At 73.0% G+C, this 113,473-nt stretch carries 104 protein-coding genes and 2 pseudogenes (1 of these 106 cut by a window edge); 59 read left to right on the forward strand and 47 right to left on the reverse strand.

The window, feature by feature from the left end:
- On the forward strand, positions 1-400 hold a 400-nt coding region (locus tag ACGFXC_RS00005), incomplete at its 5' end, for an adenosylhomocysteinase (RefSeq protein WP_393707915.1).
- The gene (locus ACGFXC_RS00010; protein ID WP_393709545.1) at positions 397-1,074 is read left to right on the forward strand and encodes a maleylpyruvate isomerase family mycothiol-dependent enzyme; all 678 of its coding nucleotides are present in this window, start codon (positions 397-399) and stop codon (positions 1,072-1,074) included. The genes ACGFXC_RS00005 and ACGFXC_RS00010, both read left to right, overlap by 4 nt.
- A gap of 136 nt (positions 1,075-1,210) precedes the next feature.
- Here ACGFXC_RS00010 and ACGFXC_RS00015 read toward each other — a convergent pair whose 3' ends face one another.
- Complete coding sequence (locus ACGFXC_RS00015) at positions 1,211-1,963, reverse strand: PIG-L deacetylase family protein (protein WP_393707917.1); 753 nt, start codon at positions 1,961-1,963, stop codon at positions 1,211-1,213.
- Between the two features lie 279 nt (positions 1,964-2,242).
- Here ACGFXC_RS00015 and ACGFXC_RS00020 point away from each other — a divergent pair, with 279 nt between their 5' ends.
- The 3 genes from ACGFXC_RS00020 to ACGFXC_RS00030 all read left to right on the forward strand — a co-directional run bounded on the left by ACGFXC_RS00020 (position 2,243) and on the right by ACGFXC_RS00030 (position 5,697).
- Positions 2,243-3,817 carry a class I tRNA ligase family protein gene (locus ACGFXC_RS00020; RefSeq protein ID WP_393707919.1) on the forward strand — a complete coding sequence of 525 codons (1,575 nt, stop codon included), beginning with the start codon at positions 2,243-2,245 and terminating at the stop codon, positions 3,815-3,817.
- Between the two features lie 196 nt (positions 3,818-4,013).
- Positions 4,014-5,330 (forward strand): D-inositol-3-phosphate glycosyltransferase, encoded by a 1,317-nt coding sequence (gene mshA / locus ACGFXC_RS00025; protein WP_393709547.1) that lies wholly within the window; start codon positions 4,014-4,016, stop codon positions 5,328-5,330.
- 241 nt (positions 5,331-5,571) lie between these two features.
- Entirely contained in the window at positions 5,572-5,697 is a 126-nt protein-coding gene (locus ACGFXC_RS00030; RefSeq protein ID WP_393707921.1) for a hypothetical protein, read from the forward strand.
- 181 nt (positions 5,698-5,878) lie between these two features.
- Here the strand turns inward: ACGFXC_RS00030 and ACGFXC_RS00035 are convergent, their stop codons facing one another.
- From ACGFXC_RS00035 to ACGFXC_RS00075, 9 genes are all read right to left on the reverse strand, one after another.
- The gene (locus ACGFXC_RS00035; protein ID WP_393707923.1) at positions 5,879-6,931 is read right to left on the reverse strand and encodes a LuxR C-terminal-related transcriptional regulator; all 1,053 of its coding nucleotides are present in this window, start codon (positions 6,929-6,931) and stop codon (positions 5,879-5,881) included.
- 154 nt (positions 6,932-7,085) lie between these two features.
- Entirely contained in the window at positions 7,086-7,517 is a 432-nt protein-coding gene (locus ACGFXC_RS00040) for a Fur family transcriptional regulator (protein ID WP_393707924.1), read from the reverse strand.
- A 134-nt stretch (positions 7,518-7,651) separates the two neighbouring features.
- Positions 7,652-8,533, reverse strand: a complete 882-nt coding sequence (locus tag ACGFXC_RS00045; RefSeq protein ID WP_393707926.1) for a class I SAM-dependent methyltransferase — start codon at positions 8,531-8,533, stop codon at positions 7,652-7,654.
- Between the two features lie 172 nt (positions 8,534-8,705).
- Positions 8,706-9,185, reverse strand: a complete 480-nt coding sequence (locus tag ACGFXC_RS00050) for a GNAT family N-acetyltransferase (RefSeq protein WP_393707928.1) — start codon at positions 9,183-9,185, stop codon at positions 8,706-8,708.
- 131 nt (positions 9,186-9,316) lie between these two features.
- Entirely contained in the window at positions 9,317-10,225 is a 909-nt protein-coding gene (locus tag ACGFXC_RS00055) for a M56 family metallopeptidase (RefSeq protein WP_393707930.1), read from the reverse strand.
- The gene (locus ACGFXC_RS00060) at positions 10,222-10,617 is read right to left on the reverse strand and encodes a BlaI/MecI/CopY family transcriptional regulator (protein WP_393707932.1); all 396 of its coding nucleotides are present in this window, start codon (positions 10,615-10,617) and stop codon (positions 10,222-10,224) included. Before ACGFXC_RS00060 ends, ACGFXC_RS00055 begins: the two co-directional genes overlap by 4 nt.
- A gap of 169 nt (positions 10,618-10,786) precedes the next feature.
- Positions 10,787-11,068: a metal-sensitive transcriptional regulator gene (locus ACGFXC_RS00065; RefSeq protein WP_393707934.1), complete on the reverse strand. Its 282-nt coding sequence runs from the start codon at positions 11,066-11,068 to the stop codon at positions 10,787-10,789.
- Positions 11,069-11,077: 9 nt separating this feature from the next.
- On the reverse strand, positions 11,078-13,336 hold the full coding sequence (locus ACGFXC_RS00070) for a heavy metal translocating P-type ATPase (protein WP_393707936.1): 2,259 nt from the start codon (positions 13,334-13,336) through the stop codon (positions 11,078-11,080).
- Between the two features lie 101 nt (positions 13,337-13,437).
- A complete protein-coding gene (locus ACGFXC_RS00075; protein WP_393707938.1) occupies positions 13,438-13,728 on the reverse strand; it encodes a heavy-metal-associated domain-containing protein in 291 nt (96 codons plus the stop codon).
- Between the two features lie 180 nt (positions 13,729-13,908).
- Between ACGFXC_RS00075 and ACGFXC_RS00080 the strand changes: the two genes are divergently transcribed.
- From ACGFXC_RS00080 to ACGFXC_RS00095, 4 genes are all read left to right on the forward strand, one after another.
- Positions 13,909-14,895 (forward strand): hypothetical protein, encoded by a 987-nt coding sequence (locus ACGFXC_RS00080; RefSeq protein WP_393707940.1) that lies wholly within the window; start codon positions 13,909-13,911, stop codon positions 14,893-14,895.
- Positions 14,896-14,985: 90 nt separating this feature from the next.
- Positions 14,986-15,294: a metal-sensitive transcriptional regulator gene (locus ACGFXC_RS00085; protein ID WP_393707941.1), complete on the forward strand. Its 309-nt coding sequence runs from the start codon at positions 14,986-14,988 to the stop codon at positions 15,292-15,294.
- A gap of 210 nt (positions 15,295-15,504) precedes the next feature.
- On the forward strand, positions 15,505-19,449 hold the full coding sequence (locus ACGFXC_RS00090; RefSeq protein ID WP_393707943.1) for a Pls/PosA family non-ribosomal peptide synthetase: 3,945 nt from the start codon (positions 15,505-15,507) through the stop codon (positions 19,447-19,449).
- Positions 19,450-19,483: 34 nt separating this feature from the next.
- The gene (locus ACGFXC_RS00095) at positions 19,484-20,869 is read left to right on the forward strand and encodes a M1 family metallopeptidase (protein ID WP_393707945.1); all 1,386 of its coding nucleotides are present in this window, start codon (positions 19,484-19,486) and stop codon (positions 20,867-20,869) included.
- Positions 20,870-20,880: 11 nt separating this feature from the next.
- Here the strand turns inward: ACGFXC_RS00095 and ACGFXC_RS00100 are convergent, their stop codons facing one another.
- Positions 20,881-21,987: a TDT family transporter gene (locus ACGFXC_RS00100; protein WP_393707947.1), complete on the reverse strand. Its 1,107-nt coding sequence runs from the start codon at positions 21,985-21,987 to the stop codon at positions 20,881-20,883.
- A 127-nt stretch (positions 21,988-22,114) separates the two neighbouring features.
- On the opposite strand from ACGFXC_RS00100, the gene ACGFXC_RS00105 reads away from it, so the two are divergent.
- Complete coding sequence (locus tag ACGFXC_RS00105) at positions 22,115-23,080, forward strand: alpha/beta hydrolase (RefSeq protein ID WP_393707949.1); 966 nt, start codon at positions 22,115-22,117, stop codon at positions 23,078-23,080.
- 133 nt (positions 23,081-23,213) lie between these two features.
- Here the strand turns inward: ACGFXC_RS00105 and ACGFXC_RS00110 are convergent, their stop codons facing one another.
- From ACGFXC_RS00110 to ACGFXC_RS00160, 11 genes are all read right to left on the reverse strand, one after another.
- The gene (locus ACGFXC_RS00110; RefSeq protein WP_393707951.1) at positions 23,214-24,665 is read right to left on the reverse strand and encodes an amino acid permease; all 1,452 of its coding nucleotides are present in this window, start codon (positions 24,663-24,665) and stop codon (positions 23,214-23,216) included.
- A gap of 58 nt (positions 24,666-24,723) precedes the next feature.
- Positions 24,724-26,493 (reverse strand): LVIVD repeat-containing protein, encoded by a 1,770-nt coding sequence (locus tag ACGFXC_RS00115; RefSeq protein ID WP_393707953.1) that lies wholly within the window; start codon positions 26,491-26,493, stop codon positions 24,724-24,726.
- Positions 26,494-26,652: 159 nt separating this feature from the next.
- Positions 26,653-27,888, reverse strand: coding sequence for a kynureninase (gene kynU, locus ACGFXC_RS00120; protein ID WP_393707955.1), 1,236 nt, complete (start codon positions 27,886-27,888; stop codon positions 26,653-26,655).
- Positions 27,882-28,949, reverse strand: a complete 1,068-nt coding sequence (dmpG, locus tag ACGFXC_RS00125) for a 4-hydroxy-2-oxovalerate aldolase (RefSeq protein WP_393707957.1) — start codon at positions 28,947-28,949, stop codon at positions 27,882-27,884. The genes kynU and dmpG overlap by 7 nt, the downstream gene beginning before the upstream one ends.
- Positions 28,946-29,887, reverse strand: coding sequence for an acetaldehyde dehydrogenase (acetylating) (locus ACGFXC_RS00130; RefSeq protein WP_393707959.1), 942 nt, complete (start codon positions 29,885-29,887; stop codon positions 28,946-28,948). Before ACGFXC_RS00130 ends, dmpG begins: the two co-directional genes overlap by 4 nt.
- Positions 29,884-30,984, reverse strand: coding sequence for an amidohydrolase family protein (locus tag ACGFXC_RS00135; RefSeq protein WP_393707961.1), 1,101 nt, complete (start codon positions 30,982-30,984; stop codon positions 29,884-29,886). The genes ACGFXC_RS00130 and ACGFXC_RS00135 overlap by 4 nt, the downstream gene beginning before the upstream one ends.
- Positions 30,981-31,550, reverse strand: a complete 570-nt coding sequence (locus ACGFXC_RS00140) for a 3-hydroxyanthranilate 3,4-dioxygenase (protein ID WP_393707963.1) — start codon at positions 31,548-31,550, stop codon at positions 30,981-30,983. Before ACGFXC_RS00140 ends, ACGFXC_RS00135 begins: the two co-directional genes overlap by 4 nt.
- Complete coding sequence (locus ACGFXC_RS00145; protein WP_393707965.1) at positions 31,547-32,032, reverse strand: RidA family protein; 486 nt, start codon at positions 32,030-32,032, stop codon at positions 31,547-31,549. Before ACGFXC_RS00145 ends, ACGFXC_RS00140 begins: the two co-directional genes overlap by 4 nt.
- Positions 32,029-32,934: a 2-keto-4-pentenoate hydratase gene (locus ACGFXC_RS00150; RefSeq protein WP_393707967.1), complete on the reverse strand. Its 906-nt coding sequence runs from the start codon at positions 32,932-32,934 to the stop codon at positions 32,029-32,031. The genes ACGFXC_RS00145 and ACGFXC_RS00150 overlap by 4 nt, the downstream gene beginning before the upstream one ends.
- Positions 32,931-33,800, reverse strand: coding sequence for a 2-keto-4-pentenoate hydratase (locus ACGFXC_RS00155; protein WP_393709549.1), 870 nt, complete (start codon positions 33,798-33,800; stop codon positions 32,931-32,933). Before ACGFXC_RS00155 ends, ACGFXC_RS00150 begins: the two co-directional genes overlap by 4 nt.
- Positions 33,797-35,212: a 2-hydroxymuconic semialdehyde dehydrogenase gene (locus tag ACGFXC_RS00160; protein WP_393707969.1), complete on the reverse strand. Its 1,416-nt coding sequence runs from the start codon at positions 35,210-35,212 to the stop codon at positions 33,797-33,799. The genes ACGFXC_RS00155 and ACGFXC_RS00160 overlap by 4 nt, the downstream gene beginning before the upstream one ends.
- A 234-nt stretch (positions 35,213-35,446) precedes the next feature.
- Here ACGFXC_RS00160 and ACGFXC_RS00165 point away from each other — a divergent pair, with 234 nt between their 5' ends.
- The 6 genes and pseudogenes from ACGFXC_RS00165 to ACGFXC_RS00190 all read left to right on the forward strand — a co-directional run bounded on the left by ACGFXC_RS00165 (position 35,447) and on the right by ACGFXC_RS00190 (position 39,428).
- Positions 35,447-36,421 carry a LysR substrate-binding domain-containing protein gene (locus ACGFXC_RS00165; RefSeq protein ID WP_393707971.1) on the forward strand — a complete coding sequence of 325 codons (975 nt, stop codon included), beginning with the start codon at positions 35,447-35,449 and terminating at the stop codon, positions 36,419-36,421.
- 9 nt (positions 36,422-36,430) lie between these two features.
- Positions 36,431-36,817, forward strand: coding sequence for a hypothetical protein (locus ACGFXC_RS00170; RefSeq protein ID WP_393707973.1), 387 nt, complete (start codon positions 36,431-36,433; stop codon positions 36,815-36,817).
- 54 nt (positions 36,818-36,871) lie between these two features.
- Positions 36,872-37,987: a phosphotransferase gene (locus ACGFXC_RS00175; RefSeq protein WP_393707975.1), complete on the forward strand. Its 1,116-nt coding sequence runs from the start codon at positions 36,872-36,874 to the stop codon at positions 37,985-37,987.
- Between the two features lie 497 nt (positions 37,988-38,484).
- A pseudogene (locus ACGFXC_RS00180) lies at positions 38,485-38,595 on the forward strand (hypothetical protein); the annotation flags it as partial.
- Positions 38,596-38,757: 162 nt separating this feature from the next.
- Positions 38,758-38,877: pseudogene (locus ACGFXC_RS00185) on the forward strand (heavy metal transporter CzcB); the annotation flags it as partial.
- The gene (locus ACGFXC_RS00190) at positions 38,874-39,428 is read left to right on the forward strand and encodes a flavoprotein (RefSeq protein WP_393707977.1); all 555 of its coding nucleotides are present in this window, start codon (positions 38,874-38,876) and stop codon (positions 39,426-39,428) included. The pseudogene ACGFXC_RS00185 and the gene ACGFXC_RS00190, both read left to right, overlap by 4 nt.
- A 772-nt stretch (positions 39,429-40,200) precedes the next feature.
- Here the strand turns inward: ACGFXC_RS00190 and ACGFXC_RS00195 are convergent.
- Both ACGFXC_RS00195 and ACGFXC_RS00200 read right to left on the reverse strand, forming a co-directional pair.
- Positions 40,201-40,731, reverse strand: coding sequence for an SMI1/KNR4 family protein (locus tag ACGFXC_RS00195; RefSeq protein WP_393707979.1), 531 nt, complete (start codon positions 40,729-40,731; stop codon positions 40,201-40,203).
- 165 nt (positions 40,732-40,896) lie between these two features.
- Complete coding sequence (locus ACGFXC_RS00200; protein ID WP_393707981.1) at positions 40,897-41,997, reverse strand: magnesium and cobalt transport protein CorA; 1,101 nt, start codon at positions 41,995-41,997, stop codon at positions 40,897-40,899.
- Positions 41,998-42,137: 140 nt separating this feature from the next.
- Between ACGFXC_RS00200 and ACGFXC_RS00205 the strand changes: the two genes are divergently transcribed.
- A complete protein-coding gene (locus ACGFXC_RS00205) occupies positions 42,138-43,250 on the forward strand; it encodes a winged helix DNA-binding domain-containing protein (protein WP_393707983.1) in 1,113 nt (370 codons plus the stop codon).
- 45 nt (positions 43,251-43,295) lie between these two features.
- Positions 43,296-44,984 (forward strand): AMP-binding protein, encoded by a 1,689-nt coding sequence (locus ACGFXC_RS00210; protein WP_393707985.1) that lies wholly within the window; start codon positions 43,296-43,298, stop codon positions 44,982-44,984.
- 64 nt (positions 44,985-45,048) lie between these two features.
- On the opposite strand, the gene ACGFXC_RS00215 is transcribed toward ACGFXC_RS00210, so the two are convergent.
- Positions 45,049-45,537, reverse strand: coding sequence for a glutathione peroxidase (locus ACGFXC_RS00215; RefSeq protein ID WP_393707987.1), 489 nt, complete (start codon positions 45,535-45,537; stop codon positions 45,049-45,051).
- Between the two features lie 47 nt (positions 45,538-45,584).
- A complete protein-coding gene (locus ACGFXC_RS00220) occupies positions 45,585-46,385 on the reverse strand; it encodes a hypothetical protein (RefSeq protein WP_393707988.1) in 801 nt (266 codons plus the stop codon).
- Positions 46,386-46,668: 283 nt separating this feature from the next.
- Here ACGFXC_RS00220 and gcl point away from each other — a divergent pair, with 283 nt between their 5' ends.
- A complete protein-coding gene (gcl, locus tag ACGFXC_RS00225) occupies positions 46,669-48,447 on the forward strand; it encodes a glyoxylate carboligase (protein WP_393709551.1) in 1,779 nt (592 codons plus the stop codon).
- Positions 48,448-48,628: 181 nt separating this feature from the next.
- Here the strand turns inward: gcl and ACGFXC_RS00230 are convergent, their stop codons facing one another.
- Positions 48,629-49,213 (reverse strand): TetR/AcrR family transcriptional regulator, encoded by a 585-nt coding sequence (locus ACGFXC_RS00230; RefSeq protein ID WP_393707989.1) that lies wholly within the window; start codon positions 49,211-49,213, stop codon positions 48,629-48,631.
- Positions 49,214-49,331: 118 nt separating this feature from the next.
- Between ACGFXC_RS00230 and ACGFXC_RS00235 the strand changes: the two genes are divergently transcribed.
- A complete protein-coding gene (locus ACGFXC_RS00235; RefSeq protein ID WP_393707991.1) occupies positions 49,332-50,369 on the forward strand; it encodes an agmatine/peptidylarginine deiminase in 1,038 nt (345 codons plus the stop codon).
- A complete protein-coding gene (locus ACGFXC_RS00240; protein WP_393707993.1) occupies positions 50,366-51,307 on the forward strand; it encodes a nitrilase-related carbon-nitrogen hydrolase in 942 nt (313 codons plus the stop codon). The genes ACGFXC_RS00235 and ACGFXC_RS00240 overlap by 4 nt, the downstream gene beginning before the upstream one ends.
- A 432-nt stretch (positions 51,308-51,739) precedes the next feature.
- Here the strand turns inward: ACGFXC_RS00240 and ACGFXC_RS00245 are convergent, their stop codons facing one another.
- The 3 genes from ACGFXC_RS00245 to ACGFXC_RS00255 form a co-directional block, all read right to left on the reverse strand.
- The gene (locus ACGFXC_RS00245; protein WP_393707995.1) at positions 51,740-53,197 is read right to left on the reverse strand and encodes a catalase; all 1,458 of its coding nucleotides are present in this window, start codon (positions 53,195-53,197) and stop codon (positions 51,740-51,742) included.
- Positions 53,198-53,442: 245 nt separating this feature from the next.
- On the reverse strand, positions 53,443-54,333 hold the full coding sequence (locus ACGFXC_RS00250) for a 2-hydroxy-3-oxopropionate reductase (RefSeq protein ID WP_393707997.1): 891 nt from the start codon (positions 54,331-54,333) through the stop codon (positions 53,443-53,445).
- A 76-nt stretch (positions 54,334-54,409) separates the two neighbouring features.
- Positions 54,410-55,243 (reverse strand): TIM barrel protein, encoded by an 834-nt coding sequence (locus ACGFXC_RS00255; protein ID WP_393707999.1) that lies wholly within the window; start codon positions 55,241-55,243, stop codon positions 54,410-54,412.
- 126 nt (positions 55,244-55,369) lie between these two features.
- On the opposite strand from ACGFXC_RS00255, the gene ACGFXC_RS00260 reads away from it, so the two are divergent.
- The 7 genes from ACGFXC_RS00260 to ACGFXC_RS00290 all read left to right on the forward strand — a co-directional run bounded on the left by ACGFXC_RS00260 (position 55,370) and on the right by ACGFXC_RS00290 (position 61,342).
- Entirely contained in the window at positions 55,370-55,621 is a 252-nt protein-coding gene (locus ACGFXC_RS00260) for a thiamine-binding protein (protein ID WP_393708001.1), read from the forward strand.
- Positions 55,618-56,007 (forward strand): helix-turn-helix domain-containing protein, encoded by a 390-nt coding sequence (locus tag ACGFXC_RS00265; protein WP_393708002.1) that lies wholly within the window; start codon positions 55,618-55,620, stop codon positions 56,005-56,007. The genes ACGFXC_RS00260 and ACGFXC_RS00265 overlap by 4 nt, the downstream gene beginning before the upstream one ends.
- 149 nt (positions 56,008-56,156) lie before the next feature.
- The gene (gene uraD, locus ACGFXC_RS00270; protein ID WP_393708004.1) at positions 56,157-56,672 is read left to right on the forward strand and encodes a 2-oxo-4-hydroxy-4-carboxy-5-ureidoimidazoline decarboxylase; all 516 of its coding nucleotides are present in this window, start codon (positions 56,157-56,159) and stop codon (positions 56,670-56,672) included.
- Positions 56,673-56,674: 2 nt separating this feature from the next.
- On the forward strand, positions 56,675-57,064 hold the full coding sequence (gene uraH / locus ACGFXC_RS00275) for a hydroxyisourate hydrolase (protein WP_030715205.1): 390 nt from the start codon (positions 56,675-56,677) through the stop codon (positions 57,062-57,064).
- Position 57,065: 1 nt separating this feature from the next.
- Positions 57,066-57,989: a factor-independent urate hydroxylase gene (gene pucL / locus ACGFXC_RS00280; protein ID WP_393708007.1), complete on the forward strand. Its 924-nt coding sequence runs from the start codon at positions 57,066-57,068 to the stop codon at positions 57,987-57,989.
- A 191-nt stretch (positions 57,990-58,180) separates the two neighbouring features.
- Positions 58,181-59,584, forward strand: coding sequence for an 8-oxoguanine deaminase (locus ACGFXC_RS00285; protein ID WP_393708009.1), 1,404 nt, complete (start codon positions 58,181-58,183; stop codon positions 59,582-59,584).
- 360 nt (positions 59,585-59,944) lie between these two features.
- Positions 59,945-61,342 carry a nucleobase:cation symporter-2 family protein gene (locus ACGFXC_RS00290; protein ID WP_393708011.1) on the forward strand — a complete coding sequence of 466 codons (1,398 nt, stop codon included), beginning with the start codon at positions 59,945-59,947 and terminating at the stop codon, positions 61,340-61,342.
- 195 nt (positions 61,343-61,537) lie between these two features.
- Here the strand turns inward: ACGFXC_RS00290 and ACGFXC_RS00295 are convergent, their stop codons facing one another.
- Positions 61,538-62,593 carry an Lrp/AsnC family transcriptional regulator gene (locus tag ACGFXC_RS00295; RefSeq protein ID WP_393708013.1) on the reverse strand — a complete coding sequence of 352 codons (1,056 nt, stop codon included), beginning with the start codon at positions 62,591-62,593 and terminating at the stop codon, positions 61,538-61,540.
- 128 nt (positions 62,594-62,721) lie between these two features.
- Here ACGFXC_RS00295 and ACGFXC_RS00300 point away from each other — a divergent pair, with 128 nt between their 5' ends.
- The 3 genes from ACGFXC_RS00300 to ACGFXC_RS00310 all read left to right on the forward strand — a co-directional run bounded on the left by ACGFXC_RS00300 (position 62,722) and on the right by ACGFXC_RS00310 (position 66,733).
- Positions 62,722-64,692 carry an ATP-binding protein gene (locus tag ACGFXC_RS00300; protein WP_393708015.1) on the forward strand — a complete coding sequence of 657 codons (1,971 nt, stop codon included), beginning with the start codon at positions 62,722-62,724 and terminating at the stop codon, positions 64,690-64,692.
- A gap of 135 nt (positions 64,693-64,827) precedes the next feature.
- On the forward strand, positions 64,828-65,907 hold the full coding sequence (locus tag ACGFXC_RS00305) for a saccharopine dehydrogenase (RefSeq protein WP_393708017.1): 1,080 nt from the start codon (positions 64,828-64,830) through the stop codon (positions 65,905-65,907).
- A 61-nt stretch (positions 65,908-65,968) separates the two neighbouring features.
- Positions 65,969-66,733, forward strand: a complete 765-nt coding sequence (locus tag ACGFXC_RS00310; RefSeq protein ID WP_393708019.1) for a maleylpyruvate isomerase family mycothiol-dependent enzyme — start codon at positions 65,969-65,971, stop codon at positions 66,731-66,733.
- Positions 66,734-66,789: 56 nt separating this feature from the next.
- Here ACGFXC_RS00310 and ACGFXC_RS00315 read toward each other — a convergent pair whose 3' ends face one another.
- The 7 genes from ACGFXC_RS00315 to ACGFXC_RS00345 all read right to left on the reverse strand — a co-directional run bounded on the left by ACGFXC_RS00315 (position 66,790) and on the right by ACGFXC_RS00345 (position 74,390).
- Positions 66,790-67,392, reverse strand: a complete 603-nt coding sequence (locus ACGFXC_RS00315) for a 3'-5' exoribonuclease domain-containing protein (protein ID WP_393708021.1) — start codon at positions 67,390-67,392, stop codon at positions 66,790-66,792.
- 41 nt (positions 67,393-67,433) lie between these two features.
- Entirely contained in the window at positions 67,434-68,630 is a 1,197-nt protein-coding gene (locus tag ACGFXC_RS00320) for a GDSL-type esterase/lipase family protein (RefSeq protein ID WP_393708023.1), read from the reverse strand.
- A 316-nt stretch (positions 68,631-68,946) separates the two neighbouring features.
- Positions 68,947-70,827 (reverse strand): DNA/RNA helicase domain-containing protein, encoded by a 1,881-nt coding sequence (locus tag ACGFXC_RS00325; protein ID WP_393708025.1) that lies wholly within the window; start codon positions 70,825-70,827, stop codon positions 68,947-68,949.
- 215 nt (positions 70,828-71,042) lie between these two features.
- Entirely contained in the window at positions 71,043-71,237 is a 195-nt protein-coding gene (locus tag ACGFXC_RS00330) for a hypothetical protein (protein ID WP_393708027.1), read from the reverse strand.
- 403 nt (positions 71,238-71,640) lie between these two features.
- Positions 71,641-73,260 (reverse strand): malate synthase A, encoded by a 1,620-nt coding sequence (aceB, locus tag ACGFXC_RS00335; RefSeq protein WP_393708029.1) that lies wholly within the window; start codon positions 73,258-73,260, stop codon positions 71,641-71,643.
- Positions 73,261-73,533: 273 nt separating this feature from the next.
- On the reverse strand, positions 73,534-74,217 hold the full coding sequence (locus tag ACGFXC_RS00340) for an NTP transferase domain-containing protein (RefSeq protein ID WP_393708031.1): 684 nt from the start codon (positions 74,215-74,217) through the stop codon (positions 73,534-73,536).
- Positions 74,148-74,390, reverse strand: a complete 243-nt coding sequence (locus ACGFXC_RS00345; RefSeq protein ID WP_393708032.1) for a hypothetical protein — start codon at positions 74,388-74,390, stop codon at positions 74,148-74,150. The genes ACGFXC_RS00340 and ACGFXC_RS00345 overlap by 70 nt, the downstream gene beginning before the upstream one ends.
- Before the next feature lie 88 nt (positions 74,391-74,478).
- On the opposite strand from ACGFXC_RS00345, the gene ACGFXC_RS00350 reads away from it, so the two are divergent.
- Positions 74,479-75,966 (forward strand): PLP-dependent aminotransferase family protein, encoded by a 1,488-nt coding sequence (locus ACGFXC_RS00350; protein ID WP_393708033.1) that lies wholly within the window; start codon positions 74,479-74,481, stop codon positions 75,964-75,966.
- Positions 75,967-75,972: 6 nt separating this feature from the next.
- On the opposite strand, the gene ACGFXC_RS00355 is transcribed toward ACGFXC_RS00350, so the two are convergent.
- Entirely contained in the window at positions 75,973-76,602 is a 630-nt protein-coding gene (locus ACGFXC_RS00355; RefSeq protein ID WP_393708034.1) for a response regulator, read from the reverse strand.
- On the reverse strand, positions 76,599-77,906 hold the full coding sequence (locus tag ACGFXC_RS00360; RefSeq protein ID WP_393708035.1) for a sensor histidine kinase: 1,308 nt from the start codon (positions 77,904-77,906) through the stop codon (positions 76,599-76,601). The genes ACGFXC_RS00355 and ACGFXC_RS00360 overlap by 4 nt, the downstream gene beginning before the upstream one ends.
- A 134-nt stretch (positions 77,907-78,040) precedes the next feature.
- On the opposite strand from ACGFXC_RS00360, the gene ACGFXC_RS00365 reads away from it, so the two are divergent.
- Positions 78,041-79,129 carry an ABC transporter permease gene (locus ACGFXC_RS00365; RefSeq protein ID WP_393708036.1) on the forward strand — a complete coding sequence of 363 codons (1,089 nt, stop codon included), beginning with the start codon at positions 78,041-78,043 and terminating at the stop codon, positions 79,127-79,129.
- A complete protein-coding gene (locus ACGFXC_RS00370; RefSeq protein WP_393708037.1) occupies positions 79,126-79,818 on the forward strand; it encodes an ABC transporter ATP-binding protein in 693 nt (230 codons plus the stop codon). Before ACGFXC_RS00365 ends, ACGFXC_RS00370 begins: the two co-directional genes overlap by 4 nt.
- A gap of 27 nt (positions 79,819-79,845) precedes the next feature.
- On the opposite strand, the gene ACGFXC_RS00375 is transcribed toward ACGFXC_RS00370, so the two are convergent.
- Together ACGFXC_RS00375 and ACGFXC_RS00380 are read right to left on the reverse strand one after the other, a co-directional pair.
- Positions 79,846-81,159, reverse strand: coding sequence for a hypothetical protein (locus ACGFXC_RS00375; RefSeq protein WP_393708038.1), 1,314 nt, complete (start codon positions 81,157-81,159; stop codon positions 79,846-79,848).
- A gap of 98 nt (positions 81,160-81,257) precedes the next feature.
- Entirely contained in the window at positions 81,258-82,061 is an 804-nt protein-coding gene (locus ACGFXC_RS00380) for an IclR family transcriptional regulator (RefSeq protein WP_393708040.1), read from the reverse strand.
- Between the two features lie 336 nt (positions 82,062-82,397).
- Here ACGFXC_RS00380 and allB point away from each other — a divergent pair, with 336 nt between their 5' ends.
- From allB to ACGFXC_RS00395, 3 genes are all read left to right on the forward strand, one after another.
- Entirely contained in the window at positions 82,398-83,732 is a 1,335-nt protein-coding gene (gene allB / locus ACGFXC_RS00385) for an allantoinase AllB (protein ID WP_393709553.1), read from the forward strand.
- A gap of 2 nt (positions 83,733-83,734) precedes the next feature.
- Positions 83,735-84,847: an allantoicase gene (alc, locus tag ACGFXC_RS00390; protein ID WP_393708042.1), complete on the forward strand. Its 1,113-nt coding sequence runs from the start codon at positions 83,735-83,737 to the stop codon at positions 84,845-84,847.
- 211 nt (positions 84,848-85,058) lie between these two features.
- The gene (locus ACGFXC_RS00395) at positions 85,059-85,973 is read left to right on the forward strand and encodes a DMT family transporter (RefSeq protein ID WP_393708044.1); all 915 of its coding nucleotides are present in this window, start codon (positions 85,059-85,061) and stop codon (positions 85,971-85,973) included.
- A gap of 65 nt (positions 85,974-86,038) precedes the next feature.
- Here the strand turns inward: ACGFXC_RS00395 and ACGFXC_RS00400 are convergent, their stop codons facing one another.
- A complete protein-coding gene (locus ACGFXC_RS00400; protein WP_393708046.1) occupies positions 86,039-87,043 on the reverse strand; it encodes a Gfo/Idh/MocA family oxidoreductase in 1,005 nt (334 codons plus the stop codon).
- Between the two features lie 213 nt (positions 87,044-87,256).
- Here ACGFXC_RS00400 and ACGFXC_RS00405 point away from each other — a divergent pair, with 213 nt between their 5' ends.
- The 12 genes from ACGFXC_RS00405 to ACGFXC_RS00460 all read left to right on the forward strand — a co-directional run bounded on the left by ACGFXC_RS00405 (position 87,257) and on the right by ACGFXC_RS00460 (position 97,336).
- Positions 87,257-88,237 (forward strand): sugar ABC transporter substrate-binding protein, encoded by a 981-nt coding sequence (locus ACGFXC_RS00405; protein WP_393708047.1) that lies wholly within the window; start codon positions 87,257-87,259, stop codon positions 88,235-88,237.
- Positions 88,234-89,271, forward strand: coding sequence for an ABC transporter permease (locus tag ACGFXC_RS00410; RefSeq protein WP_393708049.1), 1,038 nt, complete (start codon positions 88,234-88,236; stop codon positions 89,269-89,271). The genes ACGFXC_RS00405 and ACGFXC_RS00410 overlap by 4 nt, the downstream gene beginning before the upstream one ends.
- Positions 89,238-90,188, forward strand: a complete 951-nt coding sequence (locus tag ACGFXC_RS00415; protein ID WP_393708051.1) for an ATP-binding cassette domain-containing protein — start codon at positions 89,238-89,240, stop codon at positions 90,186-90,188. The genes ACGFXC_RS00410 and ACGFXC_RS00415 overlap by 34 nt, the downstream gene beginning before the upstream one ends.
- Positions 90,185-91,381, forward strand: a complete 1,197-nt coding sequence (locus tag ACGFXC_RS00420) for an ROK family glucokinase (protein WP_393708053.1) — start codon at positions 90,185-90,187, stop codon at positions 91,379-91,381. Before ACGFXC_RS00415 ends, ACGFXC_RS00420 begins: the two co-directional genes overlap by 4 nt.
- A complete protein-coding gene (locus ACGFXC_RS00425) occupies positions 91,378-91,989 on the forward strand; it encodes a hypothetical protein (protein WP_393708054.1) in 612 nt (203 codons plus the stop codon). Before ACGFXC_RS00420 ends, ACGFXC_RS00425 begins: the two co-directional genes overlap by 4 nt.
- 40 nt (positions 91,990-92,029) lie before the next feature.
- Positions 92,030-92,662: an MBL fold metallo-hydrolase gene (locus ACGFXC_RS00430; RefSeq protein WP_393708056.1), complete on the forward strand. Its 633-nt coding sequence runs from the start codon at positions 92,030-92,032 to the stop codon at positions 92,660-92,662.
- 30 nt (positions 92,663-92,692) lie between these two features.
- Positions 92,693-93,472, forward strand: a complete 780-nt coding sequence (locus ACGFXC_RS00435; RefSeq protein ID WP_393708058.1) for an exodeoxyribonuclease III — start codon at positions 92,693-92,695, stop codon at positions 93,470-93,472.
- 88 nt (positions 93,473-93,560) lie between these two features.
- The gene (locus ACGFXC_RS00440) at positions 93,561-94,001 is read left to right on the forward strand and encodes a DUF6278 family protein (protein WP_393708059.1); all 441 of its coding nucleotides are present in this window, start codon (positions 93,561-93,563) and stop codon (positions 93,999-94,001) included.
- 137 nt (positions 94,002-94,138) lie between these two features.
- On the forward strand, positions 94,139-94,882 hold the full coding sequence (locus ACGFXC_RS00445; RefSeq protein ID WP_393708061.1) for an amino acid ABC transporter ATP-binding protein: 744 nt from the start codon (positions 94,139-94,141) through the stop codon (positions 94,880-94,882).
- An 11-nt stretch (positions 94,883-94,893) separates the two neighbouring features.
- Entirely contained in the window at positions 94,894-95,799 is a 906-nt protein-coding gene (locus ACGFXC_RS00450; RefSeq protein ID WP_393708063.1) for a glutamate ABC transporter substrate-binding protein, read from the forward strand.
- A gap of 17 nt (positions 95,800-95,816) precedes the next feature.
- Complete coding sequence (locus tag ACGFXC_RS00455; RefSeq protein ID WP_393708065.1) at positions 95,817-96,461, forward strand: amino acid ABC transporter permease; 645 nt, start codon at positions 95,817-95,819, stop codon at positions 96,459-96,461.
- Positions 96,458-97,336, forward strand: a complete 879-nt coding sequence (locus tag ACGFXC_RS00460; RefSeq protein ID WP_393708066.1) for an amino acid ABC transporter permease — start codon at positions 96,458-96,460, stop codon at positions 97,334-97,336. The genes ACGFXC_RS00455 and ACGFXC_RS00460 overlap by 4 nt, the downstream gene beginning before the upstream one ends.
- 31 nt (positions 97,337-97,367) lie before the next feature.
- On the opposite strand, the gene ACGFXC_RS00465 is transcribed toward ACGFXC_RS00460, so the two are convergent.
- Positions 97,368-98,966, reverse strand: a complete 1,599-nt coding sequence (locus tag ACGFXC_RS00465; RefSeq protein ID WP_393708068.1) for a CocE/NonD family hydrolase — start codon at positions 98,964-98,966, stop codon at positions 97,368-97,370.
- A 131-nt stretch (positions 98,967-99,097) separates the two neighbouring features.
- Complete coding sequence (locus ACGFXC_RS00470) at positions 99,098-100,273, reverse strand: Ig-like domain-containing protein (protein ID WP_393709554.1); 1,176 nt, start codon at positions 100,271-100,273, stop codon at positions 99,098-99,100.
- 318 nt (positions 100,274-100,591) lie between these two features.
- On the opposite strand from ACGFXC_RS00470, the gene murJ reads away from it, so the two are divergent.
- From murJ to ACGFXC_RS00495, 5 genes are all read left to right on the forward strand, one after another.
- On the forward strand, positions 100,592-102,256 hold the full coding sequence (murJ, locus tag ACGFXC_RS00475; RefSeq protein ID WP_393708070.1) for a murein biosynthesis integral membrane protein MurJ: 1,665 nt from the start codon (positions 100,592-100,594) through the stop codon (positions 102,254-102,256).
- A gap of 39 nt (positions 102,257-102,295) precedes the next feature.
- Positions 102,296-102,976 carry a response regulator gene (locus tag ACGFXC_RS00480; protein WP_393708072.1) on the forward strand — a complete coding sequence of 227 codons (681 nt, stop codon included), beginning with the start codon at positions 102,296-102,298 and terminating at the stop codon, positions 102,974-102,976.
- A gap of 10 nt (positions 102,977-102,986) precedes the next feature.
- On the forward strand, positions 102,987-104,432 hold the full coding sequence (locus ACGFXC_RS00485) for an ATP-binding protein (protein ID WP_393708074.1): 1,446 nt from the start codon (positions 102,987-102,989) through the stop codon (positions 104,430-104,432).
- Positions 104,433-104,536: 104 nt separating this feature from the next.
- Complete coding sequence (locus ACGFXC_RS00490) at positions 104,537-105,016, forward strand: hypothetical protein (RefSeq protein ID WP_393708075.1); 480 nt, start codon at positions 104,537-104,539, stop codon at positions 105,014-105,016.
- A gap of 121 nt (positions 105,017-105,137) precedes the next feature.
- A complete protein-coding gene (locus tag ACGFXC_RS00495) occupies positions 105,138-106,406 on the forward strand; it encodes a cytochrome P450 (protein WP_393708077.1) in 1,269 nt (422 codons plus the stop codon).
- On the opposite strand, the gene ACGFXC_RS00500 is transcribed toward ACGFXC_RS00495, so the two are convergent.
- A complete protein-coding gene (locus tag ACGFXC_RS00500; RefSeq protein WP_393708078.1) occupies positions 106,366-107,091 on the reverse strand; it encodes a hypothetical protein in 726 nt (241 codons plus the stop codon). The two genes, ACGFXC_RS00495 and ACGFXC_RS00500, sit on opposite strands and share 41 nt — an antisense overlap.
- A 101-nt stretch (positions 107,092-107,192) precedes the next feature.
- Here ACGFXC_RS00500 and ggt point away from each other — a divergent pair, with 101 nt between their 5' ends.
- Positions 107,193-108,992, forward strand: coding sequence for a gamma-glutamyltransferase (ggt, locus tag ACGFXC_RS00505; RefSeq protein ID WP_393708080.1), 1,800 nt, complete (start codon positions 107,193-107,195; stop codon positions 108,990-108,992).
- A 3-nt stretch (positions 108,993-108,995) separates the two neighbouring features.
- On the opposite strand, the gene map is transcribed toward ggt, so the two are convergent.
- Positions 108,996-109,763 carry a type I methionyl aminopeptidase gene (map, locus tag ACGFXC_RS00510; RefSeq protein ID WP_393708082.1) on the reverse strand — a complete coding sequence of 256 codons (768 nt, stop codon included), beginning with the start codon at positions 109,761-109,763 and terminating at the stop codon, positions 108,996-108,998.
- A gap of 66 nt (positions 109,764-109,829) precedes the next feature.
- Here map and ACGFXC_RS00515 point away from each other — a divergent pair, with 66 nt between their 5' ends.
- The 4 genes from ACGFXC_RS00515 to ACGFXC_RS00530 form a co-directional block, all read left to right on the forward strand.
- Positions 109,830-110,081, forward strand: a complete 252-nt coding sequence (locus tag ACGFXC_RS00515; protein ID WP_351819369.1) for a helix-turn-helix transcriptional regulator — start codon at positions 109,830-109,832, stop codon at positions 110,079-110,081.
- A 169-nt stretch (positions 110,082-110,250) separates the two neighbouring features.
- Positions 110,251-110,400, forward strand: coding sequence for a hypothetical protein (locus ACGFXC_RS00520; RefSeq protein WP_393708084.1), 150 nt, complete (start codon positions 110,251-110,253; stop codon positions 110,398-110,400).
- Between the two features lie 333 nt (positions 110,401-110,733).
- Positions 110,734-112,473, forward strand: coding sequence for a hypothetical protein (locus ACGFXC_RS00525; protein WP_393708086.1), 1,740 nt, complete (start codon positions 110,734-110,736; stop codon positions 112,471-112,473).
- 169 nt (positions 112,474-112,642) lie between these two features.
- Positions 112,643-113,473 carry the 5' portion of a nitrilase-related carbon-nitrogen hydrolase gene (locus ACGFXC_RS00530; protein ID WP_393708088.1) on the forward strand. The gene runs 12 nt beyond the window's last position, so only the first 831 of its 843 coding nucleotides appear in the window; its start codon is at positions 112,643-112,645; its stop codon lies off the right edge, out of view.

A 113,473-nucleotide genomic window follows, 5' to 3' on the forward strand; every position in this document is an offset into this window, starting at 1 on the left:
CTTCGACAACGAGATCGACATGGCGGGTCTGGCCAAGACCGCGGGCATCGTCAAGGACGAGGTCAAGCCGCAGGTCCACACCTGGACGTTCCCCGGCGGCAAGGTCCTGATCGTGCTGTCCGAGGGCCGTCTGCTGAACCTGGGCAACGCGACGGGCCACCCGTCGTTCGTGATGTCGAACTCCTTCGCGGACCAGACGCTGGCCCAGATCGAGCTCTTCACCAAGCCCTCGGAGTACCCGACCGACGTCTACGTGCTGCCCAAGCACCTCGACGAGAAGGTCGCCCGCCTCCACCTCGACGCGCTCGGCGTCCGGCTGACCACCCTGCGCCCCGAGCAGGCCGACTACATCGGCGTCAAGGTCGAGGGCCCGTACAAGCCCGACCACTACCGCTACTGACCGCCGTGGACGCCGTCGACGAAGCGGTACGCGACCCCTGGCTCCCGGACCTGCTGCTGCGCACCGAACGGGACGCGCTGGTGCCGTTGTTGCGGCGCACGCCCGAAGCCTCGTACGGGCTGCGCACGGCCTGTCCCGGCTGGACCGTGCGGGACGTCCTCGCGCACTGCGCGGCCGCCCTCGTACGGATCGTCGAAGGGCGGCTGGAGGAGGGGGTCTTCCTGCCCGCCGCCAACGCGGCGGACGTGGCCGAACGCGCGCACTGGCCGGTGGGGCGGATCGTGGACGAGCTCGAACGGGGCCTGAGCGAGGCCGGCGCGGCCATCGCCGCGGGCGACGGCACGCTGGACGCGGTGGCACTGGGGGAGTGGATCCACGCGGGCGACGTACGCGACGCGTGGGGGGAGCCGGAGGCCTACGGCGGCGCCGGGCTGGCGCTGGCCCTGCCCCTGCTCCACACCACCAGCCGCAAGCGGAACACGCCCCGGCTGGTCGCGCACCTCGACGGGCGCACCGGGCCGCTGGTCCTCGGCAACGAGGAGGCCGGCCGCCCCGCCGCCCGGTTCGAGGGCGACGCCACGACGCTGATCCGCCTCTACTCGGGGCGCCCGCTGGTCGCGACGCGCTACGAGCTGGCGGGCGCGAGCGAAGGGGAGCTGCTCATCTACCGGTGACCCGGGCCGTCCCTTTCGGATCGGGCCGGGCGGCGCGGGTCGGGCAAGATCCGGAAGAGACGGCCCGGGCCCGTCGCCGCCCGTGCGGCCCGCCCCGAGGCCCGCCCGCCGCCCCTCCCGCGGGCGCGGGCGGGCCTCAGTCGATCCGGACGACCTGGAAGGCCTCCGCCATCCGCCCCGGCGGCAGCCCCGCGGAGCGGGCGTGCTCGCCCAGCCAGTCGCGCAGCAGCCCCGACAGGTCGTCGAAGTGCGCCGTCTGCGAGGTGTGGATGCGCAGCGCCTCCACCTTGCGGTCGAAGACGGGGGTGACGTCGATGTACTGGTTCGGGGTGGGTCCCGTCATCAGCCACAGCTCCGGCACGATCCACGGCTCCAGCCCCTCCTCCTTGAGGAGCGACGGATGCGCGAAGGGGTTGCGGGCCTCCGGGTAGATGGCCCGGAGCGCGGCGTCGCCCACCGCGCGGTGGTCGGGGTGCAGGTCGGCGATCCGCGCCCAGTTGATCTCGGGGCTCGGGATGACGGCCCGCTGCGGACGGACCTGGCGGATCACCCGGCACAGGTCGCGGCGCAGCCCGACGCTGGACTCGACGTAGCTGTCGGGGTAGCCGAGGAAGCGGACGTCGTCGACGCCGCTGCGCTTGGCCGAGTGGACCTGCTCGGCGCGCCGGAGGTCGCCCATGGCCTGCCGGGGGAGCTGCTCGTCGTAGCCGCCCGCCCCGCCGTCGGTGACGATGCAGTAGGTGACCCGGGTGGTGCCCTGCGCGATCCACCGCATGACCGTCCCGCTCACGCAGAACTCGATGTCGTCCGGGTGCGCGGCCACGACCAGCAGGGATTCGGGCGCGCTGCGGTCTATGAGGTCGGTGCGATCGGTCGCGAAGTGTTCCATGTGAGCAGCCTGTTGGGCGCGGCCGTGGGCCGCAAGGCGGCCCCTTTGGCGTACTCGCGACATGTCATCTCTACGCCACCGGCCGGACGGGCCCCGGTTCCCGCTGGCGTGTCCACGCAACGGCGCGAACGCGCAAGCCGATACCAGACCAAGCGGTTCGTTTCTCTGTCAGGCTGGGAGGGCACCCCGCTCTCCCCGTTCTCCCGCCGAGAGGGCCCGGTCCCCTTCCCGTCATCGAGCCTCGCTGCGTCCTTCGCACCACAGCGTCAAGGAGGTCCCATGAGCACCCCCGTCTGGATCACCGCGACCCCGCCGGCCACCCACGGCGAACTGCACGTCGGCCATCTCGCCGGACCCTACGTCGCGGCGGACGTGCTGTCCCGGTTCCTGCGTGCCGAGGGCGAACCCGTCCTCTTCACCACCGGTACCGCCGACCACACCAGCTCCGTCCACGCCCGCGCGCTGCGCGCGGGACGCAAACCGGAGGAGGTCGCGGAGGGCTACCGGGCCGCCATCACGGCCGACTGGCTGCGCTCGGGCGTCGAGTTCGACCACATCGTCCGCCCCCGCCAGGACCGGGGCTACGCGCGCTGGCTCACGGACCTCTTCCGCCGGCTCCACGCCGACGGCGTCATCGCCGCCCGCACCCGCCTGACGCCGTACTGCGAACCCTGCGGGCGCTTCCTGCACGGGGCGCACGTCACGGGCGACTGCCCGCACTGCGGGGCCGTCAGCGACGGCGGCATGTGCCACGAGTGCGCCCGCCCCAACGACGGCGGTGACCTGCTGGGCGCGAGCTGCGTCCAGTGTGGATCCGTGTGCGTGCCCAAGCGCTGCCGCCGCCTGTACATCCCGCTGGAGCCGCACCGGGAGGCGCTCGCCGAGTACTGGGCCGCCGCCGGACTGCCGCCGCGGCTGGCCGCGCTGTGCGAATCGCTCGTCGAGGACGGGCTGCCGGACATCGCCGTCGCCCACCCGGCCGCATGGGGCCTGCCCGTACCCGTCGACGCCTTCCCCGACCACCGCATCGACGGCTGCTTCGAAGCCGCCGCCATGCACCTGTTCGGCCACGGCGAGCGCCCGCTGCCCGAACGGGCCATCCACTTCTGCGGCTTCGGCCACGCCTTCTGCCACGCCGTCCTGCTGCCGGTCCTGCTGTTCGCGCGGGGCCTGAAGATGCCGCAGCACTTCTGCGTCAACGAGGCGTACGTCATCGAGGACGAAGCCCTGGTCTGGGGCTCCGGGCAGAAGGCCTGGGCACTGGACCTGATCACCGAGTACGGGTCGGACACGCTGCGCCGGCACGTCCTGCAGGCCCGCCCGCTGGGCCGCCGCACGCAGTTCCGGCCGGACCGGCTCGCCGCCGCCCGCCGGGAGCTGGACGAGAGCTGGAACAGCTGGCTGTCCAGGCTGTTCACCGCCGTCCGCGAGGAGTGCGCCGGGCTGGTGCCGGCCGCACTGCCCGGCGGCACCGGCTGGGAGGTGCTGGAGCGGCGGCTGCTGCGCGGGGTGGAGGACCTGCGCGAGGCCTACTCGCCCGAGGCCTTCGACCCGCGCAGGGCGGTGGCCCTGCTCGACGAGATGGTGCGTTCGGCGGCCGACTTCGGCCACGTCAACGCGCACGAGGCACACCGGCCCACCGCCGCCGGCCGTCACCTGCCGGTGCTGGCGGCGCAGCTGGCGGTGGCCCGCGCGCTCGGCGCCTGGGCGCGGCCGGTGATGCCGGAGGGTGCCGACCGGCTGGCCGCGGCGCTGCGGGCCGCGCCCGGGGGAGCGGTGGCCGCCGAGGCCCTCGCCCCGCCCGCGCCCGGCACCCGGCTGGCCCCGCCCTCGGGACCGGTGTTCGGCTTCTGACCCGGGCACCGGGCCCACCCCCACAGGCCCGACCGCCCGTCGCTCCACCGCTCGACCGCTCGACCGTCCGCCCGCACAGACCGCACGACTGCACCACGACAGCACTCTCCTTCGCCGCGTGACCGCGCGTCGGTCCACCGGCGGCCCGGGCGCGCGGCCCCTTCCCCAGGAGCTTCCCGTGTCCCTGCGCGTCGCCATGCTCAGTGTCCACACCTCGCCGCTGCACCAGCCCGGCACCGGGGACGCGGGCGGCATGAACGTCTACATGGTCCAGCTGAGCCGCGCACTCGCCGAACAGGGCGTCGAGGTCGACCTGTTCACCCGCTGTCGGGGCGAGGCCCGCCCCCCGCGCGACACCCTGGCCCCCGGCGTCACCGTGCGCCACCTGGAGGCCGGGCCGCGCAGACCGCTGCCCAAGGAGGACATGCCCTCCCTCGTGGTGCCCTTCTCGCTGGCGCTGCTGAAGGAAGAGCGGCCCTACGACCTCGTCCACTCGCACTACTGGCTCTCCGGCCAGGCCGGGCGCATCGCCGCCGCGGGCTGGCGGATACCGCTCGTGCACACCGCCCACACCCTGGCCCGGGTGAAGAACGCGGCCCTCGCCGAGGGGGACGCCCCCGAGCCCGAACTGCGCGTGCGCGGCGAGCACCAGGTGACCGACTCCGCGGACCGGCTGATCGCCAACACCGCCGACGAGGCACGGGCGTTGCGGGAGCTGTACGGGGCCGGGGCGGAGCGTACGGAGATCGTCCGGCCCGGTGTGGACCTGGGCACCTTCGCCCCCGGCGCGGGACGGGCGGCGGCGCGCGCCCGGCTCGGGCTGCCGGCCGACGCCTTCGTCCCCCTGTACGCGGGCCGCATCCAGCCGCTCAAGGGCCCGGACGTGATGGTCCGCGCCGTCGCCGCACTGCTGGCCGCCGAGCCCCGTCTGCGCGCGCGCACGATCGTCCCGGTGGTGGGCGGGAACTCCGGGGCCGGGCCGCGCGGCGAGGCCTGGGAGCTGGCGCGCGAGCTGGGGGTGGCGGACGTGCTGCGGCACCACCCGCCGGTGCCGCAGGCGGAGCTGGCGCAGTGGTACCGGGCGGCCGACGTCCTGCTGGTGCCCTCGCGCAGCGAATCCTTCGGTCTGGTGGCGCTGGAGGCGCAGGCGTGCGGCACCCCGGTGCTGGCCGCGGCCGTCGGCGGGCTGCCGACCGCGGTGCGCGACCGGGTGACGGGGATGCTGGTGCGCGGCAACGATCCGCTGGAGTACGCCCGGTGGCTGCGCTGGTTCGCCGAACACCCCGAGGAGGCGGCCCTGATGGGGCGGGCGGCGGCGCGGCACGCCCGGACCATGAGCTGGCGGGCCGCGGGCACCCGCACCCTGGAGGTGTACCGGGACGTGCTGCGGGACGGACGCCCCGGCCGGCGGACGGGTGAGGCAGGAGCGGCGGCACGCTCCTGCCTCGCCGGCGCCTCTCTCCTGGAGGGCCGAGAAGGCCGGAAGCCCACCCTAACAGCTCTTTTGGGCTGACCAAAGGTACGCAAGCGTAACGTCTGCGTGAACTCGCCTCGCAATACCCGGCATTGACACCTCCGGGCCGCTCGGGCACGCCCTCGAACGGCCTGGCGCGCCGACTTCAGATCCGCCTCAGAGGCGCTACAGGAAAGTGGCTCCCCGGGGGACTCCGTAGGAGAATGGAGATGTCTTCGACGGAATACCGGCGGCACGGATCCGTGGAGATGGAGTCCGCATTCCAATTCCTGGAGGAATCATGTCCGCTGCGCACGCCACCGGAATGTTCGGGAACACCTGTCGTACCGTCCGCGCCCGCCCGTCCCGCGCCCTGGCGGCCACCGCCCCGGTGTCCTCCGGGTCGCACGACAACGGCTGGGACTAACCGTCAGGCCTGCTCCGCGGCAAAGCCCCGTGAATGCCTTACGGCAAGCGCGGGGCTTTCCGCGTTCCCGGACATCGCGCGGATTCCGCTCCCGGTGTATTGCGGCAGTATTTCGGGGCGGAGATGAAGATTCCCGCCGCGTTTCCGGTCGCGGAGCGGCGCGCATTCCCCGGGTTTCGCCTCAGTCCAGCCAGCCGAGCCGCTGGGCGCGCACCCCGGCCTCGAAACGGCTCGACGCCCCCATTTCCTGCATCAGTTCGGAGAGCATCCGGCTCACCGTGCGCAGGGACACCCCCAGGTTCCGGGCCACCTTCTCGTCCTTCATGCCCGAGGCGAGCATCTTCAGCGCGGCCCGCTGCTGTTCGGTCAACCCGTCGCCGCCGAGTTCCGGCGCGACGTCGTCCCCGTACGGGGTGGCCGCGTGCCAGCAGTGCTCGTAGAGCGCCAGGTACGAGCGCACCAGGGCGGGGCCGCGGGCGAGGATCGCGCCCGCCGCCCGGTCGTCCGGGTGCACGGGCAGCACCGCGAACTGCTGGTCCGCGATGATCATGTTCATCGGGACGGCGGGCGACAGCCGGATCTCCACGCCCGCCTCCACGCGGCGGCGGAGCATCTCCACGGCCTCCGGCGAGGTGGTGATCCGCTGGTGGTAGATGGCGCGGATGCGCACCCCGTTGTCGATCTGCCGGCGGTCGCGGCTGAGCACCCGGTCCGCGACCTCCCGCACCAGGGCGGTCACGTGCATGGACGTCAGGTCGTGGCGGATGACGTCGGTGATGTCCTCCAGCACCTGCTGGATCCGCCCGTAGTCCTCCAGGATCTCCACCTCGACCTCGGAACCGTTCAGTGAACCGGCCCTGAGGAACCGCCCGGCCAGGGTCTCCAGCGCGCTGTACGTCCGGTCGGACTCGTCCAGGTGCTCGCGCAGCCGCTCGCGTTCGCGTTGCAGCATCCGCAACAGGGCGATCTCGGGGTCGACGGCCGCGACCGCGTCGGGCCCCGGCTGCCAGGCGTCGGACTGGAGGTCCGCACGGGTGGCGTGGGTGCTGCCCGTCGGCACGATCAGTCCGAGGGCGGCCAGCTCCGCGCCCCACTGCTCGGACTCCTCGGGATCCAGGCCCAGTTCCCGGAAGACGTCGTTGAGGTGGGACACCCCGCGCAGGCGCAGTTCCTGATAGAGGGCCAGCACCTTGTCGGCCGACTGGATGCCGTCCCTGCCATCGCCCGTTGCCATCGCGAAGCGACCCCCTCATCTTACGAATCGACAGTCACACTTTGGCACATGCCAACGCGGGAGTCTCCGCCCCCGTGTTTCGGATGTGACCGGCGTCACGTGTCGCCGGGGGTCCGTTCCGGCGCTTGTGCTGCGCCGCAACGGCCGTCGCGCGCTACCCCTGCGGCGCGCTCGCGCAGTCGGGGCACAGCCCCTTGAAGATGATCTCCACGCCCTCGCCCATCCGCCACGCGCGGAGCGACTCGCCCGCCGGTTCGGGCGCCTCGGCCCGTACGTTCTCCACCCGGCCGCAGCGCACGCAGAGGGCGTGCTGGTGCGGGGGACCGGCGACCTCGAAGACGGCGGGCAGTCCGGGGCGGTCGAACTTCGCCGCCAGGCCGGTCTCCAGGAAGTGGCGCAGCATCTCGTACACGGCCTGGCTGGTCAGGGTTCCGAGCCGCTCGCGGGCGGCGGCGGTGATGGACTCGACGTCCATGTGGCCGCCCGCCGCCAGCACTTGGAGGACTTCCAGGCGCGGTCCCGTGACGCGCAGCCCCACGTCGCGCAGGCGCTGGATCACCGCCTCGCGGCCGGTCGACTCCGCCACGCCAGCCCCCACTCTGCCACCACCCGCTATTGGTCCGCTCAAACCTTTGTGGGCATCGTACCTCTTGCCGGCAGGGCGGGAACGGTGCGGCGAACGCCCCCCGGCGGCCCGGCGGCCCGGCGCCCGCCCGGCGGTCAGCCCCCGGCCCGGCAGACGAGCAGGACGCTCTCGGTCCGTTCGTCGAGACGGTGGCGGCGCCGCCGCTCGACCCGCAGCCCCGCCGCCCGCAGCTCCTCGCCCAGACGCTCCGGGTCGACGATCCACTTGCGGGTGGTCCGCACCACCCGCTCGGCGCTCAGTTTGCCCGTGCGGACGCAGTGGTAGGCGATCCGCTCGCTCATGTCGTCCAGGTCGAAGACCTGGCGGGCCACGGCCCACTCCTCCACCCCGTCGAACCGCGGCACCTGGAAGGCCCGGGTGCGCACGGGCTCCTCGGCCAGGCCGCGCAGCCCGTGCGCCGTGTAGTCCAGGGCGAGCACGCCGCCCGGCTCCAGGTGGGCCGCGATCTCCCGCAGCAGCGCGGGGCGGGCCGGCGGGGGCACGGCCGCGACCATCGTCCCGGCCAGCAGGGCCAGCCGGTAGGTGCGCCGCAGCCGCAGGTCCGTGAGGTCGGCGCGGGTGGTCACCAGGAGCCGCGACACCTGCGGCCCGATCCGCCGGCCCCAGGCCCGCAGCCGCTCCAGGGAGGCGGCGTCCCGGTCCACGGCCTCGACGGAGAAGCCCTGGCGGGCGAAGGGCACGGCCAGGCGCCCGGCGCCGGAGCCCAGGTCCAGCACCGGACCGCCGCAGAGCCGGGCGAGGCGCAGGTACCCCACGATGTCCGCGCTGTGCGGGCCCAGCAGGGCGTCGTGCAGCCAGCCCGCGTCCGCGTCGGCCGGGGCCGCCGACTCCAGTCCGGGCAGGAACTCCGGGGGAGCGGGCAGGACGGCGCCGCCGGGCGCGGGGAGGGCGGCCGCCGGGTGCGCGGCGGGCGGGGCCGGCATGACGGTCAGGGAAGTGCCGCTCGGCGTGTGCATCGCTCCTCCAGGGGCTCGGTCCGGCCGTCCGGGGCGGGGTGCCCGTGCCGCCGGGACCTCGCCGCTCATCGAATCCTTTCCCCTGGAAGGGACTTGGGCCAGAGCGGTGGGGCTGCGTGAACACGCGATGGCGTGGATCTGCCACGGTCCGGCCCCCGCGGGCGGCCCGCCGTCAGAGGGTGCGGCCGAACCGGACCGCGGTGAGCTCGGTGAACCCGTGATGGGTGAAGAACGGCAGGTCCGGGGCTCCTTCGGCGGGCAGGCCGATCCCCTGGGAGGCCGCCCCGTGCGCCCGCATCCGGTCGGTGGCCGCCGCCAGCAGCGCCGTGCCGATGCCCTCCCGGCGGCGGCCCGGCGCGGTGCACAGCGCGTACAGCTCGCCCTGGGAGGCGACGGGCACGCCGCCCGAGACCGCCCCCACCACGGAGCCCTTGGCGTCCGCCGCCACCAGCCAGCCCAGCCAGCCGGGCGCCCCGCCGGGAATTTCTATTTCCGCTCTTATGCGGGGCAGCGAGCAATGGTCCGACACCAGCCGGCCCGCCCGGATTTCACCGAGGAGACTCCCGTAGGCCCCCCGAATCGCTTCGGCCAGGAGCCGGGAAATCGCCGTCGCGTCACCGGGCGCTGCCGTCCGTACGTCAGCCAGCAGCATTTGTTCCGCACCTCTCGCCGTACCGGTCCTGAGCCCGCACGCGCCCAGAATAGCGGGCAATTCGAGCGGCCGGGAGCGAGGCGAAATCTACGAATTAGCTTAGTAAATAACCGGGTTGGCGCCGCCGGCTATCACGAGGTCCAACAACAGGCGACGACGGCGGGGATGATCGCCGACATCGCCGCCGCCACCGCGAGCAGCCCGCGCAGCACCGGGAGCCCCGCGCGCTGCGGCCCCAGGATCCGCCGCATGCGCACCGCCGCCGACGGGCCGCCCGCCGCGAACGCCTTGCGCGGCGCGTGCCCGGCCGCCAGCGCGTACAGCGCCGTCGCCAGCGCGTCGCGCGAACACCCGCGCAGCGCGCAGTCGTCGGCCGCCATCTCCAGCAGCAGCGGTACGGTCCGCCCCCCGATCCGGGCCAGCGGCACCCTGCGGAACACCGTCGAGTACGCCCCGGCCGCGGCGACCAGCAGGTGGTGCCGGCCGCCGATGTGGGCCCGTTCGTGGGCCAGGGCGGCGGCCAGCTCGTGCCGCGTCAGCACCTGGACGGCCCCCGAGGACACCACCACCCGGCGCGAACGCCCCGGCAGGCAGTACACCGCCGGGCGCGCGTCCTCCAGTACGGTCGCGCCCAGCGCCGCGTCGTAGCGGCCGACCAGCCGCAGCAGTTCGGCGTGCCGGGTGCGGGCCCGCCGCGCCCGCACCAGTTCCCGTACGAACACGGCTCCCGGCACGGCCAGTACCGTCAGCGCCGCGGCCGCGGCCAGGACCTCGCGCGCGGAGGCGGCCGCCAGCCGGGCCGCGGAGGGCGGATCCAGGGTCAGGACCGCGTCGATCAGCCGGTGGCTGGTCTCCGCGGGCAGCACCAGCTGTGCCGGGAGGATCGCGGATGCCAGCGCGAACGCGGCCCCGCACATGACCCACACGGCCAGGCCCAGGCGCGGCACCTGCTGCGCCCACCGCGCGCGGACCAGCATCCAGGGAATGACCAGCCCGGTGATCAGGGCCAGCCCGAGGGGCGGCAGGACGTGGTGGTTCACCGGCGGTCCTCGGGGGCGTCGGCCGGGCGGCCGGGGCGGGCGGTGCGCAGGGCCTCGTCCAGGGCCTCCACGTCCTCGTGGGACATCCGCTCGACGAACCGCAGCAGCGCCGCCCTGCGGTCCTGGCTGTCGCCGAGCGCGTCCTGCATCAGCGCCGCGGTGTACTCCTCGCGGCTGCGCACGGCCTGGTACATCCAGGCCCGGCCGGACTTCTCCCGGCTCAGCCAGCCCTTGCGGTACAGGATGTCGGCCACGGTCATGACGGTGGTGTAGGCGACCGTGCGGCGCCGGTTTATGTCGTCGACGACCTCGCGGACGGAGACGGGCCGTTCCCACAGCCACACCCGGTCCATGATCTCGGCCTCCAGCTCTCCCAGCCGGCGTACGCGCATCCCCTCGGCCCTCCCCCTCGCGAGCGGCTCATCGTACGGGCCGGGCCCCGCGCGCGGGCATACCCCGGCCCGGTACGCGGCCGCGCGGGCGCCGAACGCGGGCGCGGGAACGCCGAGTGCCCCGCCACGGACCGGGGTCCGTGGCGGGGCACTCGGCGCTGCGGCCGCACTACGTGCGGATCAGCCGGGCGATGGCCAGGGTGGCCTCGCCGACCTTGGCCCTCGCGGCTTCCCCGCCCTCGGCGACGGCCTCGGTGACACAGGAGGCGAGGTGCGCGTCGAGCAGGGTCACGGCGCAGGACTGGAGGGCGCCGCCGACGGTGGAGACCTGGGTCAGCACGTCGACGCAGGCGACGTCCTCGACGACCATCCGCTGTACGCCGCGGACCTGACCCTCGATCTGCCGCAGGCGTCCGAGGACGTCTTCCTTGCGGTCTGTGTAACCGGCCACGGGTGCTCCTCAGTTGGCGGCGGCCCGGAAGCCGCGCAGACGCAGGCTGTTGCCGACGACGAAGACCGAGGAGAAGGCCATGGCCGCTCCGGCGATCATCGGGTTGAGCAGTCCGGCCGCGGCGAGCGGCAGGGCGGCCACGTTGTAGGCGAAGGCCCAGAACAGGTTCGAGCGGATGGTGCCGAGGGTCTTGCGGGCGAGCCGGATGGCGTCGGCCGCGGCCCGCAGGTCCCCGCGGACCAGGGTCAGGTCCCCGGCCTCGATCGCGGCGTCCGTGCCGGTGCCCATCGCCAGGCCCAGGTCGGCCTGGGCGAGCGCGGCGGCGTCGTTGACGCCGTCGCCGACCATCGCGACGCTGCGGCCCTCGGCCTGGAGCCGCTTGACCACGTCGACCTTGTCCTGGGGCATGACCTCCGCGATGACCTCGTCGATGCCGACCTCGGCGGCGACGGACTCGGCGACGGCCTTGTTGTCGCCGGTCAGCAGGATCGGGGTCAGGCCCAGGGCGCGCAGCCGGCGGATGGCCTCGGCGCTGGTGTCCTTGACCGCGTCCGCGACCTCCAGGACCGCCCGCGCCTCCCCGTCCCAGGCCACCGCGATGGCGGTGCGCCCGGCGGCCTCGGCCGCGGCCTTGGCGTGCTCCAGGTGCGGGGGCAGCGCCATCGCCCACTCGGCCAGCAGCTTCTCGCGGCCCACGAGGACCGCGTGCCCGTCGACGACGCCCTGGACACCGAGGCCGGGGATGTTGGCGAAGTCCTCGGGGGTGGGCAGGGTGCCGACCCGGGCGGCCGCGCCGGTCGCGACGGCCTGGGCGATCGGGTGCTCGGAGGCGTGCTCCAGGGCGCCCGCCAGGCGCAGGACGTCGGCCTCGTCGACCCCTTCGGCGGTGTGCGTGCGCAGCAGGGTCATGCGGCCGGTGGTGACGGTGCCGGTCTTGTCCAGGACGATGGTGTCGACCTTGCGGGTGGTCTCCAGGATCTCGGGGCCCTTGATCAGGATGCCGAGCTGGGCGCCGCGCCCGGTGCCGACCATCAGGGCGGTCGGGGTGGCCAGGCCCAGGGCGCAGGGGCAGGCGATGATCAGTACGGCGACGGCGGCGGTGAAGGAGGCGGCGAGGCCGGATCCGGTGCCGAGCCAGAAGCCCAGGGTGGCCAGGGCCAGGCCGATGACGACCGGGACGAACACCGCGGAGATCTTGTCGGCGAGGCGCTGTGCGGCGGCCTTTCCGTTCTGCGCGTCCTCCACCATCTTCGCCATCCGGGCCAGCTGGGTGTCGGCGCCGACCCGGGTGGCCTCGACGACCAGACGGCCGCCCGCGTTGAGGGTGGCGCCGGTCACGGAGTCCCCGACGGAGACCTCGACGGGCACGGATTCGCCGGTGAGCATCGAGGCGTCGACGGCGGAGGAGCCCTCGACGACGGTCCCGTCTGTGGCGATCTTCTCGCCGGGGCGGACCAGGAAGCGGTCGCCGGTCTGGAGGTCGGCGGTCGGCACGGTCACCTCGCGGCCGCCGCGCAGCACGGTGACCTCCTTGGCGCCCAGTTCCAGCAGCGCCTTCAGGGCGGCGCCGGCCTTTCGCTTGGAGCGGGCCTCGAAGTAGCGGCCCGCCAGGATGAAGGCGGTGACCCCGGCGGCGGCCTCCAGGTAGATGTTCCCGGCGCCGTCGGTGCGGGCGATGGTGAACTCGAAGGCGTGGGTCATGCCGGGGGTGCCGGCCGTGCCGAAGAACAGCGCCCACAGCGACCACAGGAAGGCGGCGGTCGTACCCACCGAGATGAGGGTGTCCATCGTGGCCGCGCCGTGCCGGGCGTTGGTCCAGGCGGCCCGGTGGAAGGGCCAGGCGGCGTAGGTGACGACGGGCGCGGCCAGGGTCAGCGAAAGCCACTGCCAGTAGTCGATCTGCAGGGCCGGGACCATCGCCATCGCGATGACCGGCACGGCCAGCACGACCGCGGTGACCAGGCGCTGGCGCAGCGGGAGCAGCTCGTCCCGCTCCCCGTCCGCGGCGGGGTCGCCCGGGGCGCCCTCGGCGCGGGGCGGGGCCGGCTCCTTGGCGGTGTAGCCGGTGGCCTCGACGGTGGCGATCAGGTCGGCGACCGAGACGTCGGAGTCGAAGGTGACCCTGGCCTTCTCGGTGGCGTAGTTGACGGTGGCCTCGACGCCGTCCATGCGGTTGAGCTTCTTCTCGATGCGGGCCGCGCAGGAGGCGCAGGTCATGCCGCCGATGGCGAGCTCGACCTGGGCGGCGCCGGGGGTGAGGGTGGTCATGAGGGCTGCTCCTCGTTCGAGCGCGGGGTGGGTTCCGGAGGCCGGGGCGCCCGTGGACGGACGGGGCCCCGGCGGCCGGGTGGCCGGGGGCCGGCGGTGTGTCAGGCCCGGCCGGTGAGCTCGTAGCCGGCGTCGTCGATCGCGGCGCCGATGGCCGTGTCGTCGGGGGCGCCGGCCGTCGTCACGGTGACCAGGCCGCCGTCGACGTCCACGTCGACGGAGAGGACCCCGTCGAGCGCGCCGACGGAGGTGGTGATGGCGGTCTTGCAATGTCCGCAGGTCATGCCGGACACGCGGTAGGCGGTCGCGGTGCTGTCGACGACGGCGGTGGCGGTCGTGGCCTCGCCGGCGTTCGTGCCGCAGCTGCCGTCGGGGGTGCAGCAGGAAGACATGCGTTTCTCCTTGGTCGGTGCGGTGCGGATACCCGCTGGGGGTATCCGGGCTGCTTCCAGATATACCCCCCTTGGGTATCTGTACGCAAGCACGGTTCCGGCTTGACTTGGTACCCCCCAGGGGTATGGTGAGCTCATGAAACCGCTGGATGCGGCAGTACGTCGTAAGGGAGGGCAGGCATGAACACCGGAGTGAGGATCGCCGTTTTCGCCGCTGCGCTGGCAGCGACCTTCGGGACCGCGTACGGAGTCGGCACGGGTGTGGGACCCGTGGGCGCACCGGTCGCACCCGCGCACGGCGACCACGCGGCCAAGGACCCCGGCGCCGCGCCCGCCGCCGGTCACGCGGAGCACGGGGACGCCGCCCAGGGCCCGGCCGCCGGCGGCCTCCAGGTCTCCGAGGGCGGCTACACGCTCAGCCTGGAGTCCCCGCGGCTCGCCCCGGGCCAGGGCGAGCTGAGGTTCGCGGTCAAGGACTCCGCGGGCCGCCCGGTCACCGCCTTCAAGACCGAGCACGGCAAGGAACTGCACTTCATCGTCGCCTCGCGCGACCTCACCGTCTACCGCCACCTGCACCCGGTACGGGCTGCGGACGGCACCTGGTCGACCCCCGTCGACCTGCCGGCGGCGGGCGGCTACAAGGCCTTCGCCGACTTCACCCCGGCCGCCGAGGGCGCGAAGGGCGTCACCCTGGGCGCGGACCTCTCGGTGCCCGGCGCCTACCAGCCCGCCGAGCTGCCCCCGGCCGCGCGGACCGCCGAGGTGGACGGTTACCAGGTCGCGCTCGGCGGCACCCTGGAGCCGGGCAGGGCCGGCGAGCTGGGGCTCACCGTCAGCAAGGACGGCAAGCCCGTCACCGACCTGGAGCCCTACCTCGGCGCGTACGGCCACCTGGTCGCCCTGCGCGACGGCGACCTGGCCTACCTGCACGTCCACCCCAACGAGGGCGGCCCCGGCCCGGACGTTTCCTTCACCGCCACCGCGCCGAGCGCCGGAACCTACCGGCTCTTCCTGGACTTCCAGCACGGGGGCACCGTCCGTACGGCGGCCTTCACCGTCACCGCGGGCGGCTCGGGCGCCCCCGCGCAGGCCCCCGCGGCCCCCGCCCGGACTCCCGCCGCCCCGGCGGACACGCCCGCCGCCGAAGGGGACGGGCACGCGCACTGACCGGCCCGGGCCCCGCCCCGCCCGCTCCCGGACGGGAGGGGCCCGCCGCCGGCCGTCCGCGCCGGCGGCTCCACGTACCCCCAGGGGTACTTGATCGCGCGGGAGGAAGGGATCGCCGTGCAGGGATACACCGGACACAAGGACGACGTCCTCAAGCGGCTGCGCCGCATCGAGGGCCAAGTGCGCGGCCTCCAGCGGATGGTCGAGGAGGACACGTACTGCATCGACGTGCTCACCCAGGTCGGGGCCACCACCAAGGCCCTGCAGTCCTTCGGGCTCGCGCTGCTCGAAGACCACCTGCACTCCTGCGTCGCCGACGCCATCGCCGAGGGCGGCGACGCCGCCCGGGACAAGATCGAGGAGGCCTCCCGCGCCGTGTCCCGCATGGTCCGCGTCTGACCTCCGGGCCGCGCCGGAACCCGCCGCACCCGCGGATCCGGCGCTCCCGCCCGGCCGCCCGTTCCCGGCCACGCGCCAGTCTTCAACAAGAAAATTCTTGATGCCGCACTAGACTGGCGGGCTGTTCGGCGCTGGACCGGAACAACCCGGGCAAACCCGGGCTCCGCCGGCGCGACCCGGGAGGTCTCCGGGACCGAGACGCGAGGGCCGATGGCAGTCACACCAGAGCGCGGCGACACCACCCTGCTCGACGAGGAGGACACCGGCGCGCAGAGCGGCAAGTCCGCCCTGTTCACCGCCGGACCCGCCGCCCCGCCGCGCACCCTCGTCGACGTCCTGGAGGCCTCCGTACGGGCGCACCCCGACGAGCCCGCCCTCGACGACGGCACCGAGCAGCTGAGCTACCGGGCCCTCGCCGCCGAGGTCGAGCGCCGGCGCCGGGCCCTGGCCGCCGCCGGCGTCGGACTCGGCGACCGGGTCGGCGTCCGCGTCCCCTCCGGCACCAACGAGCTGTACACCGCGATCCTCGCCGTCCTCGCCGCCGGCGCCGCCTACGTACCGGTCGACGCCGAGGACCCCGACGAACGCGCCGACCTCGTCTTCGGCGAGGCCGGGGTGCGGGCCGTCATCGGCGCCGGAGCCCGCATCGAGACGACCGCCACCGCCACCGCCGCCGCCCCGGGCGCCCGGGCCGCCGCCGCCCGGCCCGGCCCCGAGCACGACGCGTGGATCATCTTCACCTCCGGCTCAACCGGCAAGCCCAAGGGCGTCGCCGTCAGCCACCGCAGCGCCGCCGCCTTCGTCGACGCCGAAGCCGCCCTCTTCCTCGCCGACGAGCCCATCGGCCCCGGCGACCGGGTCATGGCCGGACTCTCCGTCGCCTTCGACGCCTCCTGCGAGGAGATGTGGCTCGCCTGGCGGCACGGCGCCTGCCTGGTGCCCGTACCCCGCTCCCAGGTGCGCAGCGGCGCCGACCTCGGCCCCTGGCTCGCGGAGCAGGAGATCACCGTCGTCTCCACCGTGCCGACCCTGGCCGCGCTCTGGGAGTCCGAAGCGCTCAACGAGGTCCGGCTGCTGATCTTCGGCGGCGAGGCCTGCCCGCCCGAACTGACCCAGCGCCTGGTCACCGAGGGCCGCGAGGTCTGGAACACCTACGGGCCCACCGAAGCCACCGTCGTCGCCTGCGCCTCGCTGCTCACCGGCGAGGAACCCATCCGGATCGGACTCCCGCTGGACGGCTGGGAACTCGCCGTCGTCGACGAGTCCGGCGAACCGGTCCCCATGGGCGGCAGCGGCCAGCTCGTCATCGGCGGCGTCGGCCTCGCCCGCTACCTCGACCCCGCCAAGGACGCCGAGAAGTACGCCCCCCTCGCCTCCCTCGGCTGGGAGCGCGCCTACCGCAGCGGCGACCTCGTGCGCGCCGAACCCGAGGGACTGGTCTTCCTCGGCCGCGGCGACGAACAGATCAAGCTCGGCGGCCGCCGCATCGAGCTCGGCGAGGTGGACTCCGCCCTCCAGGCCCTGCCCGGCGTCGCCGGCGCGGCCGCCGCCGTCCGCACCGCCCGCAGCGGCAACCAGCTCCTCGTCGGCTACCTCGTCACCCAGGACGGCTGGGACCACGCCGCCGCCGTCGAGCGGCTGCGCGCCGAACTGCCCGCAGCCCTCGTCCCGCTCCTCGCCCCCGTCGCCGAACTGCCCACCCGCACCTCCGGCAAGGTCGACCGCGACGCCCTGCCCTGGCCGCTGCCCGGCACGGAGCCCACCGGCCCCGCCGAACAGCTCTACGGCACCGAGGCCTGGCTCGCCGAGCAGTGGAGCGAGGTCCTCGGCGTGCCCGTCGGCGGCGCCGCCGACGACTTCTTCGCCATCGGCGGCGGCAGCCTCGCCGCCGCCCAGCTCACCACCCGCCTGCGCACCCGCTACCCCGGCGCCGCCGTCCTCGACATCTACCAGCAGCCGACCCTGCGCAAGCTGGCCCGCCGCCTGGAGAAGTCCGTCCAGGACGACGGAGCCGCCCGCACCGTCGCCCCCGTCCCGCTGCGCGCCCAGCTCGCGCAGTGCCTGCTGGTGCTCCCGCTCTACACCCTGCTCGGCCTGCGCTGGACCGTGCCCCTGCTGGCCCTCGGCAACGTCCTGCACCTCCTCGGCCCCTACCCGTGGGCGCCCACCGCCTCCTGGTGGCTCGTCGGCGCCGGCGCCGTCCTGCTCTTCAGCCCGCCCGGCCGCCTCGCCCTCGCCGCCGGCGGAGCCCGCCTGCTGCTGCGCGGCGTCACCGCCGGACACCACCCGCGCGGCGGCAGCGTCCACCTGCGGCTGTGGACCGCCGAACGCCTCGCCGAGCACTCCGGCGCGACCTCCCTCACCGGCTCCTGGCTCGAACGCTACGCCCGCGCCCTCGGCTGCAAGATCGGCCCCGAGGTCGACCTGCACTCCCTGCCCCCCGTCACCGGCATGCTCAAACTGGGCCGCGGCTGCGCCGTCGAGTCCGAGGTGGACCTCTCCGGCCACTGGCTCGACGGGGACCGGCTCGTGATCGGCCCCGTCAAGGTCGGCGCGGGCGCGGTCGTCGGCACCCGCAGCCTGCTCTTCCCGGGAGCCCGCGTCGGCAAGCGCGCCGAGGTCGCCCCCGGCTCCGCCGTCGCCGGACAGGTCCCGACCGGGCAGCGCTGGGCCGGAGCCCCCGCCGTCAAACTCGGCAAGGCCAAGCGCAACTGGCCCAAGGAGCGCCCGCCGCGCCTGCTGCGCTGGCGCGCCGTGTACGGGGCCGCCGGCTCCGGCCTGACCGCCCTGCCCGTCCTCGCCGCCCTGCCCGCCCTCCTGGTGGCCGGCCGCTTCGTCCCCGCCGACGCCGGACCCGGACAGGCCCTGCGCGGGGCGCTGCTCGCGGTGGTCCCCGCCGCGCTCGCCTACGGGTTCGCGTACGCGCTGCTCCTGCTGGTCTCCGTACGCCTGCTCAGCCTCGGGCTGCGCACCGGCGTGCACCCCACCCACAGCCGGACCGGCTGGCGGGCCTGGACCGTCACCCAGCTGATGGACCTGGCCCGGGAGACCCTCTTCCCGCTGTACGCCGGGCTCATCACCCCCGTGTGGCTGCGCCTGCTCGGCATGAAGATCGGCCGGGGCGCCGAGGTGTCCACCGTCCTCGCCCTGCCGAGCCTCACCACCGTCGGCGAGGGCGCCTTCCTCGCCGACGACACCCTGACCGCCCCCTACGAACTGGGCGGCGGCTGGATGCGCATCGGACACTCCGAGATCGGCCGCCGGGCCTTCCTCGGCAACTCCGGCATGACCGCGCCCGGCCGCTCCGTACCCGACGACGGGCTGGTCGGCGTACTGTCCGCCACCCCGAAGAAGGCCAAGAAGGGCAGCTCCTACCTGGGCCTGCCGCCGGTGAAACTGCCGCGCTCCACCGCCGACGCCGACCAGAGCCGCACCTACGACCCGCCCGCCCGGCTGCTGTGGGCCCGCGGCCTGGTCGAACTGTGCCGGCTCGTCCCCGTGTTCTGCTCGGCGGCGCTCGCCGTCCTGACCGCCGCCGTGCTCTGCGCGCTCGCCACCGGGAACGGCCTCGGCCTCGGCGCGGACCGGGGCGCGGGCGTCTGGGGCACCGCGCTGCTGTCCGGGGTCGTCCTGCTCGCCGCCGGAGCCCTCGCGTGCGCGGTCTCCGCGGCCGCGAAATGGCTCCTGGTCGGCCGCCACCGCACGGGGGAGCACCCGCTGTGGAGCGGCTTCGTGTGGCGCAACGAACTGGCCGACACCTTCGTCGAGGTCCTCGCCGTGCCCTGGCTGGCCGGATCCGTACCCGGCACCCCCCTGATGTCGCTGTGGCTGCGCGCCCTCGGCGCCCGCATCGGGCGGGGCGTGTGGTGCGAGAGCTACTGGCTGCCCGAGACCGACCTGGTCACCCTCGGCAGCGGGGTCAGCGTGAACCGGGGCTGCGTCCTGCAGACCCACCTCTTCCACGACCGGATCTTGAGGACGGATACTGTGGTCCTGCGCGAGGGCGCCACCCTGGGCCCGGGCGGCATCGTCCTGCCCGGGAGCACGGTCGGAGCCCGCAGCACACTGGGTCCCGCCTCGCTCGTGATGGCCGGGGAATCCGTCCCCGCCGACACCCGCTGGCTGGGCAATCCGATCGAGGCGTGGCGGTCCTGAACGGCCGGGCACAGTGCAGGGAGCAGGGACGGCCATGAACGGCAGCGGCCACAGGACACCGGCATCGGACCCGTACTTCCCGGCCAACGGCGACGCCCGGTACCGCGTCCACCGGTACGAGCTCGCCCTGGACTACCGCCCCGGCCCCAACCGGCTCGCCGGAACGGCCCGGCTCAGCGCCATCGCGGGCCGGGCCCCGCTCGCCGAGTTCGCCCTCAACCTCGCCGATTTCAAGGTCGGCCGGGTGCTGGTGAACGGCCGCGCCCCGCACTACGCCCACCGGGGCGGCAAGCTCCGCGTCAAGCCCGCCAAACCGCTCCCGGCCGGGGCCGCCTTCACCGTCGAGGTGCAGTGGGCGGGCAACCCCAAGCCCGTGAGCAGCCCCTGGGGAGGCCTCGGCTGGGAAGAGCTCACCGACGGCGCGCTGGTCGCCAGCCAGCCCGTCGGCGCGCCCTCCTGGTACCCCTGCAACGACCGGCCCGCCGACAAGGCCTCGTACCACATCTCCGTCAACACCCCCTCCGCCTACACCGTGGCGGCCGGCGGCCGCCTGCTCACCCGCACCACCAGGGCCAGCACCACCACCTGGGTCTACGAGCAGCCCGCACCGACCTCCAGTTACCTGGTCGGCCTCTCGATCGGCATGTACCAGACGGTGCTGCTCGGCGACCCGGGCCTCGGCGGGGTCCCGCAGAGCGCCCACGTCCCCGCGCACCTGCTGCCCCGGTTCTCCCGCGACTTCGCCCGCCAGCCCGCCATGATGCGGCTCTTCGAGGAGCTCTTCGGGCCCTACCCCTTCGGCGAGTACGCGGTCGTCGTCGCCGACGAGGAACTGGACGTCCCGGTCGAGGCACAGGGCCTCTCCCTGTTCGGCGCCAACCACGTGGACGGCGTACGGGGCTTCGAACGCCTCATCGCCCACGAGCTCGCCCACCAGTGGTTCGGCAACAGCGTCACCATCGCCGACTGGCGGCACATCTGGCTCAACGAGGGCTTCGCCAAGTACGCGGAATGGCTCTGGTCCGAGCGCTCCGGCGGCCGCACCGCCCACGACCTGGCCGCCACCGCCCACCGGCTGCTGGCCTCGCAGCCCCAGGACCTGCGGCTGGCCGACCCGGGGCGCAAGCTGATGTTCGACGACCGCCTCTACCAGCGCGGCGGCCTCACCGTGCACGCGCTGCGCTGCGCCCTGGGCGACGGCGCGTTCTTCCGCATGCTCCGCGACTGGGCCTCCGCGCACCGCCACGGGGTGGTCACCACCGACGCCTTCTGCGCCCACGCGGGGCGGTACACCACCGAACCCCTGGACGACCTCCTCACCGCCTGGCTGCACGCCCCCGCCCTCCCGCCGCTGCCCGTACCCCCCGCCGCCCCGGCCCGCCCCCCGTACCCCCCGGCCCCGGGCACGGCCACCGCCTGACGGCCCACGTCCTACGCGGGCGGGGCGAGCGCGCCGGTGAACAGACCGCGCAGGGTGTGCACCCCGGCCACCAGCCAGGCCGCGACGAGGAACACGTACAGCGCGACGGCCAGCCAGGCGCAGACGTCCAGACCCGTGTGCCGCGCCAGCCCCTCCACCCCCGTGACGCAGGTCCCGACCGGGAAGGTCAGGGCCCACCAGGTCATCGAGAACCCCATGCCGCGGCGCCGGGCCCGCACCAGCACCGCCGCCGCCAGGGCGAACCACAGGACGGCGAACCCCATCACCGGCACCCCGTAGAGGACCGCGAGCATCCCGAAGCCGTCCGCGTACGGGGCGGGCAGCACCCCGGGCGCGGCGTCGGCGAAGTTGTTCGCCGCCGTCGCGGACTGCCCCAGCGGGCCGAGCACCAGGAACAGCGTCGGCGTCAGCGCGAGCGGCAGCGGGGGACCGGCCAGCAGCCGCCCGAACACGATCGGCAGCAGGAACACCGTCGCCAGCAGGCTCAGCCCGAACATCGCGTAGCAGCCGAGCAGCAGCGCCCGCTGCCACTGGCCGGGCGGCAGGTGCGGGACCAGCAGCGGCCCGAGCGCGGCGGAGACCATCGGCGCCACCACGGGAAGCAGCCACACGGGGGAGGCGCTGCCCGGCTTCAGCGCGTGCCGCACAGCCATCAGGTACGGGACGGCCACGGCCACGAGCAGGCCCACGGCCGTCCCGGCGGTGAAGAGCACGGCGTCCACCGCCAGGGCCGCCCGCACCCCGGTCCAGTCCCGCCCGACCAGCAGGGCGCCCCCGCCGACCGCCAGCAGCGCCATCGAGAGACATCCGTAGAACGGGGCCATCGTCGGGTCGAGGAGATGGGCGCGGGCCTGATCGCGGTGACGGGCCCAGTGCAGGGCCCGGCCCAGCAGCAGCACCGCCAGCATGACCGCCGACAGCGCCCAGACCGCCGTGCAGGCCGTACGCAGCCCCGGGACGTGCCGGGGCAGGGCGGCACCTGCGTTGGCGACGATGGCGGTGCCCATCACGCTCGCGTACCAGTTGGGTCCGAGGTGGCGCACGCGCGAGCCCCTCGCGCGGCGGCTCGCCGGGGCCGTCCGCGCGGTTGCCGTCATACCCCCACGGTGGCGCACGCCCCGGGGCCCGACCACTCGGCCGGCGGTGTGTGATGGGATGGGTCGCATGGCTACCGGGCGGGGGCGGCGGAACGGGTACGGGCACGGGGACGGGCGCGGGGCGCCGGTGCCTCCCTTCGACCCCGAACTGGACCGCGTGCTGGAGGCCCTGGGCCGGGCGCCGGGGGAGCCGATCACCCCGCGGAACCTGGCCCGCCGACAGGCGCGCGACGCCGCGGCCCGGCCCCGGCCGACGGCCGGCGAGCTGCGCGCGGACGGCCTCTTCGAGGTGGCGGAGCACCGCGTACCGGGCCCGGCGGGCGGGCCCGACGTCACGCTGGTGAGCGCCCGCCCGGCCGGGCTCGCGGGGCCGCTGCCCCTGCTGTACTACCTGCACGGCGGCGCGATGATCATGGGCAACGCCTGGTCGGTGCTGCCGCGGATCCTGCGCGAATGGGCCCTCCCGCTGGGCATCGCCGTCGTCTCGGCCGAGTACCGGCTGGCGCCGCACACCCGCCACCCCGGCCCGCTGGAGGACTGCCGCGCGGGCCTGCTCTGGGCGGCCGGGCACGCCGCTGAGCTCGGCATCGACGCGGACCGCATCGTCCTCGGCGGCAAGAGCGCGGGGGGCGGCCTCGCCGCGGCCCTCGCCCTCCTGACCCGCGACGACGGCGGCCCCGGACTGCTGGGCCAGCTCCTGCTGTCGCCGATGCTGGACGACCGCGGCGCCACCTTCTCCAGCCGCCAGATGAGCGGCGTCGACCGCTGGGACCTCACCTCCCACAGGACCGCCTGGCAAGCCCTGCTCGGCGACCGCCGGGGCACCCCGGACCTCTCGCCGTACGCCGCCCCCGCCCGCGCCACGGACCTCTCGGGACTTCCCCCGGCCTACATCGAGGTGGGTTCGGCGGAGATGTTCCGGGACGAGGCGGTGGCGTACGCGAACACCATCTGGCGCTCGGGCGGCCGGGCCGAACTGCACGTCTGGCCCGGCGCCTGCCACGGCTTCGACAGCCTCGCCCCGCGGGCCGCCCTCACCCACGACGCCCGCACCACCCGCACCCACTGGCTCCACCGCCTCCTGACCGCCTGACCCGCCGGCCTGCGGGCTGTTCAGCCCCGTCATCGCGGTAGGAGCCGGGCCCGACCCGTCGTCGTCCGGGACCAGTTCGCAGTCACCTGCCGGGCCCCCGCCCCGCACCGCCGCCGGCCACCCCGTGAGGTGGTCAGGACCGTTCGCGGCGGCGGACCGCGATGAGGGCGTACGCGGCCAGGAGCACGGCGGTGAAGGCGAGGCCGACCCCCGCGGCCTGCCGCATGTCCGGCACCTCGATCGCGGTCGCGGCGACGCCGAGGACCCCGAGGGCGGCCACCACCGCGAGCTGCGGGCCGCCGGGGACGCTGAAGCCGGTGAACTCGGCCGGGTGCGCGTCCCGGTGGCGGCGGAAGGCCACGTACGAGGCGAGGATCAGCAGCCAGACCAGCAGGACGGCGAACAGGGCGATGGACATCAGGATGCCGAAGATGCCGCCCACGTCGTAGAAGGCGAGGAGCGCGGCGACCGCGATGCCCAGCGTGGAGGCGGCCAGGGCCGCGGCCGGCACGCCGCGGCTGGTCAGGCGGGCCAGCGGGGCCGGGGCGAGGCCGTCGTCGGCGAGGGAGTGCAGCAGCCGGGAGGCTCCGTACAGGTGGGCGTTGGCGGCGGAGACCGCCGCGATGAGCACCACGAGGTTGGTCAGGGTGGCCGCGGCGGGCACGCCGACGTCCGAGAAGACCCGCACGAACGGGCTCGACTCCACGCTGCCGTCGCCCGCTGCGAGGCGCCGCCACGGGATCAGGGCCATGACCAGGGTGATGGACAGGACGTAGAACACGCTCAGCCGCCAGGCGAGTTGCCGCATCGCGGTCCGGATGGTGCGCTGGGGGTCGGCCGCTTCGGCGGAGGCGATGGCGACGACCTCGAAGCCGGCGTAGGCGAACATCACCACCGACATGGCGATCCAGATCGACTTCGCTCCGTGCGGCACGAACCCGCCGTCGTCGGTGAGGTGCGCGAAGCCGCTTCCTCCGACGTCCGGCAGGCCGAAGAAGACGAGGAACGCGGCGCACAGGATGAACGCGCACAGGGCGGTCACCTTGATGGTGGAGAGCCAGAACTCGGTGGTGCCGAACGACTTCACGTTGATGACGTTCACCGCGAGGACCACCGCCGCGACGGCGAGGATGGCGGCCGTCATCGGTACGCCCGGCCACCACCAGCGTATGTACAGCGCGGAGGCGACCACCTCGGTGCCGATGACGACGACCGCGCTGAACCAGTACGTCCAGCGGGTGAGGAACCCGGCCCAGGGGCCGAGGTAGCGGTGCGCGATGACGCCGAAGGAGCCCTGGACCGGATGGGCCGCGGACATCTCGCCGAGCAGCACCGCGATGACGGCGACGAGCAGGGCCCCGATCGCGTACGAGACGATGGCGGCCGGTCCGGCGGCGCCCATCGCGGAGCCGGAGCCGAGGAAGAGCCCGGTACCGAGCGCCGAGCCCAGCCCGATCATGGTGGTCTGGCGGTGGGTGAGCGACCTGACCAGCCCCCCGCCCGGTGCCGGATCACCGGCCCCGGCCCCGTGCGGAGGCGGGGATGCGGTGGTGCCGGCGGGAGCGGGTCTTTCCGGAGCAGCCATGGTGGGGACGTCCTTCCGGGAGGGGGAAGCGGGCGGAGTGCGGGGGAGGGGGTGGCGCTCAGAACTCGCTGGAGCGGAAGGGCCGGTCGGGGGCGGTCAGGCGCGGCTTGCCCAGCACCTGCTGCGAGGACAGCGCGTAGATGCCGTGGTTGGTCAGCACCCACGCGATGTTGCGGTCCCACTCCACGTACACCCCGTGGGTCTGGTTGCCGTACGCGTAGTCCGGGGTCCCGGGGCCGTACGCCTTGGGGACGAAGTAGGCCTCGATCTCGGGGGCGGCGGGGTCCTTCACGTCGAAGAACTGCACGCCCGCGTTGTAGAAGCCGTAGCCGAGCACGCCGGCGTCGTGCTTGCCGGGGTTGGTGTAGTAGCCGGTGCGCTTGGGGCCGAAGCTGCCGCGGCGCTGGCAGAAGTCCTGGAACGCGGCCGACTTGGGCGGGGCGGGCCGGGGCAGGGTGCCGACGACACGCGGGTGCGCCGGGTCCTTGGCGTCGATCTGGTAGACGTCCTTGTACGGCTCGTAGCAGTCCTCGGTGAGCGGGTAGCCCGAGTAGTAGACGAGCCCGGTCCTCTCGTACTGGGAGACGTCGATGTTGTCGCCCTCCGTGCCGGAGACCGACGGCGGCAGATCGAGGTGGCCGACGGCCTTCATGTGCGCCGGGTCGGAGATGTCGAGGACCGTGAGGCCGTAACCGCCCATGGCCGCGAAGGCGTACCGTCCGCCCTGCTCGACCGGCTTGGGGATGAAGAGCGGCATCCGCGCGCCCATCCAGCTGGTGCGGTTGCCGCAGCGCGGATTGGCGCGGTAGGCCGCGTCCTCGCCGGTGCGCTGGCCGGGCAGGTGCCAGGTGTCGAGCAGCTTCGGACGGGCGGGGTCGGACATGTCCCAGGACTGGTAGCCGGCCGAGTGCAGGTTGGTCGGGTACTCGGTGCCGGAGTAGGTGTCGTTCGGGGCGGTGGCGATGAACATGTACTTGTCGCCGGTCCAGTACGGCACGTCCAGCGAACCGGAGCCCTGCTGCGCGGTGTTCGGGTCGGACTTCAGCGGGTCCTTCTGCGTGGAGTCGGTGGAGACCGTGGCCAGCAGCTTCCAGTCCTTCTTGCGAGGTCCGTCGAGCCGGAAGACCTTGAAGCCCTTGAGGCCCGGCTTCTCGCGGAGCTTGCGGACGCCGTCGGGGTCGCCGTACTTGTCGTGCCCGGGCTCGTCGGTGAGCTCGGAGATCTGCCGCTTGTCCTCGAAGCTCTGCACCATGACGTAGGCGCCGAGCTTCTTGTTCCACTGGATGGTGGAGGCGCCCCAGTAGTCGTTGGCGGCCCAGGAGCCGTTGGCCTTGGTCTCGTCCCCGTCCACGTCGCCGCGCGACATCTTCTCGACGACCTTCACCTTCTTCACGTCGGTGATGTCGTAGACGCGGCCCTCGGAGCGGTCGTACTGGAAGAGGTAGCGGCGGCCGTCGAAGTCGACGACGTTCTGCCAGGTGTGGAAGTAGTCGGGGGTGAAGTCGGCCCCCTCGTAGGCCGCTTCGACCTTCATGTTCTTGATGTACGAGCGGGTGTCGTACTTCTCGGCCCGGCCGGGGAAGGAGTGTTCGTGCTCCTCGTCCACCGGGGTGAGCGCGGGGTGGCGGAAGCTCCCGTCGAGCTGCATGCCGTACGCGCCGGGGTCCGCGGGGGCCGGGCGGCGGTCCTCGCAGACGTCGGGGATGTCCGGGTCCGTGGCCGCGGCGGCCGAGGCGGCGGGGGCCGCGCCGGTGGGGCCGGGCACGAGCAGGGCCGCGACGCCGGCGAAGGCCACGGCCAGGGATGCCTTGGTGCGCAGGGATCTCATCTGAGTCCTCGGGGTTCTCGGCAGTGGGGGAGGGGGAGAGGGGGGCGGCTCGTGGTGCGGGACGCGGCGGGTGGCCGGGCGCCGGGGTGCCGGTCCGGAGGCCGGCGCGGGGATCGCGTCGGGCGGGGGCTGGGTGGGGGCGGGCCGCGTGGGTGGGCGTCAGGTGACGGTGGGGCGCTGCTGGAACTCCGGGGCCCGGTGCGCCCGCGTCGTCACGACGTCCCGCAGCGCCTCCACGGCGTGCAGCACGTCCGCGTGGGTGAGGTAGAGCGCGTTGAAACCGAAGCGCAGGAGGTCGGGGGCGCGCATGTCGCCGATGACCCCGCGTGCGGTGAGGGCCGCGACCAGCGGGTACGCCTCCGGGTGGCGCAGCGCGACCTGGCTGCCGCGGCGTGCCGGGTCGCGCGGGGTGGCCAGGCCGAAGCCGAGGCCGTCGAGGAGGACGTCGGCGCATTCCTGGAAGAAGCCCGTCAGGGAGAGGCCCTTGGTGCGCACCGCGTTCATGTCGACGCCGTCGTAGGCGGTGAGCGCCGCTTCGAGGGCGATCAGCGAGAGCAGCGGCGGGGTGCCGATGCGGGCCCGGGTGATGCCGGGCGCCGGGGTGTAGGTGCCGGACATCGCGAACGGCTCCGCGTGGCCGTGCCAGCCCGTGACGGGATGGTCGAAGTCCCGCTGGTGGCGGTGGGCGAGGTAGGCGAACGCGGGGGCGCCGGGACCGCCGGAGAGGTACTTGTAGCTACAGCCGACCGCGAAGTCCGCCTCGATGGCGTCGAGTGCGACGGGCAGCGCGCCGGCGGCGTGGCACAGGTCCCAGTGGACCAGGGCGCCGGCCGCGTGGGCGGCGGCGGTGAGGGCCGCCATGTCGTGCAGCTCGCCGGTGCGGTAGTCGACGGGCGCGTACGCGGCGACGGCGACCTGCGCTCCCTCGGCGGCCAGCACGGCGGCGGCTTCCCGGGCGGGCACGCGGCGGACGTCGAGGCCGAGCAGCCGGCCGACGGAGTCGGCGACGTACTGGTCGGTGGGGAAGTGGTCGGGGTCCGTGAGCAGCAGGCGGCGGCCGGGCCGCAGACGGGCGGCGGCGAGCAGGGTGTTGAAGAGCTGGACGCTCGTGGAGTCCCCGACGACGACCTGGCCGGGGGCGGCACCGATCAGCCGGCCGATGGCATCGCCGGTGCGCAGGGGGGCCTCCCACCAGCCGTTGGCGTTCCAGGAGCGGATCAGGTCGGTGCCCCACTGGCGGTGCAGTGCGTCCTCGACCGCGGCGGGGACGGCGGTGGGCAGGGCGCCCAGGGAGTTGCCGTCGAGGTAGACGACGCCCTTGGGGAGGGTGAAGCGGTCGCGTACGTGCGCGAGCGGGTCGGCCGAGTCCAGATCGGCGGCGCGCTGGTTCAGCATGCGGGTACCTCCTCGGTACGGGAAGGAGCGGTGCTCCCGGCGGGGCCGGCGGTGCCGTGTTCCCGCCGGAGGTCGAGCGCGATGTCGGTCAGCAGGTCCTCCTGGCCGCCGACGAGCCGGCGGCGCCCCGCCTCGACGAGCAGGTCGCGGGTGTCGAGCCCGTGGCGGGCGGCGGTGGCCTCGGCGTGCCGCAGGAAGCTGGAGTAGACGCCGGCGTATCCGAGCGTCAGCGTCTCGCGGTCGACGCGCACGGGCCGGTCCTGAGTGGGGCGCACGAGGTTCTCGGCGGCGTCCATGAGCGGGAAGAGGGCGCAGCCGTGCTCCCGGCCCGTCAGGTCGAAGACGGCGATGAGGGGCTCCAGCGGCGCGTTCCCGGCGCCCGCGCCCTGGCCGGCGAGCGAGGCGTCGACGCGGTGGGCGCCGGCTTCGACGGCGACGACGCTGTTGGCGACGCCGAGGCCGAGGTTGTGGTGGGCGTGGATGCCGATCTCGGTGCCGGGATCGAGGACGTCGCGGTAGGCGCGGACCCGGTCGCGCACGCCGTCCATGGTGAGGCGGCCGCCGGAGTCCGTGACGTACACGCAGTGGGCGCCGTACGACTCCATCAGCCGGGCCTGTCGGGCGAGTTCGCCGGGTTCGGCGAGGTGGGACATCATCAGGAACCCGGCGACGTCCATGCCCAGGTCCCGGGCGAGGCCGATGTGCTGCGCCGAGATGTCGGCCTCGGTGCAGTGCGTGGCCACGCGCACGGAGGTGACGCCGAGCGAGTGGGCGCGGCGCAGGTCTTCGGCGGTGCCGACGCCGGGCAGCAGCAGTGTGGTGAGGCGGGCCCGGCGCAGGACGTCCGCGGCCGCCTCCAGCCACTCCCAGTCGGTGTGGGCGCCGGGTCCGTAGGTGACGGAGGAGCCGGACAGACCGTCCCCGTGGGCCACTTCGACGGCGTCGACGCCGGCGGAGTCGAGTGCGGCGGCGATGGCGCGGACCTGGGCGACGGTGTAGCGGTGCGAGACGGCGTGCATGCCGTCGCGCAGGGTGACGTCCTGGACGTAGACGCGGGTCATCGGAGCGTGCTCCGTTCGGCCAGGCGCTCGGCGGTGCGCAGCGCGGCGGAGGTCATGATGTCGAGGTTCCCGGCGTAGGCGGGCAGGTAGTGTGCGGCGCCCTCCACCTCCAGGTAGACCGAGACGAGCAGGCGGCCGCCGCCCGCGAGCGCGACCAGGGGGTCGTCGGCTGCCAGGGTGCGGAACTGGGGCCGCTGCTTGAGCCGGTAGCCGGGGACGTAGGCGGCGACGGACGCGGCCATCTCGTGGACGGCGTCGGCGACTTGGGCGGTGTCGCAGTCGTCGACGACGCAGTGCACGGTGTCGCGCATGAGGAGCGGGGGTTCGGCCGGGTTGAGGACGATGATGGCCTTGCCCCGGGACGCCCCGCCGACCTGTTCGAGGGCGCGTGCGGTGGTCGCGGTGAACTCGTCGATGTTGGCGCGGGTGCCGGGGCCCGCAGAGCGGGAGGCGATGGAGGCGACGATCTCGGCGTAATGGACCGGGGTGACGCGGGAGACGGCGGCCACGACGGGGATGGTGGCCTGTCCGCCGCAGGTGACCATGTTGACGTTGCCGATGGCTCCGGTGCCCGCGGCGCCGTGTGCGTCGAGGCAGGCGTCGAGGTTGACCGGCGGGACGACGTACGGGCCGATGGCGGCCGGGGTCAGGTCGATGAGGGTCTTGCCGTACGGGGCGAGGGCGGCGGCGTTGGCGCGGTGGGCGGCGGCGGAGGTGGCGTCGAAGACCAGGCCGACGTCCTCGAAGCCGTCCAGCGCGATGAGGCCCTCGACACCGTCGGCGCTGGTGGGGACGGACAGGCGGCGGGCCCGGGCGAGCCCCTCGGAGCCGGGGTCGATGCCGATCATCGCCGCAGCGGTGACCACGCCGCGGCCGCGGATCAGCTTGATGAGCAGATCGGTGCCGATGTTGCCGGAACCGATGACGGCGGCCTTCATCGCACGGCCTCCTTCGCTTCGTCGCGGGCTTCGGTACGGGGGCCCGTACGGGGGTCTGTACGGGCATCGGTCCGGGCATCGGTCCGGCGGGCCACCAGGTCCTCCAGGCCGAAGAAGCGGACGGCGTTGCCGCCCAGCAGGGCCCGCTCCTCGTCCTCGGTCAGCCCGCTCTCGCGCACCAGCCGGCCGATCTCCTCCTCGCCCAGCGGGAAGGGGTGGTCGGAGCCGAGCAGCACCCGCTCGGCCCCCATGACGTCCACCAGCAGCCGCAGCGCGCCCGGGTCGAAGACGGCGGAGTCGACGGAGAACCGGTCGGTGTAGGCGGACGGCGGCCGGGGGCTGTCGGCGCGGACCAGGTCCCGGCGGTGCCAGGCGTTGTCGGCGCGGCCGAGCAGGTAGGGGAAGCTGCCGCCGCCGTGCGCGAACAGCAGCCGCAGGGAGGCGGGCAGCCGCTCGAAGGCACCGGACAGGATCAGCGTCAGGATCGTCAGGTGGGTCTCGCCCGCCATTCCGGCGAGCCACGCGAGCATGTAACGGGAGAACCGCGGCCCCGTGGGCAGGTCCCAGGGATGGACCAGGACGGCGGCGCCCTCGTCGGCGCAGTGGGCGAGGAACTCCAGCAGGGCGCCGTGGTCCAGGTCCCGGTCACCGAGGTGGTTGCCGATGTGGACGCCGCGGAAGCCCCGGCCCATCGCCTCGGACAGCACGGCGCAGGCCGCCCCGGTGTCCTGAAGCGGCACCTGGCACAGCGGCGCCAGTCGGTCGGGAGCGTACGAACTGTATTCCTGGATCCGGTCGTTGACGGTCCGGCACCAGTCGGTGGCGCGGTCCGCGGGCAGCGCGTATCCGAACATCAGCGGGGTGCTGGAGAGCACCTGCACGTCGACCCCGAGGCGGTCGAGGTCGGCGACGCGCGCGGCCGGGTCCCACAGGGTGCGCCGCACCGGCCGGTACTCGTGGGCGCCCGCCATCATCATCCCGGCGTCCGGGCCGTCCGAGGTGCGCAGCCAGGGTCCCTCGTCGGACCCGGTGAGGCCGCGCGACTCGGCGCGGCCGATCTCCGGGAAGACGTGGGCGTGGATGTCGACGACGGTCATGCGTCCGCCCCGTCCCGCCGGGTCCTCGGGCGCAGTGCCCGCGGCCATTCCCGGCCGGGGTGCACCGCACCGCAGTTCCCGCAGGTGCGGGCGGCCACGTCGCCGTAGAAGGCCTCGAAGACGGGCGGGAGGTCGTCGACGATGGAGGTCAGCTGGAGTTCGCTGCGGTGCACGAGGCGGTGGCAGTCCGTGCAGTACCACTCGAAGGCGTCGCGGCTGCCCCGCGGGCGGGCGAACTCGACGACCAGCCCGATGCTGCCCTCCTGCGGGCGCTGCGGCGAGTGCCGTACGTGCGCGGGCAGGAGGAAGACGTCCCCCTCGCGGATGTGGATGTCGCGCGGCGGACTGCCCTCCTCGTCCATGACGCGCAGCACCATGTCGCCCTCCAACTGGTAGAAGAACTCCTCGATCGGGTCGTCGTGGAAGTCGGTCCGCTGGTTGGGTCCGCCGACGACGGTCACCATCAGGTCGCGGTCCTGCCAGATCTGGACGTTGCCGACCGGCGGACGCAGCAGGTGGCGGTGCTCCTCGATCCAGGCGTGCAGGTTGAACGGGGTCATGGTCATGCGGGCTGCTCCTGATCCTGATCCTGATCCTGGTCCGGCTCCGGTGCGTGCTGCGGGCCCGGCGGCGGCCGGTGCCCCGCGCCCCGCGGGAGGTGGGCGACGGCGCTGATCTCGATCAGCAGGTGGGGGTGCGGGAGCTGGTGCACGGCGACGGTGGTGCGGGCCGGTCCGCCCTCGTCGAAGTACTCCCCGTAGACCTCGTTGTAGCCGCCGAAGTCGTTCATGCTCACGAGGTAGGCGGTGACGCAGACCAGGTCGGCCAGGCTGCCGCCGGCCGCGCCCAGCAGGCCGGCGATGTTCTCGATGACGGCCCGCGTCTGGGCGCGGACGTCGAGGTCGGTGACGCCCATCGGGTCGGCGGCGGCACCGGCGAAGGTGCCGTCGGGGCGGCGCGCGCTGGTGCCGGAGACGTAGACGAGGTCGCCGGCGCGGCGCAGGTGGGGGAAGCGGCCGCGGGGCTGCGCGGCTCCGGGGACGATCACGTGGACTCCCTGCGGGCCGCCCCGGTGGCGCGGGCGCCGTCCGGGTGGCCGCGGTCGGTGCGGCTGGGGTCGCTGCGGTCGGTGCGGTCCGTGCGGACCGTCGTGCTGAACTGGACGCTGCCGAGGGTGGCGACCGTGGCCCGTACGTGGCTGCCGGGCGACAGCGGGACGGCGGCGGTGGCCGCACCGGCGAGGATCACGGTCCCGGCGGGCAGGGTCCCCGCGAGCCGCGCCGCGGCGGCCAGGACCCGCAGCGGATGTCCCAGGATCGCCGCGGTCGACCCGGTCTGCACCGCACGCCCGTCGATCTCCAGGAGCACGCCGAGGTTGGCGAGGCCGCCGGGAGCGGTCAGGTCGTCGGCGGTGGTCCACGGCCCCACCGCGTACCCGGCGGCGGAGGTGTTGTCGGCGATGACCTCGGGCAGCGAGAAGACGAAGCCGTCGTACCGGGAGTCGATGACCTCCAGCGCGGGCGCCACCGCGGCGACCGCGGCCGCCGGGTCGCCGCCGGGCCGCAGGGAGTCGCCGAGCAGGAAGGCGACCTCCGGTTCGACCCGCGGATGGATCAGCCCGCCGATGTCGCGGCGGCCGCCGTCCTCGATCCGCATCCGGTCGGTGATCCGGCCGTGGATCAGGTCGGACACCCCCATCTGCCGCATCTTGGCGAGGCTGGTGAAGCCGAGCTTGAAGCCGGTGACCCGCTCGCCGCGCGCCGTCATCCGGGCCACCAGGGCCTCCTGGACGGCGTACGCGTCGGCGGTGGTGGTCAGCCCGGTGGCCCCGCCGGGGAGGGTACGGGCCTCGCGGGCGGCGCCGTCGAGCCGCTCGGCGAGGGCGGTGACGTCGACGGGTGTGGGGACGACGAGGGGGACGGAGGGACCGTGGCTGTGGGCGCGGCTCATCGGGCCTCCCCTTCCGGTCGGCCGGACACGTCGCTCCCGAAGGCCGCGCGGACGGAGCCGAGGCCCTCGATCCGCGCTTCGAGGACGTCCCCGGGGGCGACGGCCGTCATGGGACCCAGCGCGCCGGTCAGGACGGTGTCCCCCGCCCGCAGCGGGCGCCCCAGGCGTACGAGGGTGTCGGCGAGCCAGAGCGCCGCGTGCAGCGGATGCCCGAGGCACGCGGCCCCCGCACCGGTGGAGACGGGCTCGCCGCGCCGCTCCAGGACCATGCCCGCGGTGCGCAGGTCGAGGTCGCGGAGCCGGACCGGCCGGGTGCCGAGGACGTACGCGCCGCTGGAGGCGTTGTCGGCGATGGTGTCGACGGCGGTGATGTCCCAGTCGCGGACGCGGCTGCCGACGATCTCGATGGCGGGCAGGGCGAACGCGGTGGCCCGGATGACGTCGGCGACGGTGTGCCGCTCGTGGTCCAGGTCGCGTTCGAGGACGAGGGCCACCTCGGCTTCCGCCTTGGGCTGGAGCACGGCGCCCCAGGGCAGGTCGGCGCCGTCGGGTACGGCGGTGTCGTCGAGCAGCACGCCGAAGTCGGGGGTGTCCACCCCGAGCTGGGCCTGCACGGCGGCCGACGTCAGTCCGACCTTCCAGCCGGTGACGCGGCGGCCCTCGGCGAGCCGGCGTGCGGTGAGCAGGGCCTGGACGGCGTACGCCGCGTCCAGGTCGCCGGCCGCGAGGACGTCCCGTACGGGGGCGCAGGGCGTGGCCGTACGGCGGGCCCGGTCGAGCCGTCCGGCGGCCCGCTCGACGGGGCCGGCGGGGTCTGCGGCGGGGTCTGCGGTGTGGTCGGCGGGGACCGACCGGTGGCCGGTCACAGCTTCACGCACACGTTCATCGGCTCGGAGAAGAAGTCGAGGGAGTGCTCGCCGCCCTCGCGCCCGATCCCGGAGGCCTTCACGCCGCCGAAGGGAGTGCGCAGGTCGCGCAGGTTCCAGGTGTTCACCCAGGCGATCCCCACGTCCAGGGCGGGAGCGACCCGGTGTGCGCGGGCGAGGTCGCCGGTCCACACCGTCGCGGCCAGGCCGTAGGGCCCGGCGTTGGCGAGGGCGAGCGCCTCCTCCTCCGTGTCGAAGGGTGCCAGGTGCACGACCGGCCCGAAGATCTCCTCCCGTACCGCCGGGTGGTCCTCGGGCAGTCCGCTCAGCACGGTCGGCTCGACGAAGAAGCCGCCGTCGCGGTCGTCGCCGAAGACCGGCACACCGCCGCCCGCCAGGACCTTGCCGTCGGCGGCCGCCCCGGTGAGGTGGCCGAGCACCTTGTCGCGGTGGGCGGCGGAGATCATCGGCCCGTAGCCGTCGAGCCTGCGCGCCGCGTCGGCGAGCCGTCCGGCGAACGCGTCGAAGACCGGGCGCTCGACGTACAGCCGCTCGGTGCACAGACACACCTGGCCGCTGTGGGTGAAGGCGGAGCGGACGGTGCCCGCGACGGCCCGGTCGAGGTCCGCGTCGGCGAAGACCAGGCCGGCGTTCTTCCCGCCGAGCTCGAAGGAGACGGGGGCGAGCCGGGCCGCGGCGGCGCGCATGATGGTGCTGCCGGTGCCGGACTCGCCGGTGAAGGCGATCGCGTCCACCTCCGGGTGCTCGGTGAGCCACTGCCCGGCGGCGCCGGGCCCCGGGCCGTGGACGAGGTTGAAGACCCCGGCGGGCAGTCCGCAGTCGGCCATCACCTCGGCGAGCAGGCAGGCCGTGCCCGGTGTGAGTTCGGAGGGCTTGGCGACGACCGTGTTGCCCACGGCCAGGGCGGGCGCGACCTTCCAGGTGAGCAGCAGCAGCGGCAGGTTCCAGGGCGAGATCACCGCGACCACGCCGAGCGGCTTGCGCACGGTGTAGTTGAGCGCGCCGCGCCCGTCCCGGGTCGCGGTGTGCCAGGACCGTTCGGCGCGGCCGGCGAGGAGGTCGGCGTACGCACGGAAGTTGGCGACGGCGCGCGGGACGTCGACGGTGGACGCGAGCTCGCGGGGCTTGCCGGTGTCGGCGCACTCGGCGGCGACGAACTCCCGCGAGCGGCGTTCGATGCCGTCGGCCACGCGGTGCAGCATCCGGGCCCGGTCGGCGGGGCTCCAGCTCCCCCAGGGCCCGCGCAGCGCCTCCCGGGCGGCGCGCACCGCGCGGTCGACCAGTGCGGCGGGGGCCGAGGGCACCTCGCCGACGGTGCGCCCGTGGACGGGGTCGACGAGCGGGAACGGATCGCCGGAGGCATCGAAGGCGCCTCCCACGTAATGCCGCACAGGTGAAGTCACCTTGCAGACCTCCCGTATCAGGCCGGGGCGTTCGGTTGCGGAACCCCGGATGGTGCGGACATCATGCGCTGACATCGATATGCCGAACCAATGCCAATTGACGTCATTCCCATAGCGATTCGGGTATGCAAGGGTGAAACACGGCCGCCACGACAGCGGGTAACCGGCCACCGGCCACCGGACTGCTCCGGGCCGATCGACACTCCCGAAGGAGCGGACCCGATGGATCTCCTGGACGGCCGGCTGAAGTTCCGGCACCTGACGCTCCTGGCGGCGATCGTGCAGCACGGGGGAGTGGCGCGGGCGGCGGAGACGCTGCACCTGACGCAGCCGGCCGCGACCCGCACGCTGCGCGAGCTGGAGGCCATCGCCGGCCTGCCGCTGTTCGTGCGCGAGCCGCGCGGCATGCGCCCCACGGTCTACGGCGCGGCCCTGGCCGGACACGCCCGGTCGGTGATAACCGAGGTGCGCCGGGCCGGCGAGCACCTGGAGGGCCTGCGCCAGGGCCACGACGGAACCGTGACGGTGGGGACGCTCCTGGCCGGCGCCAACGTCCTGCTCCCCCGGGCGATCGCCCGCCTCAAGCGCGAACGCCCGCGGCTGACCGTGATCGTGCGCGAGGGCACCCTCGACGTGCTCTGCCCGGCCCTGCTGGGCGGCGAGCTGGACGTGGTCGTGGGCCGGGTGGGGCCCGCACCGAAGGAGGGCGAACCGCTGATCCAGCGGATGCTGTACCGCGAGCGGATCATGCTGGCGGTCCGGGCGGGCCATCCCCTGCTGGGCCCGGACGCGGGGCCGGTCACGCTGCCGGACGCGCTGGAGTACCCGTGGATCCTGCCGGTGGAACAGACCGCACTGCGGCAGGAGGTGGGCGCACTTTTCGTGGAACGGGGCCTGCCGCTCCCGGTGGACCGGGTGGAGTGCACGTCGATCCTGACGATGCGGGCGCTGCTCCTGCGGACGGAGATGGTGGCGCTGCTGCCCGAACTGGTCCTGCGGGACGACGAGCGCCTGGCGGCGCTGCCGGTGGACCTCCCGTCGGTGGGCCGGACGGTGGGCACCACGGAGGCGGCCCACCGCACCCGCACCCCCGCCCTGCGCGCCCTGCTCCAACACCTGGACGAAGAAGCGGCGTCGCTACGAGAAACCCTGACCGCCGGCGCCGACCCGGGCCACCCCGACGAGGGGGTCCGCTAGATTCCCCGTATGAACGTCACCCCCATGAACTCGTCGGCCCAGGTGTACGACAGGGAGTTCCGGGTCCGGGGCCTGCGCGAACAGGGCTGGGGCCGTGGCCTGATGGCCGTGGCCGTGCTCATCTGGCTGTGGCTGGGGTACCTCCTCGCGTTCCCCTTCAGCGTCGAAGGCCACGGCGGCGGCACCGTCGAGTGCGAGTCCCGCGCCTTCCATGACGGATACCTCCGCGAGGGCGACAGGTGCGACGGCGCGCGCGACTGGGGCCCGATCACCGCCGGCCTGCTGGTCTCCCTCCCGTTCGCCATCGGGGGCGCCGCCCTGTTCGCATCGGGCACCGCCACGGTCCGCACCGCCGCGTACGCCACGGAAATCGCCCGCCTGAACCTCGCGGAATAGCCCACGCGCCACCCAGGTGACGAATCCGGGCGCGAGATCCGGCGTCGGCGTACCGTGCTCGGGGTGACGGATACGGCTCGACAAGACGGTCCGGCGGCCGCGCTGCCCGCTCTGTCCGACGCGTTCGGGCTGGGCGAGGTACGCGATCAGCGGTTCCTCGCCCACGGCCTGATGAACCGGAACTGGCGGCTCGTGACGGCTACGGGGGTGTATGCGCTCAAGGAGATCACCGACGTTCCTCTGCCAAGGGTTCGCAGGAACCTCGCCGTCCTCGTGGACCTGGCCCGTGAGGGCATTCCGGTGCCGGCGCCGCTGGTCGATGCCGGTGGCGACCTCGTGGCGGAGGTCGGTGGTCACGGTTACTGCGTCCTGCCGTGGGTGGACGGCGAGCACCTACAAGGGACGGACCTCCCGCTCGACCAGGTCCGCGATCTCGGTGCGCTCCTCGGCCGCCTGCACGAGGGCTTGCGCCGGCACGGTCCCGGCCCGGTTCCGGAGCAGGGACCGGCTGCGAAGGTCCGCGACGCGGCCGAGGCCGACCGAGCCGCCGCTGCTCTCATGAGTCGCCTCCCGGCCGATCCGGACACGGCCGCCGCCGAGGCCCTGCACAGCCGCCGCGGCCTCCTCGCCCGGTACGCCGGCGCCCGGCCGGACGGCGACGTGCCGGCCGGGCCGTACGGGTGGACGCACGGCGATTTCCAGTACCGCAACCTGCTGCGCCGGGACGGCCGGGTGGTGGCGGTACTGGACTGGGACCGGCTCGGCATCCGTCCGTACGGGGAGGAGGTCGCGCGGACCGCGCAGGTGCAGTTCGGAGTCGGTGGCGCCTTCGACCTCGACCGTGTCGCCGCGTTCTGCTCCGGATACCGGTCCGTGATCGATCTCTCCGAGGACGACCTCGCCGACGCGGTGCAGCGGCTGTGGTGGAAGCGGCTCACCGACTTCTGGCAGCTGGAGTTCTACCTCGACCGCCAGGACCCCGCCTTCGGCGAGATGTTCCTGACGGACGAGGCACTGCTGAACTGGTGGACCGAGCACCCCGACGAGGTCCAGGCCGCCTACGCGGCCCACCAGCCGACGGCCCGGGCAGTCACGGCCGCACCAGCGACGCCGCCCCGATCGCCCGCACCCAGGCATCCATGTCGTTGGCGCGGTGATCCGTCCCGGTGACACCGGTTGCCGTGGTCGAGTCTCCCCAACTGCTCCCCAGGGGAGCTCATGCTCCCAGGTTTCCCCCCGCGGCAGCTGAACTGAGTGGCGGATCGTTGCTGGTCAGAGCTTGTGTTCCGAGTGCCGCTCGGCTCGGGCGCCGTAGCTGAGTCACTGTTCTGCAGCCAAGAGCTGTCTTGAGCCTCGACAGAGCGGACGCGGATCGACGCGCCCTACCAGGCGCGGTCGTAGACCGGGACGGGAATAGGTGCCCAGTCCGAGCAAGCCGCCACGAATGCCAGCCGTAGCACGCAAGCTGGACGCCGGCATCTTGCGGCTAAGGGTGCCGAAGGTGTGGTCGAGACCCACCTCCATCATCGTTACCGCCCGCGCCGAGTCTTACGGCCTCCAATCCGCACGGGTGTGGTTCATGCACGTTGTGCATGGCGGTCAAGTTCGTTGCGGCCAGCATTGGTTGGACGGGCAGATCGGTCTCGACAGAAGGGGCCGTGGCGGAGATGGTCGACAGGCAGGGCGAGGCGCACCGGATCGGTGAATTGATCCGCCGGGCGCGGGATTTACAGGGCCGCTCACAAGCGGACGTGGCCCGCGAGCTGGGATACCACCAGTCGAAGATCAGCCGACTGGAGGGCGGACGCGGAACGGACGACAACCGCGTCCTGCGCGACGTCGCCTGCATCGGAAGCCTCCCCGGAAGCCGATCCCCACGATCCGGAGACAGAGGAAACGCTGCGCCGCCGCACCTATTTTGCCGCCAGCGTCACCGCACAGCCCAGGACGTACGGCGCCCGGCCGTGCGGGACCTGGTTGCCGACATGGCTTCCCGCGACCGTGGGCGTACGCTGCCAGAGCTCCACCACTTGAGCCGCCGACTGGGAGTGCCCGCGTGACCGAGCCGCAGCGCAAGCCCTTCCTGTACGTCGTCGCCTGCGCGGCCGGGATCGCGGGCGACGTCGGGAAGCTGATCGATGCCGCGCACGGGCGGGGCTGGGACGTCGGCGTCGTCGCCACCCCGCAGGGGCTCTCCTTCCTCGACGTCGCCGCGGTCGAGGACCGGACCGGTCACCCCGTCCGCTCCGTCTGGCGCGCGCCCGGCGACGTGCGGTCCTTCCCGCCCGCCGACGCGATCGCCGTCGCCCCGGCCACCTTCAACACCGTCAACAAGTGGGCGGCCGGCTTCGCGGACAACCTCGCCCTCGGCATCCTCTGCGAGGCGCCGGGCATGGGCATCCCCACCGCCGCCCTGCCCTACGTGAACACCGCCCTTGCAGCGCACGGCGCTTACCAGCGAAGCCTTGCAGAGCTGCGGGAGATGGGGGTTCTGGTCGGCAGCTACGAGCCGCACCGCCCGAAGTCCGGCGGCGGTGCCGACCGTTTCCGTTGGGAGGAAGCGGTCGGCCTTCTGGCCCCCTTCGTAGCGGCAGGCGCTGCCCAACGCTGATCGTGCGACTGCCAGTGGATAGAGCCTGGCGGACTTTCACACGGGGAGTGCTGCTGCCCTGTGATCACAGGGCAGCAGGGCGCCGTCCCGAGGCCCGTCAGTCCTCACGACGTCGAGCTCCCCTGGGGCGGCCCGGAGCCCGAACGGGAGAAGCAGAGCTTCCCGCTCGTCCTCACTACGACCACCTCCGCCTGGTCGGGGCCGCCCTCGGTCGCGAGTAGTTCCCCGGCCGCAACTATGGCCGCCCAGAAATCGGGGGGCGAGCCCCGCCCGTCCCGGAACCGCGTTTTCGCGAAGTACATTCAGATCTGGTGAGTTCTCCGCTACGGAAGCACGCGAGAAGGCTGCCGGGGTAGCCCCCGCGGGCGCCGGCCGCGGTTCCCAGCAGGTCGCGGATCCGCTCATGGCGAGCGTCCAGTACCCGGTCCACGACGAACACGTCCACAAAGGCCAGAACCGAGGCGACGAGGTCGTCCTTGCCCACCGCGACCTCCTCGAAGAGGGGCCGAGCCTCGCGGATTCGGGCTTCGGCGTCAGTCCGGGGGACTCCGAGGGCCCGACACACGGCCAAGGCGGAGGCCCCCAGTCGCTGCTGCGGGCGGCCAGTGCGACGAAGGTCCCCTCCGCGTTCCGTCCGACGGCCAGCATCTCGCGGGCCGCCAGGGCTCCTCCTCGCCTTCCCCATGGCTCATGGCCAGAGGCTACCGCGGGGTTCGAACCCGGCGGGGTGGCCTGGGGGCGTGGCCGAACGTCCGCGACGACGGCGCCGGGCTCAGCGGCAGAGGTTCATGATGGTGTCGTCGAAGTTTGGGAACTCCCGGGTTGCCAGCTCGATCACGGCTGCCGCCGACCGGCGCTGTTGCGGTGCGAATCCTTCGGCGATCGCTGCCAGTTCCGGGTTGGGGTGTGCCTTCCAGTCGGGTTCGTACGAGGTGGCGGCTTCCCAGGGGCCGTAGCCATCGGCCAGGAGCCACAGGAAGTCGCCGAGGTCGCGGGCGACGACGCCGGTCTCGCCTTCGGAGCCGAGGAAGACGACGGGCTGCTCGGTCAGCGGGCGGTTCGGGCGGATGAGCCAGATCGCCGCGTACCCGCCGGTTCCGTCCTGTCCGAACACGCGGAAGGCATTGCCGTCCAGTTCGCTGTTGCCGGTCCATGCCTGGAACCAGTCGGTGGTTTCGGCGGCGGACATGAAGGCCGGGAAGGGTTCGAAGTCGACTCCGGCCTTGCCGTCGGCGTAGTCGAATGGAACGGCCATGGCAGTGGCCAGCGCGGTGGGGAACTGTCGGTCATCGGTGAGCGTCACGGGCACAGGCTAGTCAGGGGGTCGGACATCGACGCGCTGCGGGCCTGATGGTTGGAGGACTGCCGGTGCGTGACGGTCGGGCGAGGCCCGCACGTGTGAGCTGTGGATTCTCCCCAGATTCTCCCCATCGCAAGAGCTCAGTTGGTCAATGGCGCTGACGTCTTGCTACAGCCAGTCGCGCTTCTTGAAGATGACGTACAGGCTGACGCAGACCACCGCCATCAGGAGGATGGCGAAGGGGTAGCCGGCGGCCCATTTCAGTTCCGGCATGGTCTCGAAGTTCATGCCGTAGATGGTGCCGACCAGGGTGGGGGCGAAGAGGATGGCTGCCCAGGAGGAGATCTTCTTGATCTCCTCGTTCTGTTCGAAGCCGGCTTCGGCCAGGGCGCGCATTTCGGCGTTCTGTTGTTGGGAGACCAGGGTGGCGTTGACCGTGAGGATTTCGGTGAGGGCCTGGCGGAAGCCGTCCACGCGTTCGCTGGTGTGGGTGACGTGGTCCGCGACGTCGCGGAGGTAGCGCTGGAGTTCCTCGTCCGTGCCGTACTTCGCGAAGCCCGCCATCAGGCCGTGGAGCATGCCGACCAGGGGGCGGGTGGCACGCTGGAACTCGACCATTTCGCGGGAGAGTTCGTAGATGCGGCGGGATACTTCCGGGTCGCCGCGGAAGACCTCCGTCTCGATCTCGTCCATGTCGTTCTGGACGCCCGAGACGACCGGGGCGTAGCCGTCCACGACCGCGTCGAGGATGGCGTACAGGGCGGCTTCCGGGCCGAGGGAGAGGAGGTCCGGGGTCTCCTCCATGCGGCGGCGGACGGCGGAGAGGTCGGGGGCGGCGCCGTGGCGGACGGTGATGAGGAAGTCCGGGCCGACGAAGACGTGGAGTTCGCCGAACTCGACCTCCTCCGGGGCGTCCAGGTAGCGGGCCGCGCGCAGGACCACGAAGAGGGTGTCGCCGTAGCGTTCCAGCTTCGGGCGCTGGTGGGCCTCCAGGGCGTCTTCGATCGAGAGCGGGTGGAGGTTGAACTCGGCTGCCAGGGAGTGGAGTTCGGCCTCAGTGGGGCGGTGCAGGCCGATCCAGGCCATGCCGCCCCGCTGTTCGCGCAGCCGGCGGAAGGTGTCCGCGAGGGTGGCCGGGGAGGCGACCCGGGAGCCGTCGCGGTAGACGGCGGAGTCGATCACGCTCCGGTGGTCCGGGGGCAGGGGCGCGGGCGGGCGGCCGCCCGCGCGCTTCGCGGGCGGGGGGCGGCGGTCTGGGCGCTCCGGCATCGCGGTTCCGTTCCCGGGGATGGGGGGTTTGTGGGGGTTTCTGTATCCGCAGCATATAGGGGGTGGCGGGGGTGGTCGTGGTTCGCCGGGCGGGGGAGATGAGGACAGGAACTGGCCGCAAAGAGGGCTAGCGTTCCCGTATGGCATCCAGGACGTACCCCGTGCTCGGCACCCGTGCGCTGAACCGCGCCACCCTCGCCCGCCAGCTGCTGCTCAGCCGCGCCGAGATGTCCGCCCGGGACGCCGTCGGGCATCTGCTCGGGCTCCAGGCGCAGAACGTCACGCCGCCCTACTACCAGCTGCACGCCCGGCTCGCCGGGTTCCGGCCGGAGGAGCTGGCCCGGCTCATGGAGTCCCGGGACGTCGTCCGCATGGTCACCATGCGCTCCACCATCCACACGCACACCGCCCACGACGCCCTCACCCTGCGGCCCCTCGTGCAGCCCGCCCGCGACCGCGAGGTCGGCGCCTTCCGCAGGGGGCTGACGGGAGTCGACCTGGACCGGCTCAAGCGCAGGTCCCGGGTCTTCGTCGAGGCCGAGCCGCGCACCATGGGGGAGATCCGCGAGGAACTGCTCCGGGAGTGGCCCGCGGCCGACCCCCAGTCGCTGGCCGTCGCCGCGCGCTGCCTGCTGCCGCTCGTGCAGGTCACCCCGAGGGGGGTCTGGGGGCGCAGCGGCCGGGTCCGGCTCACCACCGTCGAGCGGTGGCTGGGGGAGGAGGGCGCCGGGCAGACGGCCCAGCCCGTCGACGGCGTCGTGCTGCGCTACCTCGGCGCCTTCGGGCCCGCCTCCGTCAAGGACATGCAGACCTGGGCCGGGCTCACCCGCCTGCGCGAGGCCTTCGAGCGGCTGCGCCCGCGCCTGACGGTGTTCCGCGACGAGAACGGCGCCGAGCTGTTCGACCTCCCCGACGCGCCCCGGCCCGACCCCGACACCCCGGCCCCGCCCCGCTTCCTCCCCGAGTTCGACAACCTGCTGCTCTCCCACGCAGACCGCTCCCGCGTCATCACCCCCGAGATCAAGGGCCGCACCTGGACCGGCAACCAAGCCCACCGCACCCTCCTCGTGGACGGCTTCGTGGCCGGACTGTGGCGCACGGACGAGGAGGCGGGAGGGCCGCGCCTGACCGTCGAGCTGTTCGGTACGCAGACCCGTGCGCGGAAGGAGGAGATCGAGGCCGAGGGGTGCGAGCTGCTCGCCGCGATGGCCGGCGGCACCGGATCCGTGCGCTTCGGGTCAATCCACGGCTGACGCCGCCCTGGTGGAGCCCCCGTCCCGCGCGGCACGATGCCTGTCATGACCCAGAACAGCGCCACCGACGCCTTCCTGGCCGCGCGGGACTTCCTGCTCTCCCACCGCGGCGACTACGAAGCCGCCCACGCCGGATTCACCTGGCCCCGCCCCGAGCGCTTCAACTGGGCCCTCGACTGGTTCGACCGCATCGCGGCCGGCAACGGCGCCGACGCCCTGCGCATCGTGGAGGAGGACGGGACCAGCCACGGGGTCACCTTCGAAGAGCTGAGCGGACGGTCAGCTTCCGCCGCGAACTGGCTGCGCGCCCAGGGCGTCGCCGCGGGCGACCGGATCCTGGTCATGCTCGGCAACCAGCGCGAGCTGTGGGAGGTCATGCTCGGTGCGATGAAGCTGCGCGCCGTCGTCATCCCGGCCACCCCGCTGCTCGGTCCGGCGGATCTGCGCGACCGCGTCGACCGCGGCCTCGTACGCCACGTGATCACGCGCGCCGAGGACACGGCGAAGTTCGACGAAGTGCCCGGCACCTACACCCGCATCGCAGCCGGAGCCGAGGTTCCCACCGGCTGGCGCCGCCTGGAGGACATGTACCAGGCTGACGAAAATTTCAGTCAGGACGGCGAGACCCTCGCCACCGACCCGCTGATGCTCTACTTCACCTCGGGCACCACCGACCGCCCCAAGCTCGTCGAGCACACCCACGCCTCGTACCCGATCGGGCACCTCTCCACCATGTACTGGCTCGGACTGCGCCCCGGCGACGTCCACCTCAACATCGCCTCGCCCGGCTGGGCCAAGCACGCCTGGTCCAACCTCTTCGCCCCCTGGAACGCCGGCGCGACCGTCTTCGTCCACAACTACACCCGCTTCGACGCCGACCGGCTGATGGCGGAGATGGACCGCGGGGCGGTCACCACCTTCTGCGCCCCGCCCACCGTCTGGCGGATGCTGATCCAGTCCGACCTCACCAAGCTCAAGAACCCGCCGCGCGAGGCCGTCGCCGCGGGCGAGCCCCTCAACCCCGAGGTGATCGAGAAGGTGCGCCAGGCCTGGGGGATCACCATCCGCGACGGCTTCGGCCAGACCGAGACCACCCTCCAGGTCGGCAACTTCCCCGGCGCCCCGGTCAAGCCCGGCTCCATGGGCCGCCCCGCCCCCGGCTACCGCATCGTCCTGCTGGACGCCGTCACCGGCGTGGAGTCCCCGGACGAGGGCGAGCTCTGCGTGGACCTGCGCCCCGTTCCCGCCGGAACGCCCGCCGGAGTGATGACCGGCTACCGCGACGACCCGGAACGCACCGCCGAGGCCATGGCGGGCGGGCTCTACCGCACCGGCGACATCGCCTCCCGCGACGCGGACGGCTACCTCACCTACGTCGGCCGCGCCGACGACGTCTTCAAGGCCTCCGACTACAAGATCAGCCCGTTCGAGCTGGAGAGCGCCCTGCTGGAGCACGAGGCCGTCGCCGAGGCCGCCGTCGTGCCCGCGCCCGACGCGCTGCGGCTCGCGGTCCCGAAGGCGTACGTGACCCTCGCCGCGGGCTGGGAGCCGGACGCGGAGACCGCCCGGGTGCTGTTCGAGCACTCCCGGGCGGTGCTGTCCCCTTACAAGAGGATCCGCCGCATCGAATTCGCCGAGCTCCCCAAGACCGTGTCCGGCAAGATCCGCCGGGTGGAGCTGCGCGAGCTCACCGCGTCCGGATCGGCCGAGGAGTACGACGAGGCCGACCTGTAGGCCCGCCCGCGGGCACGGCCGCCCCGCAGCGGCGCCGTGGGCAGGTGCGTACGTACGTACGGTGCTACGCGGGCAGCTGCGCCTCGATCGCCGCGATGACCTCAGGGGCCTCGGGTTCGGTGCGCGGGCGGAAGCGGGCGACGACCTCGCCGGCGGGGGAGATCAGGAACTTCTCGAAGTTCCACTGGATGTCCCCCGCCTCGCCCTCGGCGTCGGCGGTCTTCACCAGCTCGCGGTACAGGGGGTGCCGGCCCTCGCCGTTCACCTCGGTCTTCTCCAGCATCGGGAAGGTCACCCCGAAGCCCGCCGCGCAGAAGGTCTGGATGTCCTCGGCGGTACCCGGCTCCTGGCCGCCGAACTGGTTGCAGGGCACGCCGATGACGGTGAAGCCCTTCGCCTCGTACGCGAACTGGAGCCGGGCCAGCCCGGAGTACTGGGGGGTGAGACCGCACTGCGAGGCGGTGTTCACCAGCAGGATCGCCTTGCCCTTGTGGGCCGCGAGGCTGGTGGGCTCGTCGTCCAGGGTGGTCAGCGGGATGTCGTAAAGGCTCATCGGTCTCTCCTCGGCAGGCTGTCGAACGGACGGACAGGCCTCCGAGCCTAGGCCCCCCTCGCCACCAGCTCCTCCGCCGGGTCGTTGACCGGCTGCGGAACCCCCGTGAGGTCCATGACGAACAGCGGTACGGCCAGTTCGCCGGCCCGCTGCCGGGCCTCGTCCGTGTACCCGGCCAGGGAGAAGCAGACGCCGGACGCCGCGGCCGTCAGGGCGTTCAGCCAGACGCACTCCACCGCCCGCAGCCCCGTCGGGGCCGTCGTCGGGTCCACCTGCGCCACCACCCCGGGAGCCCGCAGATCCACGGCCGCCGCCGGCGGCGGCGCCGCGTCGGGCCGCCGGACGTCGCGGAAGCCGAGCCAGCGCAGGTAGAGCGCGGCCGTCGCCACCGCGTCGTGGCCCGTACGGATGGTCACCGGCAGGAAGGGCGGCCGCGCTCCGGGCCACCCCGGCTCCGCGCCCGTACGGCCCCCGTCGCCGTCGCCGTCGTCGCCATCGTCGCCGGTACGGTCCGTGTGCGGCCCCGGCCCGGGCAGCCAAGGCCCGTCCGCCCCCTCCGTCCCACGCGCCCCCTCCGCCCCGTCCGGCGGCCGCACCGGCAGCCGGGCCACCGTTCCGCACGCGGCGCAGCCCACCTCCGGGTGCGGCCACTCGCCGTCCCGGCCGCAGGCGCCGCACCGTACGGTCACCCACTGTCCGGCCCAGGTGCGGTGCGTCAGCGCGCGCGGCGGCGCCGACAGGTCCAGCAGGGGCGCGACCGGGCTCCCGCAGGCGCAGGGGAAGACCGGGACGGCGTAACCGTTCTCGCGCCGGCACCCCGGGCAGCGCACCCGTACCGCTTCCGCCATGAGCCTGGACCCCCTCCGCCGCCGGATGCCCGTACGCGGGTCCATGCTCCCCCACCGGTCACCGCCGGGGCGAGGGGTGGCGCGGAATCCCGTCGAAACGGACAGACGGCCCCGTCATTTGTGCAACTCACCGAACGAGATGCGCCTTTTGGTGGGTTCCGGGGTCCTCCGGCGCCTTGACGTGCGCGGAGTGGCCGCTTAGCTTGTTCCGTATAGCAGAACAAAACTTCCGGATTACGGAAAAGCCTGACCGCCAGACCCGCAGGAGAACTCGATGCCTCGTATGACAGCCGCCGCCGCTGCAGTGGAGATCCTCAAGCTCGAGGGTGTCGAACAAGCGTTCGGCGTCCCCGGTGCTGCGATCAACCCGTTCTACCGCGAGCTCAAGAACGTGGGCGGGATCGGCCACACCCTCGCCCGCCACGTCGAGGGCGCCTCGCACATGGCCGAGGGGTACACCCGTGCCAAGGCGGGCAACATCGGTGTCTGCATCGGCACGTCGGGTCCGGCCGGCACCGACATGATCACCGGTCTGTACTCGGCGATCGCGGACTCCATCCCGATCCTGTGCATCACCGGTCAGGCTCCGGTCTCGAAGCTCCACAAGGAGGACTTCCAGGCCGTCGACATCGCCTCGATCGCCAAGCCGGTCACCAAGAAGGCCACGACCGTCCTGGAGGCCGCGCAGGTCCCGGGCGTGTTCCAGGAGGCCTTCCACCTGATGCGCTCCGGCCGTCCGGGCCCGGTCCTGATCGACCTCCCGATCGACGTCCAGCTCACCGAGATCGAGTTCGACCCGGAGACCTACTCCCCGCTGCCGGTCTACAAGCCGCAGGCCACCCGCGCCCAGGCCGCCAAGGCCCTGCAGTTCCTGCTGGAGTCCGAGCGTCCGCTGATCGTCGCCGGCGGCGGCATCATCAACGCCGACGCCTCCGACCTGCTGGTCGAGTTCGCCGAGCTGGTCAACGTCCCCGTCATCTCCACCCTCATGGGCTGGGGCACCATCCCGGACGACCACGAGCTGGCCGCCGGCATGGTCGGTGTGCAGACCGCGCACCGCTACGGCAACGCCACGTTCCTGGAGTCGGACTTCGTCTTCGGCATCGGCAACCGGTGGGCCAACCGTCACACCGGTTACAACCTGGACGCCTACACCAAGGGCCGCAAGTTCGTCCACGTCGACATCGAGCCCACCCAGCTGGGCAAGATCTTCGCCCCGGACTTCGGCATCGCCTCCGACGCCAAGGCCGCGCTCGAGCTCTTCATCGAGATCGCCAAGGAGCTCAAGGCCGAGGGCAAGCTGCCCGACTTCAGCGCCTGGACCGCCTCCGCGCAGGAGCGCAAGGGCAGCCTGCAGCGCCGTACGCACTTCGACAACATCCCCCTGAAGCCGCAGCGCGTCTACGAGGAGATGAACAAGGCGTTCGGCCCGGAGACCCGCTACGTCACCACCATCGGTCTCTCCCAGATCGCGGCCGCGCAGTTCCTGCACGTCTACCGCCCGCGCAACTGGGTCAACTGCGGCCAGGCCGGCCCGCTGGGCTGGACCATCCCGGCCGCGATCGGTGCCGCCACCGCGGAGCCGGAGACCCCGGTCGTCGCGCTCTCGGGCGACTACGACTTCCAGTTCATGATCGAGGAGCTGGCGGTCGCCGCCCAGCACAAGGTCCCGTACGTCCACGTCCTCGTGAACAACGCCTACCTGGGTCTGATCCGTCAGGCGCAGGGCGGCCTGGGCATCAACTTCGAGGTCAACCTCGAGTTCGAGAACATCAACACCCCCGAGCTGGGCGTCTACGGCGTCGACCACGTCAAGGTCGCCGAGGGCCTGGGCGTCAAGGCCATCCGCGTCACCGACCCGGACAAGCTGGGCGAGGCGTTCGAGCAGGCCAAGAAGTGGGCCGCCGAGCACCAGGTCCCGGTCGTCGTCGAGGCGATCCTGGAGCGCATCACGAACATCGCGATGAGCAAGACGGTCGACATGAGCGACGTCACCGAGTTCGAAGAGCTGGCGACCGAGCCGGGCCACGCCCCGACCGCGATCCGCCCGCTGTCCGTCTGACGTCCCTCTGGCGTCCCTCTGGCGTCCCCGCCGCCGGCCCCCCGGGGCAGGCGGCGGTGGAGGGCAGTGGCGAACGGCCCCCGCACCTCCGTCAGGAGGTACGGGGGCCGTTCCGCGTTCCCCGCTACGGGGGCCCGCTCGCGGAGCCCCGAGGTCCTCGGCGGCCCCCTCGGCGCCCTCGTCAGCGGTCCGGGTGCGGGCCCAGTTCGGCGTCCACGGCGCCCGCCAGCAGGGCGCGGGCCCGGTCCAGCTCCAGGGAGCCGCTCAGCCAGCGCTCGCTCAGGCCCTCCACCAGCGCGTTCAGTCGTTCCGCCACGTCCAGCGGTACCGCGGTGAGGTCGGCGAGCCCGGCCGCCTGGGCGTCCGCCACGGCGTCGGCCGTGTCCCGGTTCCAGCTGAGGGTGGACTCGGCCAGGGCCTCGCGCAGGTCGGCGTCGAAGATGGCGCTGGCCCGCAGCTCGCCCCAGGCGATGCTGTTCTCGCGGACCCGCGGCGTGTCCTGGAGCTCGCTGAGCAGGAGCTGGAGCAGCACCGCGCGGGCGTCCTCGGTGTCCTCGACGGCCTCGTCCGTATAGCCGGTGGCGCGGTCGCTGATGAAGGCGAGGGTGCGCCGGACCAGCCCGGCGCGGTCCTTGAAGTGGTAGTAGATCAGGGCGGTGGAGACGCCGGCCTCCGTCGCCAGCTCCTCGACCCGCAGCCCTCTGACGCCATTGCGCGCGATGACGCGTACGGCTGCTTCCAAGATCAACGCTTGACGGTCGGCCACTCTCGCTCGCACCTTTCGGTCGGACACCTCTTGACTGACCTTTCAGTCAGGTCCCACGATAGCTTCCATGTGATCTTCTGACTGAAAATTCAGTCAGTCGCGCCGAAGGAGCCCTCCCGTGACCCTGACGACCCCGCCCGCCACCACCTGGCGCATGCCCGCCGAATGGACCGAGCACGAGGCCTGCCTCATGGCCTGGCCGGCCCGCGCCGAACTGTGGGGAGCCGCCTTCGAGGCGGCCCGCCGCGAGTACGCCGCCGTGGCCCGCGCCATCGCCGCCTTCGAGCCGGTCATCATGATCGCCACCCCCGGCCAGTCCGACGGGGCCCGCGCCGCCTGCGGCGACGACCCCGCCATCGAGGTCATCGAATTGCCGATCGACGACTCCTGGCTGCGCGACTCCGGCCCGATCTTCGCCCACGACGCGCAGGGCGCCCGCGTCGGCCTCGACTTCCGCTTCAACGCCTGGGGCGAGAAGCACCACCCCTGGACCGCCGACGACAAGCTCGCCGGGCTCCTCCTGGACCGGCTGCGCGTCCCCCGCGTCCACTCCTCCATGGTGCTGGAGGGCGGCGCCCTCACCGTCGACGGCGAGGGCACGCTCATCACCACCGAGCAGTGCCTCCTGCACCCCAACCGCAACCCCCGCATGAGCCGCGCCGAGATCGAGGACGAGCTGAAGCGCCGCCTCGGCGTCGAGAAGGTCATCTGGCTCCCGTACGGCGGCCTGGAGGACACCGAGACCGACGGCCACGTCGACGGGGTCGCCGCCTTCGTGGCCCCCGCCCGGGTGGTCGTCTCCCTGCCCTCGGACCCCGCCCACCCCGACTACGCCCGGATGCGCGCCAACCTCGCCGTCCTGGAGGCCTCCACCGACGCCCGCGGCCGCGCCCTGGAGGTCATCCCCCTGCCGCAGACCGCCTACGGAGAGGTCGAGGGCGCCCGCGTCGAGGTCGGCTACCTCAACTTCTACCTGGCCAACGGCGGCTGCGTGGTCCCCGTGGCCGGTGGCCCCGACGACGAGGCGGCCCTGGCCGTGCTCGACGCCGTGCTGCCCGGCCGCAAGGTGGTCGGCGTGCCGACGCCGGTCCTCGCGTACGGCGGGGGCGGCGTCCACTGCATCACCCAGCAGTTCCCGAAGGAGGCCCGCGCGTGACCCCGTACGCCCTCCTCACCTCCTACGGCTCCCCGCTCGGCTCCCCGGCCCGCCTGGAGCCGGCCGAACGGGTTCCGCTGCGCGTCGGCCTCGTCCAGACGCGCTGGTACGCCGACCCGCGCGAGCACGACGACCTGCTGCGCCAGGGCGTCGCCCTGGCCGCCGGTGAGGGCGCGAAGGTGGTCTGCCTGCCCGAGCTGACCCGCAGCCCCTACTTCTGCAACACCGACGACCCGATGGCCGACGGCGCCGCCCGGCACCTGGAGGACGTCGAGGACGGCCCCACGGTCCGCCTCGCCGCCGAACTGGCCACCGGCCTCGGGATCACCGTGCACGCCTCCCTCTACGAGCGGGCCGGGGACGGCGGGCTCGGCTACAACACCGCCGTCTGCGTGGCCCCGGACGGCAGGCTGATCGCCCGGACCCGCAAGAACCACATCCCCGCCTTCCCCGGCTACCGCGAGGACCTGTGCTTCCGCCCCGGCGACAGCGGCTTCCCCGTCGTCGCCCACGAGGGGGCCCGCTTCGGATTCCCCACCTGCTGGGACGAGTGGTTCCCCGAACTGGCCCGGGCCTACGCGCTGGCCGGCGCGGAGATCCTCGTCCACCCCACGGCCATCGGCTCCGAGATGGACCTGCCGGACTTCGACACCCGGCCGATGTGGGAGCACGCCATCAGCGCCAACGGCCTGGCCAACGCGCTCTTCATGATCGTGCCCAACCGCGTCGGCACCGAGGGCCGCTCCACCTTCTACGGCTCCTCGTTCATCTCCGACCCCTACGGCCGGGTCCTGCTCCGGGCGCCCCGCGACCGGCCCGCGGTGCTCGTCGCCGACCTGGATCTCGACCAGCGCCGCGACTGGCTGGAGTTCGGCCTGATGCAGACCCGCCGCCCCGAGCTCTACGGACGGCTCACCGAGCCCCGCGCGTGCCCGTAGCCGTGCCCGTGGCCGAGCGCGTGCCCGTGCCCCTACCCGTACCCGCACGCAGCAAAGCGCCGAGTCACGGGACCGTCCGTGACTCGGCGCTCTGGCTGGTTACCGCCCGACGGTGCGAGGCTGGCGCGACAGGACGTTCGCGCCGCCGGGCGGAGTGGAAGGGCTCCTCCGCCGTCCACAGGGTGCTCTGTGCGTAGCCCCTGTGCACGAGGAGGAGGTGGCTGGGACCGCGACGGGCGGTGACGAGAACTCCGGCATCCGTCTCCCTCAGGTCAAGAGACGGGCCTCGGAACCCATTACCACCGCACTGGCTCACACGCCCGTCGCGGTCCTCGTCCTGCCCCCACCGCGTACCACCCCTCATCCGGGTCCGCGGTGCGGGCCAGCACCAGGGGCATGACCTCCCGTCAGGCCCCCGGTACAGCTTGTGGCTCAGGCGTCGCGCAGGGCGCGGACGGCCTCCTCGACGCGCTTGCCGTAGTCGGCGTCGGCGGCGTGGAAGTGAGCCAGGTTCTTCTCGATGACGTCTTCCAGGGTGACCTGGGAGAGTCCGCCGGCGATGTTCGCCACCAGACGCTCCTTCTCGGCCTCCGACATCAGGCGGTAGAGCTCGCCGGCCTGGAAGAAGTTGTCGTCCTTGGTGTGCGCCGGGGCCTCGTGGGTGCCCGTGTAGCCGGAGACGGCCTTCGGGGCGCCCAGGCCGAGACCGGTCTCGGCCGGACCCTGGTACGAGTTGGGCTCGTAGTTCTTGTCGTGGCGCGAGCCGTTGCGCAGCGCCATGACGCCGTCGCGGCCGTAGTTGTCGGCCGTCGTCGCCTTCGGGGCGTTGACCGGCAGCAGGGTGTGGTTCACACCGAGGCGGTAGCGCTGGGCGTCGGCGTACGCGAACAGGCGGCCCTGGAGCATCTTGTCCGGCGAGGCGGTGATGCCCGGGACGAAGTTGTTCGGGGAGAAGGCGGACTGCTCGACCTCGGCGAAGACGTTGTCCGGGTTGCGGTCGAGGACCAGGCGGCCCACGCGCTGCAGCGGGTAGTCGCTGTGCGGCCACACCTTGGTGAGGTCGAACGGGTTGAAGCGGTAGTCCGCGGCCTCGGCGGCGGGCATGATCTGGACGTAGAGGGTCCAGCTCGGGTTCACACCGCGCTCGATCGCCTGCAGCAGGTCGGTCTGGTGCGAGTTGCCGTCCTTGCCGACGAGCTCGGCGGCCTGCTCGCCCGACAGGCAGCGGATGCCCTGGTTCGTCTTGAAGTGGTACTTGACGAAGAAGGCCTCGCCCTGGGCGTTGGTCCACTGGTAGGTGTGGGAGCCGTAGCCGTTCATGTGGCGGTAGGACGCGGGTATGCCGCGGTCACCCATCAGCCAGGTGATCTGGTGCGTCGCCTCGGGGGCGTGCGCCCAGAAGTCCCAGACGTTGTCCGGCTCCTGCTTGCCCGTGAAGGGGTCGCGCTTCTGGGAGTGGATGAAGTCGGGGAACTTGATCGGGTCCTTGATGAAGAACACCGGGGTGTTGTTGCCGACGAGGTCGTAGTTGCCCTCTTCGGTGTAGAACTTCAGGGCGAAGCCGCGCGGGTCGCGGACCGCGTCCGCGCCACCGAGCGAGTCGGCCACGGTGGAGAACCGCAGGAAGGTCTCGGTCTTCTTGCCGACCGTGTTCAGGAACGCCGCGCTGGTGTACGCGGTGACGTCGTCGGTCACCTCGAAGTGGCCGTACGCGGCGCTGCCGCGGGCGTGCACCACGCGCTCCGGGATGCGCTCGCGGTTGAAGCGGGCGAGCTTCTCAAGGAGCTGCTGGTCCTGGACCAGGAGCGGGCCACCGACGCCGGCGGTGGCGGAGTTCTGGTTGTCGGCGACCGGGGCGCCGGACTCGGTCGTCAGCGTGCGCTTCGACATGGTGACCTTCCGTACGGGGCAACTGCTGACGGAAAGCATCTTCCGTCATGCGGAACAGCCTAATTTCGGCGTGAACTCGACGTCAACAGTTTGTTGAAAAGAAAGAAGAAGAGAGAGGAGAGGTGATCCGGACGGTGCCGGCACTTGGGCGCGACAGGACAGGTGTCAGCACCGGCACCATCCGGAAACTCAGGCCCCCGTGAGGGGGAGGGGCGGCCGGGGACAGCGGGCCGCCGCGGGGTGGATCAGACCTGGGCGCCGGAGAGGCGCTCGACGGCGCGCAGCAGCGCGGAGTGGTCCAGGCCGCCGTCGCCCTGGGCGCGCAGCGAGGCGACCAGCTGGGCGACGACCGCGCCGACCGGCAGGGCCGCACCGACGTTGCGGGCGGCGTCGGTGACGATGCCCATGTCCTTGTGGTGCAGGTCGATCCGGAAACCGGGCTTGAAGTCGCGGTTCAGGAAGTTGTCCTTCTTGCGGGTCAGGACCGTGGAGCCGGCCAGACCGCCGTTGAGGACGTCCAGGGCGGCCTGGAGGTTCACGCCGGACTTCTCGAGGAAGACGACGGCCTCGGCGCACGCCTGGATGTTCACCGCGACGATGAGCTGGTTGGCGGCCTTCACCGTCTGGCCCGAGCCGTGGGGACCGCACAGGACGATGACCTTGCCGAGGGCCTCGAGGATCGGGAGGGCCTCGTCGAAGTCGGCCTGCTCGCCACCCACCATGATCGACAGGACGGCCTCGATGGCGCCGGCCTCGCCGCCGGACACCGGGGCGTCGATGACGCGGATGCCCTTCTCGGCGGCGTTCTTCGCGAGGTCGACCGAGGTCTGCGGGGTGATCGACGACATGTCGATGATCAGCGCACCGGACTTCGCGTTCTCCAGGATGCCGTTCTCACCGTAGGAGATGGCCTCGACCTGCGGGGAGGCGGGCACCATCGTGATGATGACGTCGGCGTCCTTGACGGCCTCGGCGATCGAGCCGGCCGCGGAGCCGCCGGCGGCGGCGAGGCGCTCCAGCTTGTCCTGCTCCAGGGTGAAGCCGGTGACCGAGTAGCCGGCCTTCAGGAGGTTCTCGGCCATGGGGGAGCCCATGATTCCGAGACCGATCCAGGCAATCTTGGGGAGGGTGCTCATGATGAGGGTCCTTCTCTTTAATGCTTCGTACGAAAAGTGCGTGGTGTGCCTGGCTGTTCGCCCGGACTTTGTCCGCCTACTTGGCGGCGCGGGCCTCGGCGGGGAGCCACGCGAAGGACGCGGCGGCGTCGGCGGCCTTGTACTCGAGGCCTACGTAGCCCTCGTATCCGGCCTTCTTCAGCTGGTCCAGGAGCTCCTCGAGCGGAAGCTCGCCGGTGCCCGGGGCACCGCGTCCCGGCTTGTCCGCGATCTGGACGTGGCCGGTCTTGGCGGCGTACTTTTCGATGACCTCGGAGAGGTCCTCATCGTTCATCGCCAGGTGGTACAGGTCGAGCAGGAACTTGGCGTTCCCGAGGCCGGTGGCCTCGTTGACCTTGTCCACGATCTCGATGCCGGCCGGGGCGCTCACCAGGGGGTAGAGCGGCGACTCGGGCTTGTTGAGGGTCTCGATCAGGAGGATCGCACCCACCCGGTCGGCGGCCTGGGCCGCGACGACCAGGTTCTTCAGGGCCAGCTCGTCCTGGACGGCCGGGTCGACTCCGTCGACGCGGTTGCCGTACAGGGCGTTGAGCGCCTTGCAGCCGACCGAGGCGGCGAAGTCGGCCGCCACGTTGATGTTGGCGTTGAAGCGGTCCGACTCCTCACCGGGTACCGAGACCGCGCCGCGGTCCGGGCCCGGCAGCTGGCCGGCGTAGAAGTTCAGACCCACCAGCTGGGTGCCGGCGTCCTCAAGAGCCTTCTTGAGGGCGTCGAGTTCCGCCTGGGCGGGGGTGGGGGTCTCGATCCAGGGCCACCACAGCTCGACCGCGGTGAAGCCCGCCGCGGCGGCAGCCGCGGGACGCTCCAGGAGCGGGAGTTCCGTGTAGAGGATCGAAAGGTTCACATCGAAGCGCTGGTCCGTGTATCCCATGAGGGGTGTGCGCTCCTTCCGTATTGCGGAAGTTAGTTTCTGCTTGATGGAAGACTGCATCGGGCCCGTCGTGGATGTCAAGTGCGGACTGCCGAAAAAAGCTGACCGGGAGGTAGCTTGACCAGCGTGCGATTGAGAGTGGAGTTCACGACCGAGCCCTTCGACCTCGAAGAGGCCCCCGCCCATGCCGTGGCCGCCCGCGAGGTCATCCAGAAGGCGCAGCTGGACGCGGTGGACGTCGGCCCGTTCGGCAACACCGCCGAGGGCGAGTCCGACCGGGTGCTGAGCGCGGTGGCCGCGCTGCTGCGCGATTCGCTGGAGGCCGGGGCGACGCGCGTCTCGCTCCAGGTCAACGTGATCGGGGAGGACACGCCGTGACCGAGCCCCGTGACCACCCCTTCGTCGCCGCGGTCAAGCCGCTGGTGGACGCCATGGGCGGAGAGCTGATGGATCCGGCCCTGGCGCAGCCCGACGACGTCGTGCTCACATGGGAGGGCCGGGAGCTGCTCGCGGTGCGCCTGCCCCAGCTGTCCGACTCGCTGGACCACATCCTGGCCGCCCTGGAGCGCCGGCACGGCGTGCCCCTGGCGCAGCTCGACCGCAAGTCCAAGCAGGACGTGGTGCGGATACTGGAGGCGCGCGGCGCCTTCTCCGTGCGGCACGGCGTGGAAACGGTCGCGGGGGCGCTTGGCGTGAGCCGCTTCACCGTCTACAACTACTTGAACAGGGAAAACGCAAACAAGACAGCCAAGAGTGAAGGCTGATTCACCCTTCGTGACGAGCCGCCGCCCAATTCACCCGGGCGGCGGCTTTTGTGTACGGGAAGTTTCAACAAAGTGTTGACGCCGTGTTGTCGAGGGCGTTAGCTATGCGCAGCCCGTCAAAAAGCAACAACAGGCCACGGAGGCCTACCGTGACTTCGAGTCCGACCCCGGGTCTCACCCGGTTCAACGCCTTGGACGACAGCGAGGCCACGGCCGAGCTGCACGAGGTGTGCGCCAGTTCGGCGTGGGGTGCCAAGCTGCTCGCGCAGCGCCCCTTCGCCGGCGTCGACGCCCTGTTTTCGGCCAACGAGTCCGCCATGGCGGAGCTCACCGCCGAGGACCTCGGCGAGGCGATGGGAGGCCACGCGCCGATCGGCCGGCCGAAGCCGGGAGACCCTACCTCCGCCCGCGAGCAGCGTGGCATGGCCGGTGCCTCGGAGGAGCTGAAGAACGAGCTCCTCGAGCTGAACCTGGCGTACCAGGAGAAGTTCGGCCACGTCTTCCTCATCTGTGCCACCGGTGCGACCGGTGAGTTCATGCGGGACGCGGTCAAGGTCCGGATCGAGAACTCGCCGGAGCAGGAGCGGGAGACCGCCCGCGGTGAGCTCGTCAAGATCAACAAGATCCGCCTGACCCGCCTCGTCGAACTCGCAGAAGGAGCGTGAGCATGAGCACCGAGACCACCGCGTCGGTGTCCACGCACATCCTGGACACCAGCATCGGAAAGCCCGCCGAGGGCGTCGCCATCTCCCTCTCGGCCCGTACGGGCCTGGACGGCGAGTGGGCGGCCCTGGGTGGTTCCGCCACCGACGCCGACGGGCGTTGCAAGGACCTGCCGGCGCTGCCGGAGGGCACCACCCACGTACGCCTCGATTTCGAGACCGAGACGTATTTTTCCAAGAAGCAAGCCGAGGCGCAGCAGGACGCCCCCCGCGTAAGGGACAGCGGTGCGTTCTTCCCCGAGGTAACGATCACCTTCGCGGTGAACCCGGGCGAGCACTACCACGTACCGCTGCTGCTCAACCCGTTCGGCTACTCCGTTTACCGAGGGAGCTAGCATGGCCACGATTCTCGGCCAGAACCAGTACGGCAAAGCAGAGAACCGCGTCGTCAAGATCACGCGGGACGGCGACACGCACCACATCAAGGACCTGAACGTCTCGGTCGCCCTCTCCGGCGACATGGACGACGTCCACTACTCCGGCTCGAACGCCAACGTGCTCCCCACGGACACCACCAAGAACACGGTGTACGCGTTCGCCAAGGAATACGGCATCGAGTCCGCCGAGCAGTTCGGCATCCACCTGGCGCGCTGGTTCGTCAACAGCCAGGAGCCGATCCAGAAGGCCCGCATCCGGATCGAGGAGTACTCCTGGTCCCGGATCGCGACCTCGGACGCCAACTCGAAGTTCATCGGCTCCGACGAGGTGAACCACTCCTTCGTCCGTGAGGGCGGGGAGACCCGGGTCACCCAGATCACGTACGACGGTCAGAACTGGGAGGTCATCTCCGGCCTCAAGGACCTGGTCGTCATGAACTCCACGAACTCCGAGTTCTGGGGTTACGTGAAGGACAAGTACACGACCCTGAAGGAAGCGTACGACCGCATCCTCGCCACCCAGGTGTCGGCCCGCTGGCGCTTCAGCTGGTCGGACGACGACCAGCGGATGCCCAACTGGGAGAAGTCCTACGCCGAGACCCGCAAGCACATGCTGCAGGCCTTTGCGGAGACCTACTCCCTCTCGCTCCAGCAGACCCTGTACCAGATGGGTTCGCGGATCATCAACCACCGTTCGGAGATCGACGAGGTCCGCTTCTCGCTCCCGAACAAGCACCACTTCCTCGTCGACCTGGAGCCCTTCGGCCTCAAGAACGACAACGAGGTGTACTTCGCCGCGGACCGTCCCTACGGTCTGATCGAGGCGACGGTCCTCCGCGACGGCGTTGACGCCCGTATCCCCGTGGACATGACCAATCTCTGAGCACGTCGCGCCCGTCCCGGAGCTCCGCAGTGGCCCCGGGACGGGCGACACCCCCACAACTTCCTGAATCGGCACCCGGACGCAACACACGGGGCGGCAGTACTGTCAGCTGCCAAGGCCCCCGGCTCCGGCACTCAAATCCCCTGGGTTTTGCCGTGCCCGCACCGCCACTGAAAGCACGAGGAAGTCCCATGGCAGCATCGGCAGCCCATGACAGCGCCGTCGAGCGCATCGTCATCGAAAACTGTGCGATTGCGACCGTCGACGCGAATGACACCGAATACGCCTCGGGTCACGTCGTCGTCGCCGGCAACAAGATCGAGTCCATCGGCGCGGGCAAGGCCCCCGAGAACCTCGAGAACGTCGTCCGCCGCATCGACGGCACCGGGCACCTCGTGACTCCCGGTCTGGTCAACACGCACCACCACTTCTACCAGTGGATCACGCGTGGCCTGGCCACCGACCACAACCTCTTCAACTGGCTCGTCTCGCTGTACCCGACCTGGGCGCGCATCGACGAGCAGATGACGTACACGGCCGCGCAGGGCTCCCTCGCCGCGATGGCCAAGGGTGGCGTGACCACCGCGATGGACCACCACTACGTCTTCCCCAAGGGCTCCGGCGACCTGTCCGGCTCGATCATCCGCGCCGCGTCCGAGATGGGTGTCCGCTTCACCCTCGCCCGCGGCTCGATGGACCGTAGCGAGAAGGACGGCGGTCTGCCGCCGGACCACGCCGTCGAGACCCTCGAAGGCGCGCTCGCCGACACCGAGGCGACCGTGAAGAAGTACCACGACGCCTCCTTCGACTCGATGACCCAGGTCGCCGTCGCCCCCTGCTCCCCCTTCTCGGTCTCCACCGAGCTGCTCAAGCAGGGCGCCGAGCTGGCCCGCCGCCTGAACGTGCGCCTGCACACGCACGGCTCGGAGACCGTCGAGGAAGAGCAGTTCTGCAAGGAACTGTTCGGCATGGGCCCGACCGACTACTTCGAGTCGACCGGCTGGCTCGGCGAGGACGTGTGGATGGCGCACAGCGTCCACATGAACGACTCCGACATCGCCGCGTTCGCCCGGACCAAGACCGGTGTCGCGCACTGCCCGTCCTCCAACGCCCGTCTGGCCGCCGGCATCGCCCGCGTCCCGGACATGCTGGCCGCCGGCGTACCGGTCGGCCTCGGCGTGGACGGCACGGCCTCCAACGAGTCCGGCGAGCTGCACACCGAGCTGCGCAACGCGCTCCTCATCAACCGCCTCAACCCCGTCCACCGCGAGCGCGCCCTGAACGCGCGCCAGGCCCTGCGCCTCGGTACGTACGGTGGCGCGCAGGTCCTCGGCCGCGCCGGCAACATCGGCTCGCTGGAGGTCGGCAAGCTGGCCGACCTGGTCCTGTGGAACGTGAGCACGTTCCTGCACTCCTCCATCGCCGACCCGGTCACCGCCCTGGTCTTCGGTGCGGCGGCCCCGGTGACGGCTTCGTTCGTCAACGGCAAGCAGATCGTCGAGAACAACCGACTCCTCTTCGCCGACGAGGACGCCATCGCCGTGTCCACGCGGGAAGAGGCCCAGCGCCTGGCGCGGATCTCCGCGCAGGCCTGATCCCACGGAGTCCGGTCGGGGGGGACGGCCCCCGGCCGGCGGCCGCGGACCCGAGCGGGGTCCGCGGCAGCCGTTCCCGGGAAGCGCCCGAGGAGAGATCCGACGGCGCCCCCGGGGGCGGTGACTCGTGACAACCCTGCACCCCGCAGCGCAGCACGTCTCGCGCCACTGCCACGGCACCACCAGCTCGAAAACGCGTGGAACCGATTTGGGCGAATCGTTTCCGCACCTCTTGGGACATGAAGTCGAAGCACCAGTCGCAAGATCCACAACTCCATACAGGCTCGACTAGCAACGCTTTCGCACCACCTCCATGACACCCACGTCCCTGCCGACGTGTCTAACCGACCGGAGGAAGCCGTGGCCGAAACGCCCAGGTTTCGCAAAGATGCAGTCGCAGTACCGGAGGAGAAGCACCCGGTCGACGAGACCTTGCCTCCGCTCAAGATGTTCACGAGCGGCCTCCAGCACGTCGCCGCCATGTACGCCGGTGTCGTTGCCCCGCCCATGATCGTCGGCCCCGCCGTCGGACTCTCCGCCACCGAGACCGCCTTCCTGATGGGCGCCTCGCTCTTCACCGCAGGGCTCGCCACCCTCCTCCAGACCCTCGGGTTCTGGAAGATCGGCGCCAAACTCCCCTTCGTCAACGGCGTTTCCTTCGCCGGCGTGACCCCGATGATCGCCATCGGCAAGGACCAGGGTGCGGACGCCATCCCCGTCATCTTCGGGGCGATCATCGTCGCCGGAGTCATCGGCTTCTTCGCCGCCCCCTACTTCGGCAAGCTCGTCCGCTTCTTCCCGCCCGTCGTCACCGGCACGGTCATCACGCTGATCGGCGTGTCCCTGCTCCCGGTGGCGTTCAACTGGTCGCAGGGCGGCAACAAGGCCGCCACCGACTACGGCTCGATGAAGAACATCGGCATGGCCGCCCTCACCCTGGCGATCGTCCTGGTGATGCGGAAGTTCCTGCGCGGGTTCCTCCAGCAGATCTCGATCCTGCTCGGCCTGGTCGTGGGCACCCTCATCGCGATACCGATGGGCATGACCAGCTTCGACGCCGTCAAGAACGCGGACGTCATCGGCTTCCCCACCCCGTTCCACTTCGGCGCGCCGCAGTTCCACGTCGCCGCGATCATCTCCATGTGCATCGTCATGCTGGTCTGCATGACCGAGTCCACCGCCGACATCCTCGCCCTCGGCCGGATCGTGGGCCGGCCGGCGGACGAGAAGACCATCGAGGGCGGCCTGCGCGCCGACACCCTCGGCAGCGCGCTCAGCCCGCTGTTCAACGGCTTCATGTGCAGCGCCTTCGCCCAGAACATCGGGCTCGTCGCGATGACCAAGGTGCGCAGCCGCTTCGTGGTCGCCGCGGGCGGCGGCATCCTGATCCTGCTGGGCCTGTGTCCGATGGCCGCCTCCGTCATCGGGGTCGTCCCGCTGCCCGTCCTCGGCGGCGCCGGCGTCGTCCTGTTCGGCTCGGTCGCGGCCAGCGGCATCCAGACCCTGGCCGGCGCGGCCATGGAGAAGGGCGAGAACGCGCTGATCGTCGCCGCCTCGGTGGGCATCGGCCTGATCCCGATCGCCGCCCCCGGCTTCTACCACGCCTTCCCCAAGGACCTCCTCGTCGTCCTCGACTCCGGCATCAGCACCGGCTGCGTCACGGCGATCGTCCTCAACCTCGCCTTCAACCACCTCGGCGTGAAGAAGGACCCCGCGGCGGAGGCGGAGGCCACGGCCGAACCGGCCTTCGTGCACTGACCCCGGCGCCCGCGCGCCGGTCCGGCCCCGCGCACGTCCCGGCGGCGGGAGGTACCTGCGACGGCGCGTACGCCACCCACTGCGGGTGTGGCGTACGCGCCGCCGCACGTGCCTCCCGCCGCCGCACGCGTGCGGCGGGGCCGCACCCGTTCCGCCGGCGGTACGCGTACCGCCGGGCGCGGGAGGCCGGCCCGGTCAGGCGTGCGGCGCCGGGTCCTGCCAGATGTCCGGCCGGACGGTCCGCAGCCGCCGGCCCAGCTGGTCCAGTTCCTGCGCCTCCGACTTGCGCACGTGCAGCGCCACCGCCGTGTCGGTGATGCGCAGCCCCGGCAGCCGCCTGGACAGGTCGGCGGTGTAGCGGGACAGCCCCTCGACCGAGCGCAGCCGGGCGCTGATGATGAAGTTCCAGGGGCCGCTGACGGACATGCAGGTCCGGGTCTCGCGCAGCCCCGAGGCCACCGCCGCGCAGCCCGCGACCTCGTACTCCGGCACCTCCGCCCACAGCGTCGCCGACACCGGCCAGCCGGACAGCGCGGAGGCCATCGAGCAGCTGTAGCGCAGGCTCTGCCCCGCCTCCAGCCGCGCCAGCCGGCGCCGTACGGTCGACTCGCTCATCCCCGACTCCCGGGCCAGCGAGGCCACCGTACGGCGCGCGTCACCGGCCAGCGCCAGTACCAGGAGCCGGTCCTCCATCGGCATGGCCGCCACCACCCCCGCCGTCGGCACGAGCGGTCCGGCCGCCCGGCGGGTGCGCCCGGTCAGCAGATCGCTCTGCGCCGGGGTCAGCTGGTCCAGGCGCCACCGGTCGGGGGCGATGTGGACCGCCGTCACCATCGAGGAACGGGTTCCGGTCACTCCGGGGATCAGCTGCACCCGGAAGTACAGGTAGCGGTACAGCGTGTGCAGATCCGGCACCGCGACGAAGACCAGCAGTTCACGGCCGCCGGTGGTGTGCTCCACGCCCATGGTGTGCGCGTCCTCGACCAGGGCGGCGCCGACGGCGGGGGAGGCGCCCGGCTCGCACATCACCTCCACCCACGCCATGCACGGCGAGAGCGCTCCCGTCCGCAGCCCCAGCCCCGTGATCCAGGCCTCTCCGGCCGAGGTCAGCCGCTCCCAGCGGCGCGCGAGGGTCTCCGGGCGCGCGCCGAGCACCGGTGCCAGCCGCTCCCAGCTGGCCCTGGGCGCGAGTTGCAGTGCGTGGACCAGCGCCCGGTCGGTGTCGTCGATGGCGGAAATGGCCGAGTTCATACCCTCCCCTGGCGGTTCTCCCGGACGCTGTCCGGGCAACCGGACTTTCGACTGATCATCTCTCTTTGTGTGCTCACCTGTGGAATCGGACGGTTGTGCACACCTTCGTGAACGCAGCGGGAGGACGTGTGGGGGACCCCGGCACGAACGTGCGCCAGGCGGCGCCGGCCGAACTGTCCAGTTTCATCGGCCGGGAGCGCGAGCTCGCCCGCGCCACCGCACTGCTCGCCACGGAACGCCTGGTCATGCTCACCGGACCGGCCGGAATCGGCAAGACCCGGCTGGCCGGGCGGATCGCCTCGGCCCTCGTCAGGGGCCGGGGGTGCGACATCGTCTGGGCCGACCTGGCCGGGCTGTCGCGCGGCGCCGCCACCCCGCTCGAAGCGGAACTCCTGCGACGGCTCGGCGGCCGCGCGGCCCTGCTGGTGCTCGACGGCTGCGAATCGCTCGGCGGGCGGGCGGGCCCCCTCGTCGCCCGGCTGCTGAAACGATGTCCCGGGGTACGGATTCTGGCCACCTCGCAGCGCGGGCTCGGCACCGAGGGGGAGACGCGGATCCCCGTACCGCCGCTGTCCGTGCCCGGCGCCGTGCCCGATCCGGCCCGGCGGCACCCGGTGCCCGAGGTCGCCGCGTACGAATCCGTACGCCTCTACGAGCAACGGGCGCGCGGGGCCGACCCCTCCTTCGTGCTCACCGACCGCAACGCGGGGGCCGTCGCCGCCCTGTGCCGTGCCCTCGACGGGATCCCCGGCGCCCTGGAGCTGGCCGCCGGGCGCGCCCACCGCTACGCCCCCGCCGAGGCGCTGCGCCGGCTGACCGCCGACCCGCTGGGCTTCCTCGAAGGCGGCGCGGGCCGGGCCGGCGGGGCCGACGCCCTGCGCTCCCAGCGGCTGTCCAGCCCCGAGGAACGGCTGCTGTGGGAGCGGCTCTCCGTCTTCGCCGGATCCTTCGACCGGGCCGCCGTCGCGGAGGTGTGCGGTTTCGGCGCGCTCGGCCCGGGCGCCGCCGGCGAGGCCCTGCACCGCCTCGCCCCGGCCCTGCTGACGGAGGGCGGCGCCCCGGTCCGCTACCGGCTGCCGCTGTCCGTACGCGTCCACGCGGCCCGCCGCCTCGCCCGTGATCCCGGCGGTGACGGGCTGACCGCGGCCCGCCGCCACCGCGCCCGGTGCCGGGTGACCGCCGAGCGCGCCGCGGGGCTGTGGCGGTCGGGGGCGCAGCGGGAGGCCCGCGCGCTCGCCGTACGCGAACTGCCGGAGCTGCGCCTGGCGATGGACCCGCTGTCGGCGGCCGGTCCGGCGGGCGCGCTGGAGATCGCCGTCTCGCTGTGGTTCCTCTGGGCCCCGTGCGGGCTCCTGGCGGAGGGGCGCCGGCACCTGGAACGGGCGCTGGCCCTGCACCCCGCGCCCCGGCCCGCCCGGGCGCTGTGGCTGGCGGCCTGGCTGGTGGCGAGTTCCGGGGAGCCGGAGGCCGCCGATCCGCTGCTGGTGGAGGCGTGGAGCGCGGCCGTGCAGGAGGGCGAGGACGCCTGCCTGGCCTACCTCGCGCACACCCGGGGCGTCGTCGCCCTCTGGAAGGACCGCCCCTGGGAGGCGGCGGCCGAGTTCCGCGAGGCCCTCGGACAGCTCCCGCAGGAGCCGGGGTTCGGGCCCGGCCCGGACGCGCTGCGGGCGGCGCTGACGATGGCGCTCGCGCACACCGACCCGGCGTCCGTACCCGTCGAGGAAGGCCCGCCGGAGGGGCCCGTGGACCTGTGGGCCCGTTCCCGTACCGGCTACGCCCATGCGGCGGTCCAGCGCCGCGAGGGCCGGCCCGCGCAGGCCCGGACCGAGCTGATGCGGGCCGTGGAGATCCAGCTCGCGCTCGGCGACCGGCTCGGACTCGCCCTCTCGGTGGAGCTGCTGGCCGAACTGGCGGCCGACACGGGCCGCTACGAGCAGTCCGCGCGGCTGCTCGGCGCGGCCTCCCGCAGCCGCCCGGGCGGCGCCGCCCCACCGCGTGCCGAGCGGATCCTGCGCCTGCGGATGGATCCCGGGGCCTTCCGGGCCGCCCACGCCGAGGGCGCCCGGACCCCGCTGCGGGAGCTGCTGGCACAGAGCTGAGCCGGGGGAGGCCGGACGGGACGTGCGGGGCGCCGGGGCCCGGAGTTGCCGGGCCGGTGCGGCGTACGCCGTATACGGGGAGGAAAGACATGGCATGAGCGAACCCACCCCTCTGGACGGACAGGTGGTACAGCCATGCCGCAGCCCTCCCAGCTCTGGATGCGCAGCGAGACCCGCCCCACCGAACGCCGTGCGCCGCTCACCCCCGAGGACGCCGCCCGGCTCGTGCGGCGGGGCGTACGGATCACCGTGGAGGAGTCCGGCCACCGGGTCTTCCCGCTCGACGCCTACGCGGCGGCCGGCTGCGACCTGGCCCCCGCCGGGTCCTGGGCGGGCGCCGCGCCCGGATCGGCGTACGTCCTCGGACTGAAGGAACTCCCTTCGGTGCCCGAGCGTTTGCACCACCGGCACGTCTACTTCGGGCACGCCTACAAGGGTCAGGCGCAGGCCCCCGGGCTGCTGCGGAGGTTCGCCGCGGGCGGCGGGACCCTGCTCGACCTGGAGTACCTCGCCGACGCGCAGGGCCGCAGGCTGGCCGCCTTCGGCTACTGGGCGGGGTACGTGGGCGCGGCCCTGGCCGCGCTGCGGGCGCGCGGCCGGCTCACGGCCCCCCTCGCCGCGCTGCCCCGCGCCGAACTCGACGCCCGGCTGCGCCCCTCACCCGGGGACCGGCCCTTACGGGCCCTGGTCATCGGGGTGGGCGGCCGCAGCGGACGCGGCGCCCGCGACGCCCTGACCACCGCCGGGATCGAGGTCACCGGCTGGGATCGCACCGCCACCCGGCGCCTGGACCGGGCCGCGCTGCTCGGCCACGACATCCTGGTCAACGCGGTGCTCACCACCCGCCCGGTGCCCCCCTTCCTCACCCCGGCCGACCTGGACGCCGCCGCCGGGACGCGGCGGCTCTCGGTGATCGCCGACATCACCTGCGACACCGGCTCCCCGCTGCACCTGCTCCCGGTCTACGACCGCCTCACCGACTGGGCGGTCCCCGCCCGGCGGCTGCGCGCGGGGAGCCCGGCGCTGGACGTGATCGCGATCGACAACCTTCCCTCGCTGCTCCCGGCGGAGGCGGCCCGTGCCTTCTCGGCGGACCTGCTCCCCAAGCTCCTGGCCCTGCACGCCCCCTCCCCGGACCCGGACTGGCTGCGCTGCCGCGACGCCTTCACCACGGCCCTGGCCACCCTCCCGCAGGACCCGTACCGGGCGGCCTGATCCGGTACCGCGGAGCGGAAATCGAGTGCGGGCGTCCCGGTCCGGGTGATAGAAGGTCCGCGTGACCGATCTTCTTTCCTTCTCCACCCTGCTGCGCATGGTCGAGGAGCGTTCCGCCGCCTTCCGCGCCGCCGTCGCCGCGGCCCCCGGCCTCGACGCCGACGTCCCGTCCTGCCCGGGCTGGACGCTGTACGACCTGGCGAACCACCTCAGTGAGGGGGACCGCTTCTGGGCCCACATCGTGCTGAACACCGCGCCGGGCGACGCCCGGCCGGGCAAGGACGGGCTGGCGGCGCCCAGGGAGCGCGAGGAGCTCGTGGCCTGGCTGGCCGACTCGACGGAGCAGCTGCTCACCGCCCTGCGTGAGGCGGGCCCGGACCGGGGCTGCTGGGCCTGGTGGGAGCCGCTGGCCTCGCCGCACACGGTGGCCGCCGTGGCCCGCCGCCGCGTCCCGGAATCGATGATCCACACCTACGACGCCCAGCTGGCCTCCGGTAGCCCGCAGGAGCTGCCGACGGCCGAGGCGGCCGACGCCGTCGAGGAGTTCCTCGCCACCGTCTGCACCGGCACGGTCCCGTGGCCGGGCGAGCCCGCCACCATGGATTACCACGTGGCCGGGGCCGGCTCCTGGCGCCAGACGGTGGACGCCGCCGGCTCCCGCTTCACCCGCCTCACCACCGCGGAGGCCGCCGGGAGCAAGCCCACCGCCGCCGTCCACGCCACGGCGAGCGAGATGGCCCTGCTCATGTACATGCGCATTCCGGCCGGCCCGCTGCGGACCGAGGGCGACGCCGGCCTGATCCAGCGGCTGCAGGACTGGGGCTGAGGCCCGACGGGCCGCTGCCGCCGGGAGCCCGACGCGAGCGGCGGAGACGGCCGGTCTCAGGCGGGGGGCTGCCACCGCATCAGGTTGTTCATCAGCTCCGCCTGTTCGACGGCGTCGTCGAGGGCGTGGTGGGTGTGGGGGCGCCGGGGGAGGAGCTCGGGCGGCATGTGGCCCTTGACGGCCGCGCGCAGCGGGACGCGGGCCTTCGTCGCGTACAGGGTCTTCATGTCCAGGCAGCCGGAGTGGCCGAAGGGGCTGTCGTCGCCGAAGGAGATCAGGTACCAGTACAGGAAGGTCCAGTCGTAGGAGGCCGGGTAGCCGCACATCACCGGCTGCGCCCCGGCGGAGACCTCCCGGATCCAGGCGCGGAACTCGGCCATGGCCACGGCCGGTTCGGCGCCCTCGCGCAGGAGGCGGTCGCGGTCGAGGCCGCTGACGGCGAGGGCCTGCGGCACGTACCGCTCGCCGATGGGCCGCAGTTCCCGGTAGAAGGTCCGCTCCGAGGGGTCGGCGGGCGTGTAGGCGGCGCCGTCCTGGCGGCCCGCCACGGCCGCCCCGAAGCTGATCATCGAGTACGGGCCGGGGATGGGGCCGTCGGCCTCGATGTCGACGGAGATGTAGAGGCTCGGGCGGGGACGGGGCGCGGTACGGGCTGTCATGGGGTCGAGGATGGCAGCCCGTACCGGGTCCCGCTCCCGGATTACGGGGCCGGCGTCAGGTACATGCCGGTGTGGTCGCCCCCGGCGGTGTTCTTGCAGCTCGCCCCGGAGTCGGCGGGCTGGGCCAGGGCCAGGGCCAGGCAGCGGCCGAGGGCCAGCTGACCGTAGTGGTTGGGGTGCATGGACTCCTGGACCGGGCCCTGCGTCTCGTTGTTGTCGATCCAGCGCGCCCACTCGCTCGTCTTCGCCGAGGCCGGGACGGAGGAGCTCACCAGCTTGCTGGACTTCGCGCAGACCTCGCGCCCCTGGAGCATGTCCCGCAGGTCCAGGAACTGGACGCCCTTGGCCGTGGCGACCCCCTTGATGCGGTTGGCGAGCTGCGGCACGAGCGAGTCGCGGGCCCAGTCCGAGTCACGGTTCCAGAAGGGACAGCCGCCGGTGTTCAGACGGCTCCAGTCGCTCTGCGTGTACCGGTTCTCCGCGCCCCGGGGGATGGGCGAGGGGTAGGACTGCAGCACGACGCGGTACGCGGTGTCGGCGTACCCGGCGCCGCGCATGACGGCCCGGATCTCGTCGACGGACTTGCCGATGCCCGCGACGACGCCGTCGATCCTGGCGTCGACGACCTCCTGCTGGTCGTCGTAGCAGTAGGAGCCCCACAGCACGAAGTCGAGGGCGCAGTCCTTGATGATGCCGGCGAAGCCGAGGTCGTTGCCGCCGATGGACAAGACGATGACCTTGACGTTCTTGGCCGCGGCCACGGCGGCGAGCTGGTCGGCCTGGGGGGCCTCGCCCTTGAAGGCGACGCCGCCGCTGGAGGCGCGGAAGACGTTCTGGGAAGTGGCGCCGGAACAGGCGAGGTTGACGGCCGTGTCGGCGACGGCGCCCGCGCTGAGCACCTCGGCCGAGTCGGAGCGGTCGCACCCCGAGGCCGCCGTGGCGCCGTACACCCTGGCAGGGTCGTAGGAACTGCCGCTGACCCAGGCCCGGTCGGTGCCGTTCCTGCTGCCGCTGTTGGTCAGGCTGTTGCCCTTCCAGCGTCCGGCCTCGCCGGAGATGTAGCTGTCGCCCATGGACACGACGGCGGTGGGCCCGGTGCCCGGGCCGGCCGCCGCCGTCCCGGCGCCCGCGCCGAGCAGCGCGCCGGCGGCGAGCGGCACCGCCATCGCCACGCCCGCCAGCCGTCGCACACGACTGCGGGGGGCCCTGTCCTTGCCGGCCTTGCGGAATCCGATCACTGCGGAACTCCTGCGGTCGGCCACGCCGCGTCGACCGCCAACGCGGGGCGGCAACTGCGGTGCGTGGCTTCGAAAGTGGGGGTACCGCCGGCGCCGGTGGCATCGGAAAGGTGACACGCCCCCACTTGTTACCGCTAGGTACAGAAAGGTCACGATGAAGTAACGCCCGACCATTCGGTCGGCGCCCGACCCGGCTCCGTCGACGTGTCCGCCGGCAAATCCGCACACGCGCCGCCGCCCCCGCCACGGTGGCCGTGACGGGGGCGGGGAGGGGGGCGGGGAGGGGGGCGGAGCGCGCGCCGGGGAGCCCGGCCGCCTACGTTGCGACGGACAGCAGAGCGGGGCTGATCAGCTCCCTGAGCTTGTCCCGGGTCTCGGGGTCGGTCGAATACACGACCGTTCCGATCATCCCGCGCGTGAGGAGGACCTTGTAGGTGTTGCGGATGAGCTTGCCGACCTGGTCGTCGGGGGTTGCCTTGGTGAACACCGGGTCCTTGGAGGCGGTCCGCTCCACGCGCCAGCCATCGCCGCGCCAGACGAGGTCCGGCCCGAGGATGACACCGCTCCAGTCGTACTCGAACCCCTGGGCCGTGTAGACGCAGCCGACCTGCCCGAAACCGTTCGGGTCCGTGGCCCACAGCGCTGCGGGCGGGGCGCCGTCCACGGAGCGGTCCCCGTAGACGTTCCACGGCCGCGACCAGTCCCCGATGACCACGTCGGCGGGAAGGGGCTGACCCGGCTTGGGGTTCGTCGTCCACTTCCAGCAATAGCCCGCGGACATCCGCGCCCCGAACTTCTCCGCACGCCGCTCCTCGAGGAAGGCCTCCATCTCCCGCGGGCTGTCGGCGACCCGCAGCTGCATCTTGCCGTCGGGCTCCCACCGCCCGGGCCGGCCGCCTTCCAACCCGAGCAGGTTCACCACCCAGTCCAGGTAGGCGTCGCTTCCCCCGCACCGGAACTGGCTGTCCAGTTCCACCACGTGGCAGCGCAGGCCCCGGTCCCGGGCCGCCTTCTCGATCCGGCGCCGGTCGCCCATCTCGCCCGGCCGCACCACCTGGTGGTCGTCCAACAGGAAGACCGGAACCCGTGCCACGTCGATCAGCTCGTCCACCTGCGGCCGGCCCGTGCGGTGCTCCGCCCGGGTGTACCGATTGGCGGAGGTCTCGCGGATGCGGTGCGCCTCGTCGCAGATGAGCACGTCGACGCTGTTGGGCTCGACGGCCATGAAGCTGTTGAAGTACTTGAAGAGGTTCTGGACCTCCCGCCGCCTGGCACCCGCGACCTTGCGCATCGTCTTGGTGAAGGACTGTGATCCGGTGGCGTGGAGCGCGGGTACGCCCTGTCGGAACAGCTCGCCGAGCAGGGACAGCGCGATGACGCTCTTCCCGCTGCCGGGGCCGCCGGTCACCACCACGACCTCCTTGTGGTCCGAACGCTTCGCCCGCTGAACGGCGCTCAGCACGGTCCGGTAGGCAACCTGCTGCTCGTCGAGAAGGACGAACTGTTCCCGCTCGCGCACCTCGTCCGCGGCCACCGCCATCAGTTGCCTCGACGGCCGTGTGCGGCCCGACAGCAACTGGTCGGCGGCCTCCGCGCCCGACGCCGGCGCGAGCCGCGAACGGAGGTAGGCCAGGAAGTCTCCGCGTCGCTCCCCCGTGAAGAGCCGGCCCCGCTGGTCCTGGGCAACCTCCGTGAGACCGGCGACGCCGAATTCGCTCGCGTTGTGCAAGTACGCCACGCCGTGCACCCGTTCGGGAGCGGCGCTCAGTGCCCCATTGAAGTCGACCAGGTACTGGCAGTACCGCCGGACCTGCTCGATCGGGTTCAGGACGGCGCGGGGGTAGGCGTCGACGCGGCACAGCAGGGGATCGTCCTCGTCCGGGGTCGCGTCGCTCCACTGCTTCAGCTCCACGACCACGTACGCCGGTTCCCCCGTGGCCGGATCCTGTCCGGCCAGTACGACATCGGCCCGTTTGCTGCTCAGCGGCAGTCCGTACTCGATGAGCATCTCCACCTGCCCCAGCCCGGCCTCGTTGAGGGCGTAGGCGAGCACGGGAAGGCTGCGTTCCCAGGAGCGGACCTCACCTTGGCTCGGCTTGTGGCCGTGCGCGTGCACGAACTGGTCGGTGAGTCGGAGGAACAGCGACGTCGAGAGGATCTCGGCGGCGACCGCGGCGGCGGAATCACGGAACAGCAAGAAGGGCCCCCTGGCAGCACGGATCGGCTGTGGCGGGTGGGGGCGTGTCCCCTGAGCCTGCGGGCGCGCGACGCGCTTGCGAGGAGGGAAGCCCGGCGGGCCGCACGGATATGTCGGACAACTCTAACCTTCGGGTTTCACGGCGCCGGCCCGGTCGGTCCGGCCGTCGAGCGCCCCGACGGACCGGTCGGGTCCGTCGGGGCCGGCCCGGCCGCCTACTTGCGGCGCCACCACGCGGTGAGCAAGTGGGGCACGATGCGCGCCAGTTCGCGCACGATCTCGGGGCGGTCGGAGGACCGGCTGCCGTGGAGGAGCGCCTTGATCACGATGATGGTGGTGAGGCACATCAGGGCGCATAACACCACGGTCGCGAGGAGCGGGAGCGCGGCGATGAGGGCGTACTCGTACAAGGAGGCGTCCTTTCGGACGACCGGGCGCACGCCGACGGGGATGTGAAGTCCCCTCGTCCGGGCCCGGCCGTGGACTGAGGGCCGGGATCAGGCGGACAGGGGGCGTGCAAGGTCCGACGATGCCGCGGGAGTGCCGCCGGCGCGATCGCGCCAACCTGAAGGGGCATGAGGGCCGGTCAGGTGGAAAGGCATGGCAAGGCACTCCGCTCAGGCGTGGGGTGGCGTGTCCGGTTGGAAGCCAGTCGATCCCCGAATGAACAGAAGAAACGTTACTCCTGATGATGTTGGCCATCAACGCCGAATTCAGGACTGCGGCGCGAATGCCTCGGTCCCCGGTGCCTGGGGCAGCGGGGACCGAGGAGCTTCGACTGCTGTGCGTATCAGCCGAAGCGGGGGGTGCCGGTCAGCCGGTGAGCTGGTCGTAGGCGGGGAGGGTGAGGAAGTCCGCGTAGTCGGCGTCCAGGGAGACCTGGAGGAGCAGGTCGTGGGCCTGCTGCCACTTGCCGGCCGCGAAGGCCTCCTCGCCGATCTCGGCGCGGATCGCGTCCAGTTCCTCGGCGGCGATCTTCCGGGTCAGTTCGGCGGTGGCCGTCTGGCCGTTCTCGAACACGACTCCGGCGTTGATCCACTGCCAGATCTGCGAGCGGGAGATCTCGGCGGTGGCCGCGTCCTCCATCAGGCCGAAGATGCCGACGGCGCCGAGGCCGCGCAGCCACGCCTCGATGTAGCGGGTGCCGACCTGGACGGCGTTGCGCAGGCCGTCGTAGGTGGGCTTCGCGTCCAGGGAGTCGATGGCGATCAGTTCGCCGGGCGCCACGCAGACGTCCTCGCGCAGGCGGTCCTTCTGGTTGGGCTTCTCGCCCAGGACCGCGTCGAAGGAGGCCATCGCGATCGGGACCAGGTCGGGGTGGGCGACCCAGGAGCCGTCGAAGCCGTCGTTCGCCTCGCGGTCCTTGTCGGCCTTGACCTTCTCGAACGCGACCTTGTTGATCTCGGCGTCCTTGCGGGACGGGATGAAGGCCGCCATGCCGCCGATGGCGTGCGCGCCGCGCTTGTGGCAGGTGCGGACGAGCAGTTCGGTGTAGGCGCGCATGAAGGGGGCCGTCATCGTGACCGCGTTGCGGTCCGGCAGGACGAACTTCTCGCCGCCGTCACGGAAGTTCTTCACGATCGAGAACAGGTAGTCCCAGCGGCCCGCGTTGAGGCCCGCCGCGTGGTCCTTGAGTTCGAAGAGGATCTCTTCCATCTCGTAGGCCGCGGTGATGGTCTCGATGAGGACGGTCGCGCGGACGGTGCCCTGCGGGATGCCCACGTAGTCCTGGGCGAAGACGAAGATGTCGTTCCAGAGGCGGGCCTCCAGGTGCGACTCCGTCTTCGGCAGGTAGAAGTACGGGCCCTTGCCGAGGTCGATCAGGCGCTGGGCGTTGTGGAAGAAGTAGAGGCCGAAGTCCACCAGCGAACCGGAGGCGGGGCCGCCCTCGAAGCGGAGGTGGCGCTCCTCCAGGTGCCAGCCGCGCGGCCGCATGACGACGGTGGCGAGCTGGTCGGCGGGCTTCAGCGCGTACGCCTTGCCCGTGCGCGGGTCGGTGAAGTCGATGCGGCGCTCGTAGGCGTCGATCAGGTTGAGCTGGCCGAGGACGACGTTCTCCCAGGTGGGAGCCGAGGCGTCTTCGAAGTCGGCGAGCCAGACCTTGGCGCCCGAGTTCAGGGCGTTGATGGTCATCTTGCGGTCCGTCGGACCCGTGATCTCCACGCGGCGGTCGTTCAGCGCGGCCGGAGCCGGCGCGACCTTCCAGTCTCCCTCGCGGACCTGTGCGGTGTCCGGGAGGAAGTCGAGCGTGGAGGTACGGGCGATCTCGGCGCGCCGCTCACCGCGTCGGGCGAGGAGCTCCGCGCGGCGGGGGGCGAACCGCCGGTGGAGCTCGGCCACGAAGGCGAGGGCCGCTTCGGTGAGGACTTCGTCCTGCCGGGGCAGGGGCTCGGCGTCGACGATGGCCAGCGGGGACGGCGCTGGTGCGGACATATCTGTCACTCCTTCAGCGGCGGTGCCTGGCGGCCGCGGGGAATGCTCGCGCGAGACGGCACCGAGTGCCGTCGGGTGTGGAGAGTTCCGGGTAACGGTCGCGGGCGCCGTCTGGGGGTTCAGGGCGCTTCTGACCAGTGGATAGTAATTTCCTCATGGTGGAAGTTCAATGGTTTGTTGATGTCGAGATTCTCTGAGTCGACAGAGTCCGGTTGTCCGTGGCCCTCAGTGCCACGACGGTTACACCCCGCTCAAGCGGCCGTCGAGCGATCCTCAAGCCAGACGTGCCAGGTCGGGCGGGGTGTCGATGTCGAAATCGGCCGCGACGTCCCCGCACTCCACCAGCATGACCTCCCGCGCGTGCTTCCTCAGGTGGACACGCGCACCCCGGTCCCCGGTCGCCGTCGCCACGATGTCCGGCCAGCGGTCCGCCCCGAACAGCACGGGATGCCCGCGCTCCCCCTCGTACGCGGCCGCCGCCAGACTCGCCGGGGAGCGGTACGCCGCCCGTACGCGGGCCACCGCCACCGCACCGATGCCCGGCTGGTCCACCAGCGAGACCAGGGCCGCGTCCGCCCCCGTACCGGCCAGGGAGGCCAGACCGACCCGGAGCGAGGAGCCCATGCCCTCGGTCCAGTCCGGGTTGTCCACGACCACGCACCCCGCCAGGTCGGCGCGCTCGCGGACCTCGGCCGCCGACGCCCCCAGCACCACGTGCACCGGCGCGCAGCCGGCCTCCCGCAGCACCCGTACGGCGTTCTCCACCAGCGGGCGCCCCCGGTACTCCAGCAGCGCCTTCGGCCGCCCCCCGAGCCGGCGCCCGCCGCCCGCGGCCAGCAGCAGACCGGCGACCACCGGGGGCGGCCCCTCGCCGGCCGCCGGGCCGGTCACCGGGGGAGCGGCCGTCCGCCCGGACGGGGGGACGGATGCGGACGCGTGCTCTGCTTCGGCTGACATGACAGCGATTCTCGCTCCTGCGCCGCCCCGCGCGGACGCCGCGCCAGCAGCGCCCGTACGGCGGCCAGCGCGGCGGCCCGCACGGCCCCGGCCGACAGCGGCCGGGAGATCCGGTTCTCGGCGCGCAGCAGCAGCTCGCGTTCGTCACGGTCGGTGAGGGCGTCGTACGGCATGATGGCTTCTCCTTGCCAATCGGGGGCCAATACGGCGAGTCTGGTCCTGGATTGGCCTGGCAGGCAGAGCCAATCGGGGGAGGTTGGCATGGCATACGGGCGAGTGGTCCAGACGGCGGACAGGACGATCGGCAGCCGCCCGCTCACGGCGATGCTCCCCGCCGAGGTGCTGGCCCGCCCCGGCTACCGCTCCCTCGCCGACGCCGTCCGCACCCTGATCCTCGACGGCCGGATCGCCCTGCACGTGCGGCTGCCCGCCGAGCGCGAACTCGCCGAGGCCCTCGGCGCCAGCCGCGCCACCGTCACCGCCGCCTACGACCTGCTCCGCGAGAGCGGCTACGTCCGCAGCCGCCGCGGCTCCGGCACCTGGACGGAGCTGCCCGACGGCCACCGCCCCGTCGGCGCCCACGCCCTCGTCGGCGCGGGCGGGTACCAGGCCGACGGGGAACCCGGCATCGACCTCGCCATCGCCGCCATGGGAGCCCCCGGCGACAGCCTCGCCGACGCACTCGCCCGGGCCGCGCCCCGGCTGCCCGCCCTCGCCCGCGACCCCGGGTACCACCCCTTCGGCCTGCCCGACCTGCGCGCCGCCGTCGCGGACCGCTTCACCCGGCGCGGCCTGCCCACCCGCCCCGAGCAGATCCTGGTCACGGCCGGGGCGCAGCAGGCCTTCGCCCTCGTCGTCAGCCTGCTGTGCCGCCCCGGGGACCGGGTCGTCACCGAGAACCCGACCTACGCCAACGCCCTCGACGCCCTGCGCCACGCCCGGCTGCGCACCGCCTCCGTGCCCGTCTCGGACGCGGGCTGGGAGATGGAGATCGCCGAGTCCACGCTGCACCAGACCGTGCCCCGGCTGGCGTACGTGATCCCCGACTTCCACAACCCGACCGGCGCCCTCATGCCCGCGGAGCAGCGGCTGCGGCTGCTGGCCGCGAGCCGGGCCTGCGGGACCTGGCTCGTGGTCGACGAGACCATCGCCGACATCGCCCTCGACGTGCCCGCGCCCCCGCCCCTGGCCTCCCTGGCGGGCCGCGCCGGCGCCGACCACGTGATCACCATCGGCTCGCTGAGCAAGACGCACTGGGGCGGCCTGCGCGTGGGCTGGATCCGGGCCACCGCCAAAATGGTGACCGAGCTGGCCGCCGTACGGGTCTGCGCCGACATGACCGGCTCCGTCCTCGACCAGGCGGTCTCGCTGCCCCTCCTCGCGGACCTGGACCGGAGCCTGCCGGCCCGGCTCGCCCAGCTCCGCGTCCAGCGCGCCGCCCTGGTCGGTTCCCTCCAGCGGCACACCCCGGAATGGTCCTGGCGGCTCCCGCCCGGCGGCCTGTCGCTCTGGGTGGACCTCGGCGAACCGGTCAGCTCCGCCCTCGCGGAGCGCGCCCACGCCGCCGGGGTGCACATCGGCCGCGGCGCTCGCTTCGGCGTGGACCCGGGCACCTTCGAACACCGCCTGCGCATCCCGTACACCCTGCCTCCGGACCGCCTGGACGAGGGCGTACGCCGCCTCGCGCGGGCCTTCCACGAGGGCGTGCCGCTGGCCCCGGGCGTGGACCGGCCGTACTGGGTCGCCTGAGCGCGCCTACGGCGTGCGGATCAGACGGCGCGTGGCGGCGGCGGCGACGGCGGAGGTGCGGGAGTCCACGCCGAGCTTGGCGTAGACGTGCACCAGGTGGGACTTGACGGTGGCCTGGCTGAGGAAGAGCTTCTTGGAGATCTGCTGGTTCGACAGTCCGTCGGCGACCAGCTGGAGCACCTCCAGCTCCCGCTTGGTCAGCGCCTCCGCCGGGGTGCGCATGCGGTCCATCAGCCGCAGCGCCACGGCCGGGGCCAGCGCCGACTGCCCGGCGGCCGCCGTACGGACCGCCGCCGCGAGCTCCTCCGGCGGGGCGTCCTTGAGCAGGTAGCCGGAGGCGCCCGCCTCGACGGCGGCCAGGATGTCCGCGTCCGTGTCGTAGGTGGTCAGCACCAGCACCCGGGGGGCGCCCGGCCGTGCGGTGATCGCCGCCGTGGCCGCCGAACCGTGCATCCCGGACCCGAACTGGAGGTCCATCAGCACCACGTCCACCGTTTCGGACGCGGCCAGCTCCACCGCCCGCTCCGCCGTGGCGGCCTCCGCCACCACCGCGAAGTCCGGCTCGGTGTCCAGGACGGCGCGCAGCCCGGCCCGCACCACCGGATGGTCGTCGGCGAGCAGGAGACGGATGGTCACGGTGCCTCCAGGGGCAACGGCAGGGTGACGGCCACGGCGGTGCCCTGGCCGGGGTCGGACTCCACGGTGAACAGGCCGCCCAGCGTCTCGGCCCGCGCCCGCATCGCCGGCAGGCCGAAACCGCCCTCGCCCGAGGGGGCCGCGGCGGCGGGGTCGAAGCCCCGGCCGTCGTCGACGACGTCCAGGGTCACCGAGGCGTCCATGAAGGTCAGGGTGATCTCGGCGCGTCCGGCCCGGGCGTGCCGCACCACGTTGGCCAGCGCCGACTGGGCGATCCGCAGCAGCGCCACCTCGTACGGGGTGGGCAGCTCCCGGGGCGCGCCGCTCACGGTGAACCGCACGCGCGGCCCCGGCACCCCCGAGCACAGCCGCTCCAGCGCTCCGGCCAGCGAGCCGTGCTCCAGGTCCGGCGGGGTCAGGGCCCGTACGAAGCGGCGCGCCTCGGCGAGGTTCTCCTGCGCGGCCTCCCGGGCCCGGGCGATGTGCTCCGCGGCGGGGGCCTCCGGCGGGAGCGTGCGCTCGGCGGCCCGCAGCAGCAGCTGGATCGACGAGAGGCCCTGGGCCAGGGTGTCGTGGATCTCCCGGGCGAGCCGCTCGCGCTCGGCCAGGATCCCGGCGCCCCGCTCGGCGGCGGCCAGTTCGGCCCGGGTGGCGATGAGCTCTTCGATCAGCTCGCGGCGCCGCTCGCTCTCCCGGTACAGCGCCTGGTAGCCCAGTACGGTGGCGACGGCCACCGCCCCGCCCAGCAGCGGCCCGAGGAAGGGCCCCGGCGTCACCGCCCCGCTGTGCGCCAGGAAGCCCCCGATCGCCGCGCACGCCGTCACGACGACGGCGGCGAGGGCCCACCGCAGCCGCAGCAGGTGCAGCTGGAGGAAGTACAGCGGGAAGGCGATCCACAGCCCTTCGGGGGACAGCGCCAGCAGCGCGGCCCACACCGCCCCCAGCGCGGCCAGCCACACCCCGGCGGCGCGCGCCGAGCGGCCCACCGCGGGGGTGAGCACCCCGGCCGCGTACACGCCGGCCAGCAGCGCGCAGACGGCGACGACCCACCCGGCGCGGGGCGCGCCGCCGGCGACGGCCCGCCCGGCGGCCAGCGCGAGCAGCCCGAGGAGCAGGGCGTGCAGGCACAGCCGCAGGACGCGCGAGACGGGCGCCGGCGGACGGGCCGCAGCGCGGGAGCCGGAGCCGGAACCGGAACCGGAGCCGGAGGCGGAGGCGGACGGCGGGCCGGCGGCGGAATCCGGCGGCGGGGCGGAGGCGGGCCGGGAGGCGGCGCGGGCGCGGGAGCGGGGAGCGGCAGACATGGCCCGACCAGCGTAAGTCGCCGCCCGCGACCCCCGGTCAACCAAAAGTTCGATGTCCGGACGCACCCTTCGATACGAGGATCCCTCCTGTGGCGCGATGTCCTGTGCCCACGCGGAAGACCAAGGTGGGGAACATGTTCGTCGCATGGAGAGATCTACGGTTCGCCAAGGGCCGCTTCGCCCTCATGGGCTCGGTCGTACTGCTGATCACGCTGCTGGTCGGCCTGCTGTCCGGGCTCACCTCCGGACTGGCCCGGGAGAACGTCTCGGCCGTCACCGGCCTGCCCGCCTCGCGGCTCGCGTTCGCCGCGCCCGCCGGGGACCAGAAGGTCTCCTTCACCAACTCCCAGGTCACCGAGAAGGCCTGGCTGGCCTGGCGCTCCCGGCCCGGGGTGAGCGCCGCCGAACCCCTCGGCATCCGCACCACCAACGCCCTCTCCGGTGAGCGCACCGCCGCCGTCTCCGTCTTCGGCGTGGAGCCGGCCGGGCGGCTCGCGCCCGCCGGGGTCCGGCCCGCCCAGGGCAGCGTCGTCCTCACCGAGAAGGCCGCCAAGGAGCTGGGCGGCCTGACCGCGGGCGGACGGCTCAAGATCGGCCCGCTGGAGCTCACCGTCGCGGCCGTCTCGGGCACCGCGGCCTTCAGCCACACCCCGGTCGTCTGGATGGACCTGGCCGACTGGCAGCGGGTGGGCAACCCCGGCACCTCCATCGACACCGCCGCCACCGTCATCGCCCTCGACGGGTCCGGCGCCGTGGACTGGGCGGCCGGTGACCGCGCCACCGCGACGAAGTCACAGGGCGTCGACGAGGCGCTGGGCGCCATCGGCTCGTACCAGGCCGAAAACGGCTCCCTCCAGCTGATGCGCGGATTCCTCTTCGCCATCTCCGCGCTGGTCATAGGCGCGTTCTTCACGGTGTGGACGATCCAGCGCAGCGGCGACATCGCGGTGCTCAAGGCACTGGGTGCCTCCACCCCGTACCTGCTGAAGGACGCCCTGGGCCAGGCGGTGGTGATGCTGGCCGTCGGCACCGGGGCCGGTACCGCGCTCGCCGCCGGCTTCGGCGCGCTGATCAGCGGCGGGGACGTGCCCTTCGTGCTCGACGCCGCCACCGTCCTGGTGCCCGCAGTGATCATGATCGCGCTCGGCGTGCTGGGCGCGGCCCTGTCCATCCGGCGGATCACCGCCGTCGACCCGCTGACCGCCCTCGGGAGCGCCCGATGACCCTCCTCGTCCACGACGTCACGCTCACCTACCCCGACGGCGACGGCCGCCTCACCGCCCTCGACGCGGTGTCCCTGGAGGTTCCCGCCGGGACCCTGACCGCGGTCGTGGGCCCGTCGGGCTCCGGCAAGTCCAGCCTGCTGGCCGTCGCGGCGACCCTGGTCACCCCGGACTCCGGCCGCGTCGTGCTGGCCGGCCGGGACACCGCCCGGCTGAGCGCCGCCGAGAAGTCGGCGCTGCGCCGCGAGGAGATCGGCATCGTCTTCCAGCAGCCGAACCTGCTGGCCTCGCTCACCGCCGTCGAACAGCTCCAGGTCATGGCGCACCTCTCCGGACGCCCCTCCCGGCAGCTGCGCCGTCGCGCGGTGGAACTGCTGGATGCGGTGGGTCTGGCCGACAAGGCCGGCAAGCGGCCGCACCAGCTGTCCGGCGGTCAGCGTCAGCGCGTCAACATCGCCCGGGCGCTGATGAACGAGCCGTCCGTGCTGCTGGTCGACGAGCCGACGAGCGCGCTGGACCACGAGCGGGGCGCGGCGGTGCTCGACCTGCTGGTCACCCTGACGCGCGAGCGGTCCACCGCCACGGTGCTGGTCACGCACGACCACGCGCACCTGGACCGGATGGACGCCGTGGCGGCCATGGCGGACGGCCGCCTGACCCAGAGCCCGGACCAGGTGGCCGTCGCGTAGGTCCCGTCGTCAAAGCCGTGCCCGCCGCTACCGCCCGATCGGCGCGTGCGACAGGAGGCCGAGCCGCTGGCGGGCCAGTTCCAGGTGGCGGGGGTCCAGCGAGGGCAGGGCGCGCAGCAGGCGGATGAGCTCCGGGCCCGTCTCGGCCGCCGCGGCGCGGTCCTTGAGCTGGGTCCAGCAGTAGAGGGCGCCCGCGGCCGCCCCCTCGACCTCGGGCGCGTCCGGGGACTGGCGGGCCAGGCGGGTCCGTCCGACTCCGGTCCACAGCCGGGTCGCCAGGTGGAAGTCGCCCGCCATACGGGCCAGGTCGGCGCGGATCTCCGCCCAGTGGACCGCCTCCGGCGAACCGTGGCCGTGGGCCCGCAGGACGTGCTCCTCCCAGACCTGGGCCAGCGCGGCCGCCTCGGCGTGCCGTCCGGCGGTGGCCAGCGCGTGGATGTGCGGCCGCGGATCGCGCTCGCCGCCACCCTCGCCGTCGCCGTCGGCCGCCGCGGGCTCACCGGGCCGCTCCCGGACGGGCTCGTCCGCACGGTCCGGAACGGGCTCCCGGCCGTGTTCCGGTGCGCGGTCGGGCCCGGCGGGGTCCGGCTCCCCCTCCCACCCCGGCCCCGGCACGCCCCCGTGCGCCGCCTCCGCGGCCGGTCCGCGTGCTCCGGCCGGGCGGGCGGCGAGTTCCCGGGCCGTCGGCAGGACGAGGGTGCCCGGGGGAAGGGCGGCGGCGCCCACCGCGAGGGCGTGCACGCGCAGGTTGTCCGGCCGGGCCGGGCTGCTGCGGAGCTGCTCGATCCAGTGCCGGGTGTAGCCGCTGACCCCGTTGCCCCCGCCCGGGAAGCCGGGCGGCACGATCACCCCGTACACCTCGGCGGAGGGGGAGGCGGGCAGGGTGCCGTACTCCTGGAGCAGCGGCCAGGCGGCCTTGTCGGCGGCGAGGTCGAGCAGCACGGTCGTCAGCCCGGCCGGCCGGTCGCGCAGCTCGGCGCCCAGCCATTCCCACGGCAGCCCGGTGTAGCGCACGGAGCCGGCCGTCGTCCCGGCGAGGCACAGGTGCAGCCGCCGTGCCCGGCGGTCGACGGTCAGCCGTCCCGAGAGGTAGACCAGCAGCGGACCGGGTGTCGCGGCCGCGGTCCGCAGCCGCATCAGCACGGTGTTCGGGTCGCGGGCCCCGTCGAGGTAGGTGGTGTCGCTGGGGATCCCGCTGTTCAGCAGCGCCGGTACGGGCACCACCCCCAGCGCGGCCAGATTGGCGCTCGGCGCGACCTGGACGGTGCGCCGGCGCACGGCCGCCTCGCCCGCTATGAGGAGTACGTGCCCCCGCTGCTGCTCCACCGCGATGCTGTGCATGAGCAGACCGTACTCACTTCACGAAGGCCCCGGTGCCCCCTCGCGAAGGAGGGGGCACCGGGGCCCGCGGAGGTCCGCCTGCCGGCGGGGTGTGCCGGTCAGGCCGGGTTCTGGCTCTGGAGGGCCACCGACAGTTCGGCGGCCACTCCCTGGAGGATCGGTACGAAGGACTCGGCCACGGCCTCGGTGACGCGGCCGGCCGGCCCCGAGATGGAGATCGCGGCGGCGGTCGGCGAGTTCGGCACCGACACGGCGAGGCAGCGGACTCCTATTTCCTGCTCGTTGTCGTCGACCGCGTAGCCCGACTTGCGGACCTTCTCCAGGGCGTCGAGGAAGCCCTCGGGCGTGGTGATGGTCCGCTCGGTCGCGGCCGGCATCCCGGTGCGGGAGAGCAGGGCGCGCACCTCGTCGGCGGGCGTGTAGGCGAGCAGCGCCTTGCCCACGCCCGTGGAGTGCGGCAGCACGCGGCGGCCGACCTCGGTGAACATGCGCATGGAGTGCTTGGACGGCACCTGGGCGACGTAGACGATCTCGTCCCCGTCGAGCAGGGCCATGTTGGCGGTCTCGCCGGTCTCCTCGACGAGCCGGGCCAGGTAGGGGCGGGCCCAGGTGCCCAGCAGGCGCGAGGCGGATTCGCCGAGGCGGATCAGCCGGGGCCCGAGGGAGTAGCGCCGGTTGGGCTGCTGGCGCACGTAGCCGCAGGCGACGAGGGTGCGCATCAGGCGGTGGATGGTCGGCAGCGGCAGTCCGCTGGCGGCGGAGAGCTCGCTGAGGCCGACTTCGCCCCCGGCGTCGGCCATGCGTTCGAGCAGATCGAAGGCGCGCTCAAGGGACTGGACGCCACCGCTGGCGGCGGTGGGCTTGGCGGAAGCGTCGGTGGTGCTGGCGCTGGACGTCGGCACGGCGCGGTCCTTTCGGTGCTGGCAGGCAAGGAAGCAGCCTACCCGTCGCTCGGCGCCGGCCCTAGAGTCGGGCCTTCGCCGTCCCCGCCGGTCAGAGGGGGTTTGTCCGGGTGGCGGACCTGGTGGGGAAGTTACCCCTCCGGCTCCCGGTGGTGGTAGCTACATTCTGGATAGTGAAATCTTAATTCCATCCTGTGGAAACATCCAATTGCGGTGCGGGTGGCTGGGCCGTCCGTCCGGCGGCTCTTGACTGGTCCCCGATCGCGGGGAAGACTCCGTCAACAGAACGTTGAATTTCGCTCTGTGGAAGTAGATGGGGAGGTTCCGGTGGCCGACGTGGCTGTGGAACTGGTACTGCGCTCGACGCGCGTCATCACCCCCGAGGGGACGCGCGCCGCCTCGGTGGCCGTCGCCGGCGGGAAGATCACGGCCGTGCTGGACCACGACGCCGAGGTACCGGCCGGAGCCCGGCTGGAGGACTTCGGCGACGACGTCCTGCTGCCCGGCCTCGTGGACACCCACGTGCACGTCAACGACCCCGGCCGGACCGAGTGGGAGGGCTTCTGGACCGCCACCCGCGCCGCGGCGGCCGGCGGCATCACGACCATCCTCGACATGCCGCTCAACTCCCTCCCGCCGACCACCACGGTCGACAACCTCCGCGTCAAGCAGGAGGTCGCCCGCGCCAAGGCGCACGTGGACGTCGGCTTCTGGGGCGGCGCCCTGCCGGACAACGTCAAGGACCTGCGCCCCCTGCACGACGCCGGCGTCTACGGCTTCAAGTGCTTCCTGTCACCCTCCGGCGTGGACGAGTTCCCCGAGCTCGACCAGGAGCAGCTGGCCGCCTCCCTCGCGGAGATCACCGGCTTCGGCGGCCTGATGATCGTGCACGCCGAGGACCCGCACCACCTGGAAGCGGCCCCGCAGACCCCGGGCCCCAAGTACGCGGACTTCCTGGCCTCCCGTCCGCGCGACGCCGAGAACACCGCCATCGGGAACCTGATCGCCCAGGCGAAGCGGCTGGGCGCCCGCGTCCACGTGCTGCACCTGTCCTCCTCCGACGCGCTGCCGCTGATCGCCGCCGCCAAGGCCGAGGGCGTCAAGATCACCGTCGAGTCCTGCCCGCACTACCTCACCCTGACCGCCGAGGAAGTGCCCGACGGCGCCAGCGAGTTCAAGTGCTGCCCGCCCATCCGCGAGTCCGCGAACCAGGACCTCCTGTGGGACGCGCTCGCCGACGGCACCATCGACTGCATCGTCTCCGACCACTCGCCCTCCACCGCGGACCTGAAGACCGGCGACTTCGCCACCGCCTGGGGCGGCATCTCCTCCCTCCAGCTGGGCCTGCCGGCCATCTGGACCGAGGCGCGCAAGCGCGGCCGCACCCTGGAGGACGTGGTGCGCTGGATGTCCGCCGCCCCGGCCGCGCTCGCCGGACTCGCCGCCAAGGGCGGCATCGAGGCCGGCCGCGACGCCGACTTCGCGGTCCTGGCCCCCGAAGAGACCTTCACCGTGGACCCGGCCCACCTGCACCACCGCAACCAGGTCACGGCGTACGCGGGCAAGACCCTGCACGGCGTCGTGAAGTCCACCTGGCTGCGCGGTACGCAGATCGCCGACCACGGCACCCCGACCGAGCCCACGGGCCTCCTCCTTGAAAGGCAGAACTGACAGTGGCGATTCCCTCTTTCACCGGTAACGCGAACCCGTACGGAGGCGGCGACCCGTACGCGGACTACCGCACCGCGGACTTCTCCTTCACCCAGTACGCGAACCTCGCCGCCCGCGAGCTGGGCGCCGGTGTCATCGCCGCCAACGACGAGTTCTTCGCCGAGCGCGAGAACCTGCTCATCGCCGAGGCCCCGCACTTCGACCCCGAGCACTTCGGCCACAAGGGCAAGGTCATGGACGGCTGGGAGACCCGCCGCCGCCGCGGCGTCTCCGCCGACCAGCCCTGGCCGACCGCCGAGGACCACGACTTCGCGCTGATCCGCCTCGGCGCCCCCGGCGTCATCCGCGGCATCGTCGTCGACACCGCCCACTTCCGCGGCAACATGCCGCAGGCCGTCTCCGTACAGGCCGCCTCGGTCGCGGGCTCCCCGACCGCCGAGGAGCTGCTGTCCGAGGACGTCAAGTGGACGACCCTCGTCGAGCGCACCACGGTCGGCGGCCACGCGGCCAACGGCTTCGAGGTCGGCGTCGAGCAGCGCTTCACGCACGTGCGCCTGAACCAGCACCCGGACGGCGGCGTCGCCCGCATCCGCGTCTACGGTGAGGTCCGCCCCGACCCGAAGTGGCTCGCCGCGCTCGCCACCTTCGACGTCGTCGCCCTGGAGAACGGCGGCTCCGTCGAGGACGCCTCGAACCGCTTCTACTCCCCGCCGACCAACACCATCAACCCGGGCCGGTCCCGCAAGATGGACGACGGCTGGGAGACCGCCCGCCGCCGCGACAACGGCAACGACTGGATCCGCTACCAGCTGGTCGCCGAGTCCGAGATCCGCGCCGTCGAGATCGACACCGCCTACCTCAAGGGCAACTCGGCCGGCTGGGCCTCGCTCTCGGTCAAGACGGGCGAGGAGGGCGAGTGGACGGAGTTCCTGCCGCGCACCCGCCTGCAGCCCGACACCAACCACCGCTTCGTGCTGGACGCCCCGGCCGTCGGCACGCACGTGCGCATCGACATCTTCCCGGACGGCGGCTTCTCCCGGCTGCGCCTGTTCGGCTCCCTGACGGAGGGCGGCGCCGCCGCGCACGCCGCCCGTCACCAGGAGCTGGGCGGCTGACGCCACCCCTCCCACCCGACCGCCCCGGGGGCCGACACCCCCGGGGCGCGCGCACCCTCCCGTGGGGCGCACCGCAGACGCGGTGCGCCCCACGGGCGCGTCCGGCGGTCCCGGAATCCGGTCGACCGGGAAGATCGCTGCGGCTACGGTGAGCGCGCATCCGTGCGAGCCGCCGCCGTCTCCACGCCCTTCCCGCCGTCGGAGCCGCCCGGTGTCCACCCTCGCCGCCCCCGCCCCCGCACTCGCCCCCCGCCGGGCCTGGCTCGCGGACCTGCCCGTCCTGCTCGTCGCCGTCGTCTGGGGCGGCAGCTACCTCGCGGCCAAGGGCATCACGACCGCGCACACCGTGATCGCGGTGCTGGTGCTGCGCTTCGCGCTCGTCCTGCCCGTCCTCGTCCTCGCCGGGTGGCGGCGGCTGCGCGCGCTGGACGCCGCGCAGCTGCGCGGCGCCGGTCTGCTGGGCCTCGTCCTGGGCGGGATCTTCCTGCTGGAGACCTACGGGGTGGTGCGCACCTCCGCCACCAACGCCGGGCTGATCATCAGCCTGACCATGATCTTCACCCCGCTCGCCGAGTCCGCCGTACGGCGCACCGCCCCCTCGGCGGCCTTCCTCGGGGCCGCCGCCGTCTCCGTCGGCGGAGTGGTGCTGCTGACCCAGGGCGCCGGGTTCACCGCCCCCGGCGCCGGTGACCTGCTGATCCTCGGCGCCGCGCTGGCCCGTACCCTGCATGTCCTGCTGATGGCCCGGACCGGATCCGTCCGGGACGCCGACCCGCTCTCGCTGACCACCGTGCAGCTCGGCGCCGCCCTGCTGCTGTTCGCCGTCCTCGCCGCGGTGCCGGGCACCGGCGCCGCGCCCTGGGCGGCCGCGGCGGACTTCGGGCCCGCCGCCTGGGCCGGACTGGCCTTCCTGTCCGTCTTCTGCACCCTCTTCGCCTTCTTCGTGCAGATGTGGGCCGTACGCAGGACCTCGCCCTCCCGGGTCAGCCTGCTGCTCGGCACCGAACCGCTGTGGGCGGCCGGGGCGGGCATCGCCCTCGGCGGCGAACACCTGGGCCCCCTCGGCCTCGCGGGCGTGCTCATGGTCCTGGCCGGCACGGCCTGGGGGCGGCGCGCCGCGGGCTGAACGATGGCCGGGAAACGCCTCCTCCGGGCTTGATCACCGGACCTACTGTGGCCCGCATGCCCGCCCTAGAGATCCGGGAGCTCGTCCACGCGCACGGGGCGGCGCTCATGCCGGGACCGCTCGCACGCCTCGGCGACCCGGAACGCGGCCAGCGCCTCCCGCCCGTCGCACGGATTGGGTCCCTCACCGCGCACCAGCCGGACGAAGGCCCCCATCTCGGCCTCGTAGGCGGGCCCGAACCGTTCCAGGAAGCCGGTCCACGGCTTGCTCGCCGGGGGCGGCCCGTCCGGTTCCGTCGAGGCGATCGGCGTCCGGTCGTCCAGCCCGGAGGAGACCTGGTCCCGTTCCCCGGCCAGCTCCATCCGCACGTCGTACCCGGCGCCGTTGCACCGGGTGGCGGTGCTGCTCACCAGCGTCCCGTCGTCCAGGGTGAGCAGGGCCGCCGCGGTGTCCACGTCCCCGGCCTCCCGGAACCGGGCGTCGCCCGCGTCCGAACCGGCCGCGTACACCTCGACGGGCTCGTGGCCGGTGACCCAGCGGACCGCGTCGAAGTCGTGCACCATGCAGTCGCGGTACAGCCCGCCGGAGCCCGCGAGGTAGGCGGCGGGCGGCGCGGCCGCGTCCGCCGTCATCGTCCGTACGGTGTGCAGCCGGCCCAGCGCACCCGAACGGACCAGGTCCCGCGCGGTGCGGCAGCCCGCGTCGAAGCGGCGCATGAAGCCCAGCTGGAGGATCCCGCCGGCCGACTCGACCGCGCGCAGCACCGTCAGGGTGCGCTCCAGGTCCGGGGCCAGCGGCTTCTCGCAGAACACCGGCAGCCCGGCGCGCACGGCGCGGACGACCAGGGCGGCGTGCGCCTCGGTGGCGCAGGCCACCACCAGGGCGTCCACGCCCCAGGTGAAGACCTGCTCGACGGAGGGCGCGGCGGTGGCGCCGAGCCGGTCCGCGAGCCGCGCGGCCCGCCCCGGGTCGGCGTCGGCGAGGAGCAGCGAACCGGCGTCCGCCCGACGGGCCAGTGAGGCCGCGTGGAAGGAGCCGATCCGGCCCGTTCCGATGAGCCCGATGCGCATGCACTCAACGTGACCCCGTCCGGGGGAGCTGTCAATCTGCCCGGCTCTGTCCACGGAAGGCCACGATGGTGGCGAAGGCCCCGATGGGCTCCCAAGGTCCACTGTGGCGGATACTGGGCGGCTGGAACCGGAATGACCACTTTGAGTTCAGTGGCAGGCACAACGAAGGAAGGGCACGGCGACGTGGCTAGGGTTCGGACAGGGGTACGCGTCGTGGGCGCCGTGCTCGCGGTGGTACTGGGAGCCTCCCTCGCGGGCTGCAGCAGCACGGGCGGCAAGCGCGCCGAGGAGCGGGCGAAGGCCGACCGGGCGGGCCGGCCGGCCGTGTCCACGCCGCGCTGGACCTTCGCGATGGTGACCCACGCGGGCGACGGCGACACCTTCTGGGACATCGTCCAGAAGGGCGCCAAGGAGGCCGCCGCGAAGGACAACATCAACTTCGTCTACTCGCACGACGACCAGGCACAGCAGCAGGCCCAGTTCGTGCAGAACGCGATCGACCAGAAGGTGGACGGCATCGTCGTCAGCCTCGCCAAGCCCGAAGCGCTCAAGGACGTCATCGGCAAGGCCGTCAAGGCGGGCATCCCGGTGATCACGGTCAACTCCGGGTCCGCCCAGTCGGCCGAGTACGGGGCCCTGACCCACATCGGCCAGGACGAGCAGATCGCGGGCGAGGCGGTCGGCACCGAGCTGACCAAGCGGGGCCGCAAGAAGGCCGTCTGCGTCCTGCACGAGCAGGGCAACGTCGGGCACGAGCAGCGCTGCGCCGGGGCGAAGAAGGCCTTCGGCGGCAGCATGGAGAACCTGTACGTCGAGGGCACGAACATGCCCTCCGTCCAGGCCGCCATCCAGGCCAAGCTCCAGGCGGACCCGTCGGTCGACGCGATCGTCACCCTCGGCGCCCCCTTCGCCCCCACCGCCGTCAAGGCCAAGGACGCGGCGGGCAGCAAGGCCGAGGTGGACACCTTCGACCTCAACGAGTCCGTCGCCCGCGACCTGAAGTCCGGCGCCCTCGGCTTCGCCGTGGACCAGCAGCCCTACCTCCAGGGCTACGAGGCCATCGACCTGCTGTGGCTCTACCGCTACAACGCGGACGTCCTCGGCGGCGGCCGCCCGGTGCTGACCGGGCCGCAGATCGTCACCGGCGCGCAGGCCGCAGAGCTGGAGAAGTACATCAAGCGGGGCAGCCGATGAGCAGCAGCGCCGCCACCGCCGACGAACGGCTCGCGCCGGCCTCGTACGTCCGCAGGCTCCTGGGCCGCCCCGAGCTGGGCGCGGTCGTCGGGGCCGCCGCCGTCTTCGTCTTCTTCTCCTTCGCCGCCGACAGCTTCCTGCGGGCCTCCAGCCTGAGCACGATCCTCTACTCGGCCTCCACCATCGGGATCATGGCGGTCCCGGTCGCCCTGCTGATGATCGGCGGCGAGTTCGACCTCTCCGCCGGTGTCATGGTCACCACGTCGGCGCTGTTCAGCTCGATGTTCAGCTACCAGATGACCGCCAACGTGTGGGTCGGCGTACTGGTGTCGCTGCTGGTCACCCTGGCCGTCGGCTTCTTCAACGGGTTCATGCTGACCCGCACCGGACTCCCCAGCTTCATCATCACGCTCGGCACCTTCCTGATGCTGACCGGCCTGAACCTCGGCTTCACCAAGCTGATCAGCGGCTCCGTCTCCACCAAGACGATCGCCGACATGGAGGGCTTCTCCTCGGCCCGGGCGCTGTTCGCCTCGCAGTGGAACATCGGCTCCGTCACCCTCAAGGTCACCATCCTGTGGTGGTTCGCCCTGGTCGCCGTCGCCACCTGGATCCTGCTGCGCACCCGCGCCGGGAACTGGATCTTCGCGGTGGGCGGCGGGGCCGACGCGGCCCGGGCCACCGGCGTCCCCGTCGTCAAGACGCGCATCGGCCTCTACATGGGCGTCGCGCTGTGCGCCTGGATCTCCGGCCAGCACATCCTGTTCTCCTTCGACGTGGTCCAGTCGGGGGAGGGCGTCGGCAACGAGTTCCTCTACATCATCGCCGCGGTCATCGGCGGCTGTCTGATGACGGGCGGCTACGGCTCCGCCATCGGCTCGGCCGTCGGCGCCTTCATCTTCGGGATGACCAGCAACGGCATCGTGTACGCCCAGTGGAACCCGGACTGGTTCAAGTTCTTCCTCGGCGCCATGCTCCTGCTGGCGACGCTGCTCAACGCATGGGTCCGCAAGCGGGCGGAGGCGAGCAAGTGACCACGAAGACCGCGCCCGGCGAGGACACCGGGACCGCCCTGGTGAGGCTGACCGACGTCAGCAAGTACTACGGCAACATCCGCGCCCTCCAGGGGGTCTCCCTGGAGGTCTCGGCCGGCGAGATCACCTGTGTGCTCGGCGACAACGGGGCCGGCAAGTCCACCCTCATCAAGATCATCGCGGGGCTGCACCGGCACGACGCGGGCAGCTTCGAGATCGAGGGGGTGCCGACCGAGCTCGCCAACCCGCGCGCGGCCCTGGACCACGGCATCGCCACCGTCTACCAGGACCTCGCCGTCGTCCCCCTCATGCCGGTCTGGCGCAACTTCTTCCTCGGCTCCGAGCCCACCCGCGGCCGCGGCCCGCTGCGCCGCCTCGACGTGGAGCTGATGCGCGAGACCACCCGCGCCGAGCTGCTGCGGATGGGCATCGACCTGCGGGACGTGGACCAGCCCATCGGCACCCTGTCCGGCGGCGAGCGCCAGTGCGTGGCCATCGCCCGCGCCGTGTACTTCGGCGCGAAGGTCCTGGTCCTGGACGAGCCCACGGCCGCCCTCGGCGTGAAGCAGTCCGGCGTGGTCCTGAAGTACGTCGCGGCCGCCCGCGACGCGGGCCTCGGCGTGGTCCTGATCACGCACAACCCGCACCACGCGTACCTGGTCGGAGACCGTTTCGTGCTGCTCAAGCGCGGCACCATGGCGGGCAGCCACACCCGGGACTCGATCACCCTGGACGAGCTCACCCGGCAGATGGCGGGAGGCTCGGAACTGGACGAGCTGAGCCACGAGCTGGAGCGGGTGGCAGAATCAGGACCGGGCACCCCCGCCGGGCCCGTTCCCGGCCGCCCTTCCGACCCCGCCTCCGCCCACGACCCCGCCTCCGATTCCGCCTCCGACAGGGACGACACGACTCGATGAGCACGTACCGGGACTTCGCGCTCTCCCACCGGGGCGCGGCGCGAGGCACCGTCCTGCGGACCGTCGGCACCCGTGAGCGCCGGTCGCTGCTGACCGCCCCGCGCGTGCCGACCGTCGGCATCGACATCGGCGGCACCAAGGTGATGGCCGGCGTCGTCGACGCCGACGGGGTCATCCTGGAGAAGATCCGCACCGAGACCCCGGACAAGTCCAAGAGCCCCAAGGTCGTCGAGGACACCATCGTCGAGCTGGTGCTGGACCTCTCCGACCGGCACGACGTGCACGCCGTCGGCATCGGAGCCGCGGGCTGGGTCGACGCCGACCGCTCCCGCGTGCTCTTCGCCCCGCACCTGGCCTGGCGCGACGAGCCGCTGCGCGACGCGCTCCAGTCCCGGCTCGCGGTCCCGGTCATGGTGGACAACGATGCCAACACCGCCGCCTGGGCGGAGTGGCGCTTCGGCGCGGGCCGCGGCGAGGACCACCTCGTCATGATCACCCTGGGCACCGGCATCGGCGGGGCCATCCTGGAGGGCGGCCAGGTCAAGCGCGGCCGCTACGGGGTGGCCGGCGAGTTCGGCCACATGCAGGTCGTCCCGGGCGGCCACCGCTGCCCCTGCGGCAACCGGGGCTGCTGGGAGCAGTACAGCTCCGGCAACGCCCTCGTCCGCGAGGCCCGCGAGCTGGCCGCCGCCGACTCCCCGGTCGCGTACAACATCATCGCCAGGGTCGGCGGGAACGTCCAGGAGATCACCGGGCCGCTGATCACCGAGCTGGCCCGGGAGGGCGACGCCATGTGCGTCGAACTGCTCCAGGACATCGGCCAGTGGCTCGGCGTCGGCATCGCCAACCTCGCCGCCGCCCTCGACCCCTCCTGCTTCGTCATCGGCGGTGGCGTCAGCGCCGCCGACGACCTGCTGATCGGGCCCGCCCGCGACGCCTTCCGGCGTCACCTCACCGGCCGCGGCTACCGCCCCGAGGCCCGCATCGCCAAGGCCCAGCTCGGCCCCGAGGCCGGCATGGTCGGCGCCGCCGACCTCTCCCGGCTCGTCGCCCGCCGCTTCCGCCGCGCCACGCGGCGTCGCGTCGAGCGCTACGAGCGCTACGCGCAGCTCGGTCTGCGCCCGGCCGCCGGCCCGGCGCAGCCGAAGGACACCCAGGCCCCCCAGGCCCCCAATGACCGGGACGACCAGTGACACCGCCCCCCTCCCTGCCCAGACAGGCGTCCTCCCCCGAGGCCGGCGGCGACCGCCCGCCCACGGCGCAGGACGACCCGGCCCGCCAGGACCGCCGCGGCACCGTCCGGCGCCGCTGGATCACCGCGATCATCATCCTGCTGCTCGTCGGCGTCCCGGCGGGCTACCTCGCCGTCTCCGCCCAGCAGAGCCGCGAGAGCGGCCGGGACAAGGCGGCCAAGGTGGGCGCGGTGAAGGTCCGCGGCGGCTGGCCCTCGAAGGTGCAGCGCAGCATCTACGAGGTCCCCCTGCCGATGATGGCCTCGCTGGTCGGGTACCTGGAGACCAACAACTGGCACACCAGCCGCCTCTACCTGCAGTTCGGCCTCACGCCCGCCCAGCTGGACGCCTTCCTTGCCGACGTCGGCACCAGCCGCGCGGCGCTGAACCCCGGGGTGTCGATCTCCGAGCACGACGCCAAGGTCGCGGGCTGGAGCTGGAGCAAGAAGCACAAGTGGGCCGGGACCACCCTGGACGCCAAGGACCCCCGGCCCACCCGGGACATCACCGTGGACCTGACCAACCCGAAGAACCCCCGGGTCTACGTCGTCTCCACCACCGTCCCCTAGAGGTCCCCGGCGCCGGCGCGCAAGCCCCTAGGGTGGGTCCATGAAGCTCACCAAACGGCTGCACTCCTGCGTCCAGTTGGAGAAGGACGGGCGCACGCTCGTCATCGACCCGGGCGCCTTCAGCGAACCGGACGCCGGTCTCGGCGCGGACGTCCTCCTGGTCACCCACGAGCACCCGGACCACTACGAGGAGGGCCGGATCCGCGCCGCCCTCGACGCGAACCCCGCCGCCGCGCTGTGGACCCTGCGCGGTGTCGCGCAGAAGCTGTCCGCCGCCTATCCGGGCCGGGTGCACACCGTGGGCGACGGCGACGCCTTCGAGGCCGCCGGCTTCTCGGTCAGCGTCCACGGCGAACTGCACGCCGTGATCCACCCGGACCTGCCGCGGATCACCAATGTCGGCTTCCTCGTGGAGCACTCCCTCTTCCACCCCGGGGACGCGCTGACCGTGCCCGGGGCCCCCGTGGACACGCTGATGCTGCCGCTCCACGCCCCGTGGAACAAGATCGCCGAAGTGATCGACTACGTCCGCGAGGTCAAGCCGCGCCTGGCGGTCGACATCCACGACGCCTACCTCTCGGACATCGCCCGGCCCGTCTACGACACGGTCCTGGAAGGCCTCGCAGGAGCCCCGCACCGCCGCCTCGGGGCGGGCGAGAGCGCCGCGCTCTGACTGTCGGTGCCGGGCGGTAGGTTGGACGGCATGCGTATCGCCACGTACAACGTCAACTCGATCACCGCCCGGCTGCCGCGCCTGCTGGCCTGGCTGGAGACCTCCGGCACGGACGTGCTCTGCATCCAGGAGACCAAGTGCTCGGCGGAGCAGTTCCCCGCCGCCGAGCTGCGCGAGCTGGGCTACGAGTCTGCCGTCAACGCCACCGGCCGGTGGAACGGCGTCGCCCTGCTCTCCCGGGTCGGGCTCGACGACGTCGTGACGGGGCTGCCCGGCGGTCCGGACTACGAGGGCGTGGAGGAACCCCGCGCCATCTCCGCCACCTGCGGCGGGGTCCGCGTCTGGTCGGTGTACGTCCCCAACGGCCGAGAGGTCGAGCACGACCACTACGGCTACAAGCTGGAGTGGTTCCGGGCCCTGGCCGCGGCCGTCGCCGAAGACGCGGCCGGGCCGCGCCCGTTCGCCGTCCTCGGCGACTTCAACGTCGCGCCGACCGACGAGGACGTCTACGACCCGGCGGTCTTCGAGGGCCTCACCCACGTCACCCCGGCCGAGCGGGCCGCCCTGGAGGCCCTGCGCACCGCGGGCCTGTCCGACGTGTTCCCCCGGGCCCTCAAGTACGACCGCCCGTACACCTTCTGGGACTACCGGATGCTCGCCTTCCCCAAGAACAAGGGCATGCGCATCGACCTCGTCTACGGGAACGAGCCCTTCACCAAGGCCGTCAAGGACGCGTACGTCGACCGTGAGGAGCGCAAGGGCAAGGGCGCTTCCGACCACGCCCCCGTCGTCGTCGACCTGGAGATCTAGCCCCCCGGCCCGGTGCGTCCCGAACGGGGCGCGGTGATCAAGGCGCGCCCTGTGGCCAGCCGGGAATCCTGGTGCCAGGCTGGGCGATATGAACATCCCTTTCCTGGCCAACTGGCTGAACCGGCACGAAACGGAACAGGGTGCGGGGCTCGTCGTCGCCCTCGCGGATGACCCCGAGGGCGTCGCCGAGCTGTTCGCCGAGTGCGAGATGCTGCGCGCGCAGGCGCGGGCGGCCGGGCTGGAACTCGACCAGACCCCGGACTCCTTGGAATCCCTCGACCAGCTGATGCCCCGCTGGCGCAGGGATCCCGAGGCCGTCCCCTGGCTCGGCAACGACGCGGGCTTCTACCTCGGCACCGTGATCGTCCGCACCATCCCCGGTTCCTCCTGGCAGGTCTGGCCCAACGGCCAGCCCGTGATCCGGCTGGAGTCGGGCCGCGAGCTGAACGTGGTCGAGTCCGGGGTCTCCTGGGCGATGACCGGTTCCCCCGAGCTCAGCCAGGCCTACGCGGAGGCCTCCGAGGGCTGATCCCGGCCCGGTCCTTCCCGTAGGACTGAAGAGCCAATGCGCTTTATACCCCCTTTAGGCGTGTCGAGGTGAAGCCCCTCCGGCGGCTGGATAGTTTGCGCTGACCTCGACACACCGACAAGTGGGCAGGGCAGCGTATGGCCGTCGATCCGTTGATCGAGCTGCGGGACGTCAACAAGCACTTCGGGAAGTTGCACGTCCTGCGGGACATCGACCTCACCGTCGGCCGCGGGGAGGTGGTGGTGATCATCGGCCCCTCCGGCTCCGGGAAGTCCACCCTCTGCCGGACCATCAACCGGCTGGAGAGCATCGAATCCGGCACGATCACCCTCGACGGCCGGCCCCTCCCGGCCGAGGGCAAGGACCTGGCCCGGCTGCGCGCCGAGGTCGGCATGGTCTTCCAGTCCTTCAACCTCTTCGCGCACAAGACCGTCCTGGCCAACGTCTCCCTCGCGCAGGTCAAGGTCAGGAAGCGCGGGAAGGACGAGGCGGACAAGCGCTCCCGGGAGCTCCTGGACCGGGTCGGTCTCGCCGACCAGGCCGAGAAGTACCCCGCCCAGCTCTCCGGCGGCCAGCAGCAGCGCGTGGCCATCGCCCGCGCCCTGGCCATGAGCCCCAAGGCCCTCCTGTTCGACGAGCCGACCTCGGCGCTGGACCCGGAGATGATCAACGAGGTGCTGGAGGTCATGCAGCAGCTCGCGGCCGAGGGCATGACCATGGTCGTGGTGACTCACGAGATGGGCTTCGCCCGCTCCGCCGCGAACCGGGTCGTCTTCATGGCCGACGGGAAGATCGTCGAGGACCGCACCCCGGAGGCGTTCTTCACCGCTCCCGAGAGCGAGCGCGCCAGGGACTTCCTCTCCAAGATCCTCAAGCACTGAGGGGCGGCCCGATGAAACTCACCCTGCGCGCCCTCGCCCTGACCCTCGCCCTCCTCGCGGCCGCCGCCTGCGGCAGGTCGGGCAGCCCGCCGGTCAAGGGACCACAGCCCGAGGACCTGCCCGTCTACCACGTCGCCACCGACTTCCGGCTGCCGCAGTCACCGACCTGGCAGCGGGCCAAGAAGCGCGGGCACCTGGTCGTCGGGGCCAAGGAGGACCAGCCGTACATGGGGGAGAAGGACCCCGCGAGCGGCGCCTACTCCGGTTTCGACATCGAGATCGCCAAGATGATGTCCGCCTCGCTCGGCTTCGACCCCAAGACGATCGAGTTCAAGACGATCGCCTCCGCCAACCGCGAGACCGCCCTCCAGAACGGCCAGATCGACTACTACGTGGGCACCTACACGATCAACGACAACCGCAAGAAGCAGGTCGGCTTCGCCGGCCCCTACTTCATGGCCGGGCAGTCCCTGCTGGTCCGCAAGGACGAGAAGGACATCAACGGCCCCGAGGACCTGGCCGGCAAGAAGGTCTGCTCGGCCGCCGGCTCCACCCCCTACCAGCGGATCCAGAAGGAGTACCCGCGGGCGGTGCTCGTCGCCTACGACACCTACTCGGTCTGCGTGGACAACCTGCTGACCTACCAGGTCGACGCGGTCACCACCGACGACTCCATCCTCCTCGGCTACGCCGCCAAGGTCCCCGACGAGCTCAAGGTGGTCGGCAAGTCCTTCTCCCAGGAGCCCTACGGCATCGGCGTCCCGCGCTCCGACAACGCCCTGCGCTTCGCCCTCGACGACGCCCTCGCCGAGAACGAGAAGAACGGCAACTGGAATAAGGCCTACGAGGCCACCCTCGGCCTCTCCGGCGTTCCCGCCCCCACGCCCCCGCCCATCGACCGCTACCCGGCGAGCTGAGGGGAGAACGCACCGCCATGAACGTACTCACCGACAACTTCGCCCTCTACGGCAAGGGCTTCCTCGGCACCGTCGAACTGACCGTCTACGCCTCGCTCCTCGCCCTGGTCCTGGGCTTCCTGATGGCCTCCTTCCGCGTCGCGCCCGTCGGCTCCTTCCGCGTCTTCGGCACGGTGTGGGTGACCGTGCTGCGCAACACCCCGCTCACCCTGCTCTTCTTTGCCGTGCTGCTGGGCCTGCCCCGCTTCGGACTGGTGCTGCCCTTCCAGCTCTTCGCCGTCCTGGCGCTGGGCTGCTACACCTCGGCCTTCATCTGCGAGGCGCTGCGCTCGGGCATCAACACCGTGCCCAAGGGGCAGGGCGAGGCCGCCCGGAGCCTGGGCATGTCCTTCGGGCAGACGCTGGGCACGGTGGTCCTCCCGCAGGCGTTCCGCTCCGTGATCCCGCCCATCGGCTCCACCCTGATCGCCCTCGCCAAGAATTCGGCGATCGCCGGCGCCTTCAGCGTCACCGAGCTGCTGGGGACGTACAAGACCCTCAACGAGCTGGGCTACAGCATCATCTGGACCTTCGTCTGGATCGCCGTCGGGTACCTGATCATCACCCTGTCCATCAGCGCGCTCTTCAACGTGCTGGAGAAGCGCTACGGAGTCGCCCGATGACCGCGCACGCGCTGCACGGGGACACGCAGTCCACCGCCCTCTACGACCTGCCCGGCCCCCGCACCCGGCGCCGCCACTTCCTGTACGGGATCGGCTCGACCGTGGTGATCCTGGGTCTGCTGGCCTGGATCCTCTACCTGCTCTTCGACACGGACCAGTTCACCGCCGCCAAGTGGAGCCCCTTCACGTACAAGGGCATCCAGGAACTGCTGCTGCGGGGGCTGGGCAACACCCTCAAGGCCTTCGCGTACGCCTCGGTGCTCTCGCTCCTGCTCGGCGCCGTCCTCGCCACCGGACGGCTGTCGGTGCACCGGCCGCTGCGCTGGCTGGCGACGCTGTGCGTGGAGTTCTTCCGGGCCATGCCGGTCCTGGTGATGATCTTCTTCATCTTCGTCGCCCTGAAGGTGCAGCCGCTGCCCGCGCTGGTCGCGGGACTGACCCTCTACAACGGGTCGGTGCTGGCCGAGGTCTTCCGTACCGGCATCAACTCGGTGGACCGGGGCCAGCGCGAGGCGGCGTACGCGCTCGGCATGCGCAAGACGCAGGTCATGACCCACGTGCTGGCCCCCCAGGCGGTCCGCGCGATGCTGCCCACCATCATCAGCCAGCTGGTGGTGGCACTCAAGGACACCTCGCTCGGCTACCTGATCACCTACGAGGAGTTCCTGCACGCGGGCAAGCTCATCGCCTCCAACCTGGACTACGATCTCCCCTTCATCCCCGTCGTGATGATCATCTCCCCGATCTACATCGGCATGTGCATGCTGCTGTCGTGGGTCGCCACCTGGGTGGCCCGGCGGGAGCGGGGCAACCCCAAGACCTCCGCGGTCGAGGTCGCCCCGGCCCTCCAGGAGACCGCGCTGCCGCGGCGGTGAGGGTGCGCCCCGCCCCGGCGGCAGCCGTGGATCACTGCTCGCGCAGAGGTACCGAGACGTACGAGGGATCGGTGCGCGGCGAGGAGAAGGTCAGCTGTGCCCCGGCGGGGTTGTGCTCGATGTAGAGCGGGTCGACGGTGTCCACGACCAGGGCGAGCCGGTGGCCCGCGGGCACGTCGTAGGCGGTGGAGAAGAGGTCCAGGTCCACGCCGAAGGACTGCCCGGGGGTCTTCCCGTGGAAGGTGTACGGGGCGTTGCTGACCAGCTTGCCGAGGCCGAGGGGCCCGACGTCGTAGAGGTAGGCGACGAAGGTGCCGTCGCCCTTGGTGGGCGTGACGGTGGTGTGCAGGCGTACGGTGCCGCGGACGCGGCGCTCCTGCGCGTAGCGCTCCGACTGCCAGACGGCGGCGAAGGCGCGGGGGAGCAGGGGGATGGAGGCGACCGGCGGGGCCTTGGCGAACTGGTCCAGGACGCTGGAGAGCAGCACCACGCCGCCGTCGGCCCCGGAGTCGACGCCTGCGAACACGTGCTCGCCGTCGGTCAGGGCGATCTTCTCGGCGCCGCCGGAGCCGACCGCCTTCCAGTCGGCGTAGCCCTCGTAGCCCTCGTCGCTGCGGGACTTGATCTGGACGGGGGCCTCGGTGTCGACGCCGTTGCGGTCGCCCTTGAGGTAGCGGTCGAACCAGCGGTGGGCGTTGGTCCAGGTGTCGTTGGGCAGGCCGAGCAGGCCGGTGCCCTCGGCGGTGGCGTGGTCGCCGGGGCGGAACTCCAGCCGTTTGGGGCCGGTGAGCTTCTCGTAGAAGGCGGCGTACTGGTTGGGCGGGAAGATCGTGTCGCCCCAGGCGTTCCCGAGCATGATCGCGGCGCCGTTGGCGTTGATCCGGTCCACCTGCTCGGAGGCGGAGCGCTTGCGGCCCCAGTCGATCATCGCCTGTTCGTTCTCCAGCTTCGAGCCGAGGAAGTCGCCGAGGATCTTCTGGAGTTCGGGGCCGGGGCGGCCGGTGAGGTAGCCGGCGGCGCCGAGCAGTCCGGCGGCCTGGAGGTGCTGCGTACGGCCGGAGTAGATGGAGTCGATGAGGTTCGCCCAGCCGCTGAGGGCGACCACGGCCTTGACGCGGGGGTCGTGCGCGGAGGCCAGCAGGCTGATGCCCGCCCCGTACGACACCCCGCCGAGGCCGATCCGGGCCGGGTCGGCGGGGGTGGTCGCGAGGGCCCAGTCGATGACGGCGGAGACGTCCGCGATGTCGGCGGGGCCGGCGGTCTCGATCTGGCCGCCGGAGAGCCAGAAGCCGCGCGAGGTGTAACTGACCACCACGTAGCCGGAGTCGGCGAGCTTGCGGGCCTGGGCCACGTACTCGATCTGCGGCATGCCCCAGCTGGTGGGGAGCACGATCAGCGGGTACGTGCGGCCGGGTACGGCTCCGGCGGGGGTGAAGACGTTGCCCTTGAGGGTGATGCCACCGGATCCCGGGATGTCGTGGAAGCGCAGCTCCGGGGAAGCGGCCGGGGAAGCGGCCGGGGCGGCGGGTGCGGCGGCGGGGGCCGCCTGGGCCTGATGGGGGGACAGGCCCAGGGCGGCCGCCGCGAGCACGGCCGCCAGGGCCGTTGCGGTGGTGGGGCGGACTCTCATCGATCGCTCCTCGCGTGCGCCGGTGTCCGAAGTGACCCGACGGTAACGGGAGGGGCTTACCGGAGGTAACCCGCCAGTAAGTTACGTAGAGGTAACAATTGAACGAGAGTCAGTCCCCGGCTCCGCGGGGGTCAGCCGTTCTGGGCCGCGCCGCCGGCCAGCGCGCTCTTGGCCTTCCACTCGTCCCACGACAGGTTCCACTCGCCGTAGCCGTTGCCGAGCTCGGCATTGCCCTTGGAGCCCTTGCCGACCACCTCGAAGGCGTCACCGGTCTGCACCATGTCGTAGAAGGACTTCGCGTTGGCGTCGCTCATCCCCACGCAGCCGGAACTGGTGTTGGCGCTGCCGAAGTTGGCGTTGTTCCAGGGCGCGGCGTGCGCGTACATGCCCGACCAGGTCAGCCGCATCGAATAGTCGACCATCTTGTCGTAGGAGTCGCCCAGGCCCACCGTCTGGGAATCCATCCGGATGGTGCCCTCCTTCGCCATCAGCACCATCTTCCCGGACCAGGACGCCTTCTGGCCGCCCGGAGTTCCGGCCGAAATCGGAATCGTCTTGACGACCTGGCCGTCCTCGGTGACCGACATCTTCTTGGTGTCGAGGCTGACCTCCATCCGGCGGTCCTTGCCTATCTTGAATTCGGTGTTGTAATCGCGGGCGAAGAGGCCGCCGCCGGTGCCCGAGTCCACCCCGTTGAGGTTCATCTCGACCTTGACGTCGGTGCCGGACTTCCAGTAGTCCTTCGGCCGCCAGTCCACCCGGTCCTTGCCGGAATAGTCCTTGAACCAGCCCCACGAGCCCTCGGTGCCGTTCGAGGCCGTGACCTTCAGCTGCTTCTCCACCTCGGCCTTGTTCTTCACCGGGTTGTCGAAGACCAGCGAGACCGGCATCGCGACGCCGACCGTGCTGCCCTTGGGGATGTTGATCGAGACCTTGTTCACCTTGTCGGCGGGCGAGGTCTTGAACTGGGCCGTGGCGCTCTGGCTGTCGGAGTTCTGCGCCTCGACCTTGTAGTCGGTGCCGGGGGAGGCGTTGCGCTCCGAGGTCCAGGACTTCCCGTCGGCGGCTATCCGGCCCGGCAGTTCCCCGCCCTTGCCGTCCGTCACCTTCACCTGCGCCAGCTTGCCGTCGGCGATGGTCACCTTCACGGGCTCGCCCGCCTTGACCTGATCGCCCGTGAGGTTCACCGAGACCGCCATGGCCGGCTTGTCCTTCGCGTCGCCGCTGCCGGAACCGCCGCTGCCCCCGTCCGAACCGCCTCCGCAGGCGGTCAGCGCGGCGGCCAGAAGTGCGGTGCCCGCCAGCATGGCGTGGCGGCCCCTGCGACGCGGCAGTGCGGTGCGGCGTGTACGGCTCAACGAAAACCCCTCCAAATAATGATCGTCCGTAAACAAGGAGCGAACGGAACGACTTTAGGTTGCGCTTCCGCCGGAAAATGTCCGCCGGCGCCTTGTGACGTGCACCGCAGCGGAACAGTTGCCATTCGGTCACATGGCAGACCGCATTCCGGAAGGGACTTTCGTCCCGCCGTCCGGGCCGAACGGCACTACCCCGGCCGCCACATCACCCCCCGCAGTGACCGGGGTACCCTCCACCTTCGACCCGGTGAAGGGAATGCACCCCCCATGGACAGCGCGATCCGTACGGAGCCCGGGGCGGCGGCCGCGCCGCCGGACGCCCGCCGCGGCGAGACGCCCGGGCGGGCGGGCTCGGTGCTGCGCAGCGGGGCGCTGATGGCGGCCGGCTCCGTCGTCTCCCGGGCCATCGGTTTCGTCCGCTCCGCCGTGGTCGTCGCCGCGATCGGCACCGGGGTCCTCGGCGACGGCTACACCGTCGCCAACACCGTCCCGAACATCCTCTACATGCTGCTCATCGGCGGCGCCCTCAACGCCGTCTTCGTCCCCGAGCTGGTGCGCGCCGCCCGGGAACACCGCGACGGCGGCGCCGCGTACACCGACCGGCTGCTGACCGCCTGCACGGTGGCGCTCCTCGTCCTCACCGCCGTCGCCGTCCTCGCGGCCCCGCTGATCGTCGGGACGTACGCCCCCTCCTACGGCGGGGCCCAGAAGGACACCACCGTCGCCCTGGCCCGGTACTGCCTCCCGCAGATCCTCTTCTACGGGCTCTTCACCCTGCTCGGCCAGGTGCTGAACGCCCGGGGCCGGTTCGGCGCCATGATGTGGACCCCCGTCCTCAACAACCTCGTCGTCATCGGTGTCTTCGGCCTGTTCCTCTACGTCTCCCACGGCCCCGCCGAGGGCCTCACCGCCGACGGGACCCGCCTGCTCGGCATCGGCACCACCGCCGGGATCGTGGTCCAGGCCCTCGCCCTGGTCCCCGCCCTGCGCGCGGCCGGCTTCCGCTGGCGCCCCCGCTTCGACTGGCGCGGCAGCGGCCTCGCCCGCCCCCTGCGCAACGCGGGCTGGCTGGTGCTGCTCGTGCTGGCCAACCAGATCGCCTACTGGGTGGTCACCCGGCTCTCCACCGGCGTCGGCCACGACCTCGGCAGCGCCGGGTACGCCGCCTACACCAACGCCTACCAGCTGTGGGTGGTGCCGCAGGGCATCGTCACCGTCTCCCTCGTGACCGCGCTGATGCCCCGGATGAGCGCCGCCGCCTCCGACGGCGACCTCGCGGCGGTCCGCGCCGACGTCTCCTACGCCCTGCGCTCCAGCGCCGCCCTCGTCGTCCCCGCCGCCGTGCTCTTCGCCGCGCTCGCCCCCTGGCTCATGGACTGCGTCGCCGGATACGGCAACAACGACCCCGCGTCCGTCACGGCGATGGCGGGCATGCTGACCGCCTTCGCCCCCGGCCTCGTCGCCTACTCCGCCCAGTACGTCCTCGCCCGCGGCTTCTACGCCCTCTCCGACACCCGGACCCCCTTCTTCCTCAACCTGGTCGTCGTCGCCGTGAACGCCGGGCTGTCCTACGCCGCCTACCTCTTCCTGCCGCCGCGCTGGGCCGTGACCGGCATGGCCGCAGCCACCGCCCTCGCCTTCGCCGCGGGCGCCGCCGTGACCGCGTACGCCCTCGCCCGCCGGCTCGGCCCGCGCGGGGGGACCCGTCGCGCCACCGCCCTCGGGACCCACCTGCGCCTGCTCGCCGCCTGCCTGCCCGCGGGCGCCGCCGGCTACGCGGCCGCCCGCGCCGCCGACGGCCTCGGCTCCTACGCCACGGCCGGGGCGGGAACCATCGTGGTCGCGCTGTTCGTCGTACTCCTCGCCGGGCCGCTGCGCCTGACTGAGATCACCGACCTGCTCGACTCCCTGCGCCGCAAGAGCGGCCGATAGCGGGAGGAGGCGTACGAAACACCCTGGGATACTGAACGGATGCCACGCGTACTGCTGATCGAGGACGACCCTTCCATCCGGGAAGGAGTGGGACTCGGGCTGCGCCGCCGCGGACACGAGGTCAGGGCCGCCGACACCGGCGAGGCCGGTCTCGCCCTCATGGGCGGCTTCCACCCCGAACTCGTCCTGCTCGACCTCATGCTGCCCGGCATCAACGGCGTCCAGGTCTGCCGCCGGATCCGGGAGACCAGCGAGGTCCCGATCATCATGCTCACCGCACGCGGCGACGACTTCGACATCGTCGTCGGCCTGGAGGCCGGAGCCGACGACTACATCGTCAAGCCCGCCCGGACCGAGATCATCGAAGCGCGCATCAAGGCCGTGCTGCGCCGCCTCAGCGATCCGGTGGGCCGCCCCGGGGTGGAACAGCACGCGGAACTCACCGTCGACCGCGCCGGACTGACCGTCGCCAAGAACGGCGAACGCGTCCCGCTGGCCCCCAGCGAGATCAAGCTCCTGCTCCACCTGTCGGCCTCGCCCGAGCAGGTCTTCTCCCGCCAGCAGCTGCTGGAGTACGTCTGGGAGCACAGCTACCACGCCGACGCCCGGCTCGTGGACGCCTGCGTGCGCCGGCTGCGCAACAAGATCGAGGACCCCGCGGGCAGCCCCCGCTACATACAGACCGTGCGGGGCTTCGGCTACCGCTTCGGACCGCTCTAGGCCGGCGGACGTGCGAAACCTCGCGCCGCTCGGGCTGCGCACCCGGCTGATCGCCGCCTTCCTGCTGGTCGCCGCGATCTGCGCGGTCAGCACGGCCGCCCTCACCTACCGGCAGGCCCGCAGCGCCGTCCTCACCCAGAGCCAGGACACCGCCGTCAGCACCCTGCGCGACCAGCTGGAGGCGCAGGCGCTGACCCTGCCGATGGACCGGGCCCAGCTCCAGCGGGTCGTCAGCGAGGTGGGCAAGCGCGGCAAACCCCACCCCTGGACCGTCTACGCCGAGTACGGCGCCCTGCGGGTCTCCTCCAACGTCACCCCCACCACCAGCACCGTCCTCACCGACGCCCTGCGCGCCCAGGTCGCCGACCAGCCGCACGGGGCCTTCCAGCGCGTCGAGGACGAGCGGGGCGAGCCGTACCTGACCATCGCCATGCCCGCCGTCTTCTCCCACAACGGCACGCGCGAACCCACCGGCGTCGTCCTCTACGCCGTCATGCCCCTGCTCACCGAGCAGCAGACCGTCGACGCCATGGTCCAGGCCGCCCGGCAGGGCGCCATACCCGGCCTCGCCATCGCCGTCGTGCCCGCCCTGCTCGCCGCGCGCAGCGTCCTGCGGCCCGTGCGCAACCTGCGGCGCGCCGCCCAGAACATGGGGCGCGGCCGCCTCGACACCCGCATCGAAGTCCGCGGCGCCGACGAACTGGCCGGACTCGCCCGCACCTTCAACGAGACCGCCGGGGCACTGGAACAGTCGGTGGCCGAACTGCGCGAGGCCGAGAGCCGGGCCCGCCGCTTCGCCTCCGACGTCTCCCACGAACTGCGCACCCCGCTCGCGGGGATGCTCGCCGTCACCGAGGTCCTCGACGAGGACGCCGAACAGCTCGATCCCGACACCGCGAAGGCGCTGCGGCTGATCAGCGCGGAGACGGGGAAACTGGCCGTGCTCGTCGAGGACCTGATGGAGATCTCCCGCTTCGACGCGCGCGCCGCCGAACTCAACCTGGACGACGTGGACGTGGCCGAGGCCGTCCGCAAGACGCTGGAGCGCCGCCACTGGGACGACGACCGGGTCCGCGCCGACCTCCCGGACGAGGTCCGCGCCCGGCTCGACCCGCGCCGCTTCGACGTCGTCCTCGCCAACCTCGTCGGCAACGCCCTGCGGCACGGCGGCGCGCCCGTGCGGATCACCGTGCGCACCGGCCCCGGCGCCGACGGGGAGCGGCTGCTCATCGAGGTGGCCGACAGCGGTCCCGGGATCTCCGAGGAGGTGCTCCCGCACATCTTCGACCGGTTCTTCAAGGCCGACGCCGCCCGCACCCGTTCCGCGGGCAGCGGACTGGGCCTGGCCATCACCCTGGAGAACGTCCGGCTGCACGGCGGCACGCTGAGCGCGGCCAACGGGCCCGCCGGGGGAGCCGTGTTCACCCTCGACATGCCGCTGGAGGCCACCGCGTGACCCGGTTCGTCCCCCGACGGCGCCCGCGCCCCAGCCCCGGCCCGCGCCCCGGTCCACGCCCCGGCCCGCGCCTCGGCCGGCCGGGACGCCGCGCCGCCGCGGCCGTGACCGCCGCCCTGCTGGCGCCGCCGCTGGTCGCCGGCTGCGGGATCGAGCCCACCGGGGTCGTGGAGAGCGGCGCCGCGGCCCGGGTCCTGGTCGCCGCGCCCTCCCGGACCCCGATGGCCTACTTCGTCTCGGGCGAGGGCCGCCTGATCCCCGCGCCCGATCCCGAGTACGCGGACAACAGCCCGCAGGGCAGCCTGCAACTGCTGCTGCGCGGGCCCGGGCCGGTGGAGCTGGAGGCCGGGCTCGGCACCAGGCTGCCGCCGGTGGAGGGGGTGCTCGGCGGCAGCGTCAGGGCCTTCTACGCCGCCCGGGACCGGCTGGAGGTCCGCGTTCCGTTCCCGGTGGCCGCGCTCGACCCGCTCGGCCTGCGCCAGCTCGTGTGCACGGCCCTGTCCACGGCGGAGCCGACCGCCGAAGTGGTGGTGAACGGGCCGGACACCACGCTGGAGCCCTCCCGCTGCGACGCCGGTCACTGACCGGTACGGGCGGACGCGGCACGGCGGACGCGGCACGGCGCGGGACCGCCGCCGGGGAGCGCCGGGGAGCGCCGGGGAGGGCCCCCTTGCGGGGCGGACCGCGCGGCGCCACCGTGTGGCCATGGACCGCGCCCCGGCAGCCCCCGGCACCCCCGACGTCTTCGATCCCCGCCTCTACGCCGAAGGCGTCCCGCACGCCCGCTACCGGCTGCTGCGCGACCACCGCCCCGTCTCCTGGCAGGCGGAGCCCGAGATCGGGGGATGGCCCGCCGGGCCCGGGTTCTGGGCCGTCACCCGGCACGCCGACGTCGTCCGCGTCCTGCGCGACCACACCGCGTACTCCTCCTGGGCCGGCGCCACCCAGATCCGCGACCCCGACCCCGCCGACCTGCCGTTCCTGCGGACCACCATGCTCAACCAGGACCCGCCCGCGCACGGCAGGCTCCGCCGCCTGGTCTCCCGCGCCTTCACCCCGGCCCGTGTCGACGCCTTCGCGGGCCGGGTCCGCGAGCGGGCCCGCTCCCTGCTGGCCGCCGCCCGGGAGCGCGCCGTGGACGGCGCCGTCGACGTGGTGGGGGCCGTCACCGACGAGTACGCGCTGCTGAACCTCACCGACCTGCTGGGCGTCCCGGCCGCCGACCGGGCCCTGCTGCTGGAGTGGACCGTACGGATCATCGGCTACCAGGACCCCGAGGACGCCCCGGCGCCGCTGCTGGGCCCCGACGGCACGCCGCTGAACCCGCGTTCCCCGGCCCTGCTCGGCGAGATGTTCGCGTACGCCCGCGAACTGGCCGCCCACAAGCGGACGCACCCGGCCGACGACGTGATGACCGCCCTCGCCCGGGCCGCGCTCGACCCCGCCGAACTGGAGATGTTCTTCTTCCTGCTGACCGTCGCGGGGAACGACACCGTCCGCAGCGCCGCGCCCGGCGGGCTCCTGGCCCTCGCGCGCGACCCGGGCGCCTACCGCCGGATCACCGACGGGGACGCCGCGCCGGACCGGGCCGTCGAGGAACTCCTGCGCGTCCACCCGCCCGTGCTCAGCTTCCGCCGCACCGCCGTCCGCGACACCGAACTCGCCGGGCAGCCGGTCCGCGCAGGGGACAAGGTCGTCGTCTTCCACGCCTCCGCCAACCACGACGAACGCGTCTTCGAGGATCCGCACCGGCTCGATCCCGGCCGCTCCCCGAACCCGCACGTCTCCTTCGGCGAGGGCCCCCACGTCTGCCTGGGCGCCCACTTCGCCCGCCTCCAGCTGCGCGTCCTGCACGAGGAGTGGCGCCGCGCCCTGCCCCCGCCCGAACTCGCCGGTCAGCCGCGCCGGCTGGTGTCCAACTTCATCAACGGGATCACGCGGCTTCCGCTGCGGGTGTCCGGGCCGCCCGTGTGACATCGGCGACGAGCTCCGTCACGTCCGGCCCGTAGGCGTCCGAGTTGACGACCTTCAGCAGCAGGCAGAAGGAGTCCCGGCCGTACGTACGGGCCAGTCGCCGGTGGTGCCGGGCCAGGTAACGGGCGGCGGCCTGGTTGCTGTTGGCCGTCTGCCCCGACAGCAGGAACACCGGCCGGGCGCCGCGCTCGGTCGTCAGCCGGGCCAGCAGCACGTGTTCGAGCATCCCCGCCTCCCACCGGTACGTCTGCCCGCCGACGCTGATCGCCCCCCGTTCGGGACCGGGCTCGGTCCCCGTCCCGACCCGGACCCCCGGGAGCAGGGAGGTCAGGTGGGCGGTCGTACGGAGGTTGGAGGCGGGCCCGCCGACGCAGAACTCGGCGCGCTCGCCGAAGCCCTGGCGGGCGCCGTCATGGGTGATCACCTGGACCGTCGCCCCGCAGTCCTTGATCAGGGCGGATATCTCCAGCAGCGCGAAGGCGTCGCTGCGGTGCAGGGAGGACTCCTTGCCGCCCATCTGGCGGTTGGCCACGAACACGCAGTCGGAGCCCGTCGGCAGCCCGAAGAACGCCTGCTTGCGGCGCAGGTCGCGGCGCCACAGATAGGTCCGGGCGAACCAGCCGAACCCGCCGCTGACGGCAGTGGCCACCACCCCGAGCACGATGTTGCGCACGTCGTCGTTCATGCGGCGGATGGTAGCCGCCGCCCGGCCGTCCTGACGCGGGCGGTTCCCTGAAGTTACGCTGCGCCTCGCAGGTCTGACAGACCGTCGACTGGAGGAACCGGATGCGCCGTCCCGACGCACGAAAGTTAGCGCTCGTCGCCCTCGCCGGGGCGCTCGTCTCGACCGGGGCCGCCGCCCCGCCCCCGGACGCCGCCGCCCCGCCCAAGGTCCCGGTGGCGGCGGGCTACGGCGGGGCCGTCGCCACCGTCGACGCCGACGCCTCCGCCGCCGGGATCGCGGTGCTGAAGGCGGGCGGCAACGCCGTGGACGCCGCCGTGGCCGCGGCCGCCGCGCTGGGCGTCACCGAGCCCTACTCGGCGGGGATCGGCGGGGGCGGCTACTTCGTCTACTACGACGCCGCCGCCCGCAGCGTCCACACCATCGACGGCCGCGAGACCGCGCCCAGGAGCGCCACCGCCACCCTGTTCCAGGACAACGGCGTCCCGATCCCCTTCGAGGAGGGCCAGACCAGCGGCCGCTCCGTCGGCGTGCCCGGCACCCCCGCCACCTGGAAGAGCGCCCTGGACGCGTGGGGCACCCGGCCGCTCGGCCAGTTGCTGCGCCCCGCCGAGAAGCTCGCCCGCGACGGCTTCACCGTGGACGCCACCTTCCGGGCCCAGACCGAGCTGAACCAGGACCGCTTCAAGGACTTCCCCGCCACCCGCGAGCTGTTCCTGCCGGGCGGACGGCTGCCCGTGGTCGGCTCCACCTTCAAGAACCCCGACCTGGCCGCCACCTACGCCGAACTCGCCCGCAAGGGCGTCGGCGCGCTCTACCGGGGCCCGCTCGCCGAGGACATCGTCCGGGCGGTCCGCAGGCCCCCCGTCGACCCGGCCGCCACCCGCGTGGTGCGCTCCGGCGACCTGACCACCGAGGACCTGCGCGCCTACGGCACCGAACGGCAGGCGCCCACCCGGGTCGGGTACCGGGGCCTGGACGTGTACAGCATGGCGCCCTCCTCCTCCGGCGGCACCACGGTCGGCGAGGCGCTGAACATCCTGGAGCGCACGGACCTCTCGAAGCTGTCCGAGTCCCAGTACCTGCACCGCTACATCGAGGCCTCCCGGATCGCCTTCGCCGACCGCGGCCGCTGGGTCGGTGATCCGGCCGCCGAGGACGTCCCGACGCGCGAGCTGCTCTCCCAGAAGTTCGCCGACGCGCGCGCCTGCCTGATCCGCCCCGACCGGGCCCTGACCAGCCCGCTGGCCCCCGGCGACCCCCGCCACCCGGCCCCCTGCGCCACCGCGGGCGCGGCCGCCCCGACCACCTACGAGGGGGAGAACACCACGCACCTGACGGTCGCCGACCGTTGGGGCAACGTGGTCTCCTACACCCTGACCATCGAGTCCACCGGCGGCAGCGCCATCACCGTCCCCGGGCGCGGCTTCCTGCTCAACAACGAGCTGACGGACTTCTCCTTCGCCCCGGCCGTCCCCGGCGTGCCGGATCCGAACCTGCCCGGTCCGGGCAAGCGCCCGCGCTCCTCGATGTCCCCGACGATCGTCCTGAAGGACGGCCGCCCGGTCCTGGCCGTCGGCTCCCCGGGTGGCGCCACCATCATCACCACCGTCCTGCAGACCCTGCTCGGCCGGCTGGACCGGGGGCTGCCGCTGGTCGACGCCATCGCCGCGCCCCGCGCCAGCCAGCGCAACCAGACCACCACCGAGCTGGAACCGGGCCTGTGGAACAGCCCGTCGCGCGCCGAACTGGAGGCCCTGGGCCAGGGCTTCCGGCAGAACCCGGAGATCGGCGCCGCCACCGGCGTCGAGCGGCTGCCGGACGGCCGCTGGCTGGCCGCCGCCGAACCCACCCGGCGGGGCGGCGGTGCTGCGATGGTCGTCCGTCCGTCCGGGAGGCCGTAGGGCTCACAGGGCGGTGAGGATCCTCGGGCCGTCTGCGGTGATCGCGACCGTGTGCTCCGCGTGGGCGGCGCGGCTGCCGTCGACGGTGCGCAGGGTCCAGCCGTCCGGATCGCAGGTGTAGTCGTCCGTGCCGCCCGCGATCACCATCGGCTCGATCGCGAGGACCATGCCGGGGCGCAGCTTGGTGCCGCGTCCCGGCGGGCCCTCGTTGGGGACGCCCGGATCCTCGTGCATGGCGCGGCCGATGCCGTGGCCGCCGAAGCCGTCCGGGATGCCGTAGCCGGCGGCGCGGCAGACGGTGCCGACGGCGTGGGCGATGTCGCCGACGCGGTTGCCGGGCACGGCGGCGGCGATGCCGGCCGCGAGGGCGGCCTCGGCCGTCGCGATCAGCCGCAGGTCGGCGGGGCGGGCCCGGCCGACGGTGAAGCTGACGGCGGAGTCGCCGCACCAGCCGCCGAGCTGCGCCCCGAAGTCGGCGCTGACGAGGTCGCCGTCGCGCAGCCGGTAGTCGTCGGGGACGCCGTGCACGATCGCGTCGTTGACGGATACGCACAGCACCGCGGGGAAGGGCACCGGCGCGAAGGACGGCCGGTAGCCCAGGAAGGGGGAGGAGGCCCCGGCTCCGCGCAGGACATCGTGGGCCACCGCGTCGAGTTCCCGCAGGCCGACCCCGACCCCCGCGGCCTCCCGTACGGCGGCCAGGGCCCGCGCGACCACCCGGCCCGGGGCCCGCATCTGTTCGATCGCTTCGTCCGTCTTCAGCTTCACCATGCCAATAACTATACCGGTATAACTTTACCGGGATAGTTATTGGGGTCGGGTGGGTAGGATGGGCGCATGGTCCGCACCCCGTTGACACCCGAAGAGCGCGAGCGCGGCGAGCGTCTGGGCGCCCTCCTCCGAGAGGCCCGGGCGGGCCGCAGCATGGTCGAGGTCGCGGCCGCCGCCGGACTCTCCGCCGAAACCCTGCGCAAGATCGAAACCGGCCGGGCCCCCACCCCCGCCTTCTTCACCGTCACCGCCCTCGCCGCGGCCCTCGGCCTCTCGCTCGACGAGGTCGTCCGCCGCTGCGCCCTCGTCCCCGTCTGAGCCGCCCGGCCGTCCGCCCGGCCGTCCGCCCGGCCGTCCGCCCGGCCGTCCGCCCGGCCGTCCGCCCGGCCGTCCGGCCGGCGCCGGTCCGGGGCGTGTCCGGCGGCCGATCGGCCCAAACGGCGTGGGGAGCGGACCGGCGCGGGGCACAGGTCAAGCCGTGGCAACCATGAACGCAGCCCAGCGGATCGGTCTCGGACTCCTCGGCGCCCTGCTCGCGGCGGGCCTGCTGCTCGCCGCCTGCGCCGCCCCCGACGGGCAGGCGCGCAGCGACGGAGCGGGCAAGGCGGCCCGGCCGCGGCCGTCCGGGAGGGCCTGACGTCAGGTGGGCGCCTCGCGGGTCGCCGCCCCGTCCCCGCGGGCTCCGCGGCCCGCGGCACCCGATCCCGTACGGAGTCCAGCCGTTCCGTGCGCACCACCCGGTAGCCCGCCCGCGGCTCGGCGGACGCGGCCGGGGCCATCCCCGCGAACGGCTCGCCGGCCTCCCGCGAGGTCGGCACCGGCCACAGCCGCGGCGCCGGCCGGCCCGCGCCGGACCGCCGTCAAGCTTTGAGATTCCCGTAGCCCGCCCGTAACGCGGGTGGGATGCAATGCGGGGATGGAGACGCCGACTGCGCTGGCGATCGGGCAATTGGTCGCATACGTTCGGGAGTTGACGCGGAGGCTGGATCCCGCGGCGGGCTGGTACGGAGAGTTCCTGCGGCGGGACCCGGAGGGCGTGCGGGCCTGCCTCGACGGGGTGGCGATGCCGCCGTGGGACGTGCTGGAGTCGCTGCTCGGGGACCTGCCGGGGGATCCCGGGGACACGGCCCGGGAGGCCGCGTACGCCGCCGGGCTGAGGGCGGCCGCCGTCGCCGCGTGGGACGCGGTGCCGGGCGGGGACCGCGAACTGCGCGCCCTGCTCGGCGCGGCCGCCGGGGAGCGGGCCGCCGCGGAGACGGCCCTGCGCGGCCTGACGCTGCGGCTGGACGGCGCCCGCGACCCCGAGGAGGCGGCCGCCCTGTCCCGGGAGCTGGCCTGGACCCACGACGACGCCGCCCGCGCCGCCGCCCGGCAGGCGGACCTGACCGCCCGGCTGCGCGCCCTGCCCCACCCCCTGCCCGCCGTCCCGGCCCAGCGCGGCCCCCTCGACCCGCCCCCGTACGACGCCCCGCGCGGGCGCGAGCCGCTGGCGGGAGCCGGGGGGCCCGGACGGCCGCCGGTCGGGCGGGCCGAGGGCCGGTGGCTGCGCGGAACGCGCCGCTCGGCCGGCGCCCGCTCCCCGGCCCCGACCACCCCGGCCCCGCCGCACCCGGCCCCGACCCCGCCGCACCCGGCCCCGGCCCCGACGCACCCGGCCCCGGCCGCCCCGGCCCCGACCGGCCAGGCCCTGACGCACCCGGCCCCGACCGGCCAGGCCCTGACGCACCCGGCCCCGACCGGCCAGGCCCTGACGCACCCGGCCCCGACCGGCCAGGTCCTGACGCAGCCGGCGCCGGTCGGCCAGGCCCCAACGCATGCGGCTCCGATCGGTGCGGTTCCGACCGGCGGGGTCCCGACGCAGGCGGCTCCGTCCGGCCTGGCCCCGATGCACGCGGCGCCGGCCAGCTCAGCCCGGACGCAGGCAGCCCAGCCTGGACCGGCCCCGTCCGGCCCGGCCCCGATGCCTGCGGCCCAGCCCGGACCGGCCCCGTTCGGCCAGGCCCCGGCGCACCCGGTCCCGACGCACCCGGCCCCGGCGGTCGCGGGCGGCATGGTTCTGCCCGGCGGGGGGTCGCTTCCCGCGCCCCGGGGGGCCCGGTTCGCCGGGGCCGTGCCCGCTGCGGCCGTCCCGCGGCGGGAGGACGCGGACGGGGGCCCCGGGCCCGCGGGCGGCGGGGACGGCGGCGCCGGGCCCCGGCCGGGGTTCGTCGCCGAGCTGGCGGCCCTGCGGGAGCAAGGGCGGACCGGCGAGGCGCACGCCCTGCTGTGCGAGGCCGCCGCCTGGCCCGCCGCCCACCTGCCCGCCCTCGCCGAGGGCCTCGGCCGCGCCGGGCTGGCCGCCGACTGGGCCACCCTGCTCTGGGAGGCGGCCTCGCTCCCGCCCGAGCGGCTCGCCGCCGCGGCCGCCGCCCTCGGCGCGGCCGGCCGGGACGCCGACCGCGACGGGCTGCTGCGCCAGGGCGTGGCCCGCCCCGCCGTCGAGGTCGCCGAAGCCGCCCTCGCCCTCGGCGCCGCCGGCCGGGAGCGGGAGGTCGACGCCCTGCTCGGGGCCTTCGTCCGGCTGCGCACCGCCGAGGAGGCGGCCGCCCTCGCCCGCCGCGACCCGCACTGGTTCGCGCCCCGGCTGCTGGCACAGGCCCGTGCCGTGCCCGGCACCCGGCACCGCGACCTGGCGCACGCCCTGCGCGTGGCGGGGGTCCCGGCGAGCTGAACCGCGCCCGTCTGCTGACCGCAAACGACCGCGTGGCGACGTAACTTGATCGACTACTCCAACCGCGCAGGGTGGTCTTGCCCCGCGCTGTGACGAGGCCTACCTTCGACTCCCTACGCACACCGTCTACGTGCGTAGAAGTCGGCGTTACCGTCGCGAGGAGCAGCTCATGGCCCAAGTCGTCCGCGCCGCACTCGTCCAGGCCACCTGGACCGGGGACACCGAGTCGATGATCGCCAAGCACGAGGAGCACGCCCGCCGGGCGGCCGCCCAGGGCGCGAAGGTCATCGGCTTCCAGGAGGTGTTCAACGCCCCGTACTTCTGCCAGGTCCAGGAGCCCGAGCACTACCGCTGGGCCGAGGCGGTCCCCGACGGCCCCACCGTCAGCCGGATGCGCGAACTGGCCCGCGAGACCGGCATGGTGATCGTCGTACCGGTCTTCGAGCTGGAGTCCGAGGGCTTCTACTACAACACCGCCGCCGTCATCGACGCCGACGGCAGCTACCTCGGCAAGTACCGCAAGCACCACATCCCCCAGGTCAAGGGCTTCTGGGAGAAGTACTACTTCCGTCCGGGCAACCTCGGCTGGCCCGTCTTCGACACCGCCGTCGGCAAGATCGGCGTCTACATCTGCTACGACCGCCACTTCCCCGAGGGCTGGCGCGCGCTCGGCCTGGCCGGCGCCCAGCTGGTCTACAACCCGTCCGCCACCTCCCGGGGCCTGTCCGCGTACCTGTGGCAGCTGGAGCAGCCCGCCTCCGCCGTCGCCAACGAGTACTTCGTCGCCGCCATCAACCGCGTCGGCCAGGAGGAGTACGGCGACAACGACTTCTACGGCACCAGCTACTTCGTCGACCCGCGCGGCCAGTTCGTCGGCGAGGTCGCCAGCGACAAGGAGGAGGAACTCCTGGTCCGGGACCTCGACTTCGACCTGATCAAGGAGGTCCGCGACCAGTGGGCCTTCTACCGCGACCGCCGCCCCGACGCCTACGGAGGACTC

Origin of the sequence: Streptomyces sp. NPDC048507 (assembly GCF_043199995.1) — a bacterium.
Classification (GTDB): Bacteria; Actinomycetota; Actinomycetes; order Streptomycetales; family Streptomycetaceae; genus Streptomyces.

Bases quoted from the DNA above. Each gene is read 5' to 3' on its own strand.
- ACGFXC_RS00410 (WP_393708049.1), top strand. From the start codon at position 88,234: ATGAGCAGCAGCGCCGCCACCGCCGACGAACGGCTCGCGCCGGCCTCG.
- dmpG (WP_393707957.1), bottom strand. From the start codon at position 28,949: ATGACCCGCGTCTACGTCCAGGACGTCACCCTGCGCGACGGCATGCAC.
- ACGFXC_RS00515 (WP_351819369.1), top strand. From the start codon at position 109,830: ATGGTCCGCACCCCGTTGACACCCGAAGAGCGCGAGCGCGGCGAGCGT.
- ACGFXC_RS00340 (WP_393708031.1), bottom strand. From the start codon at position 74,217: ATGTCAGCCGAAGCAGAGCACGCGTCCGCATCCGTCCCCCCGTCCGGG.
- ACGFXC_RS00360 (WP_393708035.1), bottom strand. From the start codon at position 77,906: ATGTCTGCCGCTCCCCGCTCCCGCGCCCGCGCCGCCTCCCGGCCCGCC.
- ACGFXC_RS00455 (WP_393708065.1), top strand. From the start codon at position 95,817: ATGAACGTACTCACCGACAACTTCGCCCTCTACGGCAAGGGCTTCCTC.
- murJ (WP_393708070.1), top strand. From the start codon at position 100,592: ATGGACAGCGCGATCCGTACGGAGCCCGGGGCGGCGGCCGCGCCGCCG.
- ACGFXC_RS00420 (WP_393708053.1), top strand. From the start codon at position 90,185: ATGAGCACGTACCGGGACTTCGCGCTCTCCCACCGGGGCGCGGCGCGA.
- ACGFXC_RS00110 (WP_393707951.1), bottom strand. From the start codon at position 24,665: ATGGCTGCTCCGGAAAGACCCGCTCCCGCCGGCACCACCGCATCCCCG.
- ACGFXC_RS00415 (WP_393708051.1), top strand. From the start codon at position 89,238: ATGGGTCCGCAAGCGGGCGGAGGCGAGCAAGTGACCACGAAGACCGCG.
- ACGFXC_RS00365 (WP_393708036.1), top strand. From the start codon at position 78,041: ATGTTCGTCGCATGGAGAGATCTACGGTTCGCCAAGGGCCGCTTCGCC.
- ACGFXC_RS00140 (WP_393707963.1), bottom strand. From the start codon at position 31,550: ATGACCATGACCCCGTTCAACCTGCACGCCTGGATCGAGGAGCACCGC.
- ACGFXC_RS00080 (WP_393707940.1), top strand. From the start codon at position 13,909: ATGAACACCGGAGTGAGGATCGCCGTTTTCGCCGCTGCGCTGGCAGCG.
- ACGFXC_RS00250 (WP_393707997.1), bottom strand. From the start codon at position 54,333: ATGAGCACCCTCCCCAAGATTGCCTGGATCGGTCTCGGAATCATGGGC.
- ACGFXC_RS00135 (WP_393707961.1), bottom strand. From the start codon at position 30,984: ATGACCGTCGTCGACATCCACGCCCACGTCTTCCCGGAGATCGGCCGC.
- ACGFXC_RS00130 (WP_393707959.1), bottom strand. From the start codon at position 29,887: ATGAAGGCCGCCGTCATCGGTTCCGGCAACATCGGCACCGATCTGCTC.
- ACGFXC_RS00440 (WP_393708059.1), top strand. From the start codon at position 93,561: ATGAACATCCCTTTCCTGGCCAACTGGCTGAACCGGCACGAAACGGAA.
- ACGFXC_RS00200 (WP_393707981.1), bottom strand. From the start codon at position 41,997: ATGCCGGAGCGCCCAGACCGCCGCCCCCCGCCCGCGAAGCGCGCGGGC.
- ACGFXC_RS00375 (WP_393708038.1), bottom strand. From the start codon at position 81,159: ATGCACAGCATCGCGGTGGAGCAGCAGCGGGGGCACGTACTCCTCATA.
- ACGFXC_RS00150 (WP_393707967.1), bottom strand. From the start codon at position 32,934: ATGAGCCGCGCCCACAGCCACGGTCCCTCCGTCCCCCTCGTCGTCCCC.
- ACGFXC_RS00255 (WP_393707999.1), bottom strand. From the start codon at position 55,243: ATGGGATACACGGACCAGCGCTTCGATGTGAACCTTTCGATCCTCTAC.
- ACGFXC_RS00285 (WP_393708009.1), top strand. From the start codon at position 58,181: ATGGCAGCATCGGCAGCCCATGACAGCGCCGTCGAGCGCATCGTCATC.
- ACGFXC_RS00435 (WP_393708058.1), top strand. From the start codon at position 92,693: ATGCGTATCGCCACGTACAACGTCAACTCGATCACCGCCCGGCTGCCG.
- ACGFXC_RS00470 (WP_393709554.1), bottom strand. From the start codon at position 100,273: ATGCTGGCGGGCACCGCACTTCTGGCCGCCGCGCTGACCGCCTGCGGA.
- ACGFXC_RS00495 (WP_393708077.1), top strand. From the start codon at position 105,138: ATGGACCGCGCCCCGGCAGCCCCCGGCACCCCCGACGTCTTCGATCCC.
- ACGFXC_RS00030 (WP_393707921.1), top strand. From the start codon at position 5,572: ATGTCCGCTGCGCACGCCACCGGAATGTTCGGGAACACCTGTCGTACC.
- ACGFXC_RS00045 (WP_393707926.1), bottom strand. From the start codon at position 8,533: ATGCACACGCCGAGCGGCACTTCCCTGACCGTCATGCCGGCCCCGCCC.
- ACGFXC_RS00095 (WP_393707945.1), top strand. From the start codon at position 19,484: ATGAACGGCAGCGGCCACAGGACACCGGCATCGGACCCGTACTTCCCG.
- ACGFXC_RS00445 (WP_393708061.1), top strand. From the start codon at position 94,139: ATGGCCGTCGATCCGTTGATCGAGCTGCGGGACGTCAACAAGCACTTC.
- ACGFXC_RS00035 (WP_393707923.1), bottom strand. From the start codon at position 6,931: ATGGCAACGGGCGATGGCAGGGACGGCATCCAGTCGGCCGACAAGGTG.
- ACGFXC_RS00500 (WP_393708078.1), bottom strand. From the start codon at position 107,091: ATGAACGACGACGTGCGCAACATCGTGCTCGGGGTGGTGGCCACTGCC.
- uraH (WP_030715205.1), top strand. From the start codon at position 56,675: ATGAGCACCGAGACCACCGCGTCGGTGTCCACGCACATCCTGGACACC.
- ACGFXC_RS00305 (WP_393708017.1), top strand. From the start codon at position 64,828: ATGCCGCAGCCCTCCCAGCTCTGGATGCGCAGCGAGACCCGCCCCACC.
- ACGFXC_RS00450 (WP_393708063.1), top strand. From the start codon at position 94,894: ATGAAACTCACCCTGCGCGCCCTCGCCCTGACCCTCGCCCTCCTCGCG.
- ACGFXC_RS00215 (WP_393707987.1), bottom strand. From the start codon at position 45,537: ATGAGCCTTTACGACATCCCGCTGACCACCCTGGACGACGAGCCCACC.
- ACGFXC_RS00245 (WP_393707995.1), bottom strand. From the start codon at position 53,197: ATGTCGAAGCGCACGCTGACGACCGAGTCCGGCGCCCCGGTCGCCGAC.
- ACGFXC_RS00465 (WP_393708068.1), bottom strand. From the start codon at position 98,966: ATGAGAGTCCGCCCCACCACCGCAACGGCCCTGGCGGCCGTGCTCGCG.
- kynU (WP_393707955.1), bottom strand. From the start codon at position 27,888: ATGCTGAACCAGCGCGCCGCCGATCTGGACTCGGCCGACCCGCTCGCG.
- gcl (WP_393709551.1), top strand. From the start codon at position 46,669: ATGACAGCCGCCGCCGCTGCAGTGGAGATCCTCAAGCTCGAGGGTGTC.
- ACGFXC_RS00220 (WP_393707988.1), bottom strand. From the start codon at position 46,385: ATGGCGGAAGCGGTACGGGTGCGCTGCCCGGGGTGCCGGCGCGAGAAC.
- ACGFXC_RS00075 (WP_393707938.1), bottom strand. From the start codon at position 13,728: ATGTCTTCCTGCTGCACCCCCGACGGCAGCTGCGGCACGAACGCCGGC.
- ACGFXC_RS00015 (WP_393707917.1), bottom strand. From the start codon at position 1,963: ATGGAACACTTCGCGACCGATCGCACCGACCTCATAGACCGCAGCGCG.
- ACGFXC_RS00100 (WP_393707947.1), bottom strand. From the start codon at position 21,987: ATGACGGCAACCGCGCGGACGGCCCCGGCGAGCCGCCGCGCGAGGGGC.
- ACGFXC_RS00170 (WP_393707973.1), top strand. From the start codon at position 36,431: ATGAACGTCACCCCCATGAACTCGTCGGCCCAGGTGTACGACAGGGAG.
- ACGFXC_RS00115 (WP_393707953.1), bottom strand. From the start codon at position 26,493: ATGAGATCCCTGCGCACCAAGGCATCCCTGGCCGTGGCCTTCGCCGGC.
- ACGFXC_RS00350 (WP_393708033.1), top strand. From the start codon at position 74,479: ATGGCATACGGGCGAGTGGTCCAGACGGCGGACAGGACGATCGGCAGC.
- ACGFXC_RS00295 (WP_393708013.1), bottom strand. From the start codon at position 62,593: ATGAACTCGGCCATTTCCGCCATCGACGACACCGACCGGGCGCTGGTC.
- ACGFXC_RS00520 (WP_393708084.1), top strand. From the start codon at position 110,251: ATGAACGCAGCCCAGCGGATCGGTCTCGGACTCCTCGGCGCCCTGCTC.
- aceB (WP_393708029.1), bottom strand. From the start codon at position 73,260: ATGTCCGCACCAGCGCCGTCCCCGCTGGCCATCGTCGACGCCGAGCCC.
- ACGFXC_RS00020 (WP_393707919.1), top strand. From the start codon at position 2,243: ATGAGCACCCCCGTCTGGATCACCGCGACCCCGCCGGCCACCCACGGC.
- ACGFXC_RS00050 (WP_393707928.1), bottom strand. From the start codon at position 9,185: ATGCTGCTGGCTGACGTACGGACGGCAGCGCCCGGTGACGCGACGGCG.
- ACGFXC_RS00060 (WP_393707932.1), bottom strand. From the start codon at position 10,617: ATGCGCGTACGCCGGCTGGGAGAGCTGGAGGCCGAGATCATGGACCGG.
- ACGFXC_RS00165 (WP_393707971.1), top strand. From the start codon at position 35,447: ATGGATCTCCTGGACGGCCGGCTGAAGTTCCGGCACCTGACGCTCCTG.
- ACGFXC_RS00205 (WP_393707983.1), top strand. From the start codon at position 42,138: ATGGCATCCAGGACGTACCCCGTGCTCGGCACCCGTGCGCTGAACCGC.
- mshA (WP_393709547.1), top strand. From the start codon at position 4,014: ATGCTCAGTGTCCACACCTCGCCGCTGCACCAGCCCGGCACCGGGGAC.
- ggt (WP_393708080.1), top strand. From the start codon at position 107,193: ATGCGCCGTCCCGACGCACGAAAGTTAGCGCTCGTCGCCCTCGCCGGG.
- ACGFXC_RS00400 (WP_393708046.1), bottom strand. From the start codon at position 87,043: ATGCGCATCGGGCTCATCGGAACGGGCCGGATCGGCTCCTTCCACGCG.
- ACGFXC_RS00430 (WP_393708056.1), top strand. From the start codon at position 92,030: ATGAAGCTCACCAAACGGCTGCACTCCTGCGTCCAGTTGGAGAAGGAC.
- ACGFXC_RS00315 (WP_393708021.1), bottom strand. From the start codon at position 67,392: ATGACAGCCCGTACCGCGCCCCGTCCCCGCCCGAGCCTCTACATCTCC.
- ACGFXC_RS00090 (WP_393707943.1), top strand. From the start codon at position 15,505: ATGGCAGTCACACCAGAGCGCGGCGACACCACCCTGCTCGACGAGGAG.
- pucL (WP_393708007.1), top strand. From the start codon at position 57,066: ATGGCCACGATTCTCGGCCAGAACCAGTACGGCAAAGCAGAGAACCGC.
- map (WP_393708082.1), bottom strand. From the start codon at position 109,763: ATGGTGAAGCTGAAGACGGACGAAGCGATCGAACAGATGCGGGCCCCG.
- ACGFXC_RS00210 (WP_393707985.1), top strand. From the start codon at position 43,296: ATGACCCAGAACAGCGCCACCGACGCCTTCCTGGCCGCGCGGGACTTC.
- ACGFXC_RS00345 (WP_393708032.1), bottom strand. From the start codon at position 74,390: ATGCCGTACGACGCCCTCACCGACCGTGACGAACGCGAGCTGCTGCTG.
- ACGFXC_RS00370 (WP_393708037.1), top strand. From the start codon at position 79,126: ATGACCCTCCTCGTCCACGACGTCACGCTCACCTACCCCGACGGCGAC.
- ACGFXC_RS00480 (WP_393708072.1), top strand. From the start codon at position 102,296: ATGCCACGCGTACTGCTGATCGAGGACGACCCTTCCATCCGGGAAGGA.
- ACGFXC_RS00460 (WP_393708066.1), top strand. From the start codon at position 96,458: ATGACCGCGCACGCGCTGCACGGGGACACGCAGTCCACCGCCCTCTAC.
- ACGFXC_RS00070 (WP_393707936.1), bottom strand. From the start codon at position 13,336: ATGACCACCCTCACCCCCGGCGCCGCCCAGGTCGAGCTCGCCATCGGC.